This is a genomic window from Peteryoungia rhizophila, from assembly GCF_004912145.1.
In the GTDB taxonomy this organism is placed as follows: domain Bacteria; phylum Pseudomonadota; class Alphaproteobacteria; order Rhizobiales; family Rhizobiaceae; genus Allorhizobium; species Allorhizobium rhizophilum.
Genome location: NZ_STGT01000006.1, coordinates 1 through 114,822 on the forward strand (window position 1 = coordinate 1; position 114,822 = coordinate 114,822).

The following is a 114,822-nucleotide window of genomic DNA, read 5'->3' on the forward strand; positions in this document are numbered from 1 at the left end:
GCTTTGGCAGGGGTGGTGGAGGCACTTTCAGGCGGTGTCCGATTGACACGGACTGCTCAAAAAGCAGACTCGTGACGCAGGCAGGTGCCACTATTTTCTTCAATAGGCTCTTGACCTCCTGCGTGCCGACGGACATAAGAATGGCGAACCGTACCGTACGGTACCAGGAGCCGGCCATGTCGATCGACAATCAGACCTCGGAATTCACGCCACGCCAGAATGCGGTTCTGGCCGAGGCCCTGCGTCTGCTCGTGGAGGGCGGCGACAAGGCCGTCACGACAGCCGGTCTGGCACGCGCTGCCAATTGCTCCAAGGAAAGCCTCTACAAGTGGTTCGGCGACCGAGACGGCCTGCTGTCCGCGATGATTTCCTATCAGGCGAGCAAGGTTCGCACCTTTGAGCGGCCGGGCGAGCGCCTGACGGTGGCCACGCTTACGGAGCATCTCGACGTTTTCGCACGCGACCTGCTCGAAGTTCTGGCCGGCGATGTGTCGCTTGCTCTCAATCGGCTCGCCATCGGCCAGTCGAGCCGCGACGGCTCCAAGCTCGGGACCCTGCTTCTCGAGCGTGGCCGACGGCAGATCGATCGCCGGGCGAGGGCGCTGCTCGACGCCGGCCAGCGCGACGGTCTCTTGCGCTTCGGTGACGGCGAAGACGCCTATCGCACGCTTTACGGCCTCATCGTCAGTGACCTGCATGTGCGCATGCTGCTTGGTGAGGCGCCACAGACCCACAAATTCGGCGCCAGGGCGACAAAGGCAGTTTCCGCCTTCCTCGCCCTTTACGGCACCGACCGCGTATTGGCGGGCCTCGACGGGGCATCCCGTTCCGGCTCGCCGACCAACAACATCCACCACAACTGACACAGCATAGGGAAGGACACTACAATGCGCGTCTATTACGATCGTGATGCGGACTTGAACCTGATCAAGTCCAAGAAGGTTGCCATCATTGGCTACGGTTCGCAGGGCCGCGCGCATGCGCTGAACCTGAAGGATTCGGGCGCACAGAACCTCGTCGTTGCCCTGAAGGCGGGTTCGCCGACCATCAAGAAGGCCGAGGCCGACGGTCTCAAGGTCATGACGGTCGCCGAAGCTGCTGCATGGGCCGACCTGATGATGATGGCGACCCCGGACGAACTCCAGGCCGACATCTACAAGGCCGACATCGCACCGAACATCCGCGACGGCGCAGCGATTGCTTTCGCCCACGGCCTCAACGTTCACTTCGGCCTGATCGAGCCGAAGTCGACCGTCGACGTCGTCATGATCGCTCCGAAGGGCCCCGGCCACACGGTTCGCGGCGAATACCAGAAGGGCGGCGGCGTTCCCTGCCTCGTCGCCATCCACCACAACGGTTCGGGCAACGCCCTTGAACTCGCTCTGTCCTACGCCTGTGGCGTTGGTGGCGGCCGTTCGGGCATTATCGAAACCTCGTTCAAGGAAGAGTGCGAAACCGACCTCTTCGGCGAACAGGTCGTTCTCTGCGGCGGTCTGGTCGAACTGATCCGCGCCGGCTTCGAGACGCTGGTCGAAGGCGGCTACGCGCCTGAAATGGCCTATTTCGAGTGCCTGCACGAAGTGAAGCTGATCGTCGACCTGATCTATGAAGGCGGTATCGCCAACATGAACTACTCGATCTCGAACACGGCCGAGTGGGGCGAATACGTCACCGGTCCGCGCATCATCACGGCTGAAACCAAGGCTGAAATGAAGCGCGTCCTGCACGACATCCAGACCGGCAAGTTTACCTCGGACTGGATGCAGGAATACCGTGCCGGTGCTGCCCGCTTCAAGGGTATCCGCCGCATGAACGACAGCCACCAGATCGAAGAAGTCGGCGCAAAGCTGCGTGGCATGATGCCGTGGATCGCCAAGAACCAGCTGGTCGACAAGGCCCGCAACTGATCTCATCTTAGAGACGAAACGAAAGCCGGGAAGGGCAACCTTCCCGGCTTTTTCTCTTTCAGTCGGCAGGGCTTCCTTCAGCGGGAGCCGGCGAGATGTTCTGCCCGGTCAGATGCGCATACGCGATCGCGACCGGCAGCCTTGGCCTCGTACAGGCGATGGTCGGCACGGGCGATCAGAGTGCGATCGTCATCGGACGGCTCTGCGATTGCCACGCCGATGCTCACCGTCAATGTGCTCGCGTTACCGTTACGCGTCGGGAGCGAAAGGCATGCGACGCTCTCCCGCAGTTCTTCCGCGAATGTCTCTGCTTGGATGGCCTCGTCGTCCTGGAGAATGATGGCAAACTCCTCGCCGCCGTATCTTGCGGCAATGTCATCGGACGGGGTGACCAGGCCAGCCAGAAGCTGGGCGATGGTCCGCAGACACTCATCGCCGGCCTGATGCCCGTTGGCGTCGTTGAAGCGCTTGAAGTGATCGACGTCGATCAGCAAGAGGGCCAGTGGCCGACCGGTTTCGCGCATCAGGAGGAGACGGCGATGCAGTTCATGATCGAAGCCGCGTCGGTTCTCCAGTCCCGTCAGGGCATCGGTGCGTGCATGGCGGTGCAATTGTTCGTTCGCCTGGATCAGCTTTGCATTGCTCTCGGCCAGCGCCTTGACCAGGACCCGTGTTTTCCTTTCGGCCGCGATGCGTTTCTCGTCCATGGCAATCAGCCGGACCATGTAGCTCGCGAGGAAGCCGACATAGGCAGCACAGATCGGAACCATGATCCAGTTGCCCTCGCTGATAGCGGCCGCGTTGACGATGGCCGTCACGATCACGATGACCATCAGCGTCGAGCGGGGGGCCAGATAGGCGCGGGCCGCACTCGACTGGACGATGCCGCAGCCGACGGCGAGCACGACTACCTGCGTGTCGGGACTGCCGCCCGTGTAGAGGATCGCAAGTGCGGTGCCCCAGGCCAGGCCGGAGACGAGGGACAGTGGGACGAACCGGTCCACCCACAGCTTCAGCGGTTCGTGGGCTGCGCGTCGGCGATAGGCGTAGTCGCCCCATGCCCTGAGCCCGACTTGCATGACGAGGATCACCGTGACAATCCCAACCTTGGTCGTTTGCCCCTCGGCATAGGGCAGAACCGAAGCCGACAGAATCGCGACGGCGGCAATCAGATGAGGGACGATGCTGTAGAGGATCGCGAGATAGTCCCAAGGGGGATCCGTCTCGTCGTCGGCACCGAGGATTGGGAGGGTAAGTTTTTGCAGCAGCAAGACTTCAGTCCTTGAGAATCCCGAAGAAGTATAGGGGAGCCGTCGGTTGGTTGCAGAGCGAACTCTCGAACAAATCCAACATGGTTTGCAAATGCTAAATTTCTGAGACCAAGAAAAACCCTGATAGGTCAGTATTGTTGACCTATCAGGGTTTTCGTGCTCTCCTGGCGCCATAACAACAAGCCTCGAGGAAACGCCGATGCTGAATTGGGACCACGTCTTCGCCACGCGTTCGTCACGCATGCGCGCATCCGAAATCCGCGAATTGCTGAAGCTGCTCGACAAGCCGGACATCATATCGTTTGCCGGGGGGATCCCCGATCCGGCGCTCTTTCCGCAGGCGGAGTTCGCCCAGGCCTATGCCGAGCTGTTTTCGGATGGTCGGGCGGGCGCGGCGCTGCAATATTCGGTGTCGGAAGGCTATCTTCCGCTTCGCACATGGCTGACGGAGGAGATGGGCCGGCTCGGTATCGCCTGTGACGTCGACAACATCTTCATCACGTCGGGATCCCAGCAGGCGCTCGATTATCTCGGCAAGCTGTTCATTTCACCCGGCGACACCGCGCTCGTCACATGGCCGACCTATCTCGGCGCACTGCAGGCCTTCAATGCCTATGAACCGACCTATGACCAGCTCGGTCTCGGCAATCGCACACCCGAGAGCTACCGTGCCGCGGCCGAGGAGCAGGGGAGTGCGGTCAAGTTTGCCTATCTCTCGACGGACTTTGCCAATCCGACCGGGCAGACGGTCAGCCTGGAGGAGCGCGAGCGCGTGCTTGCCATGGCCGACGAACTCGATATTCCCGTCATCGAGGACGCGGCCTATCAGCATCTGCGCTATGACGGCGAGGCCATCCCGCCGATCCTTTCGCTCGATATTGCCCGTAGCGGCGGCATCGATGCCTGCCGGACGATCTATTGCGGCAGCTTTTCCAAGACGCTGGCCCCTGGCCTGCGTGTCGGTTACGTGGTTGCCGCCAAACCCGTGATCCGTAAGCTGGTCCTGATGAAGCAGGCGGCCGATCTGCATTCCTCCACCATCAACCAGATGGTCGTGGCCGAAGTCGCACGGAAACATTTCCCCGCGCAGATCGCGAAAATCAGGGCAGCCTATGTCGCGCGTCGAAATGCCATGCTGTCAGCCCTCGAGAGACACATGCCTGCCGGTACGCAATGGACCCGGCCTGAAGGCGGCATGTTCGTCTGGGTGACCCTGCCGGCGGGGATGGACGGTGCTGAACTCCTGGCGCGTTCGGTCGAAACGGAAAAGGTGGCCTTTGTGCCCGGACAGGCCTTCTTTGCAGATCGGTCGGGCACCAACACGATCCGGCTCTCCTTCTCCTGCGCGAGCGAAGCTATGATCGAGGAGGGGATAAAGCGGCTCGGACGGCTCGTGGGAAGCACGCTGCTTCAAGCGGCCTGACCGGCCAGAACCGTCACGTGTGGTTGCGGAGGCGGAGAGGGCGTGGTTCAGTGCGCCCGATCCACATGCCTCGAAGCACAATGTCATGGGTGTTCATGTCCATTCGCATCGCGACCTTCAACATCGAGAACCTGATCGCCCGTTTCGATTTCACCGGTTTCCGCAACCAGTTGAGATCGGACCGGGTGATGAAGCTGTTCGACATCAAGTCGGAAGCCGACTACCAGCGGCTTGAGGCGGCAAGGGTCATCTCGTCCACTGACGATACGCGACAGCTCTCGGCGCTCGCGATCGCCGACACTGCGGCCGACATCCTCTGCCTGCAGGAGGTCGACAACATGGAGGCGCTCAAGGCCTTCGAATACGGCTATCTGTTTCGCATGGTCGGCTCGGGCTATCGGCAGAAATACCTTGTCGAGGGAAATGACAGCCGCGGCATCGATGTCGCGGTGCTGATGCGCGAGGAGACGCGCAACGGGCAGCGTATCGAATTGCGCGACGTCACCAGCCATGCAGCGCTCACCTATCACGATCTCGGGCTTTACCATCCGGGCCTCGGGCCCAATGTCCGTCCCGACGACAAAATCTTCAAGCGGGACTGCCTGGAGCTCGACCTGCGTATCGGCGGACGACCGCTGACCGTCTACGTCGTGCATTTCAAATCGATGACCAATGGTCGCGACGGCGTCGACGGGCGGACCTCGACCATGCCGATACGCGAGGCCGAGGCGAAGGCCGTGCGCCATATCATTGAGAACCGTTTCGGCCGCGACCATGCGAGCCAGCGCAACTTCGTCATCTGCGGGGACATGAACGATTATCAGGAAAAGGTCGATGTCATCGGTGACCGCCGCCATGGTTATGACTATATCGTACAGTCGGACCTGCCGAGCGCGCTCGACGTCTTCTCGCATGACGGCTTTGCGGAGAACGCCATGCGGCGGCGGGATCCGCTCGACCGCTGGACGCTCTATCATGCGCGCGGACCGGAAGAGCAGCATCTTTGCCAGCTCGACTACATCTGGCTGTCCAGCGGGCTCGCTGTGGCCAATCCGACAGCCATGCCCGAGGTGATCCGCAACGGTCAGCCATTTCGCACACCCTTTCCACCGGGGCAGGAGGTCGAGCGCTACCCGCGGATCGGCTGGGATCGGCCAAAGGCCTCCGATCATTGCCCCGTCGCCATCACGCTGCACCTGCCATGAGCGAGGACTTGATCGATGACGTCGGTCTGCCGGCCGATGGCAGCCTGCATGTCGTGCACTCCCTCGATTTGCTCGTCTCTTCAGAGCCTCATCCGCTGGATCTCCTGGCGGCCGAGGCCGTGGCGGAAAACTGGCAGCGGGAGATTGCGGCCAACCCCGCTCTTTTCAATGGCCGGACCATCCTGCAGCGACAGATCCGCTACTCTGACGGGCATCTGACGGCCGAGGGCCATGTATCGAGATTCGCCACTTTTCTTTGGTGGCGGCGGCAGGCGGGGCTGGCTGGCGCCTGCCACCTGTTCGGCTATCCCGTCATCGTCTCGTCCGACGGCGCCCTGATCGCAGTTGAGATGGCGCCGCATACCGCCAATCCGGGCCAGGTCTATTTCGCCGCCGGTTCGCTCGATCTTTCCGATGTTGTCGACGGGCGTTGCGACATCGAGGGCAATATGCGGCGCGAGGTGATGGAGGAGACCGGGCTCGACCTGGGCGCTGCAAGGGCTGATCCGGTTCTTTACGCCAGCTATCGGTCGAGGCGGCTGACGCTTCTGAGGGTTTTCGAGTTTTCCGAGACTGCCGACGACCTCGTTGCGAGGATCGACACCTTTGCGCGCGATTGCGCCGAGCCGGAGATATCACGGGCGGTCGCGATCCGGAGCGGTGATCCTGGGGCGCATCGATACGGGCTGGCCATGCTGCCGATTCTCGCCTGGTATTTCCGCGACAGGGGCTGATCCCTCCTCGACTTGCCTTGCCGTGCCGCCTCGGGCAGTGTGTGCCGCGAGCGTGACCTTCAACGGAGAACGGCCCGTGGCGAGAGACTATGCCATCTACGACGTGTTTACCGACCGCAAACTGGCAGGCAATCCGCTTGCGGTCATCTTCGATGGCGCAGGCCTTTCCGATCAGGCCATGCAGGCGATCGCCGCCGAGATGAACCTCTCGGAGACGGTCTTCATCCTGCCGGCGGATCATGCATCCCATACGGCTCGCATTCGTATCTTCACACCCGGTCGCGAGCTTCCCTTTGCCGGTCACCCGACGGTTGGTTCAGCCATTGCGCTCGCGGAACGGACCTATCATGGCGATGCGGCCAGCATGGATATCGTATCGGTGCTGGAGGAGACGGTGGGGCCGGTTCGTTGCGCCGTGCGTGTGCGTCCCGGAGAGGCGAGTTTCGCCGAATTCGATCTGCCACGCATGTCGGTCAGTCATCCGCAGCATCAGCTGGACCGCCAGGGGCTTGCCGACGCGCTTTCGGTCAAGGCCAGCGCCATCGGCTTCGAAAACCATCTGCCGATGGTCTGGAGTGCCGGTGTCCCATTCTTGCTGGTGCCGCTGCATGACGTGGCTTCCATGGAAAGTGTCGACTTCGATCCGCAACTCTGGGAACGGGTTGCGCCCCTGAGCGAGGGACGGCTCACATCGGCTTACGTCTACTGTCGCGGTGGCGTGCATCATGCCGCCAAGTTCCATGCGCGGATGTTTTCTCCCGACATGGGCATATCAGAGGATCCGGCCACGGGCTCGGCGGTCGCAGCACTTTCTGGAGCGATCCATCATTTCGACGGATTACCGGATGGGCACCACCCGATGATGATCGAGCAGGGGGTAGAGATGGGACGCCCCTCCTACATCCATCTGCAGGTCGAGGTGAAGGATGGCGGCATTTCTCGCGCGCGGATCGGCGGGCAGGCTGTTCGTCTGGCGACGGGAATTCTGGACCTTTGAAAATAAAAGACAATTTCCAGTTTTTGAAATTTTTTTGACCAAAGGGCCAAGATTTTTGGCGGTGGCGCTAGACAAGGTGCATGATCCTGTTTATACGCCCGGTCACGCCACCGGAAACGGCGGCGTCGGCACCGGAAAGCGGCGCAGGCGGGTGATTAGCTCAGTTGGTAGAGCAGCTGACTCTTAATCAGCGGGTCGTAGGTTCGAGCCCTACATCACCCACCAAATTCTCCTGGAAATCAATATGATGGAAAATCAGGCTAGCTTAGGTTCAGCCTCACCGAGTGGTGTTGCTGTGCGCTCGGCGCGTCATTTTAGGTCGACATATCTCGTCGCAAGTTCGACGCCTGTCACAGGGTTTCAAGAGAGTTAGCCGAGCAAGGGAATTATCGACCGACGATAGGACCCTGCCGACGACCTGCCGAACGGCCGCGTTCGGCAAACGTTCCCCTCACCAGTCGCCAGTGTTCCTGCTCTGTATCGGAATTGCGTGCCAAATCGACTGTGATGCCCTGTGGATAACTGTGGACAACTCCGATAGCCGGCTCAGCGTGTCGTACCGAGCCGTGCCTGGGGCAGGACATACGGGATCGCGGCTGCCGGCAGCCGCCCGACCGTGCCCGCGATACCGTAGACATGGGCAATGGTCTCGTCGTCGATCGTGTCCTTCGGGCTTCCCTCGCGCACCAGCCGGCCGTGGTGAAGGATCGCCAGATGGTCGGCGAATTCTGCGGCCAGGTTGAGATCGTGGAGGATCGCGAGCACCACGCCGCCGCGCCTCGCAAAGTCACGCGCGAGTTCCAGCACCGAGATCTGGTGGCCGATATCGAGGCTCGCGGTTGGCTCGTCGAGAAAGATCGCGCGGGGGCGGCCGTCTATGTGCGGTTCCGGCATCTGGGCGAGCACGCGTGCGAGTTGCACGCGCTGCTGCTCGCCGCCGGACAGGGCGTTATAACTGCGACCCTCGAAGCCGGCGAGGCCAACGCGCACCAGGGCCTGACGTGCCGACAAGTTGGGATCACAGCTTCCATGTGCGACCGCGCCCATACGCACCACTTCCAGCGCGGTGAAGGGGAAGGAGAGGGCGGTGGATTGCGGAAGGACGGCCCGCTCACTGGCGAGGTCCAGCGGGCTGAGTGATGCGATCTTGCGATCTGTGTAAAACACCTCACCGCCATCCGGACGCAGTTCGCCGGACAAAGCCTTGAGCAGTGTCGACTTTCCTGCCCCATTCGGTCCGATGACGACTGTGAATTTGCCAGCCTCCAGCTGCAAACTGACCTTTTCGACGAGATTGCGTCCGCCACGGCGGATGGTGACGTCGTGCGCACGGATCATCACAACCCCTCCATGGCCTGGCGTCCCTGTTTGCCAAGCAGCAGCATGAGAAAAACCGGCGCTCCGAGGATTGCCGTGATGATGCCGATCGGCAGTTCTGCCGGGGCCGCGATCGTGCGCGCCACCGTATCGGCGAGAAGTAGGAGGGCTGCTCCGCCAAGGGCCGAAGCCGGCAGCAGAAAACGATGGGCCGGGCCGATTGCGAGCCTGAGCAGATGCGGGACGACGATGCCGATGAAACCGATCGAGCCGGCAGCGGCAACTGTCGCGCCACAGGCGGCGGCAACCGCGAGGATCGTCATACGCTTCAACCGTTGCACGGGCACTCCCATATGGAAGGCAGCCGCATCGCCGAGAATAAGGGCATCCAGGCCGCGGGCGACGAAGGGTATGATGGCCAGCACGAAGAGGACAAAAGGCAGGATCGCCCCGATCTTGGCTGTCGTAGCACCACTCAGCGAGCCCAGCGACCAGAAGGTGATGTCGCGCAGTGCCCGGTCGTCCGCGATGAAAATCAGCAGGCCCGTCGCCGCACCCGTCATTGCGGCAATCGCGATGCCCGAGAGGATCAGGGCCGTCGTCGAGGTCTGGCCGTTGCGTGTGGCGATCGCGTAGAGAAGAAGGGTATTGCCGAGGCCGCCGAGGAAAGCCATCAGCGGCAGGAACTGTCCGCCGAAGAAAGCCTGCAGCGGAAACAACAGGGTCGGCCCGAGAACGATGGCGATGACGGCCGCGAGCGCCGCGCCTGAGGTTACGCCGACAATGCCGGGATCGGCGAGCGGGTTGCGAAAGAGGCCCTGCATCATCGCGCCGGAGACGCCCAGCGCCGCGCCGATCAGCAGGCCCATGCCGGTTCTCGGCAGGCGGACCGCCTCCAGGATGATCAAGTTCTGCTGGTCGAGCGATGCGCCGTTACCGGTCAGGTAGTCGATGAGATGCGGGAGCCCGACACCCGTCGGGCCGACCACGATCGAAACCACGATGGCGGCGGAGAGAAGAAAGGTCAGCAGGCCGATGACCAGGATGCCGAGACCGGAGCGGTCTCCATCGCGTCTGCCAATGGACGACATCAGGGCCAGTGTGTTCACGGTTACTGCGCCTCCGGATAGAGCAGGGCGTTGAGGTCTCGTGCAGCGTCTGCGGCGCGCGGCCCGAGGCCGAGCAGGTAGAGACCGTCCATTGTCAGGAAGGCCTTGTTGCGGCCGGCGGGTGTGGCTGCCAGCGCCGGCAGTTCGAAGGCCTTCTCTGCCGTCAGGTGCTGGGCTCCTCCGCTCATCACAAGTACGACATCAGGGGCGGCTGCGATCACGGCCTCATCGGTAAGCGGCTTGTAGCCGGAGATGGTTGCCACCGCATTCTCGCCGCCAGCGAGGCGGATCATCGCGTCGGCTGAACTCTGGCTGCCGGCCGCCATCACGCGGCCATTGGCAAGCGAGAGCGCGAACAGCACCTTCTTCTTCGGACCTGAGGCCGCCTGCGCCTTGGCTTTGATCGCCTCAAGGCTCATTTCGACCGACTTGGCCAGTTCCTCGGCCTTATCCGTCCGTCCGATGGCTGCCCCCACGGCACGGATCTTGTCGGGGATGGCCGAGGTCTCGGGTGGCGAGGGAATGCTGACGAAGGATAGGCCGCTCGCTTTGAGAATATTGATGGAATCGACCGGGCCGGCGCCTGATTCTGCGATGATCAGATCCGGCTTCTGTGAAAGAACGCCTTCAGCGGAGATCTGCCGGACGTAGCCGATATTCGGCTTGGACGTGGCTTCCTGGGGGTAAAGGCTCGTCGTGTCGACGGCCACCACACGGTCGCCTTCACCCAGCGCATAGATGATTTCCGTGACCGTGCCGCCGATCGCGACGATGCGCTCCGCATCCTTGGCGACAAGCGTCGAGGGATCGAGCAGGGACAGGCTAAGGGCGAGGGTGGCAGTGGCGGAAAGCACCTGGCGGCGCGAGGAACGAAGGGACAAAAATGACACGTACAAACCTTTGATCCGGGCGACAGCAGGCCGGCCATTCGCCTCCTTCCGATCGCCAATGATGAGACTGTCATGCCGGGAATAGGCCCCGACATTTAACTTGACTGCGATACACAAGTTTAAATAGGAAGGCAACAGAGCGTGGTCGTTCCACCGCGGTGGATTTCGCAGTAAGCTGCTGTCCGCATACGTGCACGACCTCGACTGATCAGCATCTTGCAGAGAGGGATACAGACCCATGTACATCGCCATGAACCGTTTTCGCGTCGTCCCGGGCTTCGAAGAAGCCTTCGAGAACCAGTGGAAGGCGCGTGAAGGCCGTCTGGCCGAAATGCCCGGCTATATCGAGTTTCACATGCTGAAGGGCCCCAAAGCCGAAGACCATACGCTGTATGCATCGCACACCGTGTGGGAGAGCCATGCCCAATTCGTCGCCTGGACGAAGTCGGAGCAGTTCCGCGCCGCCCATGCGCGTGCCGGCGAAAGCAAGGTCCAGTATCTCTCGGGCCCGCATTTCGAAGGCTTCGACGTGATCATCCACGAAGACCGCTCTGGCAAGCGCTCCGCGTCCGAAGCTGCGTGAGGGCGAGATGGATACGCTGACCCAGACGACTGACGAAAGGTGCCAGCGGGCGCTCGCTGCGCTGGCCGAAAAACCTGATGGCGTGATCGAGCAGATCGCGGCGAAGGCCGATGTCACGCCGGCCGAAGTCCTCGCCATCCTTCCCGAGGGTGCGGCCATCCTGGTGCCGTCGGAGGGCTGGGAGCCGATCTGGAAGGATCTCACCTCCTGGGGCGAGATCCTGATGATCGTGCACACTGAAGACATCGTGCTCGAAGTCGAGGGCAGCCTGCCGGAAGGCAGTGAAGGCCATGGCTGGTTCAACATTCATGGCGACAGCCCGATCGGCGGGCATATCCGCAAGGAGCGCTGCGTTTCGATCGCCTTCGTGGATCGCGGCTTCCACGGACGTCGTTCGTGTTCCGTATGGTTCATGAATGCCGACGGCAGGGCCATGTTCAAGGTCTTCGTTCGTCGCGACAAGGAGCGCAATCTTCTGGAAGACCAGGTGTCGCGCTTCGAAGCGCTGCGCCAGGCGATCGTCTGAGCAATTCCATCATGGCCGCCGGTCGGCTTCGACCGGCGATCATGGCCTTTAACCCGTTCTTTCTTTTGCCTTTAACTGGATCTATTGTTCCGTCGAATTCATCCACCGACTGGACCCCGTCTTGATCCTATTCCGTTCGTTTTCCCTCGTCGTGGCGCTCTTTTTGCTCGCCCCGGGTTCCTCGCCCATTTTTTCTGCGCAGTTCGTCATGGCGCAGGACAGCAATCCCGCACCGGCTGCCTCTGCACCGGAGACACCTGCATCGCCAGACGCGACGTCCGTACAGCCTGTGCAGCCCTCAGCCGCTCCAACCGTGCAAGCTGCTCCACAGGTCGCAGCACCGCCGCGCGACGAACAGATCGTCGCGGCCGAGCGTCGCATCGAAGAAGAGCGGTCGCGTCTCTCCGCGCTTCGGGCGCAGGTCGAGAAAAATCCCGAGGAAGACGGCCTTCTGGCTGATGTGAAGGTCAAGGTCGATGCCCTCGTGCGCGACGCGCTGGCAATCTCGGTCGATCTGCGGCCGCGCATCGACGACATCCAGGCGCGATTGACCGAATTGGGCGAGCCGCCGGCAGAGGGGCAGCCTCCAGAAAGTCCGAGTGTCACGGAGGAGCGTGCTCGCCTCAATGCCGCCCGTGCCGAAGTCAATGCTTTGACCGGCCAGACGGAGGACCTCTCCATCGAGGCGAAGGCGCTTGCCGACCGGATTTCCAACATCCGACGCGCCCTTTTCACCAGCCGTTTGTTCGAGCATACCGAGATCAATGGAAGCGTTGTTGAGGAGGCGTTTCAATCCTTTTCCGCAGACGCGACGCGCGTTCAGCGCAGCATCACCAGCTGGTTGACCTTCGTCTTCAAGTTCAAGGCGCTGCCGCTGGCGATCGCCGTGCTTCTGTCGATGGCGCTCGCGTCTCTCATCCTCTTCCTCGAATACCGCCTGTTCGGCCGGATTAACCGTCGGGACACGTCGATCGAAGACCCGTCCTATCTCAGCCGCTTCTCGGTGGCATTCTTCTCGACAATCCTGCCGTCATTGGCGCTCAGCTTCTTTCTGTCCTCGACCTACTTCCTGCTCGATACGTTCAATGTGCTCAGGTCCGACATCTCACCGATCGTGGCGTCCATCTTCGGGCTGATCGGCCTCGTCTTCTTCATCACGGCGATCTCGCGAGCGGTGCTGGCACCGGCGGCGCCCAATTGGCGGCTGGTCCGGCTCTCCAACAAGGGGGCGCGCGACCTCAGCATCGCGATCTTCCTCATGGCCCTGGTAAACGGGGTGGACTACGTACTTTCGGTGATCAGCGAGACCTACAGTTCGCCGGTCGTGCTGACTGTGATGAAGAGCTTCACTTCTTCGCTCGTCGTCGGTTTCCTGCTGCTCGTCGTTTCATTTCTGAGGCCGGTCCTTGCGCTCAGCGGCGATCCCTCGGCGCGGGGGCGACCATGGCCACGGGCGGTGTCGATCACGCTGCGGCTGATCGGCGCAATCCTTATACTGGCTGCCAGCATCGGTTATGTCGGGCTCGCCCGTTTCCTTGCGACCCAGATCGTGCTGACCGGCGCGGTCGTGGCGACCATGTATATCGGCGTCTTGACCGGCAAGGCGATCTCCGCGCCCAATCAGTTCGGTGAAACGCGTGTGGGCCAGTTCATCGGCCGCCGCTTCCGCCTCTCCGCCGTCGGGCTCGATCAGAGCGGGATTGCGGCTGGCCTATTCATCTATGTGTTCGCGCTGATTACCGGCGTGCCTCTCATCCTCATGTCCTGGGGTTTCCAGCCGCGCGACCTGCAGCTGTGGCTGTTCAATCTCTTCACCGAGATCAATGTCGGCACGATCCGCATCTCGATCTTTGGAATTCTCGGCGGTGTGCTGCTCTTCGCGTGTGGTCTTGTCATGACGCGCTGGTTCCAGAAGTGGCTGGACGGAAATGTCATGGCGCGCTCACATGTCGATGGTGGCGTGCGCAACTCGGTCAAGACGGGTGTTGGTTATCTAGGTACCGCCATCGCCGGGATCATCGGCATTTCCGCGGCCGGCATTGACCTTTCCAGCCTGGCCCTGGTCGCCGGTGCTCTTTCGCTCGGCATCGGTTTCGGTTTGCAGAACATCGTGTCGAACTTCGTCTCAGGCCTCATTCTCCTGGTCGAGCGGCCGTTCAAGGTCGGTGACTTCGTCATCACCGGTGTCAACGAAGGCATCGTCAAGCGCATCTCGGTGCGCGCGACCGAGATCGAGACGTTCCGCCGCCAGTCGATCATCGTGCCAAACTCGGAACTGATCAACGCACCGCTCGGAAACTGGACCCATCGCAATCGGGTCCAGCGCTCCGAGGTGCCGGTTAGCGTGGCCTACGACTCGGATCCGCAAGAGGTGATCGACCTGCTGCTCGAAATCGTCACCGAGCGCGATGACGTTCTACGCAATCCGGAGCCGCATGTCGAGTTCCAGCGCTTTGGGGCATCCTCGCTCGATTTCGAACTCCGCTTTCATCTTGCGGATTTCGGCGAGGGTTTGCGCGTGCGAAACGAGGTGCGTATCGAAATTCTGCGCCGGTTCCGCGCCCGCGACATCGTCATGCCCTTTGCGCATCAGGAGGTCATGCTGCATATCCAGGATCGCGACCGCGACGCATTGCTACGGCGCGGCTCTCGCACAGCGGATATTCCGTCCGATGGTCAGGAGGAATTGTTTCCGGCGCCGGATGATGACAAACTCCTGCCATGAACGTCGCATTCAGCCGCCATTCAGGCACAATGCGGCACAAGAGGGGCAGGAGCGATCGGGATAGCCGACCGCCTATGAGAGGACGGAGCCTTCGGTTCCGCTGTGGGCATGAAGCAGTTCTATGCGCAGCTGGTTGTCGTAATGGGTAGCGTGCTAGTCGCCGGACCGGGGCTCGCCGCCTCGATCCAAAATGTAGGGTCCTCGGCCGTTGTTCTCGTCGTCGTCGAGGATGGCAACAAGACGGAGGTTGCGCTGGATGCCGGCGGGTCGGATACGATCTGCGCATCTGGCTGTTTCCTGACGCTGCCCAATGGCGACCGGATCGGTCTGGCTGGCGGTGAAACGGTCGAAATCAAGGACGGGGTCGCTACGATCAAGTGATCGATTCAAGGAGAGATCGTTCCTTATACCCCGATATTCCGAAATGCTTAACTATGACTTTGTCCAGGCGTGGCGACAGTTGCTCAATTAACGCTTCCGCAAAGGGCCTTTGATAGGTGTCTTGTTATCGAACAGGTCACACAGAAGGCAAGTCATGGCAGTTCTCGGCGTATCTGGAATGCAGTATTCGGGAGAAACCTTTCCCGATGTTCGGATCGTTCTCGGAGAGGACTCCAACGTCTTCACCCAGATGATCAGTCAGCGCCTCAAGGAACTGATGGGCGTCGACATCGAAATCTGCAGAACCTTCGAAGATCTGCAAATGGCCAACGAGCTGTCGGACGAACCGGTTAAGCTCGCGATCTCGAACATCAATCTCCCGGGTGCCGAAAACGGCGAAGCGCTCGAATATCTGATCGACTGCAACATCCCGACCGTCGTCTTCACCGGCACCTTCCAGGACGAGATGCGCGAGAAGCTGCTGGCGAAGGACATCGTCGACTATATCCTCAAGGACAATGTCTTCGCGGTCGAGATGCTCGCGGAATCAGTCTACCGGTTCCTGACCAATCATCGCCATCATGTGCTCATCGTCGATGACAGCCCGACGGCGCGTGCGCTGCTGTCGAGCCGTTTGCGCCGCTACAATTTCCGAGTGAGCCTTGCAGACAGCGGCGCGAAGGCGATCGAAATTCTGAAGGCCAATCCGGACATCGGCCTCGTGGTCACCGACTACAACATGCCCGACATCGACGGTTTCGAGCTAACACGGCGCATTCGTTCGGTGCGCGGATCCCATGAACTGCGCATCATCGGCGTTTCATCTTCGACGAACCGTCTCTTGTCGGCGCGTTTCTTGAAGGTTGGCGGCAATGATTTCATGTTGCGCCCCTTCATCGACGAAGAGTTCTACTGCCGCGTCAACCAGAATCTCGACACGCTGGTGCAGATTAAAGCTGCGCAAGCCCGCAAAAAATAGGTGCGACTTATAATCAACGTCGCTACAGTCCTGCTATTGGGGGAGATCGCTTATTAAGCGATCTTGGTAGAATGGCAGGTAATTTATGTATTTTCCTGAGCAGATTTATGCGCGCGAGCCGTCGATGCAGCGCAGTCGGGCCGAGCAGGGGCGGATTCTGATTATCGAGGACTCGCGATCTTTGTCCTCGATCATGCGCCACAAACTCGAGAATGATTTCTTCTGCCAGGTAACCCAGTGTGCCTCCGCAGACGTCTTCAGGGAGGTCATGCAGGGCGGCCAGACTTTCGACGTGGCGGTCGTCGATCTCAACCTGCCGGGTGCCTCGAATGGCGAAGTGCTCGATTCCGTGATCGCCGAGCGTATTCCGGCCGTGGTCTTCACCGCCGATTTCGATCGGGACCTCCGCGAGCGGCTGCTGCAGAAGGGGGTCGCCGACTATCACGTCAAGAACAATGAGAATGCGATCGACCTGGTCATTTCCTCGGTCGTCCGGCTTCTCGGAAATCGCGATGTCGGCGTGCTCGTGGTCGATGACCTGCCGTCTGCCCGCACCATGCTGGCAGACCTTCTGCGGGTGCAGAAATTCCAGGTCTACGAAGCGTCAACAGGTTACCAGGCGATGGATATCCTCGCGCGCCAGCCGCATATCGAGTTGGTGATCACCGACTATCATATGCCCGACATGGACGGTTACGAGCTCACACGGCGGATTCGACGCGAGCACAACAGCGACCGGCTCCGCATCATCGGTATCTCGTCGTCGGCCGATCGGCTTCTGTCGGCGAGTTTCCTCAAGGCCGGTGCCAATGATTTCGTCTACCGGCCCTATGTCATCGAAGAACTGCAATGCCGGATCCAGCACAATATCGAGACGCTGACACAACTCCGGCAGCTGCGTGTCGCGGCCTTCAGTGACTATCTGACGGGTTTGCCAAACCGGCGCTATTTCTTCGACGCGGGGCCGGCACAGGTCGCTGGTCGGCTGGAGCGGGGAGAGCCCTGCTGCATCGCCATGCTCGACATCGACCATTTCAAGAAACTGAATGACACCTATGGTCACGAGATCGGCGATCGCGTGCTCCAGGCGGTCGGCACGAAGCTCGCCCGCAGGCTGGAGGGAAGCGGACATCTCCTGGCGCGGCTCGGCGGCGAGGAATTCAGCGTGCTGATGCTGGGGCTCGATGTCGAAGCCGGTTCGGCACTCTGCGAAACCCTGCGGGAGGAGATCGAATCCCTGCGTGTCGCGTTGGACGATCAGGACTTGAACGTTACGATCTCGATCGGGCTCGCCGAGATCGCCGGACGCGAAAGTTTCAGCAATTATCTCGCCGCCGCCGACCAGCTGCTTTACCTCGCCAAGAGTTATGGTCGTAACAGGGTCTACTCGGAAACCATGTTGTCCTGATTCGTCTGCAATCGGGCACTGGTCGCGCCGAAGCTGGGTGCCTATATGTGGGCGACCTTCCGCAGACCGGAGTGCCCTCATGGCCCCCATTATCTCCATAAATTCCCTCTCCAAGACCTATTCCAACGGGTTCACGGCCCTGGACAATGTCAGTTTCGACATAGAAGAGGGCGAGATCCTCGCGCTTCTTGGTCCGAACGGCGCCGGAAAGACGACGCTGATTTCGATCATCTGCGGCATCACCAATCCAAGCGGCGGGCAAGTGACAGTCTCCGGCCACGATGTGGTGACCGAGTTTCGCAAGACGCGGGGCGAGATCGGTCTGGTGCCGCAGGAACTCACCACCGACATGTTCGAGACCGTCTTCAACACTGTGAGCTTTTCGCGCGGCCTTCACGGCAAGAAGCCCGATCCTGCCTATATCGATCAGGTCCTGAAGGATCTCAGCCTCTTCGAGAAGCGCGACAACACGCTGCGCGAGCTTTCGGGCGGCATGAAACGGCGGGTGCTGATCGCCAAGGCGCTGTCGCACCAGCCACGCATCCTGTTCCTCGACGAGCCGACGGCCGGCGTTGACGTCGCGCTGCGCAAGGACATGTGGCAGCTTGTCGAGCGCTTGCGCAAGACCGGCGTCACGATCATCCTGACCACCCATTACATCGAAGAGGCGCAGGGGATCGCCGACCGGGTCGGTATCATCAACAGGGGCAAGCTGCTGCTCGTCGAGGAAAAGAACGCCCTGATGCGCAAGCTCGGGCGCAAGCAGCTGACAATCGAACTGCTCGAGCCGATCGACGCCATTCCGAAGAGCCTCGATAGTTATTCACTGACGCTCGGCGAGGGCGGCAAGGAACTGGTCTACGACTACGACCTGGGAAGTGGAGACGGCGAGATTGCAAGGCTTCTGCTGGCGATCGATTCAGCCAACCTGCGGTTCGAAGACGTGTCGACCCGCCAGACTTCCCTCGAAGATATCTTCGTCTCGCTGATCGGAGAGGCCGCATGAATACCGAAGCGATCAAGTCCATTTATTTCTACGAAATGGCAAGGACCCGCCGCACCCTGTTGCAGAGCGTGATTTCGCCGGTCCTGTCCACCGCACTCTATTTCATCGTCTTTGGCGCAGCGGTCGGATCGCGCATGCAGGAAGTGGGGGGCGTCTCCTATGGCGGCTTCATCACGCCCGGACTGATCATGCTGGCACTGATCACGCAATGCATTTCGAACGGATCGGTCGGCATCTATTTCCCGAAATTCACCGGGACCATCTACGAGATCCTGTCGGCACCTATCGCCATGAGCGAAATCCTGATCGGTTATGTCGGCGCTGCGGCGACGAAGGGTATGATGATCGGCATCATCATCCTGTTCACCGCGATGTTCTTCGTGGATCTGCATATCGCCCATCCAGTGCTGATGCTGCTTTTCATGGTGCTCACAGCGATCACCTTCAGCCTTGCCGGCTTCATCATCGGCATCCTGGCGAAGAATTTCGAGCAGCTGAACCTCGTGCCGTCGCTCGTTGTGCCGCCGCTTACCTTCCTCGGTGGTACATTCTACTCCATCGACATGCTGCCGCCTTTCTGGCGGGCCGTCAGCCATCTCAATCCGGTTCTCTATCTCGTGAGTGGCTTCCGCTGGAGCTTCTTCGAGGTCTCGGACGTGCACCCCTTGATCAGCGTGGCCATGATCGGAGGCTTTTTGGTCGCCTGCCTCGGTTTCCTCGTCTGGATCTTCAAGACCGGATACAAGCTTCGGCCCTGAGCGACGGTCAGTCGCGCAACCTGAGTTCGTCCGTCTGCATCTGCATCGAACTCAGCGTCGATAGGAAGCTCATGCCGAGAAGGCTCTGGTCGAGCAGGCCTTCTTCCAGGACGACGGCTTCTACATTGGTGCGCACGATCGATCCGAGCCTGATTTCCGGGATGCGCAAAGGGGCCGCGGACGCGCGCCCGTTGGCCGTCAGCACGGTGCGCGTGAAGCTGAGGTCGCCGGGATCGATGCCCATGCGCATGGCGTCCTCGTAGCGGAGAGCCACCGAACTCGCCCCGGTGTCGATGAGCACGGGAACCGAGACCGGACCCATGCCGACGGATGTTTCGAAATGTCCGCCGAGGGTCTTGTGAAGCACCACTTCCGAACGACCGTCTGCGGTCGTCACGCTGACCGCGCGCCCCGGCATCAGGCCGGCGAGAACCCGTTCGCCGATGCTTTGGAAGTCGCCACGATAGAGGTAGCCGGTGACGAGGGCGAGCGCGATCAAGACCCAGATCGCCATCTGCCGTAGGCTCTGGCCGAGATTGCGCCGGCCGAGCACGATACCGGCGGAGATCATCAGCAGGATCGGAAGCGCCACGACCATTCGGCCGAAGTCTTCGTTGTCGACGCCGAAACTCTGCCCGCTGTCATGATTGACGACGAGGATGGCAAGACCGATGGCGAGAATAGCAAGGCCGATAACAAACCGCATCAGCCGCCCTCGCGCTCGCGCACCATGCGGGTACGGCGCGTCTCGCGGCGCGGTTTCCGCTCGACGTTTTCAAGGCGGGCGGGAAGTTCGGCCATGATGGTTCGGCGCTCGAGGCTGGTATAGGTCGTCCACAACCCGATCTCGTCCCGCGTGCGTCCGCAGCCGAAGCATAAGCCGGTCTTGTCATCGATCGAACAGATGAGAATGCAGGGAGATTCCATCGCGAGCCCTTTGGTTTCGCTTCTATATCGGGTCTCTAAACTATGATGGCAAGGGTGAGGAGGAAGGCGATCTCGGAGAGTTGTTGGCTTGCACCGATCGTATCACCCGTATGACCGCCGAGACGTTTTCGGCAATGCCGCGTGAAGACGAGCACCCCGGCCAATGCGAAAGCACAGGCGAGAAACCAGGCATGAAAGGCCAGCGTGAAGATGACGAGAGCGGCCGTCATCGTCGTGCCCAAGACATAGGCTGTGCGCGCGGCCTCTCTGTCCGGTGTGCCAGCCGAGGCCGCCACACCATCCGTACGGGCCGAGGGCAGGGACGACCAGTGCCAGACCAGCAGCGTCCGAGACAGGACCGCTGCTGCCAGCCAGGATAAGCCCGCCGCCAGTGGCGGCAATCCTGCGGTCAGGATCGTGAGGGCTGCAACACGGATCGCAACCGACAGGATCAGCGCAAGCGCGCCATAGGTGCCGATCCGGCTATCCTTCATGATCGCGAGCGCCTTGTCGCGGCTACGGCCGCCGCCCAGACCATCGGCGGTATCAGACAGGCCATCTTCGTGCAGAGCGCCCGTCAACATGATCTGCAAGGTCACTGCGATGAGTGCGACGAGGACGGCATCGGCACCGGCGGCCGAAAGGACGCCGATCACCAGCGCGGCGGGCAGGGCGACTACGAGGCCGGCAACGGGGAAGGCTGCGATTGTGCGGCGCAGGCTGCCATCATGGCCGGCGAAATAGTGATCCGGCACGGGCAAGCGGCTCAAAAAGGAAATGGCACGGGCCGTTTCCGTCAAAAGGTTTTCGACGACCTGCATGATCCCCGTTTTCCGTATTCAGGCATTCGTTTCCGTCCTCGACCGGTTGCGTCGTTTTTTGAGTTGAGCGGCACGGGTCCGGTCAGTATGAGAGAGGCCACAAAGCCTGATTTGCTGGAAGAATACAAGGAAGCCCGATCCATGAGCGTCACCGGCCTGCCATTCGACGATTTTCGCGCCCTGCTGCGCGATCTGCCGGGACCCCATACCGCCGCGTTGGTCGCCGCGCGCGAGCGTGACAAGCAATTGGCGAAGCCGCCGGGTGCACTTGGTCGCCTCGAGGAGATCGCCATGTGGCTCGCCGCCTGGAGCGGCCGTGCGCCGGCGGTCAACCGACCGCTGGTCGCGATCTTCGCTGGCAATCACGGCGTGACCAAACACGGCATCACACCTTTCCCGCCCTCTGTCACCCAGCAGATGGTCGAGAACTTTGCCGCCGGCGGTGCTGCGATCAACCAGATCTGCGTGACGCATGACCTCGGCCTCAAGATCTTCGATCTCGCACTCGATTATCCCACGGGTGACATCACCTGCGAGCCGGCGCTCTCCGAGCGCGACTGCGCTGCGACCATGGCGTTCGGCATGGAGGCGATTGCTGGCGGAACCGACTTGCTCTGCATCGGCGAGATGGGGATCGGCAACACGACGATAGCCGCTGCGATCAATCTAGCGCTCTACGGCGGCGAGGCGGAAGACTGGGTTGGACCTGGCACCGGTTCCGAAGGCGACGTGCTGGCGCGCAAGGTGGCGGCCGTGAAGCAGGCTGTCGCCTTCCACCAGGAGCATCTGTCGGATCCGTTGGAAGTGTTGCGCCGTCTCGGCGGTCGCGAAATCGCCGCCATGGCCGGCGCCATTCTGGCTGCCCGCATGGAGAAGATCCCGGTCCTGGTCGATGGTTATGTGGCAACCGCCGCAGCCTCTATCCTGAAAGCTGCCAATCCGTCGGCGCTCGATCATTGCCTGATCGGCCATGTGTCCGGTGAGCCGGGCCATCTGCGTGCGATCGAGCGCCTCGGCAAGACGCCGCTCCTGGCACTCGGCATGCGGCTCGGCGAAGGCACCGGCGCCGCGCTTGCAGCCGGCATCGTCAAGGCTGCGGCTGCCTGCCATACCGGCATGGCCACGTTCGAGCAGGCGGGGGTATCCAACAAGTCGCATGAGTGATCGTAAGACAAAGAAGAGCGGTGCCGAGCCGCTCGCCTCCACTGTCATCCAGAAGAAGACCGGCGTCGCACATCTGTTCGCGGCCGCGCAATATTCGGCGCAGGGCTTCAAGCGCCTGATCCAGGAATCGGCCTTCCGGCACGAATTGCTGGGCTTTGTCGGCGGGCTCGTCGTCTTCGCCGCGATCGGCGCGAGCCTGTTCGAATTCCTTGGCTTCATCGTGTTGATGATGCTGATGTTCTCGGTCGAAGCCCTGAACACGGCAATCGAGGAACTGGTAGATCGCATTTCGCCCGAAATCTCGACGGTCGGGCGAAATGCCAAGGACCTCGGGTCCTTCGCCGTGTTCTGCCTGATCATCGCCAATGCGGCATTTGCAGTCTATGTCGTGGTGAGCCGGCTGTTCCTCGCCTGATCAGGCGAACTGCCGGCGGCGCGGCTCGACGGCCTTGACTTCGCTGATAGCGGGGAGGCTTTCCAGCACGCGGCTCGACGGCAGGATGGCGACGACTTCCGTGCCTTCGCGCAGCTTCGACTTCAACTTGAACTCGCCGCCATGCTTGGACAGGATCGCTTGGACGATCGGCAGGCCAAGGCCCGTGCCCTGCTCGGCGCTCTTGATCGCGATCGAGCCCTGACCGAAGGCAGAGAGCACGACCGGGATCTCGTTTTCCGGGATGCCTGGGCCATTGTCGCGGATTGAGACATATTGTCCGCCGCCCGCCGTCCAGCCGGCCTTCACGACGATCTCGCCACCCTGGGGGGTGAATTTCACCGCGTTCGAGAGGAGGTTCAGGATGACTTGGCGCAGAGCCTTTTCATCGGCCCAGAGCGACGGCAGATCACGTTCGAACTGTTCCTCGATGCTGATGTTCTTGGACTTGGCGCGCAGCTGGATCATGCCGATGCAATCTTCGGCCAGTTCGAGCAGCGAGACGCTCTCCTCGCTCAGCTCGTATTTGCCAGCCTCGATGCGCGACAGATCGAGGATCTCGTTGATGAGTTCGAGCAGATGGCTGCCTGACCTGTGGATGTCGCCGGCATATTCTTTGTAAAGCGGGTTGTTGAGCGGTCCGAGCACTTCCGTCGCCATGACTTCGGAGAAGCCGAGGATCGCGTTGAGTGGCGTGCGGAGTTCGTGGGACATCGAGGCGAGGAAGCGTGATTTCGCCATGTTGGCTTCCTCGGCGCGGCGGCGTGCCTCGTCCGAGAGAGACTTTGCGACTTCCAGTTCCGCAATCAGGTCGTCCTTCTCCGTCTGATAAGAGAGGAGTTTCAAATTGGCCTGATGGAGACGGCTGGTAATGTAGATGAAGAAGATGAGGGCCGTGGTGAAGACGGCGGTCAGGCCCAGATCAAGGATTTTGTGGCCGGTGCCCGCGACATAGGTGAGCGCCACAACCGTCGGCAGGAAGCCGAACAGTACGGCCTGGCGGAGAAGCATGCTGGCCATGGCGGTGATCGAGAGTGCAAGGAGCAATACGGCGCCCTTGTAGAAGATGAAGGCGGTCGGGTTGCAATTGGTGCAGTCCTGCAGGGCGAAGATCGCCCAGGACATGCCCATGGCGACCTGCGACAGAAGCAGGATGCGCCGCCATTTGTGCTGGTTGTCGATGGTGATGTCGTGCTTGGAGGCGCGTCTCACCAGCAGGATGCCGATCGCATGCATGGTGAGCGCGAAGAGACCCCAGACTAGGAAATGCGGCTGTGCAGTGAAATAGGCTCCGGAGGCTGCGATCAGGAGCGTGATGATCGGGATGACGGCTGCGCCTTGCAGGGAGGCGGCCACATGCATGCCGAGCATCTCTACGTCGAAGGCAGGCGAAGATCCCAAGGGAGATTGCAGTCGCTCTCGGGTTGCACGGACGGCACGTGTCGTTGCCCTGTTGCGCGAGCTGCGCGTCAGGTCCAGAACGTTCTTGTCCGCCGATGTGTCTACGCCGTTACTCATTGCGTTGCAGTCTTCCGCGCCTTGCTTGAACCCTAGCGGCGAATTCTTAAGAAGATCCTGTCTTGGAAGGATTTGTTTGCCATGTGTGAAAAGGATTCGTTCTTGAAGTGGGTTGGAATGTGACAACGGTTGTTCGGCGTCTGCGCGATTGGGTGGTCGGGCTCGCCATACTCGCGCTGGCACTTCTGATCATCGCCAAGCTGGAGAATGAGCAAGCGCTGCGGTTCACGGGCCCCTTTATAGCCGTAGATGGCGACACACTGCTTGCAAAAGGCGAGCGGCTCAGGCTCGAAGGCCTCGATGCGCCTGAAATCGAGCAGGCCTGCACGCGGCCGGACGGCAGACACTATTCTTGCGGGGAAGATGCCCGACAGGTCCTGGCGGATATCGTCGGCAGTGGTGGTTGGGAATGTAGCGGAGCGGATCGCGATCGCTACGAGCGGTTGCTGGTCAACTGTCGGCGCGGCACCGACGATCTCGGCCGTCTCCTGGTCGCCTCCGGCGCGGCGGTGGCGGATGGGCGCTATCTTGCGGAGGAGGGGCTGGCACGGCGCGAGATCAAGGGCATCTGGAACGGTACCTTCGAGCGTCCCTCGGAATGGCGGCGGATGCGAAAGCTCGAAGAGGTGGAACAGACGGCTTGGGTCCGGACGTTAGTGCCCCACTGGATTTCGACCTGGTTCGAGGAATGACAGAGAATGCCACTTGACGACCCGGAGCCTCCCGCAATGCCGCCCGGTTCTCCACCGCCGCCGATCGATGCGCTCTCGCTTGCGATCGCCCGCTGCCGTATCTGCCGCGACTGTCCTGCGGGTGGACCGCAGCGGCGCATGCCGCATGAACCTCGGCCTGTCGCCTATCTCTCCTCGACCGCGCGGGTGCTGATCGCCGGCCAGGCGCCGGGCCTACGGGTGCATGAGACGGGTATCCCCTTCAACGATGCATCCGGTGACCGTTTGCGACAATGGCTGGGTGTGGATAGGGAGGTCTTTTATGATCGCGCCAGATTCGCGATCGCGCCGATGGGCTTCTGCTTTCCCGGTTACAATGCAGAAGGGCATGATCTGCCGCCGCGCCGGGAATGTGCGCCGCATTGGCGTCAAACGGTGATGGATGCCATGCCACAGGTCGAGTTGGTCCTGGCGATCGGTCAGTATGCGCAGGCCTGGCACCTCGGGGGACTGCGCCGGAAGACGATGACGGAGACGGTTTCCCATTGGCGCGATTTTCTGTTGGCCAATCGCGAGGGGCCGCGCGTGCTGCCGCTGCCGCATCCAAGCTGGCGCAATACGGGCTGGCTCAAGCGTCATCCCTGGTTCGAAGACGAGGTGCTTCCGGTGCTTCAGCGCGAGGTTTCCTTGTTGATAGGCTGAAATGATTTTCCATAAATCGTAATGAATCTGCTATATCAGGAAAAATCAGTTTTTCAGGATGCCCCATGGACCGCCTCGATCGTAAAATTCTTCGTATCCTCCAGGAAGACTCCACGCTCGCTGTCGCCGATCTCGCCAAGAAGGTCGGCCTGTCCACGACGCCCTGCTGGCGGCGTATCCAGAAGATGGAAGAAGACGGCGTCATTCGCCGCCGCGTGGCCCTGCTCGACCCGGGCAAGGTCAATACCAAGGTCACCGTCTTCGTCTCGATCCGGACCTCCAGCCACTCCATTGAATGGCTGAAGCGCTTTTCGGAAGTGGTGTCCGAATTTCCGGAAGTGGTCGAATTCTACCGCATGAGCGGTGATGTCGACTACCTGCTGCGCGTCGTGGTGCCTGACATCGCGGCCTATGACGCATTCTACAAGCGGATGATCGCCAAGATCGAGATCCGCGACGTGTCCTCCGTGTTCGCCATGGAGCAGATCAAGTACACGACCGAGCTGCCGCTCGACTACATGATGATCGACAATCAGAAGTCCCAGGAAGACTGAGGGGCGCCTAAGCGCCCCATGTGCTGATCATTTTTCGAGGCGGGCGAGCAGGGAGGACGTATCCCAGCGCTTGCCGCCGAGCTTCTGCACCTCCCCATAGAACTGGTCGACCAATGCCGTGACCGGCAGGCTGGCGCCATTGCTACGCGCTTCGGTCAAGACGATGTCGAGGTCCTTGCGCATCCAGTCGACGGCAAAGCCGAAGTCGTATTTGCCCTGGTTCATCGTCTTGTGACGGTTTTCCATCTGCCAGGAGCCGGCGGCGCCCTTGGAGATCACCTCGATGACCTTCTCGATGTCGAGGCCGGCCTTCTTGCCGAAATGCACGCCCTCGGCGAGGCCCTGGACGAGGCCTGCGATGCAGATCTGGTTGACCATCTTGGTCAACTGTCCGGCGCCGGCCGGACCCATCAGGCCGACCATGCGCGCATAGGCGTCTATCACCGGCCGGGCTCTTTCGAATGTCTCTGGCTCGCCACCGCACATGACCGTCAAGACACCATTCTCGGCACCTGCCTGGCCACCGGATACGGGTGCGTCGATGAAGCCGCAGCCCTTCGCGGCCGTGGCTTCGGCGAGTTCCCGTGCGACCTCGGCCGAGGCGGTGGTATTGTCGATCAGGATGGCACCCGGCTTCATGGCGGCGATCACGCCGTTTTCGCCTGTTGTCACCGAGCGCAGGTCGTCGTCATTGCCGACGCAGGTGAACACGAAATCTGCGCCTTCGGCAGCTTCCGCCGGGGTCAGGCCGAGGCTGCCACCGAATTTCTCCACCCAGCTTTCCGCCTTGGCTGTGGTGCGGTTAAAGACCTTCACCTCGTGGCCGCCCTTGACCTTCAGGTGTCCTGCCATGGGAAATCCCATCACGCCCAAACCGATGAATGCGACCTTTACCATTTCGTCTCTCCTGCCTTTCGCTGTGCGACATGCATAATCGAAGGCAGGAGAGGACGAAAGGTCCCCGGATGGTCAATCGGCGGGGGTGGGTGCGTCAGGTTTGGCGCCGATCTTGTGGTCCGGCGTCAGTTCCAGGCTCAATTGCCCGAGGCGGCCCGAAATCTCGTTCCACAGGCGCCGCAACCGGCGGACATGAAGGTCGTCGCCGATCCAGTCCATCAGGTGCTCGATGGCGCGTGACGACATCTCCTTGGTTTCACTGATGGTCGTGAGCGCCCAGATGCTGAAGTCCTTCGCGTCAACTTCCTTGATCTGGCCATCGGCGTCGGGGATGAGAAACTTCGCCGTGCTCTTCTCCTGGACATGTTTCATCGGGCCAGTCGGTGCAAACAGAACAGATGCGTAGATGCGGTCGAAGGCATCGATCGCCTTCTGATCCGCCTCGGTTTCGTCCTTGCGGTTCTGCTTCAAGGCCCGTTCCAGATCAAAGATCGTGCGCACGTTGAACTGTCGCAGCAGCAGGAACCGGTCGAGACCGACGACGCAGCACAGTTGCGCCTGGGCGATCCAGTCGACGGTCTGGTAGATCCCATAGGGTGTCTCAATATGCAGCATGATCGGATTATAGGTGGCAAGCGACTGGACGTCGGAGATCCCGCATTCTTCGAGGCGGAAGCGCGTGAAAAAGTCGATGCCATCGATCGCATCCAGTGGGACGACCCTCGTCCAGTCGATGAAGCGGTTGTCCGACTGCTTGATCCAGTTGATCTGGGTCCCGATCTTCACCAAAATGAACTGCAGGACGCTGCCTGGTAACAGGCCGAAGGCGAGGCCGAGAAGGATCCACAGAGCCGGTAGCTCGCCGATAGGCGAGGTTCTTTCGATGCTCAACACCGCCTGTAGGGCGCTCGAGTCCGGCAAGACACGGTAGAGCGTCGCTGAGGCCAGCACGGAAATCACGATCATCGCGGCCTGCCGGATCATCGTGTAGCCGTTCAGGTCGAACACCGCGAGCGCCTGGACGAGATAGAGCAAGGATGAGAGATAGGCGCCGACGAATGTGATCGCGGCGACCGTCAAGACATTTTCTGCGAGTTGCCTCAATTCCGCTGAGGCTTGTTGCTCGGATAGCTTCATGCCGCCGACCGTCAGGAGATTGAATGTCGTTCCGTCCAGGCAGGTTGCTGCGGTTTCAAAACATCCGAAGCCGGAGAAAGCGAGTATGAAACCCGCTGAGATCACGAACATATAGGGAAGGGCCGCCACCAGCAGCCGCAGATCGCCCCGGTTCAGAAAGAAGCGAGTCTGGGAAATCGTGTCGTTGATCTCCCTGATGATACCCTCGGCCGAACGCGGTTCGTCGCTTCTCTCGCCATTGCTTCTGACGTCGGCGGCATATTTGCTGCGGACGAATTCGAAGGACGGGCTGGTGCCTTCTTCCCCCAGATCAATGACCGGAAAGGTCTTCACATAGTCGCGAATGAGACGCAGACGTCGTAGCCTGATTTCGTATCGTCCGAAGATCAGGGCGAAGACGGTGATGAAGGATATGGCGAACGCGACCACAACCGTCCATGCCAAGGATGGGTCGGAGATGGCTTGTGAAGCAACTTCTGTTTGCATGGCTTCCCCCTGTTGTTGGGGAAAGCCTAGTCTGTTGGCGATAGGTGGCCACTAATCGGATGCAGCCGAGGGTTGAAAATACAATCCCTGATTTAGTTCGATGTCTTTTTTGCCACGACGAGATGCCCCGGCGAGGGTTCTCCGTCCTGCATGCGGACGTTGATGTCGGTGATTTCGACGAGTTCGAAGCCGGTGGCTGTCAGGCGTTCGCGCACATAGGCCTCGGCATGGACGAAGCGCTGATGCGGGCCGACCATGAAGGGCCGGCCGGCCATGACCTCTTCAGGCCTGGTTTCGGAGGAGAAGACGAAGATGCCGCCGTCGGCGATGTTTTCGGCTGTGCCGAAGAACAGCGGTTCGAGAGCGCCGAGATAGGGCAGGACATCGGTGGCGGTCACGAGGTCGAAGCCCTCGTCGTCATTGTCTTCGAGGTAGTCCTCGAGTTCGGCGACGTAGAGCGTCTCGTAGAGATCCTTCTCATGGGCGATCTCGACCATCTTTTCCGATATGTCGATGCCTGTCATGTCGTCGACCATGTCGCGCAGGGTACCGCCGGTGAGGCCGGTGCCGCAGCCGAGGTCGAGCAGACGCTTGAAGGGGCCGAGGTTCAGCGCCTGCAGACGCTGGCGTACCATCATCGGCACCGTATAACCCAGCTGCTCGACGAGGATGTCCTCGAAGGCGTCCGCATGCTGATCGAACAGTGTCTCGACATAGGCGTCCGGTGCTTTGGGCGGGGCTTCGCCGCGACCGAGTGCTGCGATCCGGACCGAAGCGCCGCCATGGTCGTCGGGGTCGATCGCCAGCACTTCCTGATAGGCCGTCACGGCAGCGTCGATGTCGCCTGCCTTTTCGAGTGCCAGTGCGCGGTTATAGGCTTCCGCCAGGGCTTCTTCGTCGATCTTGGCCATGTCAGGCTCCTGTTTGCGCGGCCGTCTCGCCGGCCTTTGCGGCTCGTCTAGCCCGTCGGGACCGGCTTGGCAATGAAAACGGAACCGTGCAGGGTCTCCCGATGTTTTCAGTGCAGGGAGCCTCGCATGGAACAAACGACAGACGATAAAGCAGGCATGCTGCCGCTGGAAAGCGCCAAGCCCGCCCGCCAAGCACCGGCCTTGCCGGCCAACTCGGCCGAAAAGGCCAATATGATCATCCACTATTACCGTGGTGAAATCGGCCGTATGACCAGCTGGCGCGACCGGATCGACCGCACTTCGAACTGGTCGATGACGGTGGTCGCCGGTCTCTTGTCCGTGTCGCTGTCCACGCCGGCTTCGCATCATGGCGTCATCCTCTTTGCCATGCTGCTGATTTCGGTTTTCCTGCTGATCGAGGCGCGGCGCTATCGGTTCTTCGATGTCTATCGTGCCCGCGTGCGGCAGTTGGAGCGGCACTACTTCGCCCAGGCGCTCTGCCCGCAGGCGGAGCTCAAGGCCGATTGGGCCGAGGCGATCGCGGCCAGTCTGCGCAAGCCCGTCTTCCTGATCGATTACCGCGATGCGCTCTTCCGGCGCATCCGCCGGAACTACATCTGGATGTACATGATCCTGCTTCTCGCCTGGGCGCTGAAGATCTCGAGTCCCAAGCTGCAGCAGGGCGAAGCACCGGCCGAGTTCGTCAGCAACGTCTGGCAAGTGGTCGTGAATGCGCATCTGGGGCCGCTGCATGGCGGCATGGTGCTGGCGCTCGTCGCCGCCTTTTACGGCTCACTGCTCTTCGCGGTCCTGCATCGCGAGCCAGACGATGGCGAGTTCGCACACGGCGAGGTGCATGTTTGACTTCAGTGCAGGATGAACTCGCCCTTGAGCGAGCGCCATTCGCTGGCCGCGATCATCTTCTTGTGCACGTAGGTGACGGAGTGGAGTGGCCCCTCGATCTTGTCCTGCCAGAAGCGTAGGAAGCCACGCATTTCCGGAAAGTCGGGGGCAAGGTCGTACTGCTGCCAGATATAGGTCTGCAGCAGGGAAGGGTGGTCTGGCAGGCGGTAGAGGATCTGGGCGGTGGTCAGCCCATAGCCCTTCAGCATCAGTTCCATTTCACTGTTCATGTCCGTTGCTCCGTATCCCGTTGCAAAGGATCGGTGCGGACGGTGTGACGCTTCCGCGACCGACCGGGGCCGCGACCAACGCGGGCCCCCCTGACATGATGGAAACACCGCTTGGTAAATGATGTCTTAATGGAGGTCGGGCGACACCAGGCCGGATGCCGCCCGCGAGACCGCTATCGCTTCAAATGACGGGTCAGCCGGGCTTCGATTGCGCCCCAAGTGTGACGGAGCGCCTCGACGATGGCGAGGTAGAAGATCGCCGCCCAGAGATAGGTCTGGTAATCGAAGGTGCGCGAGAAGGCGTATCGCGTCTGGCCCATCAGATCGAGGACGGTGACGACCGCAACGACGGCAGAGCCCTTGATCATGAAGATGATCTCGTTGCCGTATGGGCGCAGCGCCACGATCAGGGCCTGTGGCATGATGATTTTCCAGAAGGTGATGGATCGCGGCAGGCCTAGCGATTTCGCGCCTTCGGTCTGACCGCGCGGCACACTCTCAATCGCCCCGCGCAGGATCTCGGCCTGGTAGGCCGCCGTGTTCAGCGTCATGGCGAAGAGGGCGCAGTACCAGGCTTCGCGGAAGAACCACCAGAGACCGACGGCCTCGATCTGTGCCCGGAACGAGCCGAGGCCATAGTAGATCAGGAAGATCTGCAGCAGCATGGGCGTGCTGCGGAAAACATATACATAGGCATAGGAAATGGCGTTCAGAAGCTTGTTCTTCGCCATGCGCGCAAAGGCCACCGGCAAGGACAGGACGGCGCCCAGGGTGATGGAGCCGAAGGTCAGCATCAAGGTCGTGGCGAGACCGTCCATATACCGCCAGCCGTAGCGGGCAATCTTTTCCGGGTCCCAGCTCGATATGAGGTACCATGCCAGGGCTATGCCGAGCACGGCCCAGAGTGTCAGGATCGCATAGCCGAATACGCGGGCGACCGTGATGCGGCTGACCTTGGTGGGAGGAGCAGGGCGGGCGGGAATGATTTCCAGGGCATGACTCATCGGCCTGCCTCCGCGCGGTTCGCCCATTTGGAAATCGCGTTCAGGCCGATCGAGGATACGCTGGCCAGGATCAGGTAGAGAAGACAGGCGATGCCGTAGAACAGAAATGCTTCCTTGGTCACACGGGCCGCGACACCTGTCTGACGAACGATGTCCGCAAGGCCGATGACCGAGACGAGGGCTGTATCCTTCAGAAGCACGAGCCAGAGATTGCTCAGGCCCGGGAGGGCGATCCGGATCAGTTGCGGTACAATGATCAGCCACATGGTTTTGCGTCTGGAAAGGCCCACGGCGCTGCCGGCTTCGTACTGGCCGCGTGGGATTGCCTGGAAGGCGGAGAGTAGAACTTCGGACGCGTAGGACGAAAACACCACGGACAGGGCGATCATGCCTGCAACGAAGGCGTTGATCTCGACCCGCTGCTCACTACCGAACCAGGTTAGAACCGACTGAACCAAGATCTGAAAGCCGAAATAGACGATAAAGAGCGTCAAGAGCTCTGGCAGGCCTCGGAAGATGGTCGTGTAGACCCCTGTCGCCGCCCTCAGGCTCCATTCGTCGGACTGCCGGGCAAGTGCGATGATGAAGCCGATGGCAAGCCCGACCGGCAGTGTAACGAGTGCCAGCGAGATCGTCACCTTCACGCCAAAGGCGATCTCGTCGCCCCATCCTGTGTCGCCACAGCCGACGAGCGTGTCCGACGCGAAAAGCCGGAACAGCCCGATCGGGCCACAGAGCGGATCGAACGTGTAGCTGATCCAGGCCCAGAGCGAGCCGAGCGCGGAAGAGAATCCGCCCATGCCATTCCCCCTTGGCGGTTTTTCCCGCCTTTTTGATCGTCATGCCGTCCAAATGCAAAATGGCGGAAGTGTTCGACTTCCGCCACTCGTTTTTGTCAGAGGATTCCGGGATTACTCGCCGTAAACGTCGAAATCAAAGTACTTGGTGTTGATCTCGGCATATTTGCCGTTGGCACGGATCGCAGCGATGGCGGCCGTGAACTTGTCGGCGAGTGCCGTTTCGCCCTTGCGGACGGCGATGCCCGCACCTTCACCGTTGATCTCGACATCGACCGGGAGTGGGGTCAGCAGCTTGCAGCAGGCGCCGGCGTCCGACTTCAGCCATTCGGAGAGAACGACGATGTCGTCGACAACGGCATCAACACGGCCACCTTCGAGGTCGAGCTTGTATTCGTCGGCGGTCGGATAGAGCTTCAGCTCAGACTCGGCCATGTGCTTTTCGGCATAGTTGGCATGGGTCGTCGAGGACTGGGCGCCGACGGTCTTGCCGGCGAGGCCCGCGACGTCCGTGATAGTCGAATCCTTCGGCACGGCAACGGCCGGCGGCGTGTTGTAGTACTTCTTGGAGAAGTCGACCTTTTCCAGGCGCTCAGGGGTGATCGACATGGATGCGATGATCGCGTCGAACTTCTTCGCCTGCAGTGCCGGGATGATGCCATCCCAATCCTGGGTGACGAATTCGCAGGTCACCTTCATCTCTTCACAGAGCGCCTTGGCGACATCGATGTCGAAACCAACCAGCGAACCGTCGGCCTCGAGATTGTTGAAGGGCGGGTATGCGCCCTCGGTGCCGATGATCAGCTTTTCCTGAGCCATGGTCGAACCGGCGAAAAGCGACAGGGCAGCGATCGAGGCTGCGGCCAGAAAACGTGTCGGAATACGCATGAGATCCTCTCTGTTGGTGGACGCCGCTTGTTGTTTTGATGCGACTGTCCTTGATCGTGCAGCGCGTTGGCAGCACTTGGCCCAATATTCGTCCGGTTTTTGAACCGAAATCAACAACAAACCGCGTGGTCGCCTAAATTTGCTTCTTATAAGTGCGATAGCTGGCTGCGGAGGAATATTTGTTCCATTCGGTGTCATCGGATGGAGCAAATGTCGTTCCCACTCGTTCAGGCACGGTTAATTATGCGAACTCTAGCTTGGCGGCAGTTTCGGTTCGCGTAATCGAGCACGCATTTAATGGCGTGGCACGGATGATCCCATCGGTGGCCATGCAGAGGGAAGGAAACGCAAGATATGTTCAAGAGCAGATTGCTGAACACGGTGGCAATCCCGATGCTGTCCGTGGCGGTGTTCGCGAAGCCCGTAGCGGCTTCGGTCACCGGTCACCCCGAACGGCAGAGCCAGAGCCGGCAAGCCGAAGAGCAGCTGATCCAGCTTGCCCAGGCCGTCGTCTGCAACGACGGCACCGAGGCTCCGGATGCGGAAACCTGTGCCGCCCGCGATGCGCAGGCCGCCGCCGAGGAAGAACAGCGTCGCGCGGCCGAAGCAGAAGCACAGCGCGCTGCTGAGGCAGAAGCTCAGGCTCAGGCGGAAGCTGAAGCACAGCGTGCTGCCGAAGCAGAAGCACAGGCCCAGGCAGAAGCCGAGGCCCAGCGTGCTGCCGAAGCAGAAGCACAGGCCCAGGCAGAAGCCGAGGCCCAGCGTGCCGCCGAAGCAGAAGCACAGGCCCAGGCGGAAGCCGAAGCCCAGCGTGCCGCCGAAGCAGAAGCACAGGCCCAGGCGGAAGCCGAAGCCCAGCGTGCGGCTGAAGCAGAAGCACAGGCCCAGGCAGAGGCCGAGGCCCAGAGTGCAGCGGATGCAGAAGCACAGGCTCAGGCGGAAGCCGAAGCCCAGCGTGCCGCCGAAGCAGAAGCACAGGCTCAGGCGGAAGCTGAAGCCCAGCAGCAGGCTGAAGAGGCCCAGCCGGCCGAAGAGCCGCAGGTCGTGGTCGTGACCTGTGCCGACGGATCGCAGGCTGCCACCGAGGCTGAGTGCCCGGCACCGGCAACCGAGCAGACTGAGGAACAGCCGGCTGAAGAACAGCAGCCCGCTGAGGAACAGGCGGCACCGCAGCCGACCGAGGAGCAGGCTCCTGCTGCCGAGGAAGAACTGCGCCCGAGCCAGGACGCGGCCGGCGAACAGCCTGCGACGGAAGGCGAAGCTCCGGCCGATCAGGCTGAACAGCCAGCCGACCAGCAGCCTGCCGAACAGCAGGCCACCGGCGAAGAAGCTCCGGCAGACGCCCAGCCGGAAGGCGAACAGGTCGTCGTGCCTGCCGTCGAACCTCAGGAAGACCAGCCGGTTCAGGAAATCACCGACACGCGGACCACGGAAGAGAAGCAGGCGATTGCCGAAGATCCGTCACAGTCTTCCGAAACCGTCGTTCTGCCGGTCGACAACGGTGCGGCCGTACTCGACAGCGACAAGGACGCCGACAACAGTGGTGGCCAGGACGTCCGTCAGCAGCGCAATGAACTCCGCGCTCAGGAGGAAGTGGCTCCGCCGCCGGAATCCGATGCAGCCGCCCAGGCTGAGGCCGTTCAGGTTGATCCCCAGACCATCCAGGCGACCATTGCCGAGCAGGGTACGACGCTTGATGCGGCACCGACTTTCGAAGTGCCGACTTCGGTGACCAACAATGTGTCGAACAGCACCGTGACCACCAACGTCACGAACAATGTCACCAACAACAACATCGTCCAGAACAACGTGGTCAACCAGGTCACGGAGATCCGGGTGATCGAGCAGGTCGACAATCGTACGGTCATCAATGTCGGCAACCAGATCGTGGTTCGCGGTGACGATCGTCAGCGGCTGCGCTACGATGCAGAGCAGACCTACTACGAGGAGCTGCCGCGTGGCCGCACCCGCGAGACCATCGAGCGTGCGGACGGCAGCAAGCTGGTCACGGTCTACAACCGCTACGGCGACATCATCATTCGCTCGCGCATCTCGCCGCGCGGTCGGGAATATGTGCTGATGTATTCGCCTGAAGCCGATGGCGAACGTCCGAGCATGTATGTTGATGTCGGCCTCTCGCTGCCGCCGATGCGTCTGACCATTCCGGTCAGCGACTACATCGTCAGCACGACCCGTTCGCCCGATCGTGACTATTACGAGTTCCTCGGCCAGCCGCCGGTGGAGCGTGTCGAGAGGGTCTATTCGATCGATGAGGTCAAGTCTTCGGCTCGTATCCGCGACAAGGTCCGTCGTATCGACCTCGACACGATCACCTTCCCGTCCGGTTCGGCAGAGGTGCCGCTGGAACAGGCCCGGACCCTGCGTCAGGTGGCCCAGGCCATGGAGAAGCTGCTCGAAAACGATCCGGGCGAAGTCTTCCTGATCGAAGGCCATACCGATGCCGTTGGTTCGGACCGGTCGAACTTGGTTCTTTCGGATCAGCGCGCCGAGACCGTCGCCAACCTCCTGACCGAAGTCTACGGCATTCCGCCGGAAAACATGTCGGTTCAGGGCTATGGCGAGCGCTTCCTGAAGATTCGCACGGAAGCCGGCGAACAGCAGAACCGCCGCGTGGCGATCCGCCGCGTGACAACGCTGGTTCGCCCGGCCGGCGTGTCCAGCAACGACTGATCGACGTCAGGATCTCTGAACGAAACAAAAGGGCCGCCGGAGCAATTCCGGCGGCCCTTTTCGCTTCATGTTTTCGGCGGCAGACCGGTTACTTCAGCGATGAAGTCAGCGATGGCTTGGGTGTTGTCGAGATCGAAGACCGGCAGGTCCGTGTCGGTCACCGGATGGTCGGCCGCGATGGCACGGATATGCGGGTCGGTCGGGGCGAGCGGCTCACGATTGTTCGCGGCCTGCCTGCGGGCCTCGATCTTGGGCACGGGCTCTCGCTTGTAGCCCTCGATCAGCACGAGATCACATGGGCCGATGCGGGCGAGGATGTCTTCGAAACTCGGTTCTGGCGCGCCACGCAGTTCGTGCATGATGGCGTAGCGGGTGCCCGAGACGATGACCACTTCATGGGCACCAGCTTCCCGATGGCGGAAGCTGTCTGCACCGACCTTGTCGATGTCAAAGTCGTGATGGGCGTGCTTGATCGTTGAGATGTGGTAACCGCGCCGGGTGAATTCCTCGACCAGGCGAACAGCGAGGCCCGTCTTGCCGGAGTTCTTCCAGCCGGCGATGCCGAAGATGCGGGGGCTCGTCGTCACAGGACACCTCGTTCGAGGATGATGCGGGCGAGCGCCAGATCCTCGGGCGTGTTGATGTTGAAGAATGGATCGACCGCTCCGAAAGGGCCGTCGAACACGGGAAATTCGACGGTCTTCGTTCGATGCCGGGCGACGAAATCGAAGACCCGGCGATGGGTCGGATCATCCAGCCAGAGTTTGAGATCCGCTGCCAGCGTCACCGGCCAGAGTGCTGTGACCGGGTGGGTCCGGCCTGCGGAGGCGGCGATCACGATCGTTCCGCCATCGGCCTGTTCGGCAAGTCTCCGAACGAGATCGCGCGGGAGGAAGGGGGTGTCACAAGGCGTGGTCAGAACATGGGTCGGCGCATTGGGTCTGTCAGAGAATGCCGTCATGCCTGCCAGCACGCCGGCGAGGGGCCCGGGCCTGTCGGGCAGCGAGTCGGAAAGGACGGGCAGGGTGTCGGACAAAACGTGTTCTGCTGGCGCGTTGAGGTGGACAGTCGAAACCTGCGGGGCGAGGCGTGCGGCGACATGCAGTGCAAGCGGTGTTTCACCGAGCCGGATCAGGGCCTTGTCTTCCCCCATTCGGCGCGACAGGCCGCCGGCGAGAATGACGGCTGGGACGAGGGCAAGCTCGGCCATCAGTTCACCTTTTCTCTCCCGGCGCAAAGCGCAGGACCATCACGGCGACCAATGCCAGGACGCAGCAGGCGAGCATGACCAGCAGGAGCGGCATTGCACCTGTTTCGACCGTCAGGATGCGCGAGGCGAGCCAGGACAAGAAGGCCCCACCCCCCATCGTGATCGCGCCGCCCAGGCCGGAGGCAGAGCCGGCGAGCTCAGGGCGTACGCTAACGATGCCGGCATTGGTGCTCGGCAGAGACAGTCCGTTGCCGAAGCCCACTATGACTTGGGGGACGAAAAAGGCCACCGAAGAGACGAAACCCTGAAGGAGGAAGAAAATGGGTATTGCGGCGCCGACGAGTGCCACCAGCCCCCCGGCCAGCATCATCATCTCGATGCCCGCACGCTTGGCGAAACGGCCGGAGAGATAGTTGCCGGCGATGTAGCCCGAGGCAATGAACATGAATTGCAGGCCGAGCATGCTCGGAGTCAGGCCCATCAACGTGCCGCCGACGAAGGGTGCACCTCCGAGAAACGCGAAGAAGGCGCCCGACGTGAAGGTACCGGCCATTGTGTAGCCCCAGAAGCGGGGCGAGGCGAGGAGCCGGGGCCAGGCGCGGAACTGTTCCGAGAAGCTGCCGCTCTTTTGCCGATTCGTCTCGCCGAGGTCGCGGTAGACGAGAATCAGTACGACGATCGCCGCGACGAGAATTGCCGTGAAGTTCGAACGCCAGCCGAACGCGTCGCTGAGCAACCCTCCGATCGTCGGGCCGACCATCGGGATGAGCGTCATGCCCATCGTGACATAACCGATCATCGAGGCGGCCTCTTCCATCGGTACCATGTCGCGGATGATGGCACGGGACAGGACGAGGCCGGCAACGACAGATGTCTGGACCATGCGGGCCAGCGTCAGGACCTCGATCGAGGTTGCGAAAATGCAGACGAGGGAAGCAGCAATCAGGATCAGCAGCGCCCCGATCATCACCGGCCGGCGTCCGTAGCGATCCGATAGCGGGCCGATCACCAACTGCACGAGAGCGGTCATCGCGATGTAGCCGGAGACAAGGATCTGAACTCGGTCGTAGCTGACGCCGAGGTCCGACGCCATCGCAGGCAGGGACGGAAGAAAGATGTTCATCGTCAGCGCTGACAAGCCCGCGATCGCGACGAGGCTGACGATATGCGGAGCGGTTGTCGGGTCGAGGAAACGGGAGGGATGCTGCACGCGAACTTGTCCTTGGGCTCTGCGCCGAAATCAGCCGGGAGAGGCCGGGTCGGAGGTGCGGGCGAGTGCCGCCTTCTTCTTGTTTTCGCGATAGAAGGTGTAGAGGCCCGAGCCGATGACAATGGTCGAGCCGACGATCATCCAGATGTCAGGGGTTTCCCCGAAGAACAGGATGCCGAGCAGGATCGCCCAGAGCAGGCTGGTATAGCGGAAGGGCGCGATAAACGAGATTTCTCCCGTGCGCATCGCCATGATGATCGCTTGATAACCGGCAAAGAGGAAGACCGAGGCGAAGGCCAGCGTGCCGAGTGCGTTGTAGGAAACCGGCTGCCAGCCACCAAAGGCCGGGACCAGCAACAGTCCGGCAAAAGAGATCGAGGCGGCCGTGAACAAGGTCACCGTGAGCGATGAAATGCCCGGATCGATTTTGCGGGTGACGAGGTCGCGGGCGGCGGCGGTGAAGACGCACAAGACGATGTAGAGCGACGCCGTCGTGAAACCCTCGGGGCCAGGCTGAATGATGACGAGCACGCCCAGGAAGCCAAGGCCGATCGCGGTCCAGCGCCGCCAGCCGACGGGCTCCTTGAAGAAGAGGGCCGCGCCAAGGGTCACCGCGAGCGGCATCGATTGAAGAATCGCGGATGCATTGGCGAGCGGAATCTGGCCGAGGGCCGCCAGAAAGGCGACGGCTGCGACGGTCTCCAGGAGGATGCGCAGGAAGATCATCGGCTGCAGGATATGCCTGATATGGTCGAGCGCGCCCATACGGCGGGCGACGACGTAGACCAGAAGGGCTGTGAAGGCCCCGCGCACGAACATGATCTGCGCCACGGTCAGTTCCGCAGTCACCGATTTCGTCAGGGCGTCGTTGAAGGTGAAGCCAGCCATCGAGATCGCCATCAGGAGGGCGCCTCGGGTGTTCTCGGATAATGCCATGCTCGATTCCCGTGCGTACCACGAGGTTCTAAACCAAGCGACAGGCTGTAGAAACCAGAATTCCGCTGTTACCTTCGGCAAAAGATGCTGCAGTGCCAAAAGCAGGTTTCCGAGTTAACCTTTGTTCAAGTTCCCGACGACAAGGTTGGAACCAGCGCCGCATGATGTGGCTCTGCCCCATTTTTCAACCTGCGCGATGATCTCGCAGGCGCCGGCCTTTCCGAGGGTCTCATGAGTTTTATCGATCGCCTCCTGCAAAGCCGCAGGATCGTCACCAAAGTTTTGCTTTTTGTTGTTCCTCTCGTTCTGCTCATGGCCGGTGTCGGCCTCCTGGGCTATTGGACTGCCACCACTCTCAACGGCCACATGACGGTCACCCGTGCCACCATCGGCAATATCAGCGACCTGGAGGCCCTTCAGCAGGGGTTGCAGGAATTCAGTCTCGACCCGACCGAAGAGAGCCGGCAGGCTCTTGTCTCGGCCATTGAAGGTCAGGAGAGGGGGCTCGCCGTGCTCAACGGCGTGCTGGCCGGCCAAGTGCAAGCGGCCGATCTTTCTGCGTTGACCGGATTGCCGACCGAGATGCGCAGGCAGACCGCTGCACTCTGGGATGGCAAGACAAGGCAGGAGGAGCTCGACGCGGGGCTGACCGCAGCCGTGGCGGCACTGCAGGCAGAGAGCCAGCAGATCGTCAAGCAGGTCGATTTCGTCCGCACGGATCTGTCGGCCAAGGAACGCTTCGCCAAGGAACTGCTGTTCGACGCCTCCGCGTTCAAGTCTCTGCTCGACCGTCTGGGCAAGCTGCGTGTCGGGGTGCAGATGGCATTCACGCCGGAGGAACAGCTGTCCGAGGCCAAGCTCTATCTCGGGCCGATGCAGAAGGATCTGGCAAAGGCCGAGGAGATCGCCTCGGACAAGGGCAAGGTGCTTGTCGCCGAAGTCGCGGCGGCGATCCAGAAGATCGAAGCGATCCTCGCGAATTCCGGTCCTGATGATGTCAGGGCGCAAGAACTCGGGCGTGTGCTGGCTGAACTGGTCGAGATCGAACAGAAGATCACGCTGCAGGCGGCGAAGAACGGCGATATTGCCGCCGACCGCTTCGTCAGCCTCGACAAGCTCGTTGCCGAGCAAAAAGAACTGATGGCACTGGTCGATACGGCGGCACTCGACATCGCGACGCTGGAGCTCCGCGTCCAGCAGATGTTGGGGTCCCTCGACGATCAGAGCCGCGCGGTGGTGATCGGCGATGTGGGCTCGCTCCAAACAGTGGCTGCCCGCATTTCCGAACTCGGCGCCAAGAATAGCGCCCTTCGTGACTTCCCGCAGAAGATCGCGCCGCATCTCGCGTCGATCACGGAGAATTCGCAGGCGCGTCTCGATGCAGCGCGTGACTGGCAGGAAAAGCGTCTCGCCGCCAATGCTTCGGTGTCTGCTGCGATGGGTTCGCTGCGCAATTTCGTCAGCCAAGCCCAGGAGATCGGGCGCGAGGACAGCGAAAGGTCGGCCACGATCTCGGTCATCACCATGGTTCTCGGCACGCTGCTCGCGATCATCGGCGGCCTGATGCTGATCGAGACTCTACGCGCACCGCTGAAGCGCATCACCAGCGTCATGTCGCGATTGGCGAGTGGTGATCTCTCCGTGCCGATCGAGGGGCGCAACCGCGGCGACGAGATCGGCGACATGGTCCGCTCGGTCACCGTGTTCCGCGATGCGGCGCTGGAAAACAAGCGGCTCGAGGGAGAGGCGGAAGCAGCCCGTTCGCGCTCGGAGCATGAGAGCGCGCAACGTGCCCAGGAGCGGGCGCGCGTCGAGGCCGACCAGCGCTCGGCACTGGAAGCGCTGTCGTCCGTCCTCGAAGCGCTCGCCAATGGCCAGCTCAATGTGTCCATGCGCGAAGACCTGCCAGAGGATTTCGTCGCCATGGCGTCGACCTACAATCAGGCGGTCGAGGCCCTGCGTGCCACGCTCGAAGAGGTGCGTGCGGCCAGCAGTGATATCAATGCCGGGACGGAAAACCTGGCCGTGTCAGCGGACGATCTGGCGCGGCGGACCGAGCAGCAGGCGGCGGCGCTCGAAGAGAGCGTGCGGGCCCTGTCGCATCTGAGCGACGTCGTCAGGACGACGGCCGACGGGGCAGGGCGTACGGCCCAATCCGTCAAGTCGGCCCGCGATCATGCGCGTCAGTCCGGCGTGGTGGTGCGGAAGGCTGTCGAGGCGATGGCGGAGATCAGCCGCTCGTCGGAGAAGATCTCGACCATCATCGGCGTCATCGACGAGATCGCCTTTCAGACTAACCTTCTGGCCCTCAATGCTGGCGTCGAGGCAGCGCGTGCGGGTGAGGCCGGGCGTGGTTTTGCGGTGGTTGCACAGGAAGTACGCGATCTCGCCCAGCGTTGTGCGAACGCCGCAAAGGAGATCAAGACGCTGATCTCCGTAAGCGGCGGTCAGGTGCGTTCGGGTGTCGAGTTGGTGGAAAACACCGGCGCCGCGCTGCAGTCGATCATCGATCAGGTCGAAGAGGTCCAGTCACTGGTAGAGAGCATTTCTGCCGCGACACGCGAACAGTCGACAGGCATCAGCGAGGTCACGTCCGCCGTGCGCGATGTCGAACTGATCACGCAGCAGAACGCCGCCATGGTTGAGGAGAACAATGCCGAGATCCACGGTCTGCGCCAGCGCGTCGATATCCTGATGCAGAAAATCTCGCGGTTCCGCACCGACAGCCATCGTGCGGAAGCGCAGACCTATCGTCGGTCGGCATGATCTGAAACAGAAAGCCGGCGGCGTTCAGCCGCCGGTGACGCTCATGTGGCGCGCCACTGCCGGCTTGCGGTGATCGCGATCGATGATGAAGTCGTGGCCCTTGGGCTTTCGCGAAATGGCTTCGTCGATGGCGGTCGACAGATAGGCGTCGTCATCTGACGCCCTGAGCGCGGTCCGCAGGTCAGCCGCGTCGTCCTGGCCGAGGCACATATAAAGCGTGCCGGTGCAGGTCAGGCGGACCCGGTTGCAGCTTTCACAGAAGTTATGGGTCAGGGGCGTGATGAAGCCGAGCCGTCCACCGGTTTCCCGCACCTCGACATAACGGGCCGGTCCGCCGGTCCGATAGGGAATGTCGTCCAGCGTGAACTGCTCTTCCAGGCGCTGGCGCACCAGGGAGAGTGGCAGATACTGATCTGTCCGGTCTTCCTCGGTCTCGCCCATCGGCATGGTTTCAATCAGCGTCAGATCCATGCCTTCGCCATGGGCGAAGCGCATGAGTTCGGGGATTTCGTTCTCGTTGAAGTCCTTCAGCGCCACGGCGTTCAGCTTAACGTGGATGCCGGCAGCCTGCGCGGCGCGGATGCCTTCCAGCACCTTGTCCAATTCGCCCCAGCGGGTGATCGTCTTGAACTTGTCCGGGTCGAGTGTATCGATCGATACGTTGATGCGGCGCACGCCACAGTCGGCCAGTTCTGCCGCGTGACGGGCGAGCTGGGAGCCGTTGGTGGTCAGCGTCAACTCGTCCAGACCACCGCCGATGTGACGCGACAGGCCACGAACCAGATGCATGATGTTCTTGCGGACCAGCGGCTCGCCGCCGGTGAGGCGCAGTTTGCGCACGCCCTTGGCGATGAAGGCGGAACAGAGCCGGTCCAGTTCTTCCAGCGTCAGGAGATCCTTCTTCGGCAAGAAGGTCATGTTCTCCGCCATGCAATAGGTGCAACGGAAATCGCATCTGTCCGTGACGGAGACACGCAGATAGGTCACGGCCCGTCCGAAGGGGTCGATCATCGGGGCGGCTCGGTCGATGAGCGGTTCTGCAGTATGCCAGTCGGCTGGGGTGTGGTCCAACAGGTCTCTCCTGTCCGTTTCGGTCAATGTGGGGTCAAGCCATTGAGGCGTCAAGCCGACACTCGGCACGCGGGTGCTTATCCGATTGCAAAAACTCGCTGTTGGCCCTAGGTCTGCGCCAGCCTTATTGAGGAAGACGAGGATCGCATGAGCGAGATCTGGCCGAGCGAATTGAAAGTGTCGAAGGATCGGCGTCTGTTGACGGTAACCTTCAATGATGGCGTCGAAGCGTCGCTTCCGGCCGAAATGTTGCGGGTCCTGTCACCGTCGGCAGAGGTGCAGGGTCACGGTCCCGGGCAGAAGGTCACGGTCCCAGGCAAGCGCAATGTCGGCATCCGCCAGATGGTCCCGACCGGCAATTATGCGGTGCGCATCGGCTTCGATGATGGACATGACACGGGCATCTTCACCTGGCACTACCTGCGCGAACTTGGCGTAAGCGGCCTGGAAAAGTTCGCGGCCTATGAGGTCGAACTCGCAGAGAAGAAGCTCAGCCGCGATCCTCGCTGAGTTCCAGATCCTGCGTGTCATCCGATGACAGCATGCGCTGGATGAGCCGGTCCATGTTGTCGGCCAGACGCTGGCACTCGTCGATCGGTGTCGCCGACAGGGTGCGCTCGATGAGTTCCGTCTGGATGCGCATGGCCTTCTCGCTCAAGGCCCGCCCCTCGTCCGTCAGGAAAAGCCTCAGTACCCGCTTGTCCTTCTGGTCGGGCCGACGTTCCAGCAATCCGCGCTTTTCCATCTGCGGCAGCAACATGCTCATGTTCGAGCGCCCGACGAGCAGCTTGCGGGCGAGTTCCTGCTGGGAGATCCCTTCGAAGCGGTAGAGATTGACCAGGATGTCGAGGTGCGGCGGCTTGATGTCGAGTGGTCCCAAGGCGCGTCCGAGAGCCTGCTGCATCAGCTGGCAGGCTCGGGCGACCGAGATCCAGCTGCGAAATCGAGGATGGTCCCAGGGGAAGGCTTGCTTTTCGTTCATTCTTGTACTTTATTGTTCAGCATTGAACATTTGATGGGATTCTGACTATGCCATCCTTTCCTCTCAAGGTCACCCGCCTGGCTTTCGCGCAGCTGGAGAAGCTCTCGCCAACCATGGCGGGGCGCATCGCTTTCGAACTCTTTTGTCGGACGCCGAGCCGACGCCCCAAGGGCACCAAGGCGAAGCAGGTCTTCCTCAACGGGCGCAATCGCCTGCGGCAGGCATCGACTGTACGTCTCGCCCTGACACGGGGGATGGCGGCGGCCCATCATCTGCCTGCGGATCTTCGCGCCGGTGAGAAGAAGCGGATCCTCGTCGTTCATGGCTGGGGATCGCGGGCGGAATATCTGACCGATCTCGCCCTTGGCATCCGGCAGACCGGCGCGGAGGTCGTGGTCCTCGATCTTCCCGGGCACGGGGCCTCGAGCGGGAGGCGGCTCGATCTGAAGATCGCGGCCGAAGCGATTATCGCGGCCGAGCGGCATTTTGGGCGTTTCGACGGTGTCGTCGGCCATTCCTTCGGTGGGGCAGCCGTGATGATGGCTGCCGGACGCGTCTTCCCCGATCTTCGACAATTTCAGCCGGGACGCATCGCGCTCATCGGCTCGCCATCCAGCATGGGCGAGGTGTTTCAAGGTTTTGCGGCCATGGTCGGCCTTGGTCACGGCAGCATCGGTGCGATGCGGGGGCGGGCGATGGAGCTGGTCGGTGCGCGGGTCGAAGATCTCGACGGTGTCGGTGTCGCGCGGCGGATCGACAGGCCTCTGCTGGTCGTTCATGCCGAGGACGACAAGGAGGTCAATGTCGGCCATGCACAGCGCTATATCGGCGTGTCTCCGCATGTGCGCCATCTCTGGGCGAACGGCCACGGCCATCGCCGCATCGTCAGTGCGCCAGAGGTGATCCAGGCCGTCGCATCGTTTCTAACGGAAGCTGACGGCCTGAGCCGGTCGGATGTCCGAGCCGTGTCATAGAGCCGTCATGCGACTTCCCTAAGCCGCGTCCATCGAAGATGGTATGTGCGGTAACGGTGAGGCGATTCATGACGATCATCAGCAGTGTCGAAGAATTGAAGGCTGTCTATGGCGAGGTCACCGAGGCCTCGATCGCCAAGGTCACGACTTTTCTGACACCCGCCTATCGACGGATGATCGAGATGTCGCCCTTCGTCGCGTTGGCGACCGTCGGACCGGAGGGACTGGATTGTTCGCCGCGCGGTGACCGCGGTGCAGTCGTTCGCGTCGCGGACGAGAACACCTTGGCGCTGCCGGACTGGCGCGGCAACAACCGCATCGATTCGCTGCTCAACATCGTGCGGGACCCGCGTGTGGCGCTGATGTTCCTGATCCCGGGTTCGAACAGCGTCATGCGGATCAATGGGCGGGCCGTCGTCTCGGTCGCGCCGGATCTTCTCGCCAGTTTCGAGATGGAGGGACGCCATCCGCGCAGTGTCGTCGTGGTCACGATCGACGAGGCCTATTTCCAATGTGCTCGCGCTGTGATGCGCGCCGAACTCTGGAACGCGGAGCGGCAGATTGAGCCGACCGATCTGCCGTCACCGGGAGACATGCTCAAGGCCGCCAAGGCGGACTTCGATCGCGACAGCTATGATCGTGAATGGCCGGCCCGCGCGGCGAAGACCATGTGGTAGTGCCGCCGTGGCTTACCGCTTGTAGATCAGCCAGCTCTTGGCGAATTCCTTCTTCATCCCGTCTTCATAGGCCTTGGTGCGGTTGCGTCCCGCATTCTTGGCGCAGTAGAGGGCGATGTCGGATCTGGCATAGAGTTCGCCGGCATCTTCTGCGTCGGCTGCCATGGCAAAGCCAAGCGATATCGTGATCGGGCCGTAATTGACGCCTGTCTTCGAATTCTTGAAAGGCGTCGTTTCGAGAGCGGTGCGGATACGCTCGCAGATCTGGAACATCTCGTCGGCGGTATTGCCCTCGACGATGATGGCGAATTCTTCGCCACCGGTTCTCGCAACGAAGCAGTCCTTGCGGGCATTGTTTCGGATGACGGTGGCGACCGTCGCGAGGATCTTGTCTCCGACGGGATGGCCGTAGACGTCGTTGACCTTCTTGAAGTTGTCGATATCGGCCAAGACGAGCGCTGCCAGAGGTCTGGCGCCACTCGTATAGACGGCGGCGAGTTTCTCGTCGAAGGCGCGGCGGTTGGCGATGCGGGTCAGCGAATCCGTATTGGCGATGCGCTTGTATTCGTCGAGTTCGCGCCGGACCTCGTCCATTTCCTGGGAACGCTGCGACATCTGCACCACTGTTTCCTGGCCATGGGCCATGGTCGAGCCGGTGGCTTCCGTCAGGATGTTGATGGCACTGCGCAGGATGTCGGTGCTGTTGGCGCTTTTTGAATTGATGCGATGATAGGTTTCGCCCAGCAGCCTGTTGTAGCTCTGGAGAGAGGTCTGTTCCTGCTGAAGGGTGCGCAAGAGCCCGTCCAGTTCACCGATCAGCCTGGTGTGAGCGTTTTCGATGACCCGCGTCTGGTGGTGGCCGAAATACTGTTCGCCGATCGCGTCGAGCTCGTCCTGCGTGGCCTTGCTGCCGAGGGCTGCGAGTTCACGGGTGAGCGACGGGTTGGAGCCGATATAGGCTTCATAAAACAGTTCGTAGTTGCGCGGAATGGGGGCGACCCCCATTGAACGCATGGCATAGGTGATGTGTGCCGCAACGTCAGGTGCCTGCGTTTTTGGCGGTGCCGCCGTCGTCATTCGGCCAACTCCAGTGGTCGTCACTCGGCCCTCGAAGAGCCTAAGTAAAGTTAGGCGCAAATGATTGGAAAATGTTTAATGATCGCGCAATGATAATTTGTCGGTGCGAAATGAGCGGTAACTGTTCTTTTTTGTTAAGTATCTGCGAAATAAGCAATAAATGCCGTTGCGAAAATAGCTTTCCGCAACGGCAGTTCACTTGGCTCGGTGAAAAAATCAGCCGAGATTGAATTCCTGGAAGAAATCATTGCCCTTGTCGTCTGTGACGATGAAGGCCGGGAAGTCTTCGACCTCGATCTTCCAGACGGCTTCCATGCCCAGTTCTGGATATTCCAGCACCTCGACCTTGCGAATGCAATCCTGGGCGAGACGGGCGGCGGGGCCGCCGATCGAGCCGAGATAGAAGCCGCCATGCGCCTTGCAGGCTTCACGCACGGCGCGCGACCGGTTGCCCTTGGCCAGCATGACCATCGAGCCGCCGAAGGACTGGAACTGGTCGACATAACTGTCCATGCGGCCGGCGGTCGTCGGGCCGAAGGAGCCGGAGGCGTAGCCGGTCGGAGTCTTGGCCGGGCCGGCATAATAGACCGGATGGTTTTTCATGTAGTCGGGCATGCCTTCGCCCTTTTCCAGCCGTTCGCGGATCTTTGAATGGGCGAGGTCGCGGGCGACGATGATCGTGCCGGTCAGCGACAGGCGTGTCTTCACTGGGTGTTTGCTCAGCTCGGCGAGGATGGCACTCATCGGCTGGTTGAGGTCGATCCTGACGACCGAGGAGGACAGCGCGGTGTCGTCGATGTCGGGCATGTATTTCGACGGATCGGTTTCGAGCTGCTCGATATAGATGCCGTCCCGGGTGATCTTGCCCTTCGCCTGGCGGTCTGCGGAACAGCTGACACCGAGGCCGATCGGCAGCGATGCGCCGTGGCGGGGCAGGCGGATGACGCGGACGTCATGACAGAAATACTTGCCGCCGAACTGGGCGCCCACGCCCATCGACTGGGTGAGCTTGTGGATTTCCTGTTCCATCTCGATGTCGCGGAAAGCGTGGCCGCTCTCCGATCCTTCGGTCGGCAGGTCGTCGAGATAGCGCGCCGAGGCGAGCTTGACGGTCTTCAGCGTCATCTCGGCGGAGAGGCCGCCGATGACGATCGCCAGATGGTAGGGGGGACAGGCTGCCGTCCCTAACGTGAGGATCTTCTCCTTGAGGAAGTCGATCATGCGGTCATGGGTCAGGAGCGAGGGCGTGCCCTGGTAGAGGAAGGTCTTGTTTGCCGAGCCGCCGCCCTTTGCCATGAAGAGGAACTTGTAGGCGTCCTCGCCCTCCTCATAGAGGTCGATCTGGGCGGGCAGGTTGGTTTTGGTATTCTTCTCCTCGAACATCTTGATCGGGGCGAGCTGCGAGTAACGCAGGTTTCGGCGCTCATAGGCGTCACGCACGCCTTCAGCCAGCGCGGCGTAATCCTGGCCGTCGGTCCAGACGCGTCGTCCCTTCTTGCCCATCACGATCGCGGTGCCTGTGTCCTGGCACATGGGCAGGATGCCTCCAGCGGCGATGTTGGCGTTCTTCAAGAGGTCGAAGGCGACGAATCGGTCGTTGTCGGTCGCCTCCGGGTCGTCGAGGATCGAGGCGAGCTGCTTCAGGTGGCCGGGGCGCAGGAGATGGTTGATGTCCGACAGCGCGGTTTCGGCCAGCAGGCGCAGGCCTTCGGGCTCTACCGTCAGGATCTCCTGACCCTTGAAGGTCTCGACGGAGACATGGTCGGAGGTGATCTTGCGATAAGGGGTCAGGTCTTCGCCAATTGGGAATAGATCGTCTGCCATCACGGGGCCTTTCGCGGCATAAGCTGGAAATTCCGGTGGTTTACGGGGAAGGGCTTAAGATTTCAATGCGCCGAAAGCCTTAAGCTGCGCGTTGACAGGACAGGTGGCCTTCTGGGAAAGCCCTTCGGGCGGACAGCGTCATCGTGTGCGACAGAGCAGGAGAAAGATACGGCATGCCAATGGACTACGCCAACCGAGCAAGATGGCATCGGTCGATCGTCGCGAAGATTTTCCTGGTCAGTTTCGTCTGCATCCATGTTCCTCTGATTGCGCTTCTGATCAATTTCGGAACAGCGTCGCAGTCCGATGCGCTGACGATCGGCCTCGTCGTGCTCTGCGCCACGCTTGTCGGCACCATTGCCTGTCTGGTGACCATGTGGTGGCTGACGCGGCCGCTGCGCAATCTGGCAATGGCGATCAGCCGCTATCGCACCGGTGGCCCATTCGTGGAGGAACGTCTGAACAAGCATGGCGACGATGAGATCGCCGTCGTGACACGGGCCGTTTGCGGCATGGTCGGCGAGATCTCGGCGCTCGCGGAGCGCATCGAGGGCCAACCGGGGCTCGATCCCCTGACGGGTCTTCTGAACGGCAGTGCCGCCTATGGCATGCAACTCGGCAATCTTGCACGGCAGATCGGTAATCGGGCGGAAATCGTGGTCGCCGTTTTCGAGCTGGAAGCAACCAATGCACCGCTCGTGGGGCATGAGCGCGAGACCATCGATCTCACACTCGTCGCCGTGGGCGACCTCGTGCGCCAGCATTTTTCACCTCGGCCGGTGGCGGCTCGCATGTCCGACACGACTTTCGTGCTCCTCTTTCCTGGCGATGAGCCGTCCGCCGTATCCGCCTGTTGCGAGGCGATCAGGCGCGCCGTGGCCGAACTCGAGGTCGGCCCCCTGGCGCGCGGCAGCCTGCGCGTGACGTTCGGGCTTGCCATTCGCCGCGGCAACGAGGCCATGGCAGACCTGCTGCATCAGGCGGACATGGCACTCTTCCGGGCAAAGGATATCCGCCGCACCGGTCTGGAAGTGCTGCAGCGCTGAGCAGGTGGCGAATGCGGCGGGAGAATTCCGCCGCCGCATGCTATTCCGTCACTGCGGTCCGATCATCAGCTCCGGACGCACGAACTGGTCGAATTCCTCGTTGGAAAGGTAGCCACCGCCAACGGCTTCTTCGCGCAAAGTCGTGCCGTTCTTGTGGGCCGTCTTGGCAATCTTGGCGCAGGTGTCGTAGCCGAGACGACTGTTCAGCGCGGTCACCAGCATGAGCGAGTTCTCGACACCCTTGCGGATGTTGTCCTCCCGGGCCTCGATGCCGACGACGCAATTGTCGGTGAAGGACACAGCGGCGTCGCCCAAGAGCTGGACCGACTGCAGGAAGTTGTAGGCCATCATCGGATTGTAGACATTGAGCTCGAAATGGCCCTGGCTGCCGGCGAAGGTGAGGGCGGCATTGTTGCCGAAGATGTGGGCGCAGACCTGGGTCAGCGCTTCCGACTGGGTCGGGTTGACCTTGCCCGGCATGATCGACGAGCCCGGCTCGTTTTCCGGCAGGGAAAGTTCGCCGAGACCGGCACGGGGGCCGGAGCCGAGGAAGCGGATGTCATTGGCGATCTTGAACAGGGCGGCGGCAGCCGCATTGATGGCGCCATGGGCGAAAACCATGGCGTCATGGGCGGCCAGCGCCTCGAACTTGTTCGGTGCGGTGACGAAGGGCAGGGCGGTTATCTTCGAGATCTCCTCGGCAACCTTTTCGGCGAAGCCAATGGGTGCGTTCAACCCGGTACCGACAGCGGTCCCGCCCTGGGCGAGTTCGTAAAGGCCCGGAAGGGTCAGCTCGATCCGCTTCATCGACGAGGCGACCTGGGCGGCGTAACCGCCGAATTCCTGGCCGAGAGTGAGGGGCGTCGCATCCTGGGTATGGGTGCGGCCGATCTTGATGATGTGGTCGAAGGCCTTCGCCTTGGCGTCGAGGGCCGCGTGCAGGTGCTTCAGGGCCGGCAGCAGGTGATGGACGACATGTTCGGCGGCAGCGATGTGCATGGCCGTCGGATAGGTGTCGTTCGACGACTGGCTCATGTTGACGTGGTCGTTGGGATGAACCGGCTTCTTGGAGCCCATTTCACCGCCGAGCATCTCGATCGCGCGGTTGGAGATCACTTCGTTGGCGTTCATGTTGGACTGGGTGCCGGAGCCGGTCTGCCAGACGACGAGCGGGAAATGCTCGTTCAGCTTGCCCTCGATCACTTCCTGAGCGGCCGCGACGATCGGGTCGCCAATGGCGGGATCGAGCTTGCCGAGCGCCATATTTGCACGGGCCGCTGCCTGCTTCACGATGCCGAGTGCGCGGACGACCGGCAGAGGCTGCTTTTCCCAGCCGATCTTGAAGTTGCCGAGTGAGCGCTCAGCCTGGGCTCCCCAATAGCGGTCGGAGGCGACCTCGATCGGGCCGAAAGTGTCGGTTTCTGTACGGTTTGTCATCTGGTGTCCTGCCTTTGACGGTGGCTCTGGCTGGTGATGCGAATTGGTCCTGCATTTAGGTTCTCGCAGGCTGCATGCAAGCCAATCAGCTTAATATGATAAGTCGTATCAGGTATTTCGTCGGCGTGTCGATATGCCCGTTCCTGTTCTGCAGCTGTGTCGTTTTCAGCACGTGTCACGACAAATTGTCCGCGGATTTCTGGGGGCATGCTGCGCGGCACTTTGCACGGCTCGTTAACGTCAATCAAAATTTAACGAATATTTCCATTTAGTTTGCGTCGAAGCGGTGTCTCCGTTCGGGCGTCGGTTCACACTAAGTTGACGCCGCTGGGCGGAGGGCTATGTCACCGTTCAACTTTTCAATGAAAAGCCGATGGGCTAGTGATCCGCGCGACACATGCATCGTGCCGCGAGTCCGTCGGGACTTCGACCGGGAAATGGAATAGAGAATGACGAGAACGACAAAATTCGCAGTCACCGCGCTGCTCGCTGCAACGACTGCGGTCGGGACCTTGCCGGGTGAGGCCACTGCCACGACGCTTCTCGATCTGCTCCGTGGCGGACCTGGCCGACAGGCAAAACAGCAGTCCGCTCCAGCTTCTCTGGAACAACAAGCCCGTGGTGGCCTCGAAATGGGGGATCCCGAGCCGCTTCCGAAGGTCGCAGGCCCGCAGTATTACACCTACAAGCCGGAGGCGCAGCGCGCCATCAAGATCAAGCTTCCTGTGTCGGAACCGGTTGCAGGCTCCGCGGAAGCTGAGGCGACGCCGGAAGTGCTGGGCGCACGCCGTTTCCTTTCGGATGTTTCCGTTCGGGCCACCGACGAGGTCGCAAAGACGGTCGAGGCCTATTACAGCAATCTCAACAAGCCGCTGATCTGGACCGACGGCGAGGGCATTTCCGAGCGTGGCCGTGCGATGATCGAGGCGCTCGCCTCGGTTGACGTGGTGGGTCTTTCGCCCGACGACTATGCCGTCACCATGCCGTCCGAGACTGTCGATCCGGCCGATCCGGAGAAGCGCCAGCGCGAGCTCACCGCATTTGAAGTCGCGCTTTCCGCCAAGGTCTTGACCTATGTGCAGGACACGACGCGTGGCCGGATCGATCCCAACAAGATCTCCGGCTACTACGACTTCAAGCGCAAGGGCGTGAACCTCGCTCCCGTCCTCGACATGCTGCGGATGAGCCCCGATGTCGCCGCCTATCTGCGCAACCGCGATCCGAAGAGCCCGCAGTTCGTTGCTCTGCGTGACGAGCTTGCGCGTCTCCGGGCCGAGGATGCCGAGGCCTCGACACAGCAGATCACGATCGCGCCAGGCACGCTGCTGAAGCCGGGGCAGACCAATCCGGAGCTGGCCAATGTTGTGGGCGCCCTGAAGCAGGTTGCATCCGACGCCGTGCTGACCGGTCATGCGGCCACGCTTGCTGCTTATACCAACACTCCGGAATACACGCCCGAACTGGTGGCACTCATCGAAGCTTTCCAGGAGGAGAAAGGGCTGAAGCCGGATGGTGTCGTCGGTCCGGCGACGATCCGTGCCATGACCGGGCACAGCAATGCCGAGAAGATCGCCAAGCTGCAGGTCGCCTTGGAAGCAGTGCGTTGGCTGCCGGCCGACCTCGGCTCGCGGTATGTCTTCATCAACTCCCCATCCTTCCGTGCCTCCTACTTCAACGAAAGCAAGGAACAGCTCTCGATGCGGGTGGTGGTCGGCTCCAAGGCGAACCAGACCTATTTCTTCCAGGACCAGATCCAGACCGTCGAGTTCAATCCCTATTGGGGCGTGCCGAAGTCGATCATCGTCAACGAGATGCTGCCCAAGCTCCGGGCCGACCCGTCCTATCTCGACCGGCTCGGTTACGAGGTGTCCTATGGTGGGCGCAAGGTGGCTTCAAGCCAAGTGAACTGGAACGTCACCCATGCCGTCGACGTGCGTCAGCCGCCGGGTGGCGACAATGCGCTTGGCGAACTCAAGATCCTCTTCCCGAACGAACATGCCATCTACATGCATGACACGCCGTCGAAGAGCTATTTCAACCGGGACATGCGGGCGCTCAGCCATGGTTGCGTGCGTCTGGCCGAGCCGCGCGTGATGGCGGCAGCCGTCATGGGCACGACGGTCGAGGAGATTGGCAAGCAGATCGCATCCGGCCAGAACCGGGCGGTCCAGGTGCCGCAGAAGATCCCGGTCTATGTGTCCTATTTCACGGCCTGGCCGAACAAGGACGGTGTCATCGAGTATTTCGATGATGTCTACGGCCGTGACAACCACACTGCGAAGGCCTTCAAGGCGACGACGGATGCACGCGCGCCGCGCGCCTGATCTGACCAACGCGTTCCGATAATCGAGAATGGCGGGCCACTGGTCCGCCATTTTGCGTTCGAGATGTGTTCAGCGGGTCAGCCGCTCGACAAGCTCGATGGTGAGTTCGTCGAAATGTCCGATCACATGCGAGGCGCCGAGGTCTTCCACCGGGACGTCCGAATAGCCGAACGGCACGGCGATCGACGGGATGTTGCCGTTTCGGGCCGCCAGGATGTCGTTGATGCTGTCGCCGATCATCAGAACCTTGTCGGGCGCGCCACCGGCGCGCTCCACGGTGGCAAGGATATGCGCCGGGTCCGGCTTGCGGAAGGCGAAAGTATCGCCGCCGGCAATGGCGTCGAAATAGCCGGTCAGGTGGAGGCGCTCGATCAGGGGAAGCGCCAATCGCTCCATCTTGTTGGTGCAGACTGCCATCCTGAAGCCGGCCGAACGCAGTCGGTCCAGTGCTTCGACAAGGCCGGGATAGGGATGGCTCTTGCCGGGCATGCCGGCCTCGTAATGATCGATGAAGCGATCGAGCAGGGCGGGGATCTCGTCTTCTGCCAGCGGCGCTCCACGCAGGGCAAAGGCGCGCTGGATCATCACGCGTGCGCCCTGACCGACGAGATGGGTCAGATCCTCATAACCGACCGGGGGAAGATCGCGTGCAGCAATCGTGTGGTTCAGGCTCTCGACAAGATCCGGTGCCGTATCGATCAGGGTTCCGTCGAGGTCAAAGACGATGGTGGTGGCGGTCAACACAGCACTCCCTGATATGGTCAGATCTGTGGTCGGGGTTATGGGAAATCCTCTGAAAAGGCAACGCTGCATGGCGATGCAGGGCTTTCACTCCGTAATGGAGGCGTGTAAACAGCATCCAACGAAATGACGGGAGCTTTCGGCGCATGGACGCCCGCGAAATGAAGATCAAGGCCGCTGCTGCGGCGCTGGAACATGTCGAAGACGGCATGCGTCTCGGGATCGGAACCGGTTCGACGGCAGAAGAATTCGTCCGCCTGCTGGCGGAAAAAGTCGCCGCCGGGCTGAAGGTGCAGGGCGTGCCGACGTCCGAGCGTACAGCGCGCCTTTGCCTGGAACTCGGCGTACCGCTGAAATCGCTGGACGAACTGCCCGAACTCGACCTGACCATAGACGGTGCCGATGAGATCGATGGCGGCTTTCGGCTGATCAAGGGCGGCGGCGGCGCGCTCCTGCGTGAAAAGATCGTCGCTGCGGCTTCGAAGCGCATGATCGTGATTGCCGACGAGACGAAGCTGGTCGATACGCTCGGCGCCTTTCCATTGCCGATCGAGATCAATCCGTTCGGCCAGGCCTCGACCCGGCTTGCTATCGAACGGCTGGCAACCGATCTCGGTCTCAGCGGGCCGATGAAACTTCGGACCCGTTCCGACGAAAGCCTGTTCATGACGGACGGCGGACACCTCATTCTCGACGCATCTTTTGGCCGCATTCCTGATGCAGACGCACTGGCAAGCCGGCTCAATCAAATCCCCGGCGTGGTGGAACACGGCCTTTTCATAAACTTGGCATCGCTCGCGATCATCGCCGGACCGGCGGGTGCACGGGTGATGGAGCCGAAGAACTAACAGGAGCATAGAATTTCATGATCAGCTTTACGGGTATGGGCCGCCTGGCCTCGATCGCCGTGATCGCCGGCAGCGTGATGCTGGGAGCAGTTTCCGCCAAGGCACAGGACGTGCCGGCCGAGCACTTGCAGGCAGCACGCGATGCGATCAGCGCACTCGGCGTCACCAATCGCTTCGACGCCATTCTGCCCAACATCATGGACCGCCTGACGGCTCAGCTCATTCAGGCCTATCCGAACCTGCAGGACATCATCTCTGTCAAGGTCGAGGAAGAGGCCCTCAAGCTCGCTGCTCGCCGTGCCGACCTGGAACGTGAAGCAGCGCTCGTCTATGCCAAGGCCTTCACGGCTGATGAACTGAACCAGATCACGGCGTTCTACGGTAGCGAAACCGGCAAGAAGCTTTTGAAGGACGGCCCGATCGCGACACGCGAACTGCTGAAGGCTGCCGATATCTGGACCGCCGGCATCGCCCGCGATCTCGAACAGCAGGCCAATGCCGCCTTGCTTGCCCAGGTGCAGGCCGAGCAGCCGGCAGCAGCCGAAGCGCCGCAGCCGTAACACGATCCGTATTGGATTTTCGAGCCCGGGCGTCGTCCCGGGCTTTTCTTTTTGTGGTTCCGCCTCCTATATCAGGCGCAGTTGCAGCAAGCGCCCGATCGGGCAAGGAGATCCCATGAGCCAGTACGATTATGACCTCTTCGTCATCGGCGGCGGCTCAGGCGGGGTCCGCGCCGCGCGCGTGGCGGCTTCGCTCGGCAAGAAGGTGGCGATCGCGGAAGAATACCGTTTCGGCGGAACCTGCGTCATCAGAGGCTGTGTGCCGAAGAAACTGTTCGTCTATGCCTCGCAGTTCCACGAACATTTCGAGGACGCTGCCGGCTACGGCTGGACCGTGGGCAAGAGCTCGTTCGACTGGCCGTCGCTGATCGCCGCCAAGGACAAGGAAATCGACCGTCTGGAAGGCCTCTACCGCAAGGGGCTCGACGGCGCCGGTGTGGAGATCCTGGAGACGCGCGCCGAGCTCACAGGTCCGCATGGCATCCGACTGGTCAAGAGCGGCAGGCAAGTCACGGCCGAACGGATCATCGTTGCCGTTGGCGGTGCGCCGAACCCGCATGCGGCGCTGCCGGGATATGAGCATTGCATATCCTCCAATGAGGCCTTTCATCTCGAAACACTGCCGCGGTCGATCCTGATTGCGGGCGGCGGTTATATCGCGGTGGAATTCGCCAACATCTTCCACGGGCTGGGTGTCGAGACGACCTTGATCTATCGCGGGGCGGAGATCCTCAGCCGCTTCGATCAGGACATGCGCCGTGGGTTGCACGAGGCCATGGTGGCCAAGGGTATCCGCATCCTTTGCCACGACCATGTTCAGAAGGTGTCGAAGTCAGCTGCGGGCAATCTCGACGTCGAGACGATCAACAACGGCCGTCTGGTCGTCGAGCAGGTCATGCTGGCGCTCGGTCGCGACCCGAACACCACAGGGCTCGGGCTCGAAGCCGCGGGCGTCGAGACGAACGAACGTGGTGCGATCGTGGTCGATCAGTATTCTCGCACGAACGTGCCGAGCATTTTCGCGCTCGGTGACGTGACTGATCGCGTGCAGCTCACGCCTGTCGCGATCCACGAGGCGATGTGTTTTATCGAGACGGAGTTCAAGAACAACCCGACTTCGCCGGACCACGAACTGATCGCGACGGCGGTCTTCTCGCAGCCGGAGATCGGCACGGTCGGCCTTTCCGAAGAGGCCGCCGCGAAGAAATTCGAGGAGATCGAGGTCTATCGCGCGCAGTTCCGGCCGATGAAGGCGACCCTCTCGGGCCGGGCGGAAAAGATGATCATGAAGCTGATCGTCAATGCTGCCGACCGCAAGGTCGTCGGTGCCCATATCCTCGGCCATGACGCCGGCGAAATGGCCCAGTTGCTCGGGATCACGCTGAAGGCCGGCTGCACCAAGGATGACTTCGACCGCACCATGGCCGTCCATCCGACGGCTGCGGAAGAACTGGTGACCATGTACAATCCGAGCTACCGGGTGCGGAACGGAGAGCGGGTCTGACCCGCCACCGTGTTACCGGTCGACACGCGCGATTGCAGGCGGGCCTCGGGTGAAGGTCCGCCGACTGCACTCAGAATTTCGAGATGAGATCCAGACCCAGAACCGGTGCCGAAAGTGCCGCGAGTGTCAGCAGCGAGAGCAGGCAGATACGGAGCCTGCGGTTTTTGCGGGTTTGTACGCCAGTCCAATCATACGCCATCACACGATCCTCATGATCAACGCGGGAAGTCTGAAACACTTCCCGAACACAACGCTACGCCCCCATGGATCGAGGTAGAGGGCGAGGCTTGCGCGGAGCTTGCCTTTGGCCGGCGCGGACAAACGCCGCTCATGAGCGAGGTGTGTCTGCAGCATCATGCTGTCACGTAGCGTCTGCTTTGCAAGGCAATGCTGAAGGGTGGCCGGATTGCGGGCTGTGAATTGTGTGGGTAACCGTGGTGCAGTGCGGTAGGTCAGGTCTGCTTGATCCAGTCGATCGCGGGTTCCCACAGCGTATCCCGGAAGGCCGAGCGGAAGAAACCCAAATGGCCGACGGGCCCGCCGGCCTCGGTCGGAGACATCCAGCGGATTTCCGTCGGCGCGCGGGTGTAGTATTTCAGCAGGGCATGCTGTGCCTTCGGCGTGCCCCAGGGATCGTCGGTCAGACCGATGGCGAGAATAGGCGTTTCGACCTCTGCAAAACGGCGGGCTGCATCCATCGTCGGATCGGCGAAGAAGTAGTCGGGATGCCGGCCCCATCGCGCCCATTCGCGAAAGACACTGCCGGGCAAGGTTTGACCGAGGCCTATCCGGCCGGGCACCTTGCCGAGCAAGGCAGCGAGCGGCACGCCGACGAGGTTCATCTGGCTGAAGACGCGGAAACGCGGTTTTGTATTGCCCCAATATCCGGTCATGGTTGCCACCATCAGGTAGCGGGAAAAACGATCGGATCGGCCTCCCAGCGCAAGAACCTGGCCGCCGAAGGATTGCCCGATGCCCACCATGCGGTGATCCGGAGCTTCCTGTTCCAGCCGGTGAAGGGCGGCCGGCATGTCGAAATGTGCCCAGTCGCGCATCAGGAGTGGCCGCTTCCAGGACCGCGGCGCCTGGGAGGCTGCAACGCCGCGATAGTCATAGATGAGCGCGGCCCGGAAACCATGCTGCGCCACGAGATGCTCTGCGAATTTGGAGTAGAAGCCGCGCGGCACCGCGGCAGCCGATGAAATCAGGGCGAGGGGGCCATCGCCCGAGCCGCGCATAAGCGTGCCATGCAGAGGAAAGCGGTCCGCCGCCTCGAAGGTGATTTCCAATCGTTCTACGTGTGGCAGTGTCATTCCTAACCTCCCGTTTAGGATCGCAGCGCTCAGATTACGTTTACGTGCAGGTAAATTCAACAGCCGGTTGGAAACACGCGAGGCGAAGCCTCTGTCCAACCGACACATTCTTCGTCTTTGCTGGAGGTTCATGACCATCCAAAGGGCCTAAACTACGCCTTTCCAAGCGATGATTAACCGTTTATAAGCCCCCATCCGATGCGGCCGGGAGGTTGCCGCAACTAGTTGAGACAGGTGACGACGATGGCGCAGAATTGGACCCCGAGCAGCTGGAGACAGAAGCCGATCAAGCAGGTTCCGGCCTATCCGGACCTCGACGTATTGAAGGCAGCCGAGCAGCAGCTTTCGACCTATCCGCCGCTGGTTTTTGCGGGCGAGGCGCGCCGCCTGAAGAAGTCGCTTGCCCAGGTCGCAGAAGGCGAGGCCTTCCTGCTACAGGGCGGTGACTGCGCCGAGAGCTTCGCCGAGCATGGTGCCGACAACATCCGCGACTTCTTCCGTGCCTTCCTGCAGATGGCCGTCGTCCTGACGTTTGGCGCGCAGCTCCCCGTCGTGAAGGTCGGGCGCATCGCCGGCCAGTTCGCCAAGCCCCGCTCTTCCGACATGGAAAAGATTGGTGACGTCGAGCTGCCGAGCTACCGTGGCGACATCATCAACGGTATCGAATTCACCGAAGACGCGCGGATCCCGAATCCGGAACGCCAGCTGATGGCCTATCGCCAGTCGGCCGCGACCTTGAACCTGCTGCGCGCCTTCGCCATGGGTGGTTATGCCAACCTGGAAAACGTGCACCAGTGGATGCTCGGTTTCATCAAGGATAGCCCGCAGGCCGAGCGCTACCGCAAGCTCGCCGACCGCATTTCCGAAACCATGGACTTCATGAAGGCCGTGGGTATTACCTCGGAGAACAATCCGAGCCTGCGCGAGACCGATTTCTTCACCAGCCATGAAGCTCTGCTTCTCGGTTATGAAGAAGCACTGACGCGTGTGGATTCGACCTCTGGCGACTGGTACGCGACCTCCGGCCACATGATCTGGATCGGTGACCGCACGCGCCAGGCGGACCATGCGCATCTCGAATACTGCCGCGGGATCAAGAACCCGATCGGTCTGAAGTGTGGCCCTTCGCTGCAGGCGGACGACCTGTTGAACCTCATCGACATCCTCAACCCGCAGAACGAAGCCGGTCGCTTGACGCTGATCTGCCGCTTCGGCCACGACAAGGTCGCCGAGCACCTGCCGCGTCTCATTCGCGCCGTCGAGCGCGAAGGCCGCAAGGTCGTGTGGTCCTGTGATCCGATGCATGGCAACACGATCACGCTCAACAACTACAAGACCCGTCCGTTCGAGCGGATCCTGTCGGAAGTCGAGAGCTTCTTCCAGATTCACCGTGCCGAAGGCTCGCATCCGGGCGGCATCCACATCGAGATGACGGGCAAGGATGTGACCGAGTGCACCGGCGGCGCGCGCGCCGTGACCGGCAACGATCTCGGCGATCGTTACCACACCCATTGCGATCCGCGTCTCAATGCCGACCAGGCACTCGAACTCGCCTTCCTGCTCGCCGAGCGGATGAAGAGCGGCCGCGACGAGAAGCGCATGATGGTTGCCAACGGCTGAAACATAAGTTCAGCATTCCGAGTTTGACGACCGGGCGGGCTTCAACGAAGCTCGCCCGGTTCTCGTTTCGGAGGTGAGCATGACGGAAGACAAGATAGGACGCTGCCTGTGTGGTGCGGTGACGATCACGGTTCGGGGCAAACTCGGGCCGGTCAGCTATTGCCACTGCACGCAATGCCGGCGGCAGACCGGCCTTTACTACGCCACAACGGATGCTGCCCTGAGCGAGATCGAGATCACCGGGCGCGACAGGATCGGGGCCTACAGGGCGAGCCCCGACGCCGAGCGGGCCTTCTGCCGCGACTGCGGCTCACCGCTCTACTGGAAGGCGGATGGCGAGCCGCGGATTTCGCTGATGGCCGGGCTCTTTCCCAATTCGACGGGATTGAAGGGTGGTTACCACATCTATTGCGCCGACAAGGGCGACTTCTACGAGATCAATGACGGCTTGCCGCAATATTCGGCCAGCAGCAGTTGATGCGCTTTACGCGGCGGCCGCTTCTTCCGTCTTGATGCCCAGCTGTGCCAGCGCCTGATGGTAGGATCGGTCGATGGCGGCGAATTTGGCGGATTGCCAAGTGAAATAGTCTTCGACAAAGCTGATGGAGAGCAGCAGTTCGCCTCGGCGACGCGGTTGCTCCCAAGAGAGCAGGCCGTCTGTTTCGGCCTTCTTGAACATGCGTTTCAGGTTTGTCGTGGAGACCTGATAGGTCTCGCTGAGCTCTACCAGCGTCACGGGTCCGCAGGAGATGGTGGGTGCGGTGCGGTTCACATCGTCGAGGCGCGCGAAGAGGTCGTGGAGGATGATGCCGCCGAGATCGGACCAGAGGAAATGGCCGATCGATTCCGGTGGTTCCAGCCAGAGGGGATCCGATACCATGATGTCGGCGCCGATGGGCTGAGCGATCAGGAAGATCCTCTCCTCGGCCAGCGACGTCATTTCGCGATTGCCGCCATCGAGGCGGTCGAGGCAGGCGAGGTGGCCGTTGAACCAGCTGCGCAGTCCATTGAGGCTGAGTTTCGTCGGCTCCAGAACGCGGACCCGCTTGTCCGGCACGTCTGGCACGTCCCGCAGGAACTTGTAGGCGACCAGTTCGCTGAGGTAAGCCGTGGCAGTATTGCGACTGGCAGCGCCCAGACGCATTACGGTCTCAACGAAGCGCGTTGCCGTCAGCCCGGACAGCGGATCCTTATCGGTCCGGCGAAGGGCCAGCGCGAAGACTGACTGCGTCATCAGCCACTTGCGGTGGGAAGCCTTGAGGCGGGACATGCGCGGGGTCCGCATGTGGATGCCGATGAGATGCTGCGCGATCTGCTTCTCGATGGCTGGAAAAAGGGGATGTGCTGCAATATCAGCACGCTTCATCATCGGCATGGCAATAGCTCGGCTCAAAACTTCCAATGTCATCAAGGACTTCGGCCAACTGATCGGCGGCGCCAAGAACAGTTGCAGTAAATACCGTCAAGCGGTTCGAAAGGGTGAACAAAAAAAGTCTACGCCAAATATGGGGAGGGCTGCAATAGCACAGGCCCGCCAAAAACATGTTTATGGATAATCGTGATCGGAAGCCGCGGCTGCTCAGCTGCTGGGTTCAGCCTGCAGACGGTTGGCCTGTTCGGGGAAGAAGTTCTGCATTCCGTATCCCTCGCCGAACATGACATCGTGCTGCAGCAGCCGGTAGTCGCGGATCAGAGGGTCGACCCGGCCGGACAGCGCCCAGTCGGCCTCAGCCTTGTTGTTGCGACCGATGAGTTGATGCCGGTCGATGACCGAATAGCGTTCTGCGACCCGACCCAGCATGCCCGTATAATAGGGATGGCGATAGCCGGCCATGCGGACGATGTAGTAGGGCAGCTGCGAAGGGCTCACAGAGCCAATGTCCTTCTGTACGCCACGTTTGGACGACCAGACGACGAGCGGCGTCTCGTGCTCGCGCTTCATGGTCTCAACAGATGCCTTGCGCGTCGCGACTACGTTGGCCATGTAGCCGCTCTCGGTGTAGACGGTATGCAACGGTGGCAGGTGGTCCCCAAAGACGACGATGATCGTCTCGCGACGCCGCTTTTTTGCCCAGTCCATCAGTGCCTTCAGGCTGTGATCGGCTTCCTTCACGCCCTGCGAATAGGTCGCGAGTGCATTGGCATTGGCGTCCGAGAGTGTCGGCGCATCCACCTCGATGGTGTTCTTTACGTAGCGGTTGCGCTCGTAGGGACCATGACCTTGCAAGGTGACGGCAAAGAAGAAGAACGGTTCCTCCGTATTGTCCGCTTCGTTGATGATGTAGCGGGTCAGCGACTCGTCGGAGGCAAAGATGCCGCGCTTGTCCATGGCCGGCATGTTCTCCTCGGAGTGGAACTCGCGGAAGCCGAGCGATTGATAGACATTGGTGCGGTTCCAGAACCAGCCCTGGAAGGGGTGGAAAGCCTTGGTCACATAGCCCTTGGACTCAAAGAAGGTTGCCAGCGACGGGACCGGACGGCGGATGTATTGCTGATAGGGAATGCTGCCATAGGGCAGGAAGGCATTCGAGAAGCCGGTCAGTGCCTCGAACTCGACATTTGCGGTCATGCCACCGAATTCGGGCGAGAAGACCTGCCCGGACCGAGCGGCGCGGATTGTCGGCATGGGGTCGGCCGAGTAGCGGATGCTGCTCATCTTGGTCGGATCCCAGAGCGACTCGCTCATCACCACGATCACGTCGGCTTGGCGTCCTGAGAAGAAGGAGGCGGGCAGGAGGTCGGTCTGCAGATCGGTGATCGCGACATTGCTGTAGCCAGCAGGTGCGCTGATGGTCGCCATCGGCACATTGAAGATGAATGCCAGCAGGAAGCCGTTGTGCCGGTAGTTTTCCTTCTGGTCCCACATCATCGGCACGATGTTGAGGCGATCGCGGATGGCGGAAAAGGCCATAGGGTCCATCAGTGAAATGAACCCGGCGAGCAGGGGAAAGGAGAGGGCAAGACGCAAACCCCGGCCCGTGAGGTTCAGGCGCGGGAAGATCTTGCGGCTCTTCCAGATCAGCGCCACAAAACCCACGCAGAAAACGAGGCTGCCGGCGGCCAGGGCAACAGCTTTCATGGGTTCGGCCGCAACCATCGCCGGCAGAAGCTGCATGATTTGGCGGCCGAACAGAAGGTCGCTCGGGAAAAGCGGGTCCGACAGGAAAAGCTGCTTCTGTCCCGAGAAGAAAGCGGGCAATAGAGCCAGAGGCGCGACAAAGAGTGCCGACTGATAGGCCTTGCCGAAGATGGCGTCAGCAAAGACCAGGATCAGAAACGTTATGCCCACCGCCACGAGGCCAGGACGGCTCGATGAGGTCATATACTCGACCACGTCGACCATTGTGCCGCGTGCGAGGACTTCACTCACAGCGACGATCGCAGCCGCGATCAGCGCTGTGTTGATCGACTGGACGAGCAGTTGAACAGCCCAAGAGGTGCCGAAGTCCCGTTCGCGGGTCGCGCCAAAGGCGTTGAATATGTTCGCGACAAGCGATTTCGGGTTGGTCTGGACCACGTCGAACTCCAGGCAGGGGCAAGTGTCATGAAAGCTTCGCATAGGTGTCACACAAACGTCATGAATGCTACATGAACCGCGGCGCAGAAAGCTTTGTTCCCACAATTCCAGGGGGATTGGTTAGCGGCAGTGCACATTGCGGAACACGGGACCGAGAAGCGGCGTTGCGATCCGATCGGCGAGGGGCTAAATCGGTGTCATGAGCGAAGCAAAGAAGATCTCCGACGTCCTGCGTATCGCGGTGGCACAGTTCAATCCCGTTGTCGGTGATGTCACCGGCAATCTCGCCAAGGCGCGTGCAGCCCGGGCCGAGGCCGCCGGGCAGGGCGCGGACCTGCTGCTGCTGACGGAGCTCTTCATTTCGGGATATCCGCCGGAAGACCTCGTCTTGAAACCGGCCTTCCTCAGTACCTGCCTCCAGGCCGTGGAAGCGCTCGCCTTAGAGACTGCCGATGGTGGCCCGGGCGTGATCATCGGCTTTCCCCGGCACGGTGAGACGGGCCGGCACAATTCGGTCGCCATTCTCGACGGCGGCAAGATCGTCGCGATCCGCGATAAGGTGGACCTGCCGAACTACGGCGAGTTCGATGAGAAGCGTGTGTTCAATGCGGGCGAGATGCCGGGCCCCGTCAACTTCAGGGGCGTCAGGATCGGCGTGCCGATCTGCGAGGATATCTGGGGCGATCTCGGCGTGTGCGAGACGCTGGCGGAATCCGGCGCCGAAATTCTCCTGTCTCCCAATGGTTCTCCCTATTATCGCGGCAAGGTCGATGTGCGGCATCAGGTGGTGCTTCGGCAGGTTATCGAGACTGGGCTTCCGATGGTCTATGCCAACCAGCTCGGCGGCCAGGACGAACTCGTGTTCGACGGCGCGAGCTTCGCCTTCAACGTCGACAAGATGCTGGTCTTCCAGATGAGCCAGTTCGAGGAAACGCTCTTTGTCTCGACCTGGAGGCGGACGGCTGATGGCTGGCGCTGCGACCAGGGGCCGATGTCGCGCATTCCGGAAAAGGAAGAGGCCGATTACCGCGCCTGCGTGCTGGGCTTCCGCGACTATGTGAACAAGAATGGCTTCAAGAGCGTGGTGCTCGGTCTCTCAGGCGGCATCGATTCCGCCATTTGTGCTGCGATTGCCGTCGATGCGCTCGGCGAAGAGCGCGTCCGCACGATCATGCTGCCCTACCGCTATACGTCGGAAGAGAGTTTCGCGGACGCAGAGGCCTGCGCCAAGGCGCTGGGCTGCCATTACGACATCGTGCCGATCCAGGATCCTGTCGAAGGCTTTCTGTCGTCACTCTCGGAAATGTTCGAGGGCACCGAAAGCGGCATCACGGAAGAAAACCTGCAGAGCCGAACGCGCGGCACGATCCTGATGGCCGTTTCCAACAAGTTCGGCTCGATGGTCGTGACAACAGGCAACAAGTCGGAAATGTCGGTCGGTTATGCGACGCTTTACGGCGACATGAATGGCGGCTTCAACCCGATCAAGGACCTCTACAAGATGCAGGTCTACGGGCTGTCGGCCTGGCGCAACGAGAATGTTCCGCCGGGGGCTCTCGGGCCCTCGGGTGAAGTCATTCCGGCCAACATTCTCTCCAAGGCGCCCTCTGCGGAACTGCGACCCAACCAGACGGACCAGGACTCTCTGCCGCCCTATCCGGTGCTCGACGATATTCTCGAATGCCTCGTCGAAAAGGAAATGGGCGTCGACGAGATCGTCGCAAGAGGTCATGACATCGCGACGGTGCATCGGGTCGAGCACCTGCTCTATCTCGCCGAATACAAGCGGCGCCAATCGGCACCGGGCGTGAAGATCACCAAGAAGAATTTCGGACGTGATCGACGCTATCCGATCACGAACCGTTTCCGGGATCGCGCGTGAGCGTGGACATGCAGGACAGTGAGTCACGGATCCCGATGCCTGATTTCACGGCGGCGGAGCGCAGCTATATTATTGCCGTTGCGGCAGATGATAGCCACGACAATGGCGTATATCGCACGCTCTCGGGCGCGGCCTACTTCCTGCCTTCCGTCGCGATTGGCTGTTACGGTCTGTGGGAAGGAAGCTTCAAGATGCTCGGCATTGGTTTCCTGACCATGATCGTCAGCCTGGCCTGGGGTTTCTACACCGAGTGGCGCGGCAGCCACCACGAGCGAACGGGGCGGGCGATCGCCGCCAAACTGCGCCAGGCGATGGAAAATCGCTCAGTCGCCGATTGATAATTCCAAGGAGACGATGATGCGCAGTTCGGTCGAGATCTACGATATGACGACACGCGAAAGCGAGGTCGTCTGGCAGACGGAAGACCTCGTCGAGGCACCCAACTGGTCTCGCGACGGCGAGTTTCTCGTTATCAACGGCGATGGGCTGCTGTACGCCTTGCCGCTGGACGAAGAGGATGTGGAGCCGGAGCCGATCGACACCGGCTTCGCCGTCCGGCTCAACAACGACCACGGGATTTCGCCTGACGGCGCCTCGATCGCCTTTTCAGACCATACGCTCTACGGCAAGTCCTGCATCTATATGCTCGGTGACGGAGATGAGGAGCCGCGACAGGTGACGACGAACATGCCGTCCTATTGGCATGGTTGGTCGCCGGACGGGACAGAACTCGCCTATTGCGGCGAGCGGAATGGCGTCTTCGACATCTACACGATCTCGACGAAGGGTGGGGCCGAGCGCAGGCTCACTTGTGGCGAGGGACACAATGACGGTCCCGACTATTCGCCGGACGGTCAGTGGGTCTATTTCAATTCCAGCCGTACCGGCACCATGCAAATCTGGCGTATGCGCACGGACGGCACGGGGCTCGAGCAGCTGACCTCCGACGGCCATAGTGACTGGTTTCCGCATCCCTCGCCGGACGGAGGCAAGGTGCTGTTTCTTTCGTATGACGCCGATGTATCCGGCCATCCTCGCGACAAGCAGGTCCGGCTTCGGCTGATGGATGCCGATGGCGGCAACGTCGAGACCCTGTTCGAGTTTTTCGGCGGGCAGGGTTCGATCAATGTCCCGAACTGGTCGCCGGACGGCTCCGCCTTCGCATTCGTCCGGTACTTCCCAACAACGGACTGACGCTGTCGCATTTGGCCTGTCGCTGCTTGCTGCTTCAGGATAGAAATCGTCTGTCAGGTGCCTGCCGTCGGCAGGAGAATCGGGAAGCCGGCGCAATTCCGGCACGTGCCCAACGCTGTGAGGCTGACATGACGCGCAGGGGGAAACCCGGCCACTGGAGCGATCCGGGAAGGCGCGCGTCCTGGATGATGCCCAGTCAGAAGACCGGCCTGGCAAGATAGACCGAACCCGCGCGGACGGCGGGTGGTTGCGCATTGTGGGGATTACGATGCACGACGATCCGAACGAGTTTCTCGTCCGGACAGCAGCCTTTGTCGATGAGGACAAAGACGCCGTCTACCGGGCCATTCATACGCGACGCGACGTTCGCGACCAGTTTCTTCCTGATCCATTGCCGGATGCGCTCGTGCGCAGGCTGCTCGAGGCGGCCCATGCGGCACCGTCGGTCGGCTTCATGCAGCCGTGGAATTTCCTGCTGATCCGAAGCGCTGAGAAGCGTGCTGCGGTGTGGCAGGCATTCGCCCGGGCGAATGCCGAGGCCGAGCAGATGTTTCCGGAACAGCGCCGAGGCACCTATCGCGCGCTGAAGCTCGAAGGGATCCGAAAGGCGCCGCTCAACATCTGTATCACCTGTGATCCGGATCGAGCTGGGCCGGTGGTTCTCGGGCGCACCCATGATCCGCGAATGGATGCCTTCTCGACGGTCTGCGCGATCCAGAACCTCTGGCTTGCGGCGCGGGCTGAAGGCGTCGGCCTCGGCTGGGTCAGCATCTTTCACGAGGCGGAGCTGAAGGTCATTCTCGGCATTCCAGACCGTGTGCAGATCATCGGTTACCTCTGCCTCGGATTTGTCGATGAACTCTACTCGGCGCCAGAACTCGAGGTGAAGGGATGGCGCCAGCGTCTGGCGCTCGATGACCTCATCTTCGAGGAGCATTGGGGCGCTCAAGCCACCGAACCTGTCACTCCTGCAGCGGTTGCGGGCCCGGCGCCGCAGGGTTCCTGAGGTCTATCGTGCCCTTGTCCTGAGGCAGAAAAGCCGGGCCGACCCGGCGCACGCTCAGGCTCGCCTCGTCCAGATCGCGCTCTGGAGCGGGAGGAGTGGCCATCGGGACCGGCGGCTTCGTTTTCGGGCCGACATTCATGATGGACGACTGGTAGTCGGGAACCGCCGGGCGTGGGGTCATGCGCTGGTAATATTGCTGCATGTTGCAGCTGCAAGTCGGCTCCGTACCCGTTCGGCGATTGCGGTAGAGAAAGGCGTTGGGCAGGTCGCGATACGGTCTGCCGGTGACCGCCGAGACCATGTCAACGGTCTCGCTGCGTTCGGGCGCGTGGAAAAAGAGTTCGGTCTCCGTGCCCGGACACATCTGCTGGCATTGGGCTGCATCCCGCCCGAAATTCATCGCCGATGTCTGAGAGGATATGGGAAAGAAACCACCGTCACAGGTGCGGACGCAAAGCGTGCGTACATTGCCAGTGGGCATAAACCCAATCTGGGGCGGCTCGTCGGAATAGGCCGCTTCCGCTTCCCGGTCCGGACGATAGGGCTCTTGCAAGCTATCGAGATAGGGGATGCGTTCCGCTTCTTCCGGATAGGCCATTCCGTCTGGGTCGCAGCCATTGGCTTCGAGGGCGGTCACCAGAGCCGCGCGCGCATCGGCCACGCGGCTCTCACGAAGATCCGACAGCCTCGCCGCGAGTATGTCGCGGTTCGCTTCCATGCGGGAAATCGCCGTCGCAAGTTTGCCGCAGTCATTGCCGCCATCGGGGCGGATCTGGACGATGGAAGAGGTCAGGCAGCGGAGCCGCCGCTGGTCCTGACGTGCCTTGCGCAGTTCGAGGTTTTGCTGCGCGATTGCACTCGCATAGCTGTTGATTTCGGGCGAGGTGCCGCCCTCTTGAACGAGGACCAGGCGATCGCGCAGCCGCTCGCACAGCGCCGAAGCGTTTGCTGCGGTTGGCAACAGGCTGCCCAGAACGACGAGCATCGTGATGGAACTGACTTTGCTGCTCGGCAAAACTTGCATTTCCGTTGTCGCTTGCAGGGACAAGACAACCCTGATCGCCTGTAAGATAGCGGAGCGGCACCCAAAGTAAAATGACAGATGAGTTGGCGGTCGCGGTTTGCCGTGCCGCGACCGCCGTGCGCCGGTCAGGCGGCCTGGGCCGCAGTGAGCGTCATCGGGTGCTCCAGCACGCTGCCCTCGATCGCAGCTATTGCCTTCATGCGGTCGAGCAAGTCCTGGGAGACCTCCCAGGAAACCGCGACCGCTTGCACGAGCCCGATGCGCTTCGCCTTGCCGAGCCGCATGCCCGGGCAGCCCATGCGCTTGAACATGCGCTCCAGGAAAACATCGGTCACGGTCACGATATGGCTGAGGCCGGAGGCGAGGCCCAATTCACCGACGCCGCACATGAGTTCCGCGGCTGCAATGGTCACTTGGTTGCTGGCGCGGTCCTGCGAGATTTCCGGATCGATGCAGAAACGGCTCGATTCCCAGATCTCGGCACTGCGGATTTGTGGGCCGTCGCCGAGCAGGACCGGAAACGTGTCGTCGAGCATGTTGGGTCCGAGTGTCGGCAAGAGACGGAGCGAGCCACGCAACCGCCCCGCCTCACCGTAGGAAAGGACGTAGAGCGGATTGGCCCGATCGTAGTCGTCGATCTCCCAGGCGTTGCGAACCTGGACGTCCCAGCCCAGCAGGTCGTGAAAGACCTTTTTTCGCAGCCTGTGCATGGCGTCGATGTCCGGGGCGAACTGGTTTCGACGTGTGCCGTTGATGATCCTGATCATGGGCTTATCCTTCTTTGAGGGATGGAGCCGGCAAGATGCGGTTCAGCAAGGCCTTCTGAAACTGGCGGTGGCGTCCAGTTTTATGATTGCAATCTGTGATATAGTAACGGGTTCAGCTCGGTTTACGGCGTCTGGCGCTCTGCAAGACGGGGGATCAGATCCCTCCAGGCAGCTTCCGCGACGGCCTGGGCATTGTTGACGACGTCGAGCTTCTGACGGGCGTTCGCCATGAAGTGGCGGATCGTGCGTTCCGATATTCCGAGGATGACCGCCGTCTCCCAATAGCTCTTTCCGGCAGCGATCCAGGCCAATGTCTCGCGCTCACGACGGGTCAGCGGATGTTTGCGGGCCATCCCGCTGGGGTCGAGGCGGTGGGATCGGGCAATTCGGGCGTTGAAGATGGCGCCGAGGCTGAGGAAGTCGCGATCATAGACGCGACGCCAGGTCGCGATTTCCTCTGCAGTGGTTGCAGTTTCCACGAGAAGGCAGCTGTGGCGGCCGGGAACGGCTGGTAACGGATATCCCAGGAGCAAGTCGCCGCCACGCTCGGTGCCGTCCCAAGAGAAGAGCTGGACGGGTTCCAGCGTCGAAAACACCCTCAGCAGCTGCTCCATGGCCGGTTTGCCATGAAGGCTGCGTGCGATCTGCTGCGTGTTGCGCCGCTGGCTGTGCAATATGTGCTGCGGGCGGAGGCGTCCATTGCTGACGACAGCATCGAGATAGGTAATTGGCCCCGTCCGATAGGCTTCCTGCAGCCGGGCGAGGAATGCCGGGGGATCGCGTGTCTCCCGCCTGTCCAACCAATCCAACAAATCGAAATATGCCCCCGATTGAACCATCCGCCGCCCCCAGCTTTCCAGGGGAGGCAGTGTCGGGGTTGCAGCTTTGACTTGTCCAGATGGCAAATTTCGCGGCACCTGGCGGCGGATAGGCCCGCCCCGGTTGGAGCCTGCGTCAGTTCGCCGGTTGCGATGCCTCGACTACCGCGAGAGCTGCCATGTTGACGACGCCGCGCGATGTAACCGAAGTAGACAGGACATGTGCAGGCATGGCGGCTCCGAGCAGGATCGGCCCGACATGCAGGGCATCCATCATGGTCCGCATGATCCCGAGCGAGATGTTCGCCGCATCGAGGTTCGGGAAGACCAGAAGGTTTGCCTCACCGGTCAGCGTGCTCTCCGGCATGGCGCGCTTGCGCAGCACTTCCGAAAGAGCCGAGCCACCCTGCATCTCACCGTCCACTTCGAGATCGGGTGCCGCGGTACGAATGATCTCCAGCGCCTGGCGCATCTTCGACGCGCTGGGTGATGGGCGGGAGCCAAAGTTGGAATGCGACAGCAAAGCTGCCTTGGGCGCTATGCCGAAGCGGCGGATTTCCTGCGCTGCCAGCATGGTCATCTCGGCGATTTCCTCGGCACATGGGTCGTCCGTGACGAAGGTGTCGGTGAAGAAGATGGCTCCGCGCTGCGAGATCAGCAGGCTGAGGCCCGAGAAGTCGCGCACGCCTGCGCGCTTGCCGATGATCTGGCGAACGTCGCGGACATGGCGGTCAAAGCGGCCTTCGACGCCACAGATCAGGGCGTCCGCTTCACCACGCTTGACGGCGAGTGCGCCGATGACCGTGGTATTGGTGCGCACGATGGTGCGGGCGGCTTCCGGGTTGATGCCGGCGCGGCCGACCAGCGCGAAATAATCATCGACATATTCGCGGTAGCGCGGATCGTCCTCGGGATTGACTAGCTGGAAGTCGACGCCCGGCCTGATGCGCAGGCCGTAGCGCTGGAGACGGGTCTCGATGATCTGCGGACGACCGATCAGGATCGGTTCGCCGATGCCGTCCTCAAGGAGGACCTGAGCGGCGCGCAGCACGCGTTCGTCTTCGCCCTCTGCGAAGATCACGCGCTTTTTCGATGCCGTCTTGGCGGCCGCGAAGATCGGCTTCATGACGAAACCGGAGCGGAATACGAAGCGGTTCAACTGGTCGAGATAGGTGTCGAAATCCTCGATCGGGCGACGGGCGACGCCGCTGTCGGCTGCCGCCTTGGCGACGGCCGGGGCAATGCGCAGGATCAGACGCGGATCGAAGGGCGAGGGAATGAGGTAATCGGGGCCGAAGGTCGGGGTTTCACCTGAATAGGCCTTGGCGGCCACTTCCGAGACTTCCTCGCGGGCAAGGGCCGCGATGGCGCGCACGGCGGCCATCTTCATTTCTTCATTGATCGTGGTCGCACCGCAATCGAGCGCGCCGCGGAAGATATAGGGGAAGCAGAGGACGTTGTTGACCTGGTTCGGAAAGTCGGAGCGACCGGTGCAGATCATGGCGTCGGGCCTTGCGGCGCGCGCCTCCTCCGGCATAATTTCCGGCTTCGGGTTGGCGAGCGCCATGATCAGCGGCTTCGGCGCCATGCGGGCCAGAAGTTCAGGCTTCAGGACGCCAGCCGCCGACAGGCCGAGGAAGACGTCGGCGTCGTCGATGCTTTCGGCGAGCGCCCGCTTGTCGGTTTCCTGCGCGTAGACTTCCTTCCAGGGGTCCATCAGCTCGTTGCGGCCCTTGTAGACGAGGCCTTCGATGTCGTGCACCCAGATGTTCTCGCGTCTGGCGCCGAGGATCACCAGAAGATTGAGGCAGGCAAGGGCGGCAGCACCGGCACCGGAGGCGACGATCTTGACGTCTGCGATCGTCTTGCCGGCGAGTTCCAGCCCGTTCAGGATGGCGGCCGCGACGATGATGGCCGTGCCGTGCTGGTCGTCATGGAAGACTGGAATGTTCATCTTGGCGCGGAGTTGGTCCTCAACCTGGAAACATTCCGGTGCCTTGATGTCTTCGAGGTTTATGCCGCCGAAGGTCGGCTCCAGTGCCGAAATGGTCGAGACCATGTCGTCGACGCCGGGGGCATCGATTTCGATGTCGAAAACGTCGATGCCGGCGAATTTCTTGAAGAGAACGGCTTTGCCTTCCATGACCGGCTTTGATGCGAGCGGACCGATATTGCCGAGACCGAGGACAGCCGTGCCGTTGGAGATGACTGCGACCAGGTTGGAGCGCGCCGTGTAATCGTCGGCTGCGGCCGGGTCGTCCTTGATCGCGAGGCAGGGCGCTGCGACGCCGGGCGAGTAGGCGAGGGCCAGGTCGCGCTGGTTGCCGAGCGGCTTGGTGGCCTGAATTTCCAGTTTCCCGGGACGGGGATAGCGGTGGTAGAAGAGCGCCTGTTCGTCGAGATCAGCGGTCGGGTTTGCAACTTGCGGCTTGTTTTTGTCCTGAGAAGTCATCGGTTCACCGGCAATTCCTGTCTTCATACACTCCCTGCCGTCATACACGAATTGGCCACGAGTGGTAGACTTTAGTTCCGTGATCCCCTGCCTGCGCGGATAACACGCCAGAACCGCGTTTCAACCGCAAATCTTCCGATGTCATCTTCCTGCAACACGAGTCTGGTTAAGCGCTCACAAGACAGCGAAGAGGACCGTGCCGTGGAAGACGTAAGCGAAACACGCCATTTCAGGACCCTGTTCATTTCTGACGTGCATCTCGGATCGAAGGCCGCCAAGACGGATTTCCTCCTGGATTTCCTGCGAACGCACGAGGCCGATACCATCATTCTGGTCGGTGATATCGTCGATGGCTGGCGCCTCAAGCGCAGCTGGTACTGGCCGCAGCAATGCAACGACGTCGTCCAGAAGCTGCTGCGCAAGGCGCGCAAGGGCACGCGGATCGTCTACATCCCCGGCAATCACGATGAGTTCATGCGGGATTTTCCGGGCATGCATTTCGGCGGCATAGAGGTCGCGGAGCGCATGGTGCATGAGATGGCCGACGGCAAGAAGTACCTCGTCCTGCATGGCGACGAGTTCGACGTGGTCGTCCGCAATGCGCGGCTGCTCGCCTATCTCGGTGACTGGGCCTATGACACGGCAATTGCCATCAACGTTGTTCTGGCTGCTGTCCGCCGCCGGCTCGGCATGCCCTACTGGTCTTTCTCGGCCTGGGCGAAACTCCAGGTCAAGCATGCGGTCAATTTCATCGGTGAGTTCCAGCGCGTGGTGGCCGATGAGGCACGGCGTACGGAGGTCGATGGTGTCATCTGCGGGCATATCCACCATGCCGTCATGGAGGACATCGACGGCATTCACTACGTCAACACCGGTGACTGGGTGGAGAGCTGCACCGCGATCGCCGAGCATCAGGACGGTCGGCTTGAGCTGATCTCCTGGGGCCACAAGGTGAGCGAGCTCCCGTCACCGAAGCGTGCTTCCAGACTTGTCCCGGTCCTCCTGCCGTCCGGCGTTGCGGATGTAGAGGAAGACGGTATCCGCGCGGCCTGAGCGAAGGTCTGTTGCAAAGGAGCCATCGCTTTCGGCATTCGGGCGGGAAAAGCGCAATTAACGATCCGTAAAGGATTTCTTCCCGTGCGGTGATGGTTATAGTGTGCAGCTATCTGTCACGTGATTTGCGTAACCGGATCTTGCCGGCGCGAATTTGGAAGTAATCGCCACTTTGAATCCGGTTGAGCCTGACAACGCCCGCATCGAGATCGAGGATCAGCCGGACGGCAACGGTCGGCTGATCCGGCTCGTCGGGCTGTGGAAAAACAACAGTCTGAGCGCGATCATCAAATCCGCCGGCCCGCTTGTCGACGACAAAGACGCGCGCTCGGACATCATCGATCTCAGTGGCGTCTCGGGCATGGATACGGCCGGAGCCTGGCTGATCCGGCGTTTCGTGACGGAACGGCGTGAGCAGGGGCGGTCAGTCGAAATCGTGGGTGCTCATCCCGAGATGCGGGATCTCATCGAGGCGCTTCCCGAAAAGGTCACGGCACCGGAAAAGCCTGTCGATCGCCGCACCCGCTTCGAGCGTGTCTTCGAGCCGGTCGGACGTCTCACGGTCAGCCTTTGGGGCGATATGGTCGCGATGATGTTCGTTCTGGGCTCTGCGGTCCGTGGCGCGCAGACCAAGCAGGGTCGCGGCTCCGGCGTGTCGCCGGCTTCCGTCGTCAACCAGCTCGACCACATGGGTGTGCGGGCGGTTCCGATCATCACGCTCATGTCCTTCTTGATCGGCGCGATCATCGCCCAGCAGGGCGCGTTCCAGCTTCGCTATTTCGGCGCTGAGGTCTTTGTCGTCGACCTCGTCGGGATCCTGCAATTACGCGAGATCGGCGTGCTCCTGACGGCGATCATGATCGCCGGTCGTTCTGGGAGTGCGATCACTGCCGAGATCGGCTCGATGAAGATGCGCGAGGAAATCGATGCGCTGAAGGTCATCGGCCTCAATCCGATTGGCGTGCTGGTTTTCCCCCGGCTTGTGGCGCTGACGATCGCCTTGCCGCTTTTGACCATCGTCGCGAACTTTGCCGCTCTCTATGGGGCGGCCGTCGTTGTCTGGGCCTATTCCGGCATCACCTTCGATGTCTTCATTACTCGCCTGCACGAGGCCGTCGATTACTCGACGCTTGCGACCGGTATGATCAAGGCACCCTTCATGGCGCTGATCATCGGGATCATTGCGGCCGTGGAGGGTATGAAGGTCGGCGGAAGCGCCGAGTCTCTTGGCCGCCACGTCACGGCCTCGGTGGTCAAATCGATCTTCGTCGTCATCCTCGTGGACGGGCTCTTTGCCATGTTCTACGCAGCCATCGATTTCTGAGGAGGGCGGGATGAACCAGAGACCCTCCGGCGAGCGCGAGACCATTCTTTCGGTGAAGGACCTGACGGTCGGCTTCGGCGACAAAATCGTGCTCGACAAGCTCAATCTCGACATTTATCGCGGCGAAATTCTCGGTTTCGTCGGCGCTTCAGGCGCGGGCAAGTCCGTTCTCATGCGCACCGTCTTGCGGCTTTTGCCGCGTCGGTCTGGCACCATCCAGATCCTCGGTTCTGACTACGACACGGTGGATGAGGTTAAGCGCACGGCGCTCGATACCCGCCTGGGGGTTCTTTTCCAGCACGGCGCCCTATTTTCTTCGCTGACCGTGAAGGAGAATATCCAGCTGCCGATGCGTGAATACCTGGATCTGCCGCAATGGCTGATGGACGAACTCGCCTATCTCAAGATCGAGCTGGTCGGCCTCCATCCCGATGCTGCAGACAAATATCCGTCCGAACTCTCGGGCGGCATGATCAAGCGCGCGGCGCTTGCGCGGGCGCTTGCGCTCGATCCCGATCTCGTCTTCCTCGACGAACCGACATCCGGCCTCGACCCGATCGGGGCTGCCGAGTTCGATGAACTGATCGCACAATTGCGCGATACACTCGGATTGACGGTCTATATGGTCACCCACGATCTCGACAGCCTGTTCTCCGTCTGCGACCGTATCGCGGTGCTCGGGCAGAAGCGGGTACTGGTAGAGGGGACGCTGGACGAGATGCTCGCCTTCGATGATGCGTGGGTTCAATCCTATTTCAAGGGCAAGCGTGCCCGTTCCATTCCTCGGGCGGAGAATTCCGCCGGACATCCGGTAGAGTAAGCCATGGAAACCAAAGCCAATTACGCCATAGTCGGTTTTTTCACGATGATGGTCATCGGAGCCGCCTTTGGGTTCGTCTATTGGATGGCCGAATATGGCAGAGGCGGCGAGATGGCGCCGCTCGCCATCCGCATTCCAGGTTCTGCCAACGGCCTCAGCATCGGTTCGCCGGTGCGCTTCAACGGCATATCGGTCGGTTCGGTCCGAAATCTCTATATCGACAATGAGGACCCGAATTTCTCGGTGGCCTTCACGGAGGTCCGTGCAGATGCGCCTGTAACTTCGGGTACGAAGGCAATCCTTGAAATCCAAGGGCTGACGGGTGCTGCCTATATCGAGCTTTCGGGCGGTGGTCCGGGATCGGGAGAGCCTATTCTGGCGCGCGCTATCGACACCGGTGAGCCCGCCATTCTGACTGCCGACCAATCCAGCGTCACCAATCTCCTGACCACGGCCGACCGGATCCTGCAGCGTGCCGATGGTGCGGTGGCCGAACTCCAGGGCTTCATCGCTGACGCACGCGCGCCGTTGACGAACACCGTTCGCAACGCCGAGACCTTCTCGAAGTCGCTGGCGGACAATGCAAAGGGGATCGACGAATTCCTGAAGAGCGTCAGTTCGCTCTCCGATTCCGTTTCCGGCCTTTCCGGGCGTCTCGATACGACGCTGGCGGCGGCCGAGGACCTGTTCAGGGCGCTCAATTCCGAAAAGATCGACCAGATCCTCAGCAATACGGAACGGGCGACAGCGAGCTTTGCCGACGCTTCGGGCCGCATCGGCCCGGCGATCGACAGCTTCCGCGAAACGGCAGACACGTTCCAACGCTTCGGCACCAATGCCGACCAGACCCTGCAGAAGGTTTCGGCACTCATCGATGCGGTCGATAGCCAGAAGGTTGGTCAAGTGGTTGACGATGCGTCGGTGGCCTCTGCAGATGCCCGCCAGGCGATCTCTGGGTTCCGTGAACTCGCTGACAGCATCACAGGACGTCGGGACGACATCGACAAGGCCATCGACGACTTCACCCAGCTTGCCAATCGCCTGAACAATGCTTCCACCCAGGTGGACGGTATTCTGCAGAAGGTCGACAGCTTCCTCGGCTCAGGCGACGCCAATTCGCTCAGTGTCGAGGCCCGTCGCACACTCGAATCGATCCGGCTGGCAGCAGAAAACGTCAATGCCCGCATCGGACCGATTGCCGAGAATTTCCAGCGCTTCTCCGCCACCGGGCTGCGTGACATCCAGACCCTCGTCAACGACACGCGCCAGACCGTGCGAGGCTTGAATGACGCGATCACCAATTTCGACCAGGACCCGCAGCGCCTCCTCTTCGGTGGCGACACGGTGAAGGAATTCGACGGACGGACACGCCGATGACGAGAACCATCGAAAAGGACGAGAGAATGCACAGGATCGGCGTCAACGGGTCCACAGAGATGGGCAAGCTTCGACGGCTGCTTCTGACTTCGGTGCTTGTGCCGAGCCTCGGCCTGGGCCTTGCTGCATGTGGGTCCAAGGCCGTCAATGATACGTTCGACCTCACGGCTTCCGCGAGTGATGTCACGACCTCCGCCAGTGCGCGCAACCGACAGCTGCTCGTCGCCGATCCGTCGGCGCTGAAGGCGCTCGACAGCGAGCAGATCCTCGTGCGTGTCTCCGGCGCAGAGATCCAATATCTGTCGCAGTCGCAGTGGAGCGACCGCCTGACGCGTGTCGTCCAGTCCAAGCTCGTGGAGGCCTTCGAGAATACCGGACGTCTCGGCGGCGTCGGTCGGCCGGGGCAGGGGCTGGCGATCGACTTCCAGCTGATTACGGATGTGCGTGCCTTCGAGGTGTCGGCCGAAGGTGCCGATCGCGGCGTGGTCGAGATTTCGGCGAAGTTGCTCAACGACCGGAATGGCACCGTCAGGGCACAGCGTGTGTTTCGCGCTGAAGCGCCTGCATCCGGTTCGGACAATGCGGCCTATGTGGCGGCGCTCGATCAGGCCTTCGCCCGCGTGACCGGCGATATCGTGGCCTGGACGTTGCAGTCGATCTGAACGCGCTCAAGTCTTCTTCAGTCCAGCCAAAACAAAACCCCGGATCGCCGCAGCGATCCGGGGTTTTCTTTCGTCTATGGGGGAGCCGGGTAACCGGCTCCGATCAAATCATCAGCTGAAACGGCCGGCCGCGTGGGCGAGCATGGTGTAGACCTTGCCCGTGTCGGAGGTCAGGTAGGACTGGGTGATCGACTTGTCGCGATCTGTGCGAGCCACGTCTGCCAGCAGCTTCTCGAAATCAGCAATGTAGCGATCGACGGCGACGCGGAATTCCGGCTCGCGGTCATACTTGCGTTTGATCTCGTCGAAGGTCTGCTGGCCCTTCAGCGTGTAGAGCCGGCGAGTGAAGACGTCACGCTCGCCACGCTGGTAACGGCGCCATAGATCGACCGAGGCGTCGTGGTCGATCGCACGGGCGATGTCGACCGAGAGCGAGTTCAGCGATTCGACCATGTGGCGCGGATTGCGGGTGTCGCCCTGGCGTGCCGGCTGGCTTTCCGCCACTGGTCGCTGCGGAGACGGCGCCGGACGGGCGGGGGCCGTTTCCTGGGGTTCTTCACGCGATGCGCCCCGCAGGAGATCGCTGATCCAGCCGCCGCCTTCGGCGCGCGTTGTGGCGGCCGTCGACTGGCTGTAGGGCTCGGTTGCACCAAGGCTTCCGCGCAGGGCCAGGTTTTCGGTCTGGCGGAGCTGTGGCTGCGGCTGCGGAGCGGCTGGCTGGCGACGTGCCGGTTCGGGCTGGGCTTCCGCCAGCCGTCGTGCGACAGGCTCGGAGATTTCAAGCGTCTGGCTGGTGCGGCCGACGAGCTGCGAGATGTCCTGCAGCGCCTTGATCTGCTCGGATACGGCGCGGCGCATTTGAGCCGCACTTTCCTTGGCTTCCTCGGGCAGGTCGAAGGCGCCACGCTTCAGCTCGTTGCGGGTCATATCGAGTTCCTTGCGGATATCGACAGCCGAGCGGCGGATCTCGTCGGTTGCGCCGGCAAAGCGGGTGACGGCCTCGTTGACTGCGGCCTGCATAGCGTCGCGAAGGGCGGCAGCCGCACCTTCGGACTTGCGGCCGGCTTCGCCGAGCAGGTGGTCGATGTCACTGAGCGAGACAGCAAGGCCACCGCGCAGACGGTTGGCGAGCTCACCGGACCGCTTTTCGGCTTCGGTGAGCGTCTTGTCGATCGAGGCCTGCGCTTCCTGTTCGGCGGAGAGCAGCGCATTGCGCATGTTGATCGCGGTGGTCTGCGCCTTCTTCTCGGTATCACCGAGAACCTGTCCGATATCGGCGAAGGACGCCTGGACGCTATTGCGCATGTTGGCAGCTGTCGACTGTGCCCGCTTTTCCGTTTCGCCGAGGATCTGTCCGATATCGGCGAAGGAAGCATGAACGCTTTCGCGCATGTTGGCCGCCGTGGACTGGGCGCGCTTTTCCGTCTCACCGAGGATCTGGCCGATGTCGGTGAACGAGGCCTGGACGCTCTGGCGCAGGTTGCCGGTCATCTGGCCGGAGCGCTGCTCGGCGCGGTCGAATGCGGTCTCGACCATCTTGCCGAGCCCCTGCATCGTCGTCTCGATCTCTTCCGAGCGCTTGACGAGGCCGATGGAGAGATCGCGTAGCGCCTGCTGGCGCTCTTCGAGCGTGCCGACGAGGTTGGACTGAGCCGCCGACAGAAGTTCGGAGGCCTTGCCGAGAACCAGGGTGTGGTCGCCGAAGCGGCTGACAATCGAGGAGACCTGCTGCAGCGTCTCGCCGGAGACGGCGGTGAGGCGGCCGAGCTTGTCGTCCAGCAGGCGGTTGGAGGTCGACAGCATGTCGGTCGCCTGGGTGGCCGTCTCGTTGAAGCGGTTGGCCGTGGCGCCAAGGCGGCTGTCGAGCGAGCCGATGCTGTGGACGGCCTGATCGATCATCGAGGAGAGGCCGGCATTGCTGTCGCCGAGGCGCTCGATGAGCTGCGAGGCGCTGGCAACGAGGTTCTGCTCCGCTGTACCCAGGGTCGCAACGGCACGATCCGTGCGCTGGCTGATCGCGTCGACCAGAGCGGCGTTTTCGCTGCGCAGGCGCTCGGCGCTCTGTTCGGCAGCGGCCGTGATCTGCTCTGCGGCGGCTCGGCCGGTCTCGGCATAGGCGGCAACGACAGGGGCTGCCTTCTCGTCGATCAGGCGCGAGAGTTCCGCCGAACGGGTCGAGAGCATCGAGTTCAGCTCACGGGTGCGGTCGTCCAGCACCGAGCGGATCGAATTGCCGCGCGCTTCGAGGGCCTTCTCGACCGCATTCATGGTGACGGCCAGTTCCTGCGTATTGCCGGAAATCGCGTCGCGGATGGAATTGCCGCGGGCCTCGAGTGCCTTTTCTGCCGCGTTCATGGCAGTGGCGAGTTCCTGAGTATTGCCGGAGATTGCCTCACGAATTGCGGCCGCGCGCTGTTCCAGCGTGGTGCTCACTTCGCCGAGGGTGCCAGAAAGGTTGGCCACCTGGGCGCTGACAAGGGCTTCTGCTTGGTTCACCTTGTTGCTGATAACATCGCCGGCCTGCGAGAAGGTTTCGGCGATTGTCGCAGCCTGTCCGGCGAGGCGGTTCTGGGTGTCGGTGATACGCCGCGCGAGGTCTTCGGAACGTTCCTCTACCGTGCGGTTGAGTTCGGCGCTTCGTTCGCCGATCTGCTCCGCAAACTGCGAGGTGGTAGCCGCCAGGCGATCTACTGAGCGCTGAGCCTCGGCATCGAGGTCGCGGGCAGCGTCGGTGACGGCGCTGCGCAGGGCGGTGGCGAGGCCCGCAGCCTTGCCTTCGATGGTGCGGTTGACGTTCTCAAGGCCGATGTTCAGGGCGCGGTCCATGGTGGCCAGACGCTCTTCGATCACCGGGGTGCGGCTGTCGAAGGTTTCGGCGACCCGGCTGACGCCTTCGTCCAGGACCTGGGCGACGCGCATGCTCGCCTCGCTGCCGACGCGTTCGATGCTCGATACCTTATCGTCGAGGCGGGCGGCGAATTTCTCGCCGGCGTCGTTGACGCGGGCGTCGACACCGTCGAGGCCATTGCGAAGGCGATCTTCCAGCGTGCCGAGGCTCTGTTCGATGCGGGTGCTGGTTTCGTCCAGGCGGCTGGTCATGCCGGAGACGGACTGCTCGACTGTGCCCGAGAAGCCGTGCGCCGAGCGGGTGATATCGTCGGCCGCTTCACGGATCTGATCGGTTAGGGCACCGGCCGTGCCGCGCAGTCGCTCGTCGAGCGCGCGGCTGCTGTCGTCGATGGCCTTGCGCAGGCTTTCCTCATGATCTTCGAGGCTCATTTCGAGCATGCCGGTGCTTGCCGCGACCGAAGCGCCGATCGAGGTGGCGTGTTCGCCGAGCGTGGTTTCCAGCGCGTTGCGGGCATCGCCGATGGACGCGGTAATGGCCTGGGTGCGGTCGTCGAGTGTCGCGCGGATCCGCTCATGGGTGCCGACCAAGCGATCGTCGATCGCGGCGACACCAGTGTCTATAGTTTGCGAGATGCGGTCCGTGTTCTCACCGAGGGTGGTCGCCAGCGCGCTGGTCGCCGTTTCCAGGCTGTTTCTCAGCGTGGCGTTGGTCTCGGAAATCCGGCCATCGATATCGTCCACGCCGGATTTCAACGTGTTTGCGATACGGGCCGCATTGTCTTCCAGCGTATTCGAAATGGTGCTCGAGGCTGCCGTGAGCAGGCTGTCGAGGCGCTGTTCGCTGCCGCCGAGCTTATCTCCGAGGTCGGAAATGCCGGTGGCGACCGTTTCTGCGATCCGGCCCGATGTCTGGCCGAGGCTGCGCTCGATCTCGCCGGTCGCGTCTTCTAGCGTCGAGGCGAGATAGGACGTGTGGCTTGCCAGCGAAAGCTCCAGACGCTGCTGATTGTTTCCGAGCTTGTCCTCGATGTCGGCAAGGCCTGTCGCAACCGTCTCGGCGATGCGGCCGGACGACTGGCCAAGGCTGCGTTCGATTTCGCCGGTTGCATCTTCCAGTGTCGAGGTGAGGTAGGAGGTGTGGCTTGCCAGCGACAGTTCCAGACGCTCCTGGTTGTCACCATAGGCGTTGCGGATCGTTTCAGCCTTTTCGGCGAAGGCGGCGTCGATGCGGCGGTCGGCATCGGCGACGGTCTCGATGATGGCGGCCGCGCGCTGGTTCAGCGTTTCGTCGATCCGGCGCTGGCTGTCGTTCAGGGTCTCCGAGAGGTCCTGTGTGCGCGCGGTCAGCGTCAGATCGAGTTCGAGGCTCTTGGTGTTCAGGGCGTCGATCAGCTGGTCGCTCTGGCCCTCCACGAGCGTCGCGATGCCGCGCGCCTTGACGTCGAGCGTTTCGGCGAAGCGATCCTGGTTGGCGTCGAGCGCGTTGACGATGTGCTCGGCACGGCTCGACAGCGTCTGTTCGAAGCGAGACTGATTGTCGGTCAAGGCATTGTAGAGGGCACCGCTGCGCTCTTCCATGACTTGATCGATGCGCGTCTGGGCGCTTTCGAGACTCTCCGTCAGTGCGGCTGCGCGGGCGGACATGGCATCCGCGATTTCCTGCGCGCGGTCGGACATCGAGCTGTCGAGCATTTCCTGGCTGGTGCTCAAGGCCATCGCGAGAGCCAGCGACTGGTCTGTCAGCGTCGAGCCGAGGCGCTCGATGCTGGAGTTCAGGATTCCGTTGATGGAATCCGTGCCGCCGTTTACCGTTTCGTTGATGCGGGCGAGGCTCTCCATCAGCTTCGAATCGAGCGAGCCCGAGCGCTGGTCGAAGGCGCTCGCAAACTCCGCGACACGCTGGTCGAAGGTCGCGTTGATCTGGCCGATCGTCGTCTGGAACCGGTCTTCGAAGAGGCCCGAGCGCAGGTCGAGATCGACGATCGCATCGTCGGCGCTTGCCTGAAGGCTCTGGCGGAAGCCGCGGCCGCGCTCGTCCAGCGACAGGTTGAGACGGGAGAGAACATCGTCGAGCGACAAGGTGATCGACGTCTCGCTGCCCTTGAGGGTTTCAGCGATGTCGCGGGTGCGCTCGACCAGGGTTTCGTTGAGCTGACGCGCCCGCTCGTTCAGGGCCGCGTTCAGCTTTTCGGTATTGGCGTCGAGCGTGGAGGCGCGGGTTTCGAACTCGCCGAGCAGTTCGCGACCGCGCTGGCCGAGTGTCGAGGTCAGCGACTGGAGCTGGGTGTCGAATTCGCTGGAGAGCGACATGCCTGACGCAGCCAGCGTCTGCACCATGTTTTCGGTCTTATGGGCGAGAAGGGAGCCGAGGGCCGTGACGGCCGCGTCGGATTTCTCCATGATCGTTGCGGCACGCATGTCGATCATCGAGGCGAAAGCTTCACCCGACGTCTGCAGGCGAACCGAAATCTCTTCGGTCGCCAGCGACAATTCTTCCTTCAGCTGCTCATGGGCGCCGACGATGGAGGAGCGGATGCGCTCTGCGTGGTTGACGATGGCATCGCGCTCGGCACCCAGTTCGTGGACGAGACCGCGGACGCGCAGTTCGTTGTCGGTATAGCTGCGCTCCAGCGCGGTCACCTCGGAATGAACGAGTGTCTCGAGTTCCGTGGCGCGGGCAATGGTGCGCTCGATACCTTCGTTCATTGCCGAGACTTCGCGGCGCACCGCCTGGCCGACGGTCATGATGCGTTCGGAAGCGATGGTTTCTGGCTCGGCGAGGCGCAGCGCGACTTCCGCCATGGAGCGGGCCGCGTTGCGCAGGTCGTGCGCGCGGGCCATCATGATCGCGAAGGCGAAGAAGAGCATGATCGGCAGGAAGGTGCCGATAAAGATGGCAACGACGCCAGGCATGGCGACGATCTCGGCGACCGAGGGGGCCTGCCAGAGAGCGCTGCCGTAAAGAAGCTGGGTCAGGCCCAGAGCGCCGAGTACCCACAGTCCCGACACGATGGCGGCATTGCGCAGGGCCGAGGTCAGCGAGGCGCCGTCCAGCGTTTTCAGGATGGCCGTCGGCGTGCGGCGCGAACCGTCATTGGCGGGAGAGAAGGCCGGGGCCTTGGGCGCCGGTTCGGGATTGAGTTCGCCAGCGCGGGTGGAACGACGCTCAATCGTCTTCTTCGAGGCGGAACGCGGGGTACTGTCTGACAAGGGTGCCTCCGGGGCGTGAGCTTTGGACCGTGCCTTGCCGGGCGCGGCGGCTTCTTCACCGTCGAAATCGATGCTCAGGGCCGCCTCGAGAGCCTGGAACGCGTTCTCGTCAATCGAGTCGGTCTTGTTGTTCGCCATAGGGTTACGCCTCGTTACCGCTTACTCTCGGTGGGGCTGACAAAAACCACGATGCCGCTCATCGCTTCGGTTCCGTCTGGGTCCCACCGTTCACTTGAATTTCCGCCTGCCGCCACGCCAGACGAAATTTCCTCTTTATAGCAGTTCGGCCGCTGCTGTGCGGGCGTTTCCGCCTCTATCACGCGCACCGACTGGCTTGCGGGCAAAGTTCACGCACGAATGCCCAATCAACCGTATCGTACTGACACATTTGGCCATCCGATACAATTAATGCACCGCGGGCGGGCCTGCGTCCGTCGGTCTTGTTAACAGTATTTCAATCAAGGTTTAGGCTGAAAAGCCAGTCTGCGCCGAGGTTTAATTCCCGTTAACCATAGCGCCAGCTTTTTCCCGCGATCCACGGGGTTTTTAACGGCGTGCCCATGGTGAGGCCCCAAACTGGCAGCAGCAAAAACAAGAAACCAAGGATCCCGGTCATGGCAGCCGCAGTCAATATCGCATTCGAAGCCCCCGACAACCTGAATGGTCTGACCCCGTCGCAGCAGCGCCCCATCGACCTCGTGCATCTCGCCACCCAGACCAAGGGCGACAAGGCGGTCGAGATCGAAATTCTCCAGATCTTCGCGCGCCAGGCCCGTGGCTGTCTGGTCGCCATGACTGGTGGCCACAGCAAAGTCGAGGTGAAAGCGGCTGCCAACCGTCTGCGCAATGCAGCCATGGCCGTCGGTGCGCTGCGCGTTGCGGCGGCTGCCGATCTAGTGGAAACCAAAGGTGCGACTTCCGACTCCATGGCTTCGGTTTCTTCCGCTGTGCTGGAAGCCGAGCACTTTATCCTGAAGCTCGCCCGGTGATCTCATTGGCGCGTTCGCCCCTGATCGCTTTGCCGTGAGTTGACTGACTTTCCGAATTGGGAGATGACTTCGCCGATTTTTCACAAGGCGAAGTCTGGACAGGCAAACATGGCAAACATCAGCATCATTGCATTCGACGGCACACGTTTCGACATCGCGGCAGCCGACGGCTCCACGGTCATGGAAAATGCCGTGCGCAATTCGGTCCCGGGGATCGATGCCGAATGCGGCGGTGCCTGTGCCTGTGCCACCTGTCATGTCTATGTCGACGATGCCTGGTCAGAAAAGGTCGGCCAGCCGTCGCCTATGGAGGAAGACATGCTGGACTTCGCCGTCGACGTGCGTCCGACTTCGCGTCTCTCCTGTCAGATCAAGGTGTCAGCTTCGCTCGAGGGGCTCGTGGTTCACGTTCCCGAACGTCAGGGCTAAGGGCTTCTGTCAGCGCTACCCCGAAAAAAAAAGCCCCGCTTTCGTATCACGAAAGCGGGGCAAGGGGGCGCATCGCCAAGCAGGCGAGGGAGGAAGCACCTGTGGCACCAGGACGCGCCGGGAGAACTGGGAAATCGGGAACGCTTAATCAACGTATTCGATGACACTTATATTTCAGATTTGTATCAAGGGCCACGCTGAGAAATAGCCGGTTATTCACAGGCACCGGCGTAAGGCTCGCGCAAGCTGCAGCATTGCGGCAACACTCGCCCTTGAATTTCAGGGGTGATTTCTACTGATTTTCCCGGATTTCCTGGCGATGCTTGAGGATCCGCGACATGCGGTCCTGGAAATTCTTGGCCTCGACTCGATCGAATCGCATCTGCGCTTCGTCATGGGCCACCGTCACTTCGTCCGTGACCTCGCTGACGCGATCCTGCAGGGTTTCGCAGTCGCGTGTAGGGCGCAACTTCAGGAGACGCTGTTCCAGCAGTTTGGCATGCTGGCGCGCGATCTCGGCGTGACGCTCTTCGTGCCGCTTGATGTCGGACGACAGCGCATCCCATAAGGTGGCCATGTCCTGGGTTGCGCGTTTGCGGTTCTTCCAGCGGGGCAGAATGAGCTTGGTCTCCACCGTGACTGTGACGTCCTCGATCGCGCAGCGGTCACCACGTTTCGTATAGGTCAGGTCTCCGCCGAAGCGGATCTGGGTCGCGCCCGGATGGCGGATGCCGCTTGCCTGGGTAAAGGGACCCTTGCGCGAGAGTTCGGCGTCGAGATCGGTCGCAGTCCGTCCGCCGATCTGGAAGTAGGTGATGGACTTCTCGACGACGACGTCGGCGCTCGCCGAAAGCGGCAGGGATATGCCGGTCAGGGCTGCCACTATGACGGCGGCCCGAAGACGGCGGGAGTGCTTCATTCTTTTTTCCGCAATGTTGTATTCGCCGCGCCCTTGGGGCATAGCCAAATTCGATTTGTACTATCGCAGCTTCGCGGATTTCCGTCGAGAGGATACAGGGTCGCGTGACCATGGTTGAACGCACAATTTGGCGTGTGGGGCATGGCCGCACCCTCGACCTCTCCGAGCGCGGGGCGATCATGGCTATCGTCAATGTTACTCCGGATTCCTTTTCTGATGGCGGCCTGCACGACAGTGTAGAGGGCGCTGTCGCGTATGCGCTCGCCTGCGTCGAGGAAGGCGCCTCCATTCTGGACATCGGCGGCGAATCGACGCGACCGGGTGCCGCAGAGTTGACGGCGGAGGAAGAGATGGCGCGGGTCTTGCCGGTGATCTCGGCCCTCAGCCAGAAGACCGACGCGCTGATCTCCATCGATACCTATCGGGCGGTCACCGCGAGGGCCGCGGTTGCGGCAGGCGCTCATATCATCAACGACGTGCATGGTTTGCAACGGGAACCTGAAATCGCGGCCGTCGCTGCGGAAACGGGGTCCGGGCTTTGCATCATGCATACCGGACGGGGACGGACCAAGCTGCCGGATCCGATCGCTGATCAGCGGGATTTCCTTGGCCTGTCCCTCGACATTGCTCAGCGCGCAGGCGTCGTGCGCGAAACAATTACTCTCGATCCGGGTTTCGGTTTCGCCAAAGAAACGCTGGAGGAGAATATGGAATTGATGATCCGCTTCGAGGAATTGCACGCCGTCGGCCTGCCGTTGCTGGTCGGCACGTCGCGCAAACGCTTTCTCGGGACGCTGACGGGTCGCGAAGCGCCTGACCGTGACGTCGCTACGGCTGCGACTACGGTGGCTCTCCGGTTGAAGGGCGCTTCCGTTTTCCGCGTCCATAATGTCGCGATCAACCGGGACGCCCTGATGATCGCCGATGCTATGCTCGAAACCGCGCGGCGGATCGCTGCGGCGAAGGGATCGACCGAATGAGCGGTGTTTTCACCATTACCTTGAAGAACTGCGCCTTCTTTGCCCATCATGGCGTCTTTCCGGAGGAGGGCGTGCTCGGTCAGCGCTTCTTCGTCGATGCGGAGTTCGATGTCGATGCGCTCGAAGCCGCCGAGACCGACACTCTGGAGGGGACCGTCCATTACGGGATCGCCTTCGAGGTCATTGAGGAGATCGTGACTGGCAGCAGACGGCAGTTGATCGAGGCGCTGGCGCTCGCGATCGCGCGCGGCCTGCTCGACCGGTTCCCCGAAATGCTCCGGTGTCGGATCACCGTTCGCAAGCCGAGCGCTCCGATCGCCGGCATCCTAGACCATGTGCAGGTGAGTATTGAACAGCTCAGACGGTAAACGCTGGTTGGCAGCTATGCTCGGCCTCGGCGGCAATATCGGGGATCCGGCTGTGGCCATGGCCGAGGCACTTGGCAGGCTCGACCAACGGCCGGATTGCCGCGTGACTTCGGTCTCACGGCTCTACCGGACCCCGCCCTGGGGTAAGACCGATCAGGCGGACTTCTACAATGCCTGTGCTGCTGTCGAAACGCTGCTCGAACCGCAGGAGCTGTTGGCCGCCTGTCTCGAGATCGAGCGGACGATGAAGCGGGTGCGGGTGGAGCGCTGGGGGCCACGGACGATCGACATCGACATTCTCACCTTTGCCGGCCGGGTCATCGATGCCGAACATCTGAAGGTGCCGCATCCGCGCATGACGGAACGTGCCTTCGTGTTGATGCCGCTTGTGGACATCGATCCACAGCTCGTGATCAAGGGACGGAGCGTTGCCGCGTGGCTCGGTGAGGTTGATCGAACGGGAATCGTTGTTGCAAACGAAAACCGCGCCTGGTGGCGCGGTTGATTTCAGAGGCTATCGACTAGCGGGTGGTCAGTCGTTTTCGGCCATCGCGGTTGCCTGGCGATTGAGCTTCAGGCCGATGACCGGGATCATCCGATCTTCCACCTTCACCGAAATGGTGATGTTCATGGCATCGTTCTCTTCGATGCGGGCGACCATGGCGCCGTTCAGCTTGGCACGGTTGATGCCCATGACGGCGCGGTTGCCGGTGACGGTGCCCGAGACGATGTCGAGACCCTTGCCATCGGCGCCATCGAGGAACTGACCCTTGTAGCTGCCGCCGGACTGAGAGATGACAGCCGACATCGGCTGGCTGAACACGCCGACGCGGCACGTGCCGTCGAGCTTGAGGCCCGTTTCCTTGCCCTCTGCCGGGAGGCCGGTCAGGTTGCAGGTAAACTTGGTGCCCTTGTACTTGCCGGCAACGATCTCACCCGGACCCTTCCAGATCCCGGCGACGGATTCGAAGAAGCGCTTGTCGCGCGAAGCAGCATCAGCGACCGTGGCCGGCATCAGCGCGGCAACGGCAAGCACGGCGGCGCAACGGCCGAATGTCGAGGAGCGAGAGAACATCGATTTGCCTTGGTACGAGAAACCAGAAACCCCGCTCAGACTCTAGCGGAAAAATGGTTAATGCATCATTGCCATTAACCTCAATTGGCTGGTCCGACAACCGCCAAAAGTCACTGGTCTCGCGGGTGTGGCTTGTCTGCCTCACCCGGCCTTGTCGCGATCCTTGCCGGTCATCGAGGGTGTCAGGTCCCCGATGAAGTCGCCGATGCCCGGGCGTTTCGTGGCGCGGAAGGGCAGCGGTCGGCAGAGATCCATGGCGGCGATGCCGATCCGGGCCGTCATCAGGCCATTGATCACGCCTTCGCCGAGGCGAGTCGAGAGGCGGGCCGCCAGGCCATGGCCGAGAACCTGCTGGGCAAGGCCGTCTCCGATGGCGATCGAGCCCGTGACGGCGAGGTGGGCGAAGACGTCCCTCAGCAGCCGCAACATGCCGAAGGAGCCGGGCCTGCCGCCATAGAGATTGGCCATGCTTCGGACGAGGCGCACGACTTCGAAGAGCACATAGGCGAGATCGACCACCGCGCGCGGGCTGACGGCGGTGACAACCGACACGCGCTTGGCGGCGTTCAGGATGAGGGCGCGGGCTTGGTTGTCCAGCGGTGCCAGCAATTCACGTTCCGCCAGTTCGATCAATTGCGGTGCGTCGATGATATCGTCCGCGACGGTCGCCAGTGTCTTCTGGCCGCGGGCTGTTTCCGGGCGATGGGCAACGAGGCCGATGAGTTTTTTGACGACGGAGGCCGCCTGCTTGCGCTTGCCGCTGGCGGCCGCGGCGTCTGCCTCGACCTTCAGGTTCTGGACCGTGTCGAGGCGCCAGAGGCCGAACAATTCGCGCCCGACGGCAATGGCAAGCGCTAGGAGGCCAATGGCGAGGACGGTGAGGGCCGCATAGCCGAGCCAGTCTGCCCGCGTGAAGAGGTCCGCGATCAGGCGATCGACCCAGAGGCCGAAATCGAGGGACAGGAGAAGGCCGAAGGCGCCGGCGGCCAGCTTGCCGAAGGAAAAGCGTTGACGCTGCGGTTCAGCCACGGGGGCAGGCGGCAGGTCTTCTGCGACCGCGATGAAGGGATCTTCCTCGTCGGGCACGATTGCCACTTCGCCGGTAAAGCTACGCGGGGGACGGCGCAGGTTGTCTGTGCTCTCCGCATGGAGCGCTTCCGGTTCGACGGTGAAGGCGGCCGGACGCCGCTGCGCGTCAAGGGACTTCGCAGACGGGCTGCCGGTCGGTGGAGCGGTCGGCTTCTTCATGCGAGTCGATCTCCCAGCAGGAATTGCAGCGCCCGGTCGAGGCGGATATGTGGCACCGACAGTGTGATGCCCTGCCGCTCGTCGAGTTGGGGTGGACGGAAGCGGACGATGCTCAGGTCAGGCAGGGCCGCCGAGGCATCGCCTTCATCGACCGAGCGGAAATAGGCTTCAGGGTCCCGCGGCAGATCGCCCGGGAAGACGGCCGTCTTGCGGTTGCCGTCGAAGATTTCGTCTCCAATGCGCTCGCCCGCCATGGGCGTGCCGACGATGACGGGGAGGTCGTGGCCATCCTGCTTCACATTGGCTTCGCGGGTCGCGCGGACGGAGGCGAGCGCCATGACCTCAATGCCGGCACCGCTCATGCCGATCGTACGAATGGCGCGATTGACGAGGCGTCGTGTCAGGATCTCGAGCCGGTCATGGCTTTCGTGGTGCAGGTGATCGGCCTTCGTCGCGGCCACCAGAACCCGATCGATCCGCCTGCGGACCAGGGACGTCAGGATGTTGTTGGAGCCGGCGCGGAAACAGGTGAGCACGTCGCCGAGCGCCCGTTCGAGATCCTGCACGGCTTCAGGACCGCGATTGATCGCCTGGAGTGCATCGACGAGTACGATCTGGCGATCGAGCCGGGCGAAATGTTCGCGGAAGAAAGGTTTGACCACAACCGATTTGTAGGCCTCGAAGCGCCGTTCCATCATCGCCCGCAGCGAGCCCTTGGGGGCGCGGCCTTCCGGCAGAACCGGCAAGGGGGCGAAGGTGAGGGCAGGAGATCCGTCGAGATCGCCCGGCATCAGGAAGCGGCCCGGCGGCAAGGTCGAAAGCGAGCGTTCGTCCGACTTGCAGAGCCTGAGATAGGTCGTAAAGGCCTCGGCGAGGCGACGTGCGGTCATTTCGTCGGCCGGAGCGTCCGGATCGATGCTGGCCGCCAGCGAAAGCCATTCGGCGGCGAGTTCGGCGCGCACACCGGATGCCGCGAGCTTCACGGTGTTATCCGAAAAGGTCTTGTAGTCCTGACCGAGCAGCGGGAGGTCCAGCAGCCATTCGCCAGGATAGTCGACGATGTCGATCGAAAGCCGACCCGCGGAGAACATGCGGTTCCAGGAACTGGCGCTCTTGTATTCGATGGTCAGCCGCAGTTCCGAGATGGCGCGGGTCGAGTCCGGCCAGACCCGTTCCTCGACGAGTGCCCGGATATGGTCCTCGTACTGGAAGCGCGGCACGGCATCGTCGGGCTGCTCCTGGAGCTGCGCGCCGGTCATGCGACCGGAGCGCAGGGGCTCGAAGAGGGGCAGGCGGCCGCCATGCAGGAGATTGTGCACCAGGGACGAGATGAAGACGGTTTTGCCCGCGCGCGACAGGCCCGTCACGCCGAGCCGGATCGTCGGATTGATCAGATGGGCGGCGCGGTCCGCCATGTTGTCCAGGGCGATCGCGGCTTCATCGGTCAGGCTTGTGAGGGAAGGTGGCAAGGGGCTGTCCTGTCGGGTCCGTGGTGGCCACGTTCCATCCTCGAGACGAAGAGGTGCGCAGCTGAAAGTCACATATAGGCAGCGGTTGCGGCGCAAAAAAGAGGCAGGGGCGGCCCCTCAAAGAGGATCAGCCGACGAGGAAATCCCTGAGCACATGAGTGTCCTCGCCCAAGGCGTCGATGACGGCGAGCCCTGATGTCGGATAGCCCTCCGGCACAGTGCGCGCCATCACCTCATTGCCACATAGGCGGGCGAAAACCTCTTCGATCGCCGGATTATGCCCGACCAGCATCAGAGCTTCGACGCCCCGGATGGAATGGGCAATCTCCAGGTAGGCTTCGGCGGGTGCATTGTAGAGAGCATCCACATAGCGGAATTCGACCAGGCCGGAAAATACCCGATTGATCGCGTCTGCGGTCTGGCGGCAACGCTTTGCCGTCGAGCAGACAACGAGATCAGGACGATAGCCCTTGTCGGCCGCGGTTTCCGCCAGCAGTTCGGCTTCGGCGAAACCCGCATCCGAGAGGTTGCGGTCGAAATCTCGGCCACCCGGTTCGGCCCAGCCGGATTTCGCATGGCGCAGCAGGTAGATGCGCTGGGGAAGCTGATGGGAGGGCGTCATCCGTTGGGGTATCCGCGTGCGGTGGAGCTCGTCATTGACGTACCGGTTCTTGGGCCCTGTCGTCAACCATGCGGCCAAGTGCACTGCATCGAGCTATCGCGGTGGAGTGGTGTGTACGGGTGAGCAAGTTCAAAGCATTTTATGCTTAAAAATTAGAAATTTAGATCAAAAATGTAACAGATTTAAAAATGAGTTCGAAAGAGCCAGAAGGCTTGAACCGGTTGCCTTGAAAGGTTATACACCCGCCCATTGAGATGTTCTTCAGGAGAATCGCGTTGAGTGAGAAGATCAATCTTAGCAATTATGTACTCTCGGAAGACGATGAGTTCATGAACGCGAACCAGCGGGCCTATTTCAGGGCCAAGCTTGTCGCCTGGAAGAACGACATCCTACGAGAAGCGCGCGAGACGCTCGGCCACCTCGCAGAAGAAAGCGCCAACCATCCTGATCTCGCCGATCGGGCTTCCTCGGAAACCGATAGAGCCATCGAACTCAGAGCCCGCGATCGTCAGCGCAAGCTGATCTCGAAGATCGACGCCGCGCTGCAGCGTATTGATGATGGCACCTACGGATATTGCGAGGAAACAGGGGAGCCGATCGGTCTCAAGCGTCTCGACGCTCGCCCGATCGCAACGCTTTCGATCGAGGCTCAAGAGCGGCACGAGCGCCGCGAAAAGGTCTATCGCGACGAGTGAAGCTTCGGCTTTATCGACGCCATCAGAATAAAAACTCAGACCCGCCATTGGCGGGTCTTTTTCTTGGCATGCAGCCGTTTGTCGGTCAGGGATTTCGGCTGGCCGACATCTCGCCGAAGATGCGGGCGATCTCGTTTTGCAGATTGGGCTCTTCGCTCGGCTGAGCCGGGTTCTGCCCCGGGGCCGGACGGCTGACTTCTGGCAGGACCGCTGAAACCGGCGGGCGGGGACGATCGGCCCGCGTTTCCGGCAGGACGGGCGAGATCGTCGGGGCGGGCCGCGCGGTCGGAACGGGATCTGCCGCGAGATGCAAGGCCATTTCCTCTTCAAGGACGCGCTCGAAGTCGCTCATGTCGCGTTGAGGCGCTTCGTTCGTATCGATAGACGGCGCGACAGCAGTCGTCGGTTCGGTTCGTTGTGGCTGCTGACTGACCACAGGTGCTGGCGTGGGGAGCGGCGCGAGCACCCGCTGGCGTGCCGCTTCGAGAAGCTCTTCGGCCGCCGGCGGATCGATGACGGGCGGCAGCACGGGGGCGGGCTCTGCCTGGACAAAGTGTCGGTCTTCATCACGGGTCGCGGGCTGGACCTTATTCGCCATCACGGGTTCGACGGGCGCCATCCGGAACGTCTCGATCGGCGGCGTCCCGGCCGTCACACCGGGCTCGATGACCGTCGTGGTCTGGAACGTCTCCGGTTCGGCCCGGAGCAGCTCGAAATTTGCCGCGGGGGCTGTGGTAACGGCCTCGACGGACATGACGGGTTCGAGATGCGCGGTCGGTTGCGCTGCAGGCGCTTCGGTTGCCATCGGCTTCTCGACCATCGGCACTGGGCGCGAGACGGGTTCGATCGTCGGGGCTTGCGTGGGCAAAGCCGGTTCCGGCTCGACGGGCTTGCTCATCGGCAAGGTTGGCGGCGTCGCGGCAGCTGCGGCGGCCATGGGCAAAACAGCCGCTGCCACCGGATTTTCCACTGCGGATTGTGGAGGGCGGACCGGGATCGGTTGCGCGGGTTTCTCCTCAGCTGCCGTCGCCGCAATGGGGGCCGGCCTGGCCGGCGGCGGGGACGGCTCGGTCTTTGCCGGTTCGGCGACTACCGGGCGCCTGACGGGCGGCTCGATGGGCGCCGTCGCTGCGGGCGCTGGTGCTGCCGGCGCGGCGATCATGGGGGTGGGCGGCTCGGCTGCCGCCAGGTTCATTTGTGCGCCGGGATCTGGCAATGCGGACTGATCTTGTTCGACCTGCTGGGTCAGAGGACGGGCGCTCAGATAAGGCCTTTCGTCGCCAATGCCGCTTTCAATCACGATATCCGTCGGTCCGCCGATCATCACGAGATGCTCGACATTGTCGCGGCGGATCAAAACGATGCGGCGGCGCGTATCAACGGCGGCGGCATCCAGCACCTGAAGGCGTGGCTGGCGATTGCGGCCGCCGCGCACGAAGGGCGAGGGTGCCCGATTGCGCAAGATCCAGAGCACGACAAAAAGGCAGAGCAGCCCGAGGCTAACGCCAAGTGCGGCCACGAGAAAACGATTGCCATAGGCCGCGATCAGGTCATCCAGCATGTGCGTGCTCCTTTTGTCAGGCTTTCTGGCAGAAGACGCTCCCTTCCGCAATCTTGCGCGGAGGCGAGATATGGGGTCCACAACGCGGCAACCGCCCGAATGGTCTGTCAGGATTGCGGCATTCCTGTGGGAGAGCGGCTCTGCAGTGCATTCTGGCCCTTTCTTTGCTTTTTGCGGGTAAGGCAAGTTGATAAACAGGAGAAAGCGCCGATTCTCGCTTGGTCGATCCATCCCGGCGCTTTTGCACGAGGCATCAATGACACGACAGCAGTTCGATCGAGATGGAGACGGCCCGCTGGTCGATCGCCGCAGCGGCGCCGGCATGGCGCTGCGCATCCTGCTGCTCGCTCTTGTACTCATCGCGACCTCGGCAGCTTTCATCTTCTTCCGTGAGCAGCTCGACAATCAGGTAGTGCTGGGCGTGCTCGGCATCCTGGCGATGATGGGCATCTTCTTCATCGTCTCCGCCGTCATCGGCTTCGTCGAGGTCATGCCGCAGTCGCAAGGCGACACGCTGGCCCGCCGGTTCCTGTCCAGCCAGCCAGAGGGCACGCTGATCACGGATGTCGAGGGGCGGATCGTGTTCGCCAACCAGGCCTATGGGGCGATGACCGGTGCGCGCAAGGCCACGGAAGTCCAGACGCTGGAGGCGCTGCTGTCGCGCTACCGTGAATCGAGCGAAGCGCTGTACCGGCTGACCAATGGCCTGCGCGAAGGGCGCGACGGTCATGAGGAATTCCGGCTCCTCAAGCCTCTCGGGAGCCAGACGGCGAACGGATCCGGCGCCCATTGGTATCGCCTGAAGGCGCGGCTTTTGCCCGGCGAAGGGCGCGGCAAGGCTCAGCATGTCTGGCAGATCTCCGACATTACGGCAGAGCGCGACGATCAGGAGCGGTTCTTCAAGGAGTTGCAGCACGCGATTGATTACCTCGATCATGCCCCGGCGGGCTTCTTCTCCGCCGGCCGCAAGGGCGAGATCTATTATCTGAATGCGACGCTCGCCGAATGGCTGGGTGTGGACCTCACCCAGTTCAATCCGGGCTCGATGACGATTGCCGATCTCGTCGCCGGCGAGGGCATGGCGCTGATCAACTCGGTACAGGCCGAGCCCGGCCAGGCGCGCACGGAAACGCTCGACCTCGATCTTCGCCGCGTCAACGGCCAGAGCCTGCCGGTTCGCCTGGTGCATCGGGTCAGGGCAGCGCGCGACGGTGCGCCGGGCGAAAGCCGCTCCATCGTTCTGTCCCGCGCCCAAGGCGAGGGTGGCGACCAGTCGGATTCGGTCGCCTCGATGCGCTTCACACGCTTCTTCAACAATACGCCGATGGCGATCGCCTCCGTCGACGGCGAGGGCCGGATCCTGCGGACCAATGCGCCTTTCATGAAGCTCTTCGCCGATGTCATTTCGCGCGACGAAATCGACCAGCACGGCCAGATCGAAGTCGTGCTGCATGATAGCGAACGCGAGGAATTCCGGGAGGCGCTGGCCGCTGCCATGGATCGGCAGGTCGATATCTCGCCGATCGACAGCCGCCATCCGACCAATGACATCAGGCACTTCCGCTTCTACGTCAACGCCGTGATCGACCAGAGCGACGAAGCGCCGGAAGAAGCAGCGATCGTCTATGCCGTCGATGTGACCGACCAGAAGGCGCTCGAGGCGCAGATGGCGCAGACGCAGAAGATGAATGCGGTCGGCACGCTCGCCGGCGGTATCGCGCACGACTTCAACAACGTGCTCACCGCCATCCTGCTTTCCTCCGATCACCTGCTTCTGCAGGCGCGGCCTTCGGATGCGAGCTTTGCGGATCTCATGGAGATCAAGCGCAATGCGAACCGTGCCGCCGTTCTGGTGCGCCAGCTGCTCGCCTTCTCGCGCAAGCAGACCATGCGGCCGAGCGTGCTCAACCTGACCGACGTGATCGGCGATCTGCGCATGCTGGTCGACCGTCTGATCTCCGGCTCGAATGTGAAGCTCCGGGTCGAATACGGCCGGGATCTCTGGCCGGTGAAGACGGACCTGTCGCAGTTCGAACAGGTGTTGATCAATCTCTGCGTCAATGCCCGCGATGCCATGCCGGACGGTGGTGCGATCGTGGTCTCCACGCGCAATATCGACGCCGATGAGGCCGATGCTTTCGGTTATCGGGGCCTGCCGTCGGAAGACATGGTGCTGGTCGAAGTTGCGGACAATGGCACCGGGATCGCGCCCGAAATCATGGACAAGATCTTCGAGCCCTTCTTCACCACCAAGGAAGTGGGCAAGGGCACGGGTCTCGGGCTTGCCATGGTTTATGGCATCGTCAAGCAGTCGGGCGGTTACATCTATCCCGAATCGGAAGTCGGCAAGGGAACCACCTTCCGCATCTTCCTGCCGCGCCATGTGCCCGAGGTGCTGCCGGTCGTCGAGGGACAGGTCACGGCTTCGGTCAATGGGGACACTATCACGGTTGCCAAGCCCAACGGCAATGCAGAGCTTCAGGATGCGCCGGATCTGACGGGCAAGTCTGCCGTCGTGCTGCTTGTCGAAGACGAGGAGGCTGTGCGGCGCGGCGGCAAACGCATGCTGGAGACGCGCGGCTATACCGTGCATGAGGCCGGTTCCGGCGTCGAGGCACTCGACATCATGGAGGAGCTCGATGGTGCCGTTGACATCGTCGTCTCCGACGTCGTGATGCCCGAGATGGATGGCCCCACCCTGCTCACCGAACTGCGCAAGAAGTATCCGGAGCTGAAGTTCATCTTCGTCTCGGGCTACGCCGAGGATGCCTTCGCCCGCAATCTGCCGGCGGACGCGAAGTTCGGTTTCCTCCCGAAACCCTTCTCGCTCAAGCAGCTGGCCGTCGCCGTGCGTGAAATGTTGGATGGCGAAGGCTGAGATTTATCGAAAGAGTATCCTTGGAATCAAAGAACCCGCCGGATCGCTCCGGCGGGTTCCTTCGTTCTCATCATCCTGTGGCTCAGCCGTTCATGGCGACGGCGATCTCGGCTGCCAGGCGGGCATTGTTCTCGACCAGCGCTATGTTGGTCTTGAGCGAGCGCCCGCCGGTCAGGTGGAAGATGTTGTCGAGCAGGTAGGGGGTGACCTGCTTGCCGGCAATCTCGTCGCGCTCGGCATTGGCAAGCGCCCGGCTGATATAGATCTCCATCTCTTCGCGCGGAATCTCGTCCGCTTCCGGCACCGGGTTGGCGATCAACATGCCGCCGTCGATGCCGAGCTGGTCGCGCATCTTCTGGAAATTGGCGATGGCTGCCGGGCTCTGCAGATTGAGCACGCTCTTGAGGCCCGAGCTGCGCGACCAGAAGGCGGGGAAGTCTTCGCTGTCATAGGTGACGACGGGTACACCGCGGGTTTCCAGCACTTCGAGCGTCTTTGGGATGTCGAGAATGGCCTTAGGCCCGGCTGAAACGACGATCACGGCGGTCCGGGCAAGTTCTTCCAGATCGGCGGAGATGTCGAAGCTCTCCTCGGCGCCCCGATGGACACCGCCGATGCCACCGGTCGCAAAGACATGGATGCCGGCGCGATAAGCGGCGATCATGGTGGCGGCAACCGTCGTTGCGCCGTTACGACGCTCTGCGATCGCGAAAGCGAGATCGGCGCGCGAGAGCTTCATCACATGCTCCATCTGCGCAAGGGCTTCAAGCTCGGCCGGCTCCAGGCCGATATGCAGCATGCCCTTGATGACGGCGATTGTCGCGGGTACCGCGCCCTGCTGGCGAACGATGTCCTCGACGCTGCGGGCCATCTGCAGATTGCCGGGATAGGGCATGCCATGGGTGATGATGGTCGACTCGAGCGCCACGATCGGAGCTCCGCGCTGCTTGGCGGCACTCACTTCGCTCGAATAGGTGATGGGGAGGAGAGGGGAGATGGAACGGGTCATGGGGGATCTTCCGTTAGAAATTTAGGGTCTCATGACAGGAAACGGGCGGCTGGGACAAGAGCCAACTGGCTCAGCAGCCTCTCTCCCGACAGGTTTTCGTCCGTCGCATTGGGTGATGCGAGGGTGATTGCGGCACTCGCGGTGCCGTGTCGCAAGGCGGCTGCAAGAGAGGCGCCGGTCAGGCGTGCATCAAGGAAGCCGGCTGCAAAGGCATCACCCGCACCGGTGACATCGGCAATCTTGTCCATGGGCAAGGGTTCGATCAGAGCAATACCGTCGGTATCGAAGGCGATCGTTGGTCCGCTGCCGCTGGTCACGGTGCCGCCACTGAGGCCCATGGCGCGTAGCAGGGCCGGCCAGTCTTCAGGCCTTTCGGGTCGCTCGCCGGCGATCGCCTCGGCCTCGGCGCCGTTCATGAAGAGATGGCTGAGTTGGGGTAAGGCGCCCCGAAACTTGATGACCTTCGCCGGCGAGATAGCGATCGCCGAGATGCCCTTTCCGGCCGAATGGCAGGATGCCGCAAGTGCGGCGAGCGTGTCGGCTGGCAGGTTGGCATCGGTGAGGACGTGGGTAGCGAGCGCCACGCTGTCCCGCAACGATCTTGCCTTCAGTCGCCGCGCCGTGAAGGCGTCATAAAGTGCCATGTCGGCAAGCGCGATGACGAGATTGCCGTCGCGCTCCAGAATGGCGGTGTAGCTCGGCGTTGCCCGGCCGAGGAACATGACTGGCTGGTCGTCGAGGCCGGCGCGGTCGGCCGCGTCCGCCACCATCTGGCCGGCCGCATCACCGCCACGAGGGGCGATCAGGCGTACGGAACGGCCGAGACGCGAGAGATTGCGAGCCGCATTGAAGACCCCGCCGCCGGCTTCCTCGAACCATGCGCCGGGATTGCTGGCGCCCGGTTTCGTATCCCCGAAGATGCGTGCGCGGCGGTCGATATGGGCGCCACCGATAGCCAGGATTTCAACCTTCATAAGCACCCCTCCGAAGCCCTGAATTCACGAATCGACGCCGGCAAGCCCGCTGCAATGGCGACCTCGCACTTGCGTCGTCTCGACATCCGCTCCCATCGCGGAACATATTTCGAACACTCTATGTAAAGCGATTTCATATCAATCACTTCATGGGCGCTTGCAAAAACAGAACAAAAAGAGTACATATTGCTCATCGGCGGCTTCATTGCCTATGCGGCCTCAATAACCTAAAGGTGGATCCAATGGCACAAAATTCTTTGCGGCTTGTAGAGGACAAATCGGTGGATAAAAGCAAGGCATTGGAGGCGGCGCTCTCGCAGATCGAACGGTCGTTCGGCAAGGGCTCGATCATGAAGCTCGGTGCAAACGAGAGCGTGGTCGAAGTCGAGACGGTCTCGACGGGGTCGCTCAGCCTCGATATCGCGCTCGGCATCGGCGGCCTGCCGAAGGGGCGAATCGTTGAAATTTACGGGCCGGAAAGCTCGGGTAAGACGACACTGGCGCTGCAGACGATTGCAGAGGCCCAGAAGAAGGGCGGTATCTGCGCCTTTGTTGACGCGGAACACGCGCTCGATCCGATCTATGCCCGCAAGCTCGGCGTCGATCTGCAGAATCTTCTGATCTCGCAGCCGGATACCGGTGAGCAGGCGCTCGAAATCACCGACACGCTGGTGCGCTCCGGCGCCATCGACGTGCTCGTCGTCGACTCGGTCGCAGCGCTCACCCCGCGCGCCGAAATCGAAGGCGAGATGGGTGACAGCCTTCCGGGCATGCAGGCCCGCCTGATGAGCCAGGCGCTGCGCAAGCTCACCGCTTCGATCTCCAAATCGAAGACGATGGTCATTTTCATCAACCAGATCCGCATGAAGATCGGCGTCATGTTCGGCTCGCCGGAAACGACGACCGGCGGTAATGCGCTGAAGTTCTACGCTTCCGTTCGCCTCGACATCCGCCGTATCGGTGCGGTCAAGGATCGCGAAGAGGTTGTCGGCAACCAGACCCGCGTCAAGGTCGTCAAGAACAAGATGGCACCGCCCTTCAAGCAGGTCGAGTTCGACATCATGTATGGTGAGGGCGTCTCCAAGACCGGCGAACTCGTCGACCTCGGCGTCAAGGCCGGTATCGTCGAGAAGGCGGGTGCCTGGTTCTCCTACAACAGCCAGCGTCTCGGCCAGGGGCGTGAAAACGCCAAGCTGTTCTTGCGCGACAACCCGGCGATGGCCCAGGAAATCGAGATGGCACTGCGCCAGAATGCCGGTCTGATCGCGGAAAAGTTCCTGCAGAACGGCGGGCCTGACGCCAATGACGGCGACGGTGCCGACGACGCGTAAGCCTTTCGTCTGCATTCGTGAAAATTTGCCGGCCGCGTTTCCTTGGAGACGCGGCCGTTTTCGTTGCGGCTGCTGGACAGGGATGAAGCCGGGCGATAAAAGCCATTGATTTTGCAAATTGGCCGGCTTCCCGGCCTGAATGAAGGGCGTGACATGAGCGGTGTAAACGACATCCGGTCGACTTTTCTCGACTACTTCAAGACGAACGGTCACGAGGTCGTTTCCTCCAGCCCGCTGGTGCCGCGCAACGATCCGACGTTGATGTTCACCAATGCCGGCATGGTGCAGTTCAAGAACGTCTTTACCGGCCTGGAGCAGCGTCCCTATTCGACGGCCGTGACCGCGCAGAAATGCGTGCGCGCCGGCGGCAAGCACAACGACCTCGACAATGTCGGTTACACTGCGCGCCACCATACGTTCTTCGAAATGCTCGGCAATTTCTCCTTTGGTGATTATTTCAAGGAGCGGGCAATCGAGCTCGCCTGGAACCTGATCACCAAGGAATTCGGCATCGATCGCAACCGCCTGCTCGTCACCGTCTACCATACGGATGACGAGGCGCATGGCTTGTGGAAGAAGATCGCCGGTCTCTCCGACGACAAGATCATCCGCATCCCGACCAGCGACAATTTCTGGGCCATGGGTGACACCGGCCCCTGCGGTCCGTGTTCGGAAATCTTCTACGATCACGGCGACCATATCTGGGGTGGTCCTCCGGGTTCGCCGGACGAAGACGGTGACCGCTTCATCGAGATCTGGAACCTCGTCTTCATGCAGTACGAGCAGATCACCAAGGAAGAACGGGTCGACCTGCCGCGTCCCTCGATCGACACCGGCATGGGCTTGGAGCGTGTCGCAGCGCTCCTGCAGGGTCGCCACGACAATTACGACATCGACCTTTTTCGCGCGCTGATCGACGCATCGGTGGACCTGACCGGCGTCAAGGCCGAAGGTGAGCGCCGCGCAAGCCACCGGGTCATCGCCGACCATCTCCGCTCGTCGGCTTTCCTGATCGCCGACGGCGTTCTGCCGTCGAACGAAGGCCGTGGTTACGTGCTTCGCCGTATCATGCGCCGCGCCATGCGCCATGCGCAGCTGCTCGGTGCGAAGGATCCGATCATCTACAAGCTTCTGCCGGTCCTCGTGCAGCAGATGGGCCGCGCCTATCCGGAACTGGTCCGTGCCGAATCCCTGATTTCCGAAACCCTGAAGCTCGAGGAAAACCGTTTCCGCAAGACGCTGGAACGCGGCCTGACGCTGTTGTCGGATGCTACGGCCACTCTCGACAAAGGCGACAGCCTCGACGGTGAAACCGCTTTCAAGCTCTATGACACCTATGGCTTCCCGCTCGACCTGACGCAGGACGCGCTGCGCGGCCGCGGCATCGGCGTCGATCTGACCAGCTTCAATGATGCCATGCAGCGCCAGAAGGCGGAAGCTCGGGCCAGCTGGTCTGGCTCCGGCGACAAGGCGACCGAAACCGTCTGGTTCGAGCTCAAGGAGAAGTTCGGCGCGACCGAATTCCTGGGTTACAGTTCCGAGACGGCTGAAGGCCAGGTTCTGGCCGTCGTCAAGGACGGCAAGGTCATCGAGCAGGCGAGCGCTGGCGAAGAGGTCCAGATCGTCGTCAACCAGACCCCGTTCTACGGCGAATCAGGTGGCCAAACTGGCGATACAGGTGAAATCGTCGGCGAGGGATATTCGCTTGCGGTCACCGATACCCAGAAGAAGGGCGAGGGCGTCTTCGTGCATGTCGCGACCGTGCAGAACGGGATCGTCAAGGCCGGAGGTGCTGTGACGTTGAACGTCGATCACGCACGCCGTTCGCGTTTGCGCTCCAACCATTCGGCAACCCATCTCCTACATGAGGCGCTGCGTGAGGTGCTCGGCACCCATGTGGCACAGAAGGGTTCGCTGGTCGCGCCCGAGCGCCTGCGTTTCGACATCTCGCATCCGAAGCCGATTTCGGCCGACGAGCTGAAGGTGGTCGAGGAGATGGCCAACGAGATCATCCTGCAGAATTCGCCGGTCACGACCCGCCTTATGGCGGTCGACGATGCGATTGCGGAAGGTGCCATGGCGCTCTTCGGCGAGAAATACGGTGATGAAGTCCGCGTTGTCTCGATGGGCAAGGCCGTGCGTGGTGACAAGGCCGGCAAGGCCTATTCGATCGAGCTCTGTGGCGGCACGCATGTGTCGGCTACGGGTGACATCGGTCTGGTCCGTCTGGTCGGCGAAAGTGCCGTCGGCGCCGGCGTCCGCCGTCTCGAAGCCCTGACCGGGGAAGCGGCCCGTGCCTATCTTTCGGAGCAGGATGACCGGGTGAAGACGCTCGCGTCGGCGCTGAAGGTTCAGCCGACGGATGTCGTCGCCCGCGTCGAGGCTCTGGTCGAGGAACGCCGCAAGCTCGAAAAGGAACTGGCGGATGCCAAGCGCAAGCTCGCCATGGGTGGCGGTGCCACCGGTGGAGCCGAAGCGCCGAAGCAGGTGAACGGCATCAACTTCATCGGCCGCACGCTTGCCGGCATCGATGCCAAGGATCTGAAGGGCATGGCGGACGAGGCCAAGGCCGGGCTGGAGACGGCCGTCGTCCTCTTGATTGCTGTCGCCGAAGATGGAAAGGCGAGCGCCGTCGCATCGGTCACGCCGGACCTGACTGACCGCTTCAGTGCCGTGGACCTCGTGCGGATCGCTTCTGCCGCACTCGGCGGCAAGGGTGGCGGCGGACGGCCCGACATGGCCCAGGCCGGCGGCCCGGATGGCGCTGAGGCCGATGCGGCGATCGCCGCGGTCGAGGCAGCGCTCAGCTGATGAAATCTAAACGGGCCGGCGGTGACGCCGGTCTCTTTCGTTTCAGGCGACCATTACCCCTCTGCCGCTGGTCATCGCCGCAAGAACCGCGCAGTGCATCAGGCTAGGACGGATCGCTCGACCTAACGCGCTCGGCAATCTGCCGCCGGGCTTCATCGAAGGATGGGACGAAGTGCACGCCGTGTTCCGGCACTTCGTGATGGAGCAGCATCTGCCGCATCTCCGGGCGGTCCGAAACCACATAAACCTGCACATGTTGCCGCACGGCCTTGCGAATGACGCCGGCAAGCAGGTTGACGCCCGACGTGTCGATGAAACGGATCCCGTGGCAGTCGAGGACGAGATTGCGGTGATCATCGGCGATCCTGTCGAGGACGGCACTGGCTGCTGCGACCGCACCAAAGAAAAAGGCGCCGTCCAGCCGATAGGTCACTGTGTCCGCGTCCATTTTCTCCAGCGGGTTCTCGACCCTTTCCGGCGTAATGCGGACATTTCTCGACATGTGATGGATGAACTGCAGCGCGGCCAGCGAAAAGCCGACGACGATGCCTTCCGTCAGGTCGCGGAAAACGACGAGCAGGAAGGTCACGGCCAGGATCAGCGTTTCGCCGCGCGAGGAGCGGACAAGGGCGACGATCGCGGATTTCTCCACCATGTTCCAGGAGACGACCGCCAGCACGCCGGCAAGGGCTGCGAGCGGGATGTATGCGGCAAGCGGCGCTGCCACCAGCATGAAGACGAGCAGGAAGACGGCATGCAGCATGCCGGAGACCGGGCTGGTGCCGCCGGCGCGGACATTGGTTGCCGTGCGGGCGATGGTTCCGGTCACGCAAATGCCGCCGAACAGGGCAGAAGCGATATTAGCCACCCCCTGGCCCACCAGTTCGGTGTTGGATCGGTGCCGACGTCCCGTCATGCCATCGGCGACGACGGCCGATAGCAGGGACTCGATCGCGCCGAGCAGGGCAAAGGCGATGGCATCGGGTAAGACGGCGATGGCAAGATCGAGCGAAAGATCCGGCAACGCCGGCATCGGCAGGCCGGAGGGGATGCCGCCGAATTTCGAGCCGATGGTCGAGACCGGAAGGTCGAGGAGAGCCGAGGCAGCCGATGCGACAATCACCGCGATCAGCAGGCCGGGCCAGGAAGGACGATAACGGCGCAGCAGCAGGATGACGGCAATGGTCAGACCCGCAATACATGCGGCGGCCGTCGAAAAGCCTGGCAAGGCCGCGGCGATGGCGGTGAGCTTGTCGGCCAGCGGGCCGGGCTCACCATTGGGGAAGCTCAAGCCGAGCAATTCGCCGATCTGGCTGGCGAAGATGATGACCGCAATGCCGGCCGTGAAGCCCACGGTGACAGGATAGGGGATGAACTTGATGTAATCGCCGATCCTCAAGAGCCCGCAGGCGATCAGCATCATGCCGGCCATCGCGGTTGCCAGGATCAGGCCGTCGATGCCGTGGGTCGCCACGGTCGCGCTGACAAGCACGATGAAGGCACCGGCCGGGCCGCCGATCTGGTGGCGGCTGCCGCCGAGCAGGGAGACGAGGAAGCCGCCGATGATCGCGGTGTAGAGGCCACGGTCTGGCGTCACGCCGGAGGCGATGGCGATTGCCATGGACAGCGGCAGCGCAACGATGGCCACGGTGAGACCGGCCAGTGCATCGGCCTTGAACTTCGCCGGACCATAACCTTCTCGGAAAACGCTGACGGTCTTCGGCAGGATGGCTTCGGTCATCTATTTTTCGATGGCATGTGTCCCGTCACGGCATCCCCCAGTTGCCTTTTGGCGGTATTGGAGCCTGAGTCCCGCTGTTTGACAACACGGCTAAAGGATTAGTCCGATACGACAGGCCTCGTTCCGGCTGTTCCCAGACGGTGATTTTCCCTATGTAGGTCGATCATGAAAACAGAGACAAGCTTTCCGACCCTGATCGTCTATCCCCGCCGCGGCCTCGGTGTTCTCTGGGCCGCCATGGCGGCCATTCTGATGTCCGTTTCGTTCGGCGGCTTGCTGGCCAGCCTGCTGGGTGGAGATTGGGCGAGCCTGATGGTTCTGGTCTATCTGACGCTGCTCGCCTTTGCCGTCTTCGGGCTTCGCAAGGGCTGGAGGGATCTGGTCCTCGCCAAGCGGCCAGTGATCGAGCTCAACAATGAGGAATTGATCGATCTCAGGATCGAGAAGCGGATCCCCTGGGCGTCCATGGTGGAGCTGGCCCAGCGTCGCGTGGATGGCCGCTGGTTGGTCGACATCGACTATCTGGACGAGGATGATCCAGATCGCCTCGAGAGTTACGAGCTGCCGCTGACCGGCTACCATATCTCGGGCCGACGCCTGGGTGCCGAAATCCGCAAGCGCTTTGCAGAAGTCGATGCCGAGGACGACATTGCTGAAACAGAAAACCCGGCCACGTTGCCGTGACCGGGTTCTGAATTTCAAAAGCCTTAGTCGCCGATCAGGCAGCCATGGCCTTCTTCAAGTTTTCATCGACCTTGTCGAGGAAGGCGGTGGTCGAGAGCCACGGCTGATCCGGACCGATGAGCAGGGCCAGATCCTTGGTCATGAAGCCTGCCTCGACCGTGTCGATGCAGACCTTTTCGAGCGTTGCGGCAAAGTTGGCCAGATCGGCATTCTCGTCGAGCTTGGCGCGGTGGGCGAGGCCACGGGTCCAGGCGAAGATGGAGGCGATCGAGTTGGTCGAGGTTTCCTGACCCTTCTGGTGCTGGCGGTAGTGACGCGTGACCGTGCCGTGTGCGGCTTCGGCCTCGACCGTGCGGCCATCGGGGGACAAGAGAACCGAGGTCATCAGGCCGAGCGAGCCGAAGCCCTGCGCGACCGTATCCGACTGCACGTCGCCGTCGTAGTTCTTGCAGGCCCAGACATAACCGCCGGACCACTTCAGCGCCGAGGCGACCATGTCGTCGATCAGGCGGTGTTCGTAGACGATGCCGATCTCTTCGAACTTCGCCTTGAATTCCGCCTGGTAGACTTCTTCGAAGATGTCCTTGAAGCGTCCGTCATAGGCCTTCAGGATGGTGTTCTTGGTCGACAGGTAGACCGGCCACTTGCGCATCAGGCCGTACATCATCGAGGCGCGGGCGAATTCGCGGATCGATTCGTCGAGGTTGTACATCGCCATGGCGACGCCGGCGCCTGGTGCGTTGTAGACTTCCTTTTCGATGACTTCGCCATCTTCACCGACGAACTTGATCGTCAGCTTGCCCTTGCCGGGGAACTTGAAGTCGGTCGCCTTGTACTGGTCGCCGAAAGCGTGACGGCCGACAACGATCGGCTTGGTCCAGCCGGGAACGAGACGTGGTACGTTCTTGCAGATGATCGGCTCGCGGAAGATAACGCCGCCGAGGATGTTGCGGATCGTGCCGTTCGGGCTCTTCCACATTTCCTTGAGGTTGAATTCCTTGACGCGCTGTTCGTCGGGCGTGATCGTTGCGCACTTGATGCCGACGCCGTGCTTCTTGATGGCGTGGGCAGCGTCAACGGTGACCTGGTCGTTGGTTGCGTCGCGGTTCTCGACCGAGAGGTCGTAATATTCGATGTCGAGATCCAGGTAGGGAAGGATCAGCTTCTCCTTGATGAACTGCCAAATGATGCGGGTCATCTCGTCGCCGTCGAGATCGACGACCGGGTTGGCTACCTTGATCTTGCTCATGAATATCCTCGCGGGGTTGGTGCCTATGGAACGAGCGCGGGGAGGGCGCCGTGCCGATGGCCTGCCTATAACATTCTCTCGGTACAAGGCAAACAGGAGAGGGGGTCTTCGGGGAAATTCTCGGTTCAGACTTTTGGCGTGCCTTTTGCCCCAAACTTGGTTTCCGGAGCATCGCGTTTTTCGGCTACAAGCGAAGTGTTTCAAGAACCTCGGCGGAGCTGCAGATGAAGTCCCTGTCACCACTGATCGCCCTTGGCATCTTCCTGGCGTCGGTCGCGCCGCTCTTTGCTGCCTCCGATGTTAAGGCTCCGGTCCGGGAAATCATCGAGGCGGCAGCGCGGGGCTGGGATGACAAGATCGATGAGCCGAGCGAAGACGTCTTCAGCGTCGATCGCCTTTCGCGATTGTTCAGCAGGGACTTCGCACTGGCATTCGAAGCAGCCTCGAAGAACCCGCCCTTCGATCCGCCGGAAGGGGAGACGACCGGCTATCCCTTCGACTACGACCCGATCGCCCAAGGGCAGGATGGCTGTCCGTTCGAGGACATCCGCATCGAGGATGACGGTGACGGGCAGGTGACTGCGCTCTTCAACAATCGCCGCTGTTTTGGTGAGGGTGCCGAATACGAAGCCGACACGGTGCTGATCTTTCATGTCGTCGACGAAGCTGGTCGCGCCGTCATCGATGACATTTATCCAGTCGTTGACGGTCAGAGTGGGTCCTCCATCAAGCAGGATCTGAAGATGCAAGGCGGTCTCTAGGCGCCTTGCCTGTCCGGGGCATGTGAAAGCGGGCCCACAGGGGTGGCAGCTTTTCCGTCTCCCGCGCCAACCCCTTTGCGGCCGAGCGATTTTGTGCCAATGGGTGCCCATATTCATACAAGGGCAGGTCATGGCAGGAACGAACAGCGAGCGGATCATGCTGGCCGAAGGGCCGGCAATCATTCTGGTTGAGCCGCAACTCGGTGAAAACATCGGCATGGTGGCGCGCGCCATGGCCAATTTCGGCTTGGCCGAACTGCGTCTCGTCAAGCCCCGCGACGGCTGGCCGTCCGACAAGGCGCGTTCGGCGGCCTCCAAGGCAGACCATGTGATTGACGGTGCCGTGGTCTATGAGACGCTCGAAGAGGCGGTCGCTGATCTCAACTTTGTCTATGCAACGACGGCGCGTTTCAGGGACGGGTTCAAACCCGTGCGTTCGCCGGTCACCGCTGCCCAGACACTGCGCCAGCGGTTCCGCTCGGGCGAGAAGACTGGGATCCTGTTCGGACGCGAAAAGTCGGGCCTGTCGACGGAAGACGTGGCGCTGGCCGATGAAATCGTTACTTTCCCCGTCAATCCGGCTTTCGCTTCGCTCAATATCGCCCAGGCGGTACTTCTCATGTCCTATGAATGGATGAAGTCCGACATTGAGGATCCGCATGCCGTGCCGTTCGATGCACCCGAGCAGCCACAGGCGACGAAGGAAGAGGTGATCGGCATGTTCGAGCATCTGGAACAAGCGCTCGAGGTCAGGGGATATTTTCATCCCGCCAACAAAAAGCCGAGGATGATCGACAATCTGCGCGCTGTGTTCACCCGGCGGGCATTCACGACACCCGAGATCCATGTCGTCCGTGGCGTGATCAACTCGCTCGACCGTTTTTCGCGGCCAGGCCAGATCAATACGTCGGTGAAGGCTATGGTGGCGGAAGATGGATCTGATGACGAAGGCCCTAGCAAGTAACAGCGATATGGTCGGCTCGAAGCCGATCCTGGTCTTCGATTCCGGCATCGGCGGCCTCACCGTCCTGCGTGAGGCGCGTCTGCTCATGCCGGAGCGCGGCTTCATCTATGTCGCTGATGATGCCGGTTTCCCCTATGGCGGTTGGGACGAGGAGCCCTTGAAGGCGCGGATCGTGCGCCTCTTCGAAGGCCTGTTGGAGCGTTACGAGCCAGACGCGGTGATCGTCGCCTGCAATACCGCCTTCACGCTCGCGGGCGCCGATCTGCGGCAGCGCTTTCCCGAGATGCGCTTCATCGGCACCGTGCCTGCGATCAAGCCGGCGGCGGAGCGGACGCGTTCCGGTCTCGTCTCCGTGCTGGCAACGCCCGGGACGGTGAAGCGCGCCTATACCCGCGACCTCATCCAGTCCTTTGCCTCGCAATGCCATGTTCGTCTCGTTGGTTCGGAGAACCTCGCCCGCATGGCGGAGGCCTATATCCGCGGCGATGCACTGGACGATGCCGCCGTGCTTGCCGAGATCGCCCCCTGTTTCGTCGACAAGGATGGCATGCGGACGGATATCGTCGTACTCGCCTGCACGCATTACCCTTTCCTCGCCAATGTCTTTCGCCGGCTCGCGCCCTGGCCCGTCGATTGGCTCGATCCGGCGGAAGCCATCGCGAGACAGGCGCGCCGGCTCGTCCCGCTCGTGGAGGGGGCAGAGCATCCTGATAATTTCGATTTCGCGGTCTTCACCTCCGGCAGCCAGGATTTTTCCACGCGACGCCTGATGCAGGGCATGGGTCTATCTCTCCAGCCGGCGGCCGATATTTTGGTCGGGTAAGCGATCGTTCGGCCCTGAGACGGCCCTGCGACAATTTGTTGCATATCGGCAACGGTCTTTTGCAAGATTTGCAATCTCGAATTGCGATCTTGCCGGAGCCGATTTTGCATGGCATGTTCCGGCCATCCGCAACACGAACTACAGGAGGCGACATATGACTCATTTTTCTCTGCGCATGCGCCTCTCTGGCGGACCGGTGTTTTCGATGTGCGTGGGATCTCCCACCACCGTTCGATACACCCGATGACTGTCTGAACAGTCATTTCCCCTGCCTTTCCGGCGTTTTCAACCATACTGACGTGACTTGCCGCCTGCGCGTGTGAACGCGTTCGTTCGCTCGTGTCACGTCGCTTTTCATCACCGAAAGGACCTGGACGCATCGCCGTTCCGGGACGGACAAGTCATGCACGAAAATCAATCTATAGTTGAACTGCCGCTTTCGAAGCGGATGGACGAGCTGTTGCAACACTTTGGCTCCTGGCGGCTTCTGGTCGCGTTGATCGGTGCAAGCTGGAGGCGGCGGCAGGTCCGTAATCTCGCGGCCCACCTGTCTCCGCAGTTGCGGCGAGACATCGGCCTTCCAGAGGAGGACGAGCTGCTTTTCCCGCGGCGCCTGTCGCTGTGGGATATTCGACCGTAAAGAGGTGTGGCCTGGGTGCAGCCATGCGCCCGGGCCGCACTTTTTTATCGGATAGCAGACCACTCTCGGCGGTGGTCTGCTATCCGAATCGGCAAGGCTCATCGAATGTTGCGCGTCGTGCCAACGCTCCCTAGCTGCACCCCGGTTTCTCCATGCCCCCCAAGCCCGCCATCATGACCGCCTTTTTCCTCCAGCCGATTGCATTTGGCAGCTGGTTGCCGCAGATCCCCGGCGTTCAGGAGCGACTGGCGCTTGGGCCAGCCGAACTCGCCATTGCGCTTCTCGGTCTGCCCACTGGCATCCTGCTGATGCTGCCCTTTGCTGGGCAATTGGTCGCCCGGATCGGCAGCCGCAATACGCTGATCTTTGGTTTCCCGGTCTTTCTCGCGCTGGTGCCCTTGCCGGTCGCGGCACCCGACATCGGTTCGCTCTTCCTGCTACTCGCCCTGCTCGGGATCGGCCTTTCGACGATCGAGCTCGCCCTAAACGTCGAGGCCGATGTCATCGAGAAGCGCGGCACGGTTTCGATCATGAACCGTTGCCACGGCTTCTGGAGCCTCGGTATCATGACAGGCAGCCTGATCGGGGCCGGTTTTCTTGCTTTGGACGTGTGGTCATTCCTCGCCATCGGCTTGTTGTCGCTTCTTCTGGCGCCGGTCGCCCTGGTCGTGTGTCGCGCCTTGCCGATACAGGCAGGTCAGGCGGACGAAGCCGAAAAGCGGTCATCCTGGAGCATGCCCAGCCCCGCCATCCTCGGTATCAGCCTTTTCGTCTTCGGCATCACGATGACGGAAGGGGCCGTTGCCGATTGGTCGGCCGTTTATCTCAAGGATATCTTTGCGACATCAGGCATGGCGACCGGCATGGGTTACGTCGTCTTTGCCATGTTGGTTTCGGTCGGGCGCTTCCTCGGCGATGCGGCCAAGGAGCGGCTGGGTGCTGTCGTCCTGGCGCGGATCTGCCTGTCGCTCTCGCTGGCGGGGATGCTGCTTGTCGTCGTCGCACCCGTGACGACCATCGTGTATCTGGGACTTGCCTGCGTCGGTCTCGGCGTGTCGGTCGGCTTTCCGTTGGCAGTGACCGCTTCTGCCGATCTCGGCGACCGTCCGGCGGCAGAAAATGTGGCGATCCTGAGCTTTATCGCGCTGTTCGGCTTTCTGGTCGGACCACCGATGATCGGTTTTGTGGCTGAGCTTGCAGGACTGCGAAGCGGACTTGCCACGCTTCTGCCTCCGCTGGTACTCAGCATCCTGCTTGCCGGTCTCCTGCGTCGCCGAAAGGCCGCCTGACGCCAGCACTTCCCTGTGGGTTTCGCGGATGCGGGCCACACGGGGGCTTCCAAGTCTGTTAGGGACTACAGATCAACACATGAATTGAGGATGCCGTCATTGAAGGTCGGAATCGATATGGGAACGGTGCAGGGCGGTCAGCCTGCCAAGCTCGATATCGAGGAGCTTCTCGCGACCCGTCTGCTGGTGCAGGGCAATTCCGGCTCGGGCAAGTCGCATCTTCTGCGTCGTCTCCTTGAACAATCTGCCCAGTGGGTGCAGCAGGTCATCATTGATCCTGAAGGCGACTTCGTCACGCTCTCCGACAAGTATGGCCATGTCGTCGTCGATGGTGAGCGTACCGAGGCGGAGCTTGCCGGCATCGCCGACCGTATCCGGCGTCACCGTGTTTCCTGCGTGCTGACGCTCGAAGGTCTCGACGTCGAGCAGCAGATGCGCGCCGCGGGTGCCTTCCTGAACGGCCTCTTCGATGCCGATCGCGAATTCTGGTATCCGGTGCTGGTCGTCGTCGACGAAGCGCAGATGTTTGCGCCCGCCGTCGGCGGCGACGTGTCGGAAGACGCGCGCAAGATGTCGCTCGGTGCCATGACAAACCTGATGTGCCGTGGCCGAAAGCGCGGCCTTGCCGGCGTCATTGCCACGCAGCGCCTGGCAAAGCTTGCCAAGAACGTCGCAGCCGAAGCCTCGAACTTCCTGATGGGTCGCACCTTTCTTGATATCGATATGGCGCGTGCGGCCGACCTGCTCGGCATGGATCGCCGGCAGGCGGAGATGTTCCGTGACCTGCAGCGCGGCAATTTTGTCGCGCTGGGCCCTGCCATGTCGCGACGGCCGCTGCCGATCGTCATCGGCGCCGTCGAAACCTCGGCGCGTTCGTCATCGCCCATGCTCATGCCGCTGCCAGATGCACCGCAGGATGTCGAGGACCTGATCTTCACGCCCGATCCTGAGGAATTCACCCGGCCAATCGTGCGCCGCGCGGCGCCGGCACCCCGACCGACGACCGATATTCTGGCCGAACTCTCGCGTTCAACGCCAGCGTCCATGGCACCTGTTGCCAGCGAATCGCCGATGAGGGGCGCTGAAATGTCGGCGGAAGAGCGCGAGGATCGTCTCTCGGCCGTACTTTCCGAAATCCTCGGTGATCCGCAGGCTGCCTACCGCACCGACAGCGTGCTTTATCAGGAGTTTCTGGTCAGGGCCCGCATGCGTCGCGTGGCCGGCCCGCCCATGCCCATGGGTGAATTCCGTCGCCGGGTGGCGATCACGAGGGCAGGGGTCGACGACGAAACGGCGGCGAGCGAGGGCTGGCAGACGGCGCTGTCGCTCTCCGTACGCGTCTCCGACGACCTACAGGGCGTCTTCCTGCTGCTGGCCAAGGCGGCGCTCCGCAGCGAGGAATGCCCGTCCGACCATCGCATCGCCAGAGCTTATGGCACGCATTCGGCCCGCCGCGCCCGGCGCCTGCTGGGCTACTTCGAGGAGCAGGGCTTGGTTGTCGTGCACACCGACTTTTCCGGCAAGCGCATCGTCGCCTTCCCAGATCTGGAAGCCGAGACGAAGCCGGGTGATCCGAACCTCGTGGATGCAGATGATCAAACGGCGTCAGCCGCCGAATAGGCTTCAGGCCCGATAGATGACGGACGGCTCAGGCCGTCCGCTCTTCCCAGACTTGCACGAGAGAGACGATCGTCTCGACGGCCTTCTCCATGTCCTGCACGCTCACCCATTCGAGCGGCGAGTGATAGGCATGGCCGCCGGTATAGATGTTAGGGCAGGGCAGGCCCATGAACGACAGGCGCGAGCCGTCCGTGCCGCCGCGAATGCTGTGGCGCACGGGTTCGAGCCCGACACGCCGGACGGCTTCTTCGAGGTTCGCCATGATCTCCGGATGGCGATCGAGCACGTCCTTCATGTTGCGGTACTGGTGCTTGACCGTGAATGTATGCCGCGAGCCGGGATAGGTGGCCATCACCTCCTTCGTGATGCGCTCCAGCAGGTCTTCCTTCTCCTTCAGGCCCTCTTCCGTGAAATCGCGGATGATGAACTGGAGCTTTGCGCCGTCCATGCTGCCTGACATGTCGACCGGATGGATGAAGCCCTGGCGGCCCTCTGTGGTCTCAGGCGCGATTTCGCGGGGAAGGCGGGCGACGATGTCGCTCGCGGCCTTGATGGCATTCTCCATCTTGCCCTTGGCGTAACCCGGATGCATGGCGACGCCCGTAATCTCTATCACCACGCCATCTGCCGAGAACGTCTCGTTCTCGATCTCGCCGACGGTCGAGCCGTCAAGCGTATAGGCGAAGCGGGCGCTAAGCTTTGCGAGGTCCACCTTGTCGGCGCCGCGACCGATTTCCTCGTCGGTCGTGAAGAGAATCTTGATCGTGCCATGCAGAATTTGCGGATTTGCCATCAGATGGGCGGCCGCCGTCATGATCTCGGCCACGCCCGCCTTGTCGTCGGCACCGAGCAGGGTCGTGCCATCCGTTGTAACGATGTCGTTGCCGATCTGGTTGTTCAGCTGCGGATGGGAGGCCACACTGATCACCTGGCTCGTGCCGCCCGTCAGGGTAATATCGCCGCCCTGGTAGTTGCGGACCAGCTGCGGCTTGACATTCGTGCCGGTGAAGTCGGGTGCCGTGTCCATGTGGCTGCAGAAGCAGATGACCGGAACATCCTTCGCGGTGTTGGCCGAGATCGTCGCATAGACATTGCCGTGTTCGTCCATATGCGCGTCGGTAAGGCCGATCGCCAGGAGTTCTGCCACCAGCACGCGGCCGAGGTCCTTCTGCTTCTCCGTTGACGGCTGGGCGTCGGAGACCGGGTCAGACTGCGTGTCGATCACCACGTAGCGGAGGAAGCGGTCGAGAACGGTCTCGGTCATGGGCTTTGCCTTTTCTGGTATTCCTGCAATCACTGGCTGATCTTCGTGCCGAGATGGCGGTCGAAAAGCGTGATCATTTCCTGCGTACGGGCATTGGCGCTGTCGGCGCCGAGAACGACGCCGACGAGGCGGCGCTTACCGTTGCTGGCCGAGGTCACGATGTTGTAGCCCGACGCGTTGGTGAAGCCGGTCTTGATGCCCTCGGCGCCGGGATACTGCACCAGGAAGGCGTTGTGGCCGCGAAACTTCATGCCTCGGAAGGTCATGCCGCGCGAGGCGAAGAGCTTGTATTCCTCGGGGAAGTCGCGCATCAGCGCCAGCCCCAGTCGCGCCATGTCGGTCGCGGTTGTCACCTGACGGGGATCAGGCAGGCCCGACGGATTGGTGAAAACTGTATTCG

102 protein-coding genes, 1 tRNA gene, 1 pseudogene and 1 riboswitch (1 of these 105 only partly in view) are annotated in these 114,822 nt (G+C 61.7%); of the genes and pseudogenes, 58 read left to right on the plus strand and 46 right to left on the minus strand.

Annotated elements, in window-relative coordinates; genetic code table 11:
* Positions 1-176: 176 nt before the first annotated feature.
* Both E9677_RS21225 and ilvC read left to right on the plus strand, forming a co-directional pair.
* On the plus strand, positions 177-863 hold the full coding sequence (locus tag E9677_RS21225) for a TetR/AcrR family transcriptional regulator (protein WP_136560313.1): 687 nt from the start codon (positions 177-179) through the stop codon (positions 861-863).
* A 24-nt stretch (positions 864-887) separates the two neighbouring features.
* The gene (ilvC, locus tag E9677_RS21230) at positions 888-1,907 is read left to right on the plus strand and encodes a ketol-acid reductoisomerase (RefSeq protein WP_054151077.1); all 1,020 of its coding nucleotides are present in this window, start codon (positions 888-890) and stop codon (positions 1,905-1,907) included.
* A gap of 77 nt (positions 1,908-1,984) precedes the next feature.
* Here the strand turns inward: ilvC and E9677_RS21235 are convergent, their stop codons facing one another.
* Complete coding sequence (locus tag E9677_RS21235) at positions 1,985-3,178, minus strand: GGDEF domain-containing protein (protein WP_168801291.1); 1,194 nt, start codon at positions 3,176-3,178, stop codon at positions 1,985-1,987.
* A gap of 199 nt (positions 3,179-3,377) precedes the next feature.
* Here E9677_RS21235 and E9677_RS21240 point away from each other — a divergent pair, with 199 nt between their 5' ends.
* The 5 genes from E9677_RS21240 (at position 3,378) to E9677_RS21260 (ending at position 7,762) form a co-directional block, all read left to right on the plus strand.
* Positions 3,378-4,601 (plus strand): aminotransferase-like domain-containing protein, encoded by a 1,224-nt coding sequence (locus tag E9677_RS21240; RefSeq protein ID WP_136560064.1) that lies wholly within the window; start codon positions 3,378-3,380, stop codon positions 4,599-4,601.
* Between the two features lie 95 nt (positions 4,602-4,696).
* A complete protein-coding gene (locus tag E9677_RS21245; RefSeq protein ID WP_136560065.1) occupies positions 4,697-5,806 on the plus strand; it encodes an endonuclease/exonuclease/phosphatase family protein in 1,110 nt (369 codons plus the stop codon).
* The gene (locus tag E9677_RS21250; protein ID WP_136560066.1) at positions 5,803-6,540 is read left to right on the plus strand and encodes an NUDIX hydrolase; all 738 of its coding nucleotides are present in this window, start codon (positions 5,803-5,805) and stop codon (positions 6,538-6,540) included. The genes E9677_RS21245 and E9677_RS21250 overlap by 4 nt, the downstream gene beginning before the upstream one ends.
* A gap of 76 nt (positions 6,541-6,616) precedes the next feature.
* Positions 6,617-7,537, plus strand: coding sequence for a PhzF family phenazine biosynthesis protein (locus E9677_RS21255; RefSeq protein ID WP_136560067.1), 921 nt, complete (start codon positions 6,617-6,619; stop codon positions 7,535-7,537).
* 149 nt (positions 7,538-7,686) lie between these two features.
* Positions 7,687-7,762: transfer RNA gene (locus E9677_RS21260), tRNA-Lys, on the plus strand.
* Positions 7,763-8,083: 321 nt separating this feature from the next.
* Here E9677_RS21260 and E9677_RS21265 read toward each other — a convergent pair.
* The 3 genes and pseudogenes from E9677_RS21265 to E9677_RS21275 form a co-directional block, all read right to left on the minus strand.
* Positions 8,084-8,851 (minus strand): annotated as a pseudogene (locus E9677_RS21265) (heme ABC transporter ATP-binding protein); the annotation flags it as partial.
* A gap of 23 nt (positions 8,852-8,874) precedes the next feature.
* Positions 8,875-9,945: a FecCD family ABC transporter permease gene (locus E9677_RS21270; protein WP_408014770.1), complete on the minus strand. Its 1,071-nt coding sequence runs from the start codon at positions 9,943-9,945 to the stop codon at positions 8,875-8,877.
* A 20-nt stretch (positions 9,946-9,965) separates the two neighbouring features.
* Positions 9,966-10,853 (minus strand): heme/hemin ABC transporter substrate-binding protein, encoded by an 888-nt coding sequence (locus E9677_RS21275; RefSeq protein WP_235883061.1) that lies wholly within the window; start codon positions 10,851-10,853, stop codon positions 9,966-9,968.
* Between the two features lie 238 nt (positions 10,854-11,091).
* On the opposite strand from E9677_RS21275, the gene E9677_RS21280 reads away from it, so the two are divergent.
* From E9677_RS21280 to E9677_RS21315, 8 genes are all read left to right on the plus strand, one after another.
* Entirely contained in the window at positions 11,092-11,436 is a 345-nt protein-coding gene (locus tag E9677_RS21280) for an antibiotic biosynthesis monooxygenase family protein (RefSeq protein WP_136560070.1), read from the plus strand.
* Positions 11,437-11,443: 7 nt separating this feature from the next.
* Positions 11,444-11,962, plus strand: coding sequence for a heme utilization cystosolic carrier protein HutX (gene hutX / locus E9677_RS21285; RefSeq protein WP_136560071.1), 519 nt, complete (start codon positions 11,444-11,446; stop codon positions 11,960-11,962).
* Between the two features lie 208 nt (positions 11,963-12,170).
* Positions 12,171-14,687, plus strand: a complete 2,517-nt coding sequence (locus tag E9677_RS21290) for a mechanosensitive ion channel family protein (RefSeq protein WP_235883062.1) — start codon at positions 12,171-12,173, stop codon at positions 14,685-14,687.
* Positions 14,688-14,795: 108 nt separating this feature from the next.
* A complete protein-coding gene (locus tag E9677_RS21295; RefSeq protein ID WP_408014765.1) occupies positions 14,796-15,068 on the plus strand; it encodes a hypothetical protein in 273 nt (90 codons plus the stop codon).
* 154 nt (positions 15,069-15,222) lie between these two features.
* Positions 15,223-16,047, plus strand: a complete 825-nt coding sequence (locus tag E9677_RS21300) for a response regulator (RefSeq protein ID WP_136560073.1) — start codon at positions 15,223-15,225, stop codon at positions 16,045-16,047.
* A gap of 124 nt (positions 16,048-16,171) precedes the next feature.
* A complete protein-coding gene (locus E9677_RS21305) occupies positions 16,172-17,455 on the plus strand; it encodes a response regulator (RefSeq protein WP_136560074.1) in 1,284 nt (427 codons plus the stop codon).
* A gap of 79 nt (positions 17,456-17,534) precedes the next feature.
* A complete protein-coding gene (locus E9677_RS21310; RefSeq protein WP_136560075.1) occupies positions 17,535-18,461 on the plus strand; it encodes an ABC transporter ATP-binding protein in 927 nt (308 codons plus the stop codon).
* Positions 18,458-19,219, plus strand: a complete 762-nt coding sequence (locus E9677_RS21315; protein WP_136560076.1) for an ABC transporter permease — start codon at positions 18,458-18,460, stop codon at positions 19,217-19,219. The genes E9677_RS21310 and E9677_RS21315 overlap by 4 nt, the downstream gene beginning before the upstream one ends.
* A gap of 7 nt (positions 19,220-19,226) precedes the next feature.
* Here E9677_RS21315 and E9677_RS21320 read toward each other — a convergent pair whose 3' ends face one another.
* The 3 genes from E9677_RS21320 to cobS are packed head-to-tail and all read right to left on the minus strand — an operon-like array spanning position 19,227 to position 20,967.
* Positions 19,227-19,928, minus strand: coding sequence for a retropepsin-like aspartic protease family protein (locus tag E9677_RS21320; protein WP_168801304.1), 702 nt, complete (start codon positions 19,926-19,928; stop codon positions 19,227-19,229).
* Positions 19,925-20,146, minus strand: a complete 222-nt coding sequence (locus E9677_RS21325) for a DUF1289 domain-containing protein (RefSeq protein ID WP_112243197.1) — start codon at positions 20,144-20,146, stop codon at positions 19,925-19,927. The genes E9677_RS21320 and E9677_RS21325 overlap by 4 nt, the downstream gene beginning before the upstream one ends.
* A gap of 35 nt (positions 20,147-20,181) precedes the next feature.
* Positions 20,182-20,967, minus strand: a complete 786-nt coding sequence (cobS, locus tag E9677_RS21330; protein ID WP_136560078.1) for an adenosylcobinamide-GDP ribazoletransferase — start codon at positions 20,965-20,967, stop codon at positions 20,182-20,184.
* Positions 20,968-21,108: 141 nt separating this feature from the next.
* Between cobS and cobT the strand changes: the two genes are divergently transcribed.
* Together cobT and E9677_RS21340 are read left to right on the plus strand one after the other, a co-directional pair.
* The gene (gene cobT, locus E9677_RS21335; protein WP_136560079.1) at positions 21,109-22,131 is read left to right on the plus strand and encodes a nicotinate-nucleotide--dimethylbenzimidazole phosphoribosyltransferase; all 1,023 of its coding nucleotides are present in this window, start codon (positions 21,109-21,111) and stop codon (positions 22,129-22,131) included.
* Positions 22,124-22,546 (plus strand): diacylglycerol kinase, encoded by a 423-nt coding sequence (locus E9677_RS21340; protein ID WP_136560080.1) that lies wholly within the window; start codon positions 22,124-22,126, stop codon positions 22,544-22,546. The genes cobT and E9677_RS21340 overlap by 8 nt, the downstream gene beginning before the upstream one ends.
* Here E9677_RS21340 and E9677_RS21345 read toward each other — a convergent pair whose 3' ends face one another.
* Positions 22,547-24,082, minus strand: a complete 1,536-nt coding sequence (locus E9677_RS21345; RefSeq protein ID WP_136560081.1) for a sensor histidine kinase — start codon at positions 24,080-24,082, stop codon at positions 22,547-22,549.
* Positions 24,083-24,201: 119 nt separating this feature from the next.
* Here E9677_RS21345 and E9677_RS21350 point away from each other — a divergent pair, with 119 nt between their 5' ends.
* The 3 genes from E9677_RS21350 to E9677_RS21360 all read left to right on the plus strand — a co-directional run bounded on the left by E9677_RS21350 (position 24,202) and on the right by E9677_RS21360 (position 26,009).
* The gene (locus E9677_RS21350; RefSeq protein WP_136560082.1) at positions 24,202-24,774 is read left to right on the plus strand and encodes a thermonuclease family protein; all 573 of its coding nucleotides are present in this window, start codon (positions 24,202-24,204) and stop codon (positions 24,772-24,774) included.
* Positions 24,775-24,810: 36 nt separating this feature from the next.
* Positions 24,811-25,455: a uracil-DNA glycosylase family protein gene (locus E9677_RS21355; RefSeq protein WP_136560316.1), complete on the plus strand. Its 645-nt coding sequence runs from the start codon at positions 24,811-24,813 to the stop codon at positions 25,453-25,455.
* A gap of 65 nt (positions 25,456-25,520) precedes the next feature.
* Positions 25,521-26,009: an Lrp/AsnC family transcriptional regulator gene (locus tag E9677_RS21360; RefSeq protein ID WP_112243204.1), complete on the plus strand. Its 489-nt coding sequence runs from the start codon at positions 25,521-25,523 to the stop codon at positions 26,007-26,009.
* A 27-nt stretch (positions 26,010-26,036) separates the two neighbouring features.
* Here the strand turns inward: E9677_RS21360 and E9677_RS21365 are convergent, their stop codons facing one another.
* The 3 genes from E9677_RS21365 to E9677_RS21375 all read right to left on the minus strand — a co-directional run bounded on the left by E9677_RS21365 (position 26,037) and on the right by E9677_RS21375 (position 29,440).
* Positions 26,037-26,906, minus strand: a complete 870-nt coding sequence (locus tag E9677_RS21365; RefSeq protein ID WP_136560083.1) for an NAD(P)-dependent oxidoreductase — start codon at positions 26,904-26,906, stop codon at positions 26,037-26,039.
* 72 nt (positions 26,907-26,978) lie between these two features.
* Entirely contained in the window at positions 26,979-28,529 is a 1,551-nt protein-coding gene (locus tag E9677_RS21370) for a hypothetical protein (protein WP_136560084.1), read from the minus strand.
* Positions 28,530-28,621: 92 nt separating this feature from the next.
* Complete coding sequence (locus E9677_RS21375; RefSeq protein ID WP_136560085.1) at positions 28,622-29,440, minus strand: methyltransferase domain-containing protein; 819 nt, start codon at positions 29,438-29,440, stop codon at positions 28,622-28,624.
* 126 nt (positions 29,441-29,566) lie between these two features.
* Here E9677_RS21375 and E9677_RS21380 point away from each other — a divergent pair, with 126 nt between their 5' ends.
* Positions 29,567-30,304, plus strand: coding sequence for a DUF2270 domain-containing protein (locus tag E9677_RS21380; RefSeq protein WP_136560086.1), 738 nt, complete (start codon positions 29,567-29,569; stop codon positions 30,302-30,304).
* A 2-nt stretch (positions 30,305-30,306) separates the two neighbouring features.
* On the opposite strand, the gene E9677_RS21385 is transcribed toward E9677_RS21380, so the two are convergent.
* From E9677_RS21385 to E9677_RS21400, 4 genes are all read right to left on the minus strand, one after another.
* Entirely contained in the window at positions 30,307-30,573 is a 267-nt protein-coding gene (locus tag E9677_RS21385; RefSeq protein ID WP_136560087.1) for an usg protein, read from the minus strand.
* A gap of 173 nt (positions 30,574-30,746) precedes the next feature.
* The gene (locus tag E9677_RS21390) at positions 30,747-31,577 is read right to left on the minus strand and encodes an ABC transporter permease (RefSeq protein WP_136560088.1); all 831 of its coding nucleotides are present in this window, start codon (positions 31,575-31,577) and stop codon (positions 30,747-30,749) included.
* On the minus strand, positions 31,574-32,377 hold the full coding sequence (locus tag E9677_RS21395; protein ID WP_136560089.1) for an ABC transporter permease: 804 nt from the start codon (positions 32,375-32,377) through the stop codon (positions 31,574-31,576). The genes E9677_RS21390 and E9677_RS21395 overlap by 4 nt, the downstream gene beginning before the upstream one ends.
* 111 nt (positions 32,378-32,488) lie before the next feature.
* Entirely contained in the window at positions 32,489-33,262 is a 774-nt protein-coding gene (locus tag E9677_RS21400) for an ABC transporter substrate-binding protein (protein ID WP_136560090.1), read from the minus strand.
* Between the two features lie 354 nt (positions 33,263-33,616).
* Here E9677_RS21400 and E9677_RS21405 point away from each other — a divergent pair, with 354 nt between their 5' ends.
* Positions 33,617-35,953 (plus strand): OmpA family protein, encoded by a 2,337-nt coding sequence (locus tag E9677_RS21405; protein ID WP_136560091.1) that lies wholly within the window; start codon positions 33,617-33,619, stop codon positions 35,951-35,953.
* Between the two features lie 65 nt (positions 35,954-36,018).
* Here E9677_RS21405 and mobB read toward each other — a convergent pair whose 3' ends face one another.
* From mobB to E9677_RS21425, 4 genes are read right to left on the minus strand one after another with little or no spacing between them, the layout of a single operon-like run.
* A complete protein-coding gene (gene mobB, locus E9677_RS21410) occupies positions 36,019-36,540 on the minus strand; it encodes a molybdopterin-guanine dinucleotide biosynthesis protein B (protein ID WP_136560092.1) in 522 nt (173 codons plus the stop codon).
* The gene (gene mobA, locus E9677_RS21415) at positions 36,537-37,163 is read right to left on the minus strand and encodes a molybdenum cofactor guanylyltransferase MobA (protein WP_136560093.1); all 627 of its coding nucleotides are present in this window, start codon (positions 37,161-37,163) and stop codon (positions 36,537-36,539) included. Before mobA ends, mobB begins: the two co-directional genes overlap by 4 nt.
* Positions 37,164-37,167: 4 nt before the next feature.
* Complete coding sequence (locus E9677_RS21420; RefSeq protein ID WP_136560094.1) at positions 37,168-38,373, minus strand: multidrug effflux MFS transporter; 1,206 nt, start codon at positions 38,371-38,373, stop codon at positions 37,168-37,170.
* A gap of 30 nt (positions 38,374-38,403) precedes the next feature.
* On the minus strand, positions 38,404-39,309 hold the full coding sequence (locus tag E9677_RS21425; RefSeq protein ID WP_136560095.1) for a DMT family transporter: 906 nt from the start codon (positions 39,307-39,309) through the stop codon (positions 38,404-38,406).
* A gap of 231 nt (positions 39,310-39,540) precedes the next feature.
* On the opposite strand from E9677_RS21425, the gene E9677_RS21430 reads away from it, so the two are divergent.
* Positions 39,541-42,075: a methyl-accepting chemotaxis protein gene (locus E9677_RS21430; RefSeq protein ID WP_136560096.1), complete on the plus strand. Its 2,535-nt coding sequence runs from the start codon at positions 39,541-39,543 to the stop codon at positions 42,073-42,075.
* A gap of 24 nt (positions 42,076-42,099) precedes the next feature.
* Here the strand turns inward: E9677_RS21430 and moaA are convergent, their stop codons facing one another.
* Positions 42,100-43,086 (minus strand): GTP 3',8-cyclase MoaA, encoded by a 987-nt coding sequence (gene moaA, locus E9677_RS21435; protein WP_235883073.1) that lies wholly within the window; start codon positions 43,084-43,086, stop codon positions 42,100-42,102.
* 207 nt (positions 43,087-43,293) lie between these two features.
* Between moaA and E9677_RS21440 the strand changes: the two genes are divergently transcribed.
* Entirely contained in the window at positions 43,294-43,656 is a 363-nt protein-coding gene (locus tag E9677_RS21440) for a gamma-butyrobetaine hydroxylase-like domain-containing protein (RefSeq protein ID WP_136560098.1), read from the plus strand.
* On the opposite strand, the gene E9677_RS21445 is transcribed toward E9677_RS21440, so the two are convergent.
* Entirely contained in the window at positions 43,637-44,128 is a 492-nt protein-coding gene (locus E9677_RS21445; protein ID WP_136560099.1) for a MarR family winged helix-turn-helix transcriptional regulator, read from the minus strand. The two genes, E9677_RS21440 and E9677_RS21445, sit on opposite strands and share 20 nt — an antisense overlap.
* A 47-nt stretch (positions 44,129-44,175) precedes the next feature.
* Here E9677_RS21445 and E9677_RS21450 point away from each other — a divergent pair, with 47 nt between their 5' ends.
* Both E9677_RS21450 and E9677_RS21455 read left to right on the plus strand, forming a co-directional pair.
* Positions 44,176-45,102: an alpha/beta fold hydrolase gene (locus tag E9677_RS21450; protein ID WP_136560100.1), complete on the plus strand. Its 927-nt coding sequence runs from the start codon at positions 44,176-44,178 to the stop codon at positions 45,100-45,102.
* A 68-nt stretch (positions 45,103-45,170) separates the two neighbouring features.
* Entirely contained in the window at positions 45,171-45,779 is a 609-nt protein-coding gene (locus E9677_RS21455; RefSeq protein WP_136560101.1) for a pyridoxamine 5'-phosphate oxidase family protein, read from the plus strand.
* Between the two features lie 12 nt (positions 45,780-45,791).
* Here E9677_RS21455 and E9677_RS21460 read toward each other — a convergent pair whose 3' ends face one another.
* Both E9677_RS21460 and E9677_RS21465 read right to left on the minus strand, forming a co-directional pair.
* On the minus strand, positions 45,792-46,856 hold the full coding sequence (locus E9677_RS21460) for a GGDEF domain-containing protein (protein ID WP_136560102.1): 1,065 nt from the start codon (positions 46,854-46,856) through the stop codon (positions 45,792-45,794).
* 216 nt (positions 46,857-47,072) lie between these two features.
* A complete protein-coding gene (locus tag E9677_RS21465; RefSeq protein WP_136560103.1) occupies positions 47,073-48,680 on the minus strand; it encodes a fumarate hydratase in 1,608 nt (535 codons plus the stop codon).
* A 173-nt stretch (positions 48,681-48,853) separates the two neighbouring features.
* Between E9677_RS21465 and E9677_RS21470 the strand changes: the two genes are divergently transcribed.
* Positions 48,854-49,726 (plus strand): GGDEF domain-containing protein, encoded by an 873-nt coding sequence (locus E9677_RS21470; protein ID WP_136560104.1) that lies wholly within the window; start codon positions 48,854-48,856, stop codon positions 49,724-49,726.
* Between the two features lie 48 nt (positions 49,727-49,774).
* Here E9677_RS21470 and fumC read toward each other — a convergent pair whose 3' ends face one another.
* A complete protein-coding gene (gene fumC / locus E9677_RS21475; protein ID WP_136560105.1) occupies positions 49,775-51,163 on the minus strand; it encodes a class II fumarate hydratase in 1,389 nt (462 codons plus the stop codon).
* A gap of 449 nt (positions 51,164-51,612) precedes the next feature.
* Here fumC and E9677_RS21480 point away from each other — a divergent pair, with 449 nt between their 5' ends.
* A complete protein-coding gene (locus tag E9677_RS21480; protein WP_136560106.1) occupies positions 51,613-53,487 on the plus strand; it encodes a L,D-transpeptidase family protein in 1,875 nt (624 codons plus the stop codon).
* Between the two features lie 69 nt (positions 53,488-53,556).
* Here E9677_RS21480 and E9677_RS21485 read toward each other — a convergent pair whose 3' ends face one another.
* Entirely contained in the window at positions 53,557-54,228 is a 672-nt protein-coding gene (locus tag E9677_RS21485) for an HAD family hydrolase (RefSeq protein ID WP_235883063.1), read from the minus strand.
* Positions 54,229-54,374: 146 nt separating this feature from the next.
* On the opposite strand from E9677_RS21485, the gene rpiA reads away from it, so the two are divergent.
* From rpiA to gor, 3 genes are all read left to right on the plus strand, one after another.
* Positions 54,375-55,076 carry a ribose-5-phosphate isomerase RpiA gene (rpiA, locus tag E9677_RS21490; RefSeq protein ID WP_136560109.1) on the plus strand — a complete coding sequence of 234 codons (702 nt, stop codon included), beginning with the start codon at positions 54,375-54,377 and terminating at the stop codon, positions 55,074-55,076.
* Positions 55,077-55,093: 17 nt separating this feature from the next.
* Entirely contained in the window at positions 55,094-55,636 is a 543-nt protein-coding gene (locus E9677_RS21495; protein ID WP_136560110.1) for a DUF2059 domain-containing protein, read from the plus strand.
* 115 nt (positions 55,637-55,751) lie between these two features.
* Complete coding sequence (gene gor / locus E9677_RS21500) at positions 55,752-57,140, plus strand: glutathione-disulfide reductase (protein WP_136560111.1); 1,389 nt, start codon at positions 55,752-55,754, stop codon at positions 57,138-57,140.
* 70 nt (positions 57,141-57,210) lie between these two features.
* Here gor and E9677_RS25765 read toward each other — a convergent pair whose 3' ends face one another.
* Both E9677_RS25765 and E9677_RS21505 read right to left on the minus strand, forming a co-directional pair.
* A complete protein-coding gene (locus tag E9677_RS25765; RefSeq protein WP_268960320.1) occupies positions 57,211-57,339 on the minus strand; it encodes a hypothetical protein in 129 nt (42 codons plus the stop codon).
* 253 nt (positions 57,340-57,592) lie between these two features.
* Positions 57,593-58,453 (minus strand): alpha/beta hydrolase family protein, encoded by an 861-nt coding sequence (locus E9677_RS21505; protein WP_136560112.1) that lies wholly within the window; start codon positions 58,451-58,453, stop codon positions 57,593-57,595.
* Between the two features lie 243 nt (positions 58,454-58,696).
* On the opposite strand from E9677_RS21505, the gene E9677_RS21510 reads away from it, so the two are divergent.
* The gene (locus E9677_RS21510) at positions 58,697-60,073 is read left to right on the plus strand and encodes a class II 3-deoxy-7-phosphoheptulonate synthase (RefSeq protein WP_136560113.1); all 1,377 of its coding nucleotides are present in this window, start codon (positions 58,697-58,699) and stop codon (positions 60,071-60,073) included.
* Between the two features lie 79 nt (positions 60,074-60,152).
* Entirely contained in the window at positions 60,153-60,551 is a 399-nt protein-coding gene (locus E9677_RS21515; protein WP_136560114.1) for a GFA family protein, read from the plus strand.
* 6 nt (positions 60,552-60,557) lie between these two features.
* Here the strand turns inward: E9677_RS21515 and E9677_RS21520 are convergent, their stop codons facing one another.
* Together E9677_RS21520 and E9677_RS21525 are read right to left on the minus strand one after the other, a co-directional pair.
* Positions 60,558-61,481 carry a hypothetical protein gene (locus tag E9677_RS21520; protein WP_235883064.1) on the minus strand — a complete coding sequence of 308 codons (924 nt, stop codon included), beginning with the start codon at positions 61,479-61,481 and terminating at the stop codon, positions 60,558-60,560.
* Positions 61,482-61,652: 171 nt separating this feature from the next.
* On the minus strand, positions 61,653-63,590 hold the full coding sequence (locus tag E9677_RS21525; RefSeq protein ID WP_235883065.1) for an LTA synthase family protein: 1,938 nt from the start codon (positions 63,588-63,590) through the stop codon (positions 61,653-61,655).
* Positions 63,591-63,789: 199 nt separating this feature from the next.
* Between E9677_RS21525 and E9677_RS21530 the strand changes: the two genes are divergently transcribed.
* The 4 genes from E9677_RS21530 to bluB all read left to right on the plus strand — a co-directional run bounded on the left by E9677_RS21530 (position 63,790) and on the right by bluB (position 67,672).
* Positions 63,790-65,472: an NAD+ synthase gene (locus E9677_RS21530; RefSeq protein WP_136560116.1), complete on the plus strand. Its 1,683-nt coding sequence runs from the start codon at positions 63,790-63,792 to the stop codon at positions 65,470-65,472.
* Entirely contained in the window at positions 65,469-65,810 is a 342-nt protein-coding gene (locus tag E9677_RS21535) for a hypothetical protein (RefSeq protein ID WP_136560118.1), read from the plus strand. The genes E9677_RS21530 and E9677_RS21535 overlap by 4 nt, the downstream gene beginning before the upstream one ends.
* A 19-nt stretch (positions 65,811-65,829) precedes the next feature.
* On the plus strand, positions 65,830-66,666 hold the full coding sequence (locus E9677_RS21540; protein ID WP_136560318.1) for a TolB family protein: 837 nt from the start codon (positions 65,830-65,832) through the stop codon (positions 66,664-66,666).
* 38 nt (positions 66,667-66,704) lie between these two features.
* Positions 66,705-66,893, plus strand: a riboswitch (cobalamin riboswitch).
* Positions 66,894-66,934: 41 nt separating this feature from the next.
* Positions 66,935-67,672: a 5,6-dimethylbenzimidazole synthase gene (gene bluB, locus E9677_RS21545; protein ID WP_136560119.1), complete on the plus strand. Its 738-nt coding sequence runs from the start codon at positions 66,935-66,937 to the stop codon at positions 67,670-67,672.
* On the opposite strand, the gene E9677_RS21550 is transcribed toward bluB, so the two are convergent.
* From E9677_RS21550 to E9677_RS21565, 4 genes are all read right to left on the minus strand, one after another.
* A complete protein-coding gene (locus E9677_RS21550) occupies positions 67,629-68,687 on the minus strand; it encodes a DUF2865 domain-containing protein (RefSeq protein ID WP_168801292.1) in 1,059 nt (352 codons plus the stop codon). The genes bluB and E9677_RS21550 overlap by 44 nt on opposite strands.
* Before the next feature lie 134 nt (positions 68,688-68,821).
* The gene (locus E9677_RS21555) at positions 68,822-69,463 is read right to left on the minus strand and encodes an acyl-homoserine-lactone synthase (RefSeq protein WP_136560121.1); all 642 of its coding nucleotides are present in this window, start codon (positions 69,461-69,463) and stop codon (positions 68,822-68,824) included.
* Positions 69,464-69,585: 122 nt separating this feature from the next.
* Positions 69,586-70,275, minus strand: coding sequence for a helix-turn-helix transcriptional regulator (locus E9677_RS21560; RefSeq protein WP_168801293.1), 690 nt, complete (start codon positions 70,273-70,275; stop codon positions 69,586-69,588).
* Between the two features lie 142 nt (positions 70,276-70,417).
* The gene (locus tag E9677_RS21565) at positions 70,418-72,733 is read right to left on the minus strand and encodes an NADP-dependent malic enzyme (protein ID WP_136560123.1); all 2,316 of its coding nucleotides are present in this window, start codon (positions 72,731-72,733) and stop codon (positions 70,418-70,420) included.
* A gap of 201 nt (positions 72,734-72,934) precedes the next feature.
* Between E9677_RS21565 and E9677_RS21570 the strand changes: the two genes are divergently transcribed.
* From E9677_RS21570 to E9677_RS21590, 5 genes are all read left to right on the plus strand, one after another.
* On the plus strand, positions 72,935-73,786 hold the full coding sequence (locus E9677_RS21570) for a UDP-2,3-diacylglucosamine diphosphatase (protein ID WP_136560124.1): 852 nt from the start codon (positions 72,935-72,937) through the stop codon (positions 73,784-73,786).
* Between the two features lie 172 nt (positions 73,787-73,958).
* The gene (locus E9677_RS21575) at positions 73,959-75,110 is read left to right on the plus strand and encodes an ABC transporter permease (protein WP_136560125.1); all 1,152 of its coding nucleotides are present in this window, start codon (positions 73,959-73,961) and stop codon (positions 75,108-75,110) included.
* Positions 75,111-75,120: 10 nt separating this feature from the next.
* A complete protein-coding gene (locus E9677_RS21580) occupies positions 75,121-75,930 on the plus strand; it encodes an ABC transporter ATP-binding protein (protein WP_136560126.1) in 810 nt (269 codons plus the stop codon).
* 3 nt (positions 75,931-75,933) lie between these two features.
* Complete coding sequence (locus tag E9677_RS21585; RefSeq protein ID WP_136560127.1) at positions 75,934-77,307, plus strand: MlaD family protein; 1,374 nt, start codon at positions 75,934-75,936, stop codon at positions 77,305-77,307.
* 59 nt (positions 77,308-77,366) lie between these two features.
* Positions 77,367-77,969 carry an ABC-type transport auxiliary lipoprotein family protein gene (locus E9677_RS21590; protein WP_168801306.1) on the plus strand — a complete coding sequence of 201 codons (603 nt, stop codon included), beginning with the start codon at positions 77,367-77,369 and terminating at the stop codon, positions 77,967-77,969.
* Between the two features lie 111 nt (positions 77,970-78,080).
* On the opposite strand, the gene E9677_RS21595 is transcribed toward E9677_RS21590, so the two are convergent.
* Entirely contained in the window at positions 78,081-84,167 is a 6,087-nt protein-coding gene (locus E9677_RS21595) for an apolipoprotein A-IV repeat region-like domain-containing protein (protein ID WP_136560129.1), read from the minus strand.
* Positions 84,168-84,643: 476 nt separating this feature from the next.
* Here E9677_RS21595 and E9677_RS21600 point away from each other — a divergent pair, with 476 nt between their 5' ends.
* Together E9677_RS21600 and E9677_RS21605 are read left to right on the plus strand one after the other, a co-directional pair.
* Entirely contained in the window at positions 84,644-85,018 is a 375-nt protein-coding gene (locus E9677_RS21600) for an Hpt domain-containing protein (RefSeq protein ID WP_136560130.1), read from the plus strand.
* Positions 85,019-85,126: 108 nt separating this feature from the next.
* Positions 85,127-85,447, plus strand: a complete 321-nt coding sequence (locus E9677_RS21605; RefSeq protein ID WP_136560131.1) for a 2Fe-2S iron-sulfur cluster-binding protein — start codon at positions 85,127-85,129, stop codon at positions 85,445-85,447.
* Between the two features lie 292 nt (positions 85,448-85,739).
* Here the strand turns inward: E9677_RS21605 and E9677_RS21610 are convergent, their stop codons facing one another.
* Entirely contained in the window at positions 85,740-86,366 is a 627-nt protein-coding gene (locus E9677_RS21610; protein ID WP_136560132.1) for a DUF922 domain-containing Zn-dependent protease, read from the minus strand.
* 104 nt (positions 86,367-86,470) lie between these two features.
* Between E9677_RS21610 and folP the strand changes: the two genes are divergently transcribed.
* The 3 genes from folP to folK are packed head-to-tail and all read left to right on the plus strand — an operon-like array spanning position 86,471 to position 88,219.
* Entirely contained in the window at positions 86,471-87,346 is an 876-nt protein-coding gene (gene folP, locus E9677_RS21615) for a dihydropteroate synthase (RefSeq protein WP_136560133.1), read from the plus strand.
* Positions 87,343-87,714: a dihydroneopterin aldolase gene (gene folB, locus E9677_RS21620; protein ID WP_136560134.1), complete on the plus strand. Its 372-nt coding sequence runs from the start codon at positions 87,343-87,345 to the stop codon at positions 87,712-87,714. Before folP ends, folB begins: the two co-directional genes overlap by 4 nt.
* A gap of 16 nt (positions 87,715-87,730) precedes the next feature.
* Entirely contained in the window at positions 87,731-88,219 is a 489-nt protein-coding gene (gene folK / locus E9677_RS21625; protein ID WP_136560319.1) for a 2-amino-4-hydroxy-6-hydroxymethyldihydropteridine diphosphokinase, read from the plus strand.
* Positions 88,220-88,246: 27 nt separating this feature from the next.
* Here the strand turns inward: folK and E9677_RS21630 are convergent, their stop codons facing one another.
* The 4 genes from E9677_RS21630 to E9677_RS21645 all read right to left on the minus strand — a co-directional run bounded on the left by E9677_RS21630 (position 88,247) and on the right by E9677_RS21645 (position 92,128).
* The gene (locus tag E9677_RS21630) at positions 88,247-88,789 is read right to left on the minus strand and encodes a hypothetical protein (protein WP_136560135.1); all 543 of its coding nucleotides are present in this window, start codon (positions 88,787-88,789) and stop codon (positions 88,247-88,249) included.
* A 141-nt stretch (positions 88,790-88,930) separates the two neighbouring features.
* Entirely contained in the window at positions 88,931-90,037 is a 1,107-nt protein-coding gene (locus E9677_RS21635) for a YcjF family protein (RefSeq protein ID WP_136560136.1), read from the minus strand.
* Positions 90,034-91,506, minus strand: a complete 1,473-nt coding sequence (locus E9677_RS21640) for a YcjX family GTP-binding protein (protein WP_136560137.1) — start codon at positions 91,504-91,506, stop codon at positions 90,034-90,036. The genes E9677_RS21635 and E9677_RS21640 overlap by 4 nt, the downstream gene beginning before the upstream one ends.
* A 127-nt stretch (positions 91,507-91,633) precedes the next feature.
* Positions 91,634-92,128, minus strand: coding sequence for a SixA phosphatase family protein (locus E9677_RS21645; protein WP_136560138.1), 495 nt, complete (start codon positions 92,126-92,128; stop codon positions 91,634-91,636).
* A 275-nt stretch (positions 92,129-92,403) separates the two neighbouring features.
* On the opposite strand from E9677_RS21645, the gene dksA reads away from it, so the two are divergent.
* Positions 92,404-92,823, plus strand: coding sequence for an RNA polymerase-binding protein DksA (gene dksA / locus E9677_RS21650; protein ID WP_112243309.1), 420 nt, complete (start codon positions 92,404-92,406; stop codon positions 92,821-92,823).
* An 85-nt stretch (positions 92,824-92,908) separates the two neighbouring features.
* Here the strand turns inward: dksA and E9677_RS21655 are convergent, their stop codons facing one another.
* Positions 92,909-94,384, minus strand: coding sequence for a flagellar biosynthetic protein FliO (locus tag E9677_RS21655; RefSeq protein WP_136560139.1), 1,476 nt, complete (start codon positions 94,382-94,384; stop codon positions 92,909-92,911).
* Positions 94,385-94,640: 256 nt separating this feature from the next.
* Between E9677_RS21655 and cckA the strand changes: the two genes are divergently transcribed.
* Positions 94,641-97,262 (plus strand): cell cycle histidine kinase CckA, encoded by a 2,622-nt coding sequence (gene cckA / locus E9677_RS21660; RefSeq protein WP_136560140.1) that lies wholly within the window; start codon positions 94,641-94,643, stop codon positions 97,260-97,262.
* An 82-nt stretch (positions 97,263-97,344) separates the two neighbouring features.
* Here cckA and E9677_RS21665 read toward each other — a convergent pair whose 3' ends face one another.
* Positions 97,345-98,271: a pseudouridine-5'-phosphate glycosidase gene (locus E9677_RS21665; protein WP_136560141.1), complete on the minus strand. Its 927-nt coding sequence runs from the start codon at positions 98,269-98,271 to the stop codon at positions 97,345-97,347.
* 29 nt (positions 98,272-98,300) lie between these two features.
* A complete protein-coding gene (locus tag E9677_RS21670; RefSeq protein WP_136560142.1) occupies positions 98,301-99,245 on the minus strand; it encodes a carbohydrate kinase family protein in 945 nt (314 codons plus the stop codon).
* 242 nt (positions 99,246-99,487) lie between these two features.
* Between E9677_RS21670 and recA the strand changes: the two genes are divergently transcribed.
* Entirely contained in the window at positions 99,488-100,576 is a 1,089-nt protein-coding gene (gene recA, locus E9677_RS21675; RefSeq protein ID WP_136560143.1) for a recombinase RecA, read from the plus strand.
* Between the two features lie 153 nt (positions 100,577-100,729).
* Complete coding sequence (alaS, locus tag E9677_RS21680; protein ID WP_136560144.1) at positions 100,730-103,387, plus strand: alanine--tRNA ligase; 2,658 nt, start codon at positions 100,730-100,732, stop codon at positions 103,385-103,387.
* Positions 103,388-103,490: 103 nt separating this feature from the next.
* On the opposite strand, the gene E9677_RS21685 is transcribed toward alaS, so the two are convergent.
* Positions 103,491-105,128: a SulP family inorganic anion transporter gene (locus E9677_RS21685; protein WP_136560145.1), complete on the minus strand. Its 1,638-nt coding sequence runs from the start codon at positions 105,126-105,128 to the stop codon at positions 103,491-103,493.
* 165 nt (positions 105,129-105,293) lie between these two features.
* Here E9677_RS21685 and E9677_RS21690 point away from each other — a divergent pair, with 165 nt between their 5' ends.
* Positions 105,294-105,812, plus strand: a complete 519-nt coding sequence (locus E9677_RS21690; protein WP_136560146.1) for a hypothetical protein — start codon at positions 105,294-105,296, stop codon at positions 105,810-105,812.
* A gap of 34 nt (positions 105,813-105,846) precedes the next feature.
* Here the strand turns inward: E9677_RS21690 and E9677_RS21695 are convergent, their stop codons facing one another.
* Positions 105,847-107,061: an NADP-dependent isocitrate dehydrogenase gene (locus tag E9677_RS21695; RefSeq protein WP_136560147.1), complete on the minus strand. Its 1,215-nt coding sequence runs from the start codon at positions 107,059-107,061 to the stop codon at positions 105,847-105,849.
* 224 nt (positions 107,062-107,285) lie between these two features.
* On the opposite strand from E9677_RS21695, the gene E9677_RS21700 reads away from it, so the two are divergent.
* The 6 genes from E9677_RS21700 (at position 107,286) to E9677_RS21725 (ending at position 113,158) form a co-directional block, all read left to right on the plus strand.
* Entirely contained in the window at positions 107,286-107,822 is a 537-nt protein-coding gene (locus E9677_RS21700) for a hypothetical protein (RefSeq protein ID WP_136560148.1), read from the plus strand.
* Positions 107,823-107,952: 130 nt separating this feature from the next.
* A complete protein-coding gene (locus tag E9677_RS21705; protein WP_136560149.1) occupies positions 107,953-108,786 on the plus strand; it encodes an RNA methyltransferase in 834 nt (277 codons plus the stop codon).
* Positions 108,764-109,609, plus strand: coding sequence for a glutamate racemase (gene murI, locus E9677_RS21710; protein ID WP_136560150.1), 846 nt, complete (start codon positions 108,764-108,766; stop codon positions 109,607-109,609). Before E9677_RS21705 ends, murI begins: the two co-directional genes overlap by 23 nt.
* 403 nt (positions 109,610-110,012) lie before the next feature.
* The gene (locus tag E9677_RS21715) at positions 110,013-110,249 is read left to right on the plus strand and encodes a DUF1127 domain-containing protein (RefSeq protein WP_136560151.1); all 237 of its coding nucleotides are present in this window, start codon (positions 110,013-110,015) and stop codon (positions 110,247-110,249) included.
* 152 nt (positions 110,250-110,401) lie between these two features.
* Positions 110,402-111,538: an MFS transporter gene (locus E9677_RS21720; RefSeq protein WP_136560152.1), complete on the plus strand. Its 1,137-nt coding sequence runs from the start codon at positions 110,402-110,404 to the stop codon at positions 111,536-111,538.
* Positions 111,539-111,637: 99 nt separating this feature from the next.
* The gene (locus E9677_RS21725; RefSeq protein ID WP_168801295.1) at positions 111,638-113,158 is read left to right on the plus strand and encodes an ATP-binding protein; all 1,521 of its coding nucleotides are present in this window, start codon (positions 111,638-111,640) and stop codon (positions 113,156-113,158) included.
* 28 nt (positions 113,159-113,186) lie between these two features.
* On the opposite strand, the gene pepT is transcribed toward E9677_RS21725, so the two are convergent.
* Together pepT and E9677_RS21735 are read right to left on the minus strand one after the other, a co-directional pair.
* Entirely contained in the window at positions 113,187-114,422 is a 1,236-nt protein-coding gene (gene pepT, locus E9677_RS21730; RefSeq protein ID WP_136560154.1) for a peptidase T, read from the minus strand.
* Between the two features lie 29 nt (positions 114,423-114,451).
* Positions 114,452-114,822, minus strand: partial view of a D-alanyl-D-alanine carboxypeptidase family protein gene (locus E9677_RS21735; RefSeq protein WP_408014767.1) — the 3' portion only. Its footprint extends 451 nt past the window's final position; 371 of the gene's 822 nt are visible here — the last part of the coding sequence; its start codon lies beyond the right edge, outside the window; its stop codon occupies positions 114,452-114,454.

Coding starts and splice junctions, on each gene's coding strand:
- E9677_RS21225 (WP_136560313.1), top strand. CDS start 177: ATGTCGATCGACAATCAGACCTCGGAATTCACGCCACGCCAGAATGCG.
- ilvC (WP_054151077.1), top strand. CDS start 888: ATGCGCGTCTATTACGATCGTGATGCGGACTTGAACCTGATCAAGTCC.
- E9677_RS21240 (WP_136560064.1), top strand. CDS start 3,378: ATGCTGAATTGGGACCACGTCTTCGCCACGCGTTCGTCACGCATGCGC.
- E9677_RS21245 (WP_136560065.1), top strand. CDS start 4,697: ATGTCCATTCGCATCGCGACCTTCAACATCGAGAACCTGATCGCCCGT.
- E9677_RS21250 (WP_136560066.1), top strand. CDS start 5,803: ATGAGCGAGGACTTGATCGATGACGTCGGTCTGCCGGCCGATGGCAGC.
- E9677_RS21270 (WP_408014770.1), bottom strand. CDS start 9,945: ATGTCGTCCATTGGCAGACGCGATGGAGACCGCTCCGGTCTCGGCATC.
- E9677_RS21280 (WP_136560070.1), top strand. CDS start 11,092: ATGTACATCGCCATGAACCGTTTTCGCGTCGTCCCGGGCTTCGAAGAA.
- hutX (WP_136560071.1), top strand. CDS start 11,444: ATGGATACGCTGACCCAGACGACTGACGAAAGGTGCCAGCGGGCGCTC.
- E9677_RS21290 (WP_235883062.1), top strand. CDS start 12,171: ATGGCGCAGGACAGCAATCCCGCACCGGCTGCCTCTGCACCGGAGACA.
- E9677_RS21295 (WP_408014765.1), top strand. CDS start 14,796: ATGAAGCAGTTCTATGCGCAGCTGGTTGTCGTAATGGGTAGCGTGCTA.
- E9677_RS21300 (WP_136560073.1), top strand. CDS start 15,223: ATGGCAGTTCTCGGCGTATCTGGAATGCAGTATTCGGGAGAAACCTTT.
- E9677_RS21305 (WP_136560074.1), top strand. CDS start 16,172: ATGCAGCGCAGTCGGGCCGAGCAGGGGCGGATTCTGATTATCGAGGAC.
- E9677_RS21310 (WP_136560075.1), top strand. CDS start 17,535: ATGGCCCCCATTATCTCCATAAATTCCCTCTCCAAGACCTATTCCAAC.
- E9677_RS21315 (WP_136560076.1), top strand. CDS start 18,458: ATGAATACCGAAGCGATCAAGTCCATTTATTTCTACGAAATGGCAAGG.
- E9677_RS21325 (WP_112243197.1), bottom strand. CDS start 20,146: ATGGAATCTCCCTGCATTCTCATCTGTTCGATCGATGACAAGACCGGC.
- cobS (WP_136560078.1), bottom strand. CDS start 20,967: ATGCAGGTCGTCGAAAACCTTTTGACGGAAACGGCCCGTGCCATTTCC.
- cobT (WP_136560079.1), top strand. CDS start 21,109: ATGAGCGTCACCGGCCTGCCATTCGACGATTTTCGCGCCCTGCTGCGC.
- E9677_RS21340 (WP_136560080.1), top strand. CDS start 22,124: ATGAGTGATCGTAAGACAAAGAAGAGCGGTGCCGAGCCGCTCGCCTCC.
- E9677_RS21345 (WP_136560081.1), bottom strand. CDS start 24,082: ATGAGTAACGGCGTAGACACATCGGCGGACAAGAACGTTCTGGACCTG.
- E9677_RS21355 (WP_136560316.1), top strand. CDS start 24,811: ATGCCGCCCGGTTCTCCACCGCCGCCGATCGATGCGCTCTCGCTTGCG.
- E9677_RS21360 (WP_112243204.1), top strand. CDS start 25,521: ATGGACCGCCTCGATCGTAAAATTCTTCGTATCCTCCAGGAAGACTCC.
- E9677_RS21365 (WP_136560083.1), bottom strand. CDS start 26,906: ATGGTAAAGGTCGCATTCATCGGTTTGGGCGTGATGGGATTTCCCATG.
- E9677_RS21370 (WP_136560084.1), bottom strand. CDS start 28,529: ATGCAAACAGAAGTTGCTTCACAAGCCATCTCCGACCCATCCTTGGCA.
- E9677_RS21375 (WP_136560085.1), bottom strand. CDS start 29,440: ATGGCCAAGATCGACGAAGAAGCCCTGGCGGAAGCCTATAACCGCGCA.
- E9677_RS21380 (WP_136560086.1), top strand. CDS start 29,567: ATGGAACAAACGACAGACGATAAAGCAGGCATGCTGCCGCTGGAAAGC.
- E9677_RS21385 (WP_136560087.1), bottom strand. CDS start 30,573: ATGAACAGTGAAATGGAACTGATGCTGAAGGGCTATGGGCTGACCACC.
- E9677_RS21390 (WP_136560088.1), bottom strand. CDS start 31,577: ATGAGTCATGCCCTGGAAATCATTCCCGCCCGCCCTGCTCCTCCCACC.
- E9677_RS21395 (WP_136560089.1), bottom strand. CDS start 32,377: ATGGGCGGATTCTCTTCCGCGCTCGGCTCGCTCTGGGCCTGGATCAGC.
- E9677_RS21400 (WP_136560090.1), bottom strand. CDS start 33,262: ATGCGTATTCCGACACGTTTTCTGGCCGCAGCCTCGATCGCTGCCCTG.
- E9677_RS21405 (WP_136560091.1), top strand. CDS start 33,617: ATGTTCAAGAGCAGATTGCTGAACACGGTGGCAATCCCGATGCTGTCC.
- mobA (WP_136560093.1), bottom strand. CDS start 37,163: ATGGCCGAGCTTGCCCTCGTCCCAGCCGTCATTCTCGCCGGCGGCCTG.
- E9677_RS21425 (WP_136560095.1), bottom strand. CDS start 39,309: ATGGCATTATCCGAGAACACCCGAGGCGCCCTCCTGATGGCGATCTCG.
- E9677_RS21430 (WP_136560096.1), top strand. CDS start 39,541: ATGAGTTTTATCGATCGCCTCCTGCAAAGCCGCAGGATCGTCACCAAA.
- moaA (WP_235883073.1), bottom strand. CDS start 43,086: ATGATCGACCCCTTCGGACGGGCCGTGACCTATCTGCGTGTCTCCGTC.
- E9677_RS21440 (WP_136560098.1), top strand. CDS start 43,294: ATGAGCGAGATCTGGCCGAGCGAATTGAAAGTGTCGAAGGATCGGCGT.
- E9677_RS21445 (WP_136560099.1), bottom strand. CDS start 44,128: ATGAACGAAAAGCAAGCCTTCCCCTGGGACCATCCTCGATTTCGCAGC.
- E9677_RS21450 (WP_136560100.1), top strand. CDS start 44,176: ATGCCATCCTTTCCTCTCAAGGTCACCCGCCTGGCTTTCGCGCAGCTG.
- E9677_RS21455 (WP_136560101.1), top strand. CDS start 45,171: ATGACGATCATCAGCAGTGTCGAAGAATTGAAGGCTGTCTATGGCGAG.
- E9677_RS21460 (WP_136560102.1), bottom strand. CDS start 46,856: ATGACGACGGCGGCACCGCCAAAAACGCAGGCACCTGACGTTGCGGCA.
- E9677_RS21465 (WP_136560103.1), bottom strand. CDS start 48,680: ATGGCAGACGATCTATTCCCAATTGGCGAAGACCTGACCCCTTATCGC.
- E9677_RS21470 (WP_136560104.1), top strand. CDS start 48,854: ATGCCAATGGACTACGCCAACCGAGCAAGATGGCATCGGTCGATCGTC.
- fumC (WP_136560105.1), bottom strand. CDS start 51,163: ATGACAAACCGTACAGAAACCGACACTTTCGGCCCGATCGAGGTCGCC.
- E9677_RS21480 (WP_136560106.1), top strand. CDS start 51,613: ATGACGAGAACGACAAAATTCGCAGTCACCGCGCTGCTCGCTGCAACG.
- rpiA (WP_136560109.1), top strand. CDS start 54,375: ATGGACGCCCGCGAAATGAAGATCAAGGCCGCTGCTGCGGCGCTGGAA.
- E9677_RS21495 (WP_136560110.1), top strand. CDS start 55,094: ATGATCAGCTTTACGGGTATGGGCCGCCTGGCCTCGATCGCCGTGATC.
- gor (WP_136560111.1), top strand. CDS start 55,752: ATGAGCCAGTACGATTATGACCTCTTCGTCATCGGCGGCGGCTCAGGC.
- E9677_RS25765 (WP_268960320.1), bottom strand. CDS start 57,339: ATGGCGTATGATTGGACTGGCGTACAAACCCGCAAAAACCGCAGGCTC.
- E9677_RS21505 (WP_136560112.1), bottom strand. CDS start 58,453: ATGACACTGCCACACGTAGAACGATTGGAAATCACCTTCGAGGCGGCG.
- E9677_RS21510 (WP_136560113.1), top strand. CDS start 58,697: ATGGCGCAGAATTGGACCCCGAGCAGCTGGAGACAGAAGCCGATCAAG.
- E9677_RS21515 (WP_136560114.1), top strand. CDS start 60,153: ATGACGGAAGACAAGATAGGACGCTGCCTGTGTGGTGCGGTGACGATC.
- E9677_RS21520 (WP_235883064.1), bottom strand. CDS start 61,481: ATGACATTGGAAGTTTTGAGCCGAGCTATTGCCATGCCGATGATGAAG.
- E9677_RS21530 (WP_136560116.1), top strand. CDS start 63,790: ATGAGCGAAGCAAAGAAGATCTCCGACGTCCTGCGTATCGCGGTGGCA.
- E9677_RS21540 (WP_136560318.1), top strand. CDS start 65,830: ATGCGCAGTTCGGTCGAGATCTACGATATGACGACACGCGAAAGCGAG.
- bluB (WP_136560119.1), top strand. CDS start 66,935: ATGCACGACGATCCGAACGAGTTTCTCGTCCGGACAGCAGCCTTTGTC.
- E9677_RS21555 (WP_136560121.1), bottom strand. CDS start 69,463: ATGATCAGGATCATCAACGGCACACGTCGAAACCAGTTCGCCCCGGAC.
- E9677_RS21565 (WP_136560123.1), bottom strand. CDS start 72,733: ATGACTTCTCAGGACAAAAACAAGCCGCAAGTTGCAAACCCGACCGCT.
- E9677_RS21580 (WP_136560126.1), top strand. CDS start 75,121: ATGAACCAGAGACCCTCCGGCGAGCGCGAGACCATTCTTTCGGTGAAG.
- E9677_RS21585 (WP_136560127.1), top strand. CDS start 75,934: ATGGAAACCAAAGCCAATTACGCCATAGTCGGTTTTTTCACGATGATG.
- E9677_RS21590 (WP_168801306.1), top strand. CDS start 77,367: ATGGGCAAGCTTCGACGGCTGCTTCTGACTTCGGTGCTTGTGCCGAGC.
- E9677_RS21595 (WP_136560129.1), bottom strand. CDS start 84,167: ATGGCGAACAACAAGACCGACTCGATTGACGAGAACGCGTTCCAGGCT.
- E9677_RS21600 (WP_136560130.1), top strand. CDS start 84,644: ATGGCAGCCGCAGTCAATATCGCATTCGAAGCCCCCGACAACCTGAAT.
- E9677_RS21605 (WP_136560131.1), top strand. CDS start 85,127: ATGGCAAACATCAGCATCATTGCATTCGACGGCACACGTTTCGACATC.
- E9677_RS21610 (WP_136560132.1), bottom strand. CDS start 86,366: ATGAAGCACTCCCGCCGTCTTCGGGCCGCCGTCATAGTGGCAGCCCTG.
- folB (WP_136560134.1), top strand. CDS start 87,343: ATGAGCGGTGTTTTCACCATTACCTTGAAGAACTGCGCCTTCTTTGCC.
- folK (WP_136560319.1), top strand. CDS start 87,731: ATGCTCGGCCTCGGCGGCAATATCGGGGATCCGGCTGTGGCCATGGCC.
- E9677_RS21630 (WP_136560135.1), bottom strand. CDS start 88,789: ATGTTCTCTCGCTCCTCGACATTCGGCCGTTGCGCCGCCGTGCTTGCC.
- E9677_RS21635 (WP_136560136.1), bottom strand. CDS start 90,037: ATGAAGAAGCCGACCGCTCCACCGACCGGCAGCCCGTCTGCGAAGTCC.
- E9677_RS21645 (WP_136560138.1), bottom strand. CDS start 92,128: ATGACGCCCTCCCATCAGCTTCCCCAGCGCATCTACCTGCTGCGCCAT.
- E9677_RS21655 (WP_136560139.1), bottom strand. CDS start 94,384: ATGCTGGATGACCTGATCGCGGCCTATGGCAATCGTTTTCTCGTGGCC.
- cckA (WP_136560140.1), top strand. CDS start 94,641: ATGACACGACAGCAGTTCGATCGAGATGGAGACGGCCCGCTGGTCGAT.
- E9677_RS21665 (WP_136560141.1), bottom strand. CDS start 98,271: ATGACCCGTTCCATCTCCCCTCTCCTCCCCATCACCTATTCGAGCGAA.
- E9677_RS21670 (WP_136560142.1), bottom strand. CDS start 99,245: ATGAAGGTTGAAATCCTGGCTATCGGTGGCGCCCATATCGACCGCCGC.
- recA (WP_136560143.1), top strand. CDS start 99,488: ATGGCACAAAATTCTTTGCGGCTTGTAGAGGACAAATCGGTGGATAAA.
- alaS (WP_136560144.1), top strand. CDS start 100,730: ATGAGCGGTGTAAACGACATCCGGTCGACTTTTCTCGACTACTTCAAG.
- E9677_RS21685 (WP_136560145.1), bottom strand. CDS start 105,128: ATGACCGAAGCCATCCTGCCGAAGACCGTCAGCGTTTTCCGAGAAGGT.
- E9677_RS21690 (WP_136560146.1), top strand. CDS start 105,294: ATGAAAACAGAGACAAGCTTTCCGACCCTGATCGTCTATCCCCGCCGC.
- E9677_RS21695 (WP_136560147.1), bottom strand. CDS start 107,061: ATGAGCAAGATCAAGGTAGCCAACCCGGTCGTCGATCTCGACGGCGAC.
- E9677_RS21700 (WP_136560148.1), top strand. CDS start 107,286: ATGAAGTCCCTGTCACCACTGATCGCCCTTGGCATCTTCCTGGCGTCG.
- E9677_RS21705 (WP_136560149.1), top strand. CDS start 107,953: ATGGCAGGAACGAACAGCGAGCGGATCATGCTGGCCGAAGGGCCGGCA.
- murI (WP_136560150.1), top strand. CDS start 108,764: ATGACGAAGGCCCTAGCAAGTAACAGCGATATGGTCGGCTCGAAGCCG.
- E9677_RS21715 (WP_136560151.1), top strand. CDS start 110,013: ATGCACGAAAATCAATCTATAGTTGAACTGCCGCTTTCGAAGCGGATG.
- E9677_RS21720 (WP_136560152.1), top strand. CDS start 110,402: ATGCCCCCCAAGCCCGCCATCATGACCGCCTTTTTCCTCCAGCCGATT.
- pepT (WP_136560154.1), bottom strand. CDS start 114,422: ATGACCGAGACCGTTCTCGACCGCTTCCTCCGCTACGTGGTGATCGAC.